This is a genomic window from Variovorax sp. GW822-FHT04A09, from assembly GCF_058801005.1.
In genome coordinates this window covers 439691-551522 of the sequence record NZ_JBXAMV010000004.1, presented here as the reverse complement: position 1 = coordinate 551522, position 111832 = coordinate 439691, and the positions used below count along the sequence as shown (strand labels likewise).

The 111832-nt window shown below is 67.1% G+C and carries 104 protein-coding genes and 1 tRNA gene (2 of these 105 cut by a window edge); 36 read left to right on the top strand and 69 right to left on the bottom strand.

Annotation, left to right across the window (positions count from 1 at the left end; translation table 11 throughout):
- Positions 1 to 487, top strand: the final stretch of a protein-coding gene (locus AC1RLW_RS22705; protein WP_139700556.1) for a tripartite tricarboxylate transporter substrate-binding protein. The gene continues 488 nt to the left of window position 1, outside the view; the window shows 487 of its 975 coding nt (coding positions 489-975); its start codon lies beyond the left edge, outside the window; the stop codon is at positions 485 to 487.
- Between the two features lie 80 nt (positions 488 to 567).
- Here the strand turns inward: AC1RLW_RS22705 and AC1RLW_RS22700 are convergent, their stop codons facing one another.
- Positions 568 to 2694: a carboxypeptidase regulatory-like domain-containing protein gene (locus AC1RLW_RS22700; protein WP_493195189.1), complete on the bottom strand. Its 2127-nt coding sequence runs from the start codon at positions 2692 to 2694 to the stop codon at positions 568 to 570.
- Positions 2695 to 2875: 181 nt separating this feature from the next.
- On the opposite strand from AC1RLW_RS22700, the gene AC1RLW_RS22695 reads away from it, so the two are divergent.
- On the top strand, positions 2876 to 3859 hold the full coding sequence (locus tag AC1RLW_RS22695; RefSeq protein WP_493195187.1) for a helix-turn-helix transcriptional regulator: 984 nt from the start codon (positions 2876 to 2878) through the stop codon (positions 3857 to 3859).
- Between the two features lie 64 nt (positions 3860 to 3923).
- Here AC1RLW_RS22695 and AC1RLW_RS22690 read toward each other — a convergent pair whose 3' ends face one another.
- Positions 3924 to 6056, bottom strand: coding sequence for a PQQ-dependent dehydrogenase, methanol/ethanol family (locus AC1RLW_RS22690; RefSeq protein WP_354347751.1), 2133 nt, complete (start codon positions 6054 to 6056; stop codon positions 3924 to 3926).
- A gap of 143 nt (positions 6057 to 6199) precedes the next feature.
- Here AC1RLW_RS22690 and AC1RLW_RS22685 point away from each other — a divergent pair, with 143 nt between their 5' ends.
- On the top strand, positions 6200 to 7453 hold the full coding sequence (locus tag AC1RLW_RS22685) for a helix-turn-helix domain-containing protein (protein ID WP_493195185.1): 1254 nt from the start codon (positions 6200 to 6202) through the stop codon (positions 7451 to 7453).
- 4 nt (positions 7454 to 7457) lie between these two features.
- Here AC1RLW_RS22685 and AC1RLW_RS22680 read toward each other — a convergent pair whose 3' ends face one another.
- The 4 genes from AC1RLW_RS22680 to xylF form a co-directional block, all read right to left on the bottom strand.
- Complete coding sequence (locus AC1RLW_RS22680; protein WP_062473915.1) at positions 7458 to 8612, bottom strand: ROK family transcriptional regulator; 1155 nt, start codon at positions 8610 to 8612, stop codon at positions 7458 to 7460.
- A gap of 1 nt (position 8613) precedes the next feature.
- Complete coding sequence (locus AC1RLW_RS22675) at positions 8614 to 9417, bottom strand: ATP-binding cassette domain-containing protein (protein ID WP_095747145.1); 804 nt, start codon at positions 9415 to 9417, stop codon at positions 8614 to 8616.
- Position 9418: 1 nt separating this feature from the next.
- On the bottom strand, positions 9419 to 10609 hold the full coding sequence (locus AC1RLW_RS22670; RefSeq protein WP_493195183.1) for a sugar ABC transporter permease: 1191 nt from the start codon (positions 10607 to 10609) through the stop codon (positions 9419 to 9421).
- Positions 10610 to 10748: 139 nt separating this feature from the next.
- On the bottom strand, positions 10749 to 11771 hold the full coding sequence (xylF, locus tag AC1RLW_RS22665) for a D-xylose ABC transporter substrate-binding protein (protein WP_370870016.1): 1023 nt from the start codon (positions 11769 to 11771) through the stop codon (positions 10749 to 10751).
- A gap of 480 nt (positions 11772 to 12251) precedes the next feature.
- On the opposite strand from xylF, the gene AC1RLW_RS22660 reads away from it, so the two are divergent.
- From AC1RLW_RS22660 to AC1RLW_RS22650, 3 genes are read left to right on the top strand one after another with little or no spacing between them, the layout of a single operon-like run.
- On the top strand, positions 12252 to 13274 hold the full coding sequence (locus tag AC1RLW_RS22660) for a thiamine pyrophosphate-dependent dehydrogenase E1 component subunit alpha (protein WP_493195181.1): 1023 nt from the start codon (positions 12252 to 12254) through the stop codon (positions 13272 to 13274).
- The gene (locus tag AC1RLW_RS22655; protein ID WP_493195179.1) at positions 13265 to 14227 is read left to right on the top strand and encodes an alpha-ketoacid dehydrogenase subunit beta; all 963 of its coding nucleotides are present in this window, start codon (positions 13265 to 13267) and stop codon (positions 14225 to 14227) included. Before AC1RLW_RS22660 ends, AC1RLW_RS22655 begins: the two co-directional genes overlap by 10 nt.
- Before the next feature lie 21 nt (positions 14228 to 14248).
- Complete coding sequence (locus AC1RLW_RS22650) at positions 14249 to 14698, top strand: MarR family winged helix-turn-helix transcriptional regulator (RefSeq protein WP_493195178.1); 450 nt, start codon at positions 14249 to 14251, stop codon at positions 14696 to 14698.
- Here the strand turns inward: AC1RLW_RS22650 and AC1RLW_RS22645 are convergent.
- Entirely contained in the window at positions 14686 to 15453 is a 768-nt protein-coding gene (locus AC1RLW_RS22645) for an SDR family oxidoreductase (RefSeq protein ID WP_493195177.1), read from the bottom strand. The two genes, AC1RLW_RS22650 and AC1RLW_RS22645, sit on opposite strands and share 13 nt — an antisense overlap.
- Before the next feature lie 123 nt (positions 15454 to 15576).
- Here AC1RLW_RS22645 and AC1RLW_RS22640 point away from each other — a divergent pair, with 123 nt between their 5' ends.
- Together AC1RLW_RS22640 and AC1RLW_RS22635 are read left to right on the top strand one after the other, a co-directional pair.
- A complete protein-coding gene (locus AC1RLW_RS22640; protein ID WP_493195175.1) occupies positions 15577 to 16506 on the top strand; it encodes a LysR family transcriptional regulator in 930 nt (309 codons plus the stop codon).
- Between the two features lie 71 nt (positions 16507 to 16577).
- Positions 16578 to 17612, top strand: a complete 1035-nt coding sequence (locus AC1RLW_RS22635; protein WP_493195173.1) for a Bug family tripartite tricarboxylate transporter substrate binding protein — start codon at positions 16578 to 16580, stop codon at positions 17610 to 17612.
- 125 nt (positions 17613 to 17737) lie between these two features.
- Here the strand turns inward: AC1RLW_RS22635 and AC1RLW_RS22630 are convergent, their stop codons facing one another.
- Positions 17738 to 18067, bottom strand: coding sequence for a DUF1840 domain-containing protein (locus AC1RLW_RS22630; protein ID WP_070062980.1), 330 nt, complete (start codon positions 18065 to 18067; stop codon positions 17738 to 17740).
- A gap of 17 nt (positions 18068 to 18084) precedes the next feature.
- On the bottom strand, positions 18085 to 19353 hold the full coding sequence (locus tag AC1RLW_RS22625; protein WP_062474832.1) for a class I SAM-dependent methyltransferase: 1269 nt from the start codon (positions 19351 to 19353) through the stop codon (positions 18085 to 18087).
- A 128-nt stretch (positions 19354 to 19481) separates the two neighbouring features.
- Between AC1RLW_RS22625 and AC1RLW_RS22620 the strand changes: the two genes are divergently transcribed.
- The 6 genes from AC1RLW_RS22620 to AC1RLW_RS22595 are packed head-to-tail and all read left to right on the top strand — an operon-like array spanning position 19482 to position 26416.
- Positions 19482 to 21857, top strand: coding sequence for a bifunctional salicylyl-CoA 5-hydroxylase/oxidoreductase (locus AC1RLW_RS22620; protein WP_493195170.1), 2376 nt, complete (start codon positions 19482 to 19484; stop codon positions 21855 to 21857).
- 1 nt (position 21858) lies between these two features.
- Entirely contained in the window at positions 21859 to 22338 is a 480-nt protein-coding gene (locus AC1RLW_RS22615) for a MarR family winged helix-turn-helix transcriptional regulator (protein ID WP_056576953.1), read from the top strand.
- Entirely contained in the window at positions 22335 to 23189 is an 855-nt protein-coding gene (locus AC1RLW_RS22610; protein ID WP_062474826.1) for an enoyl-CoA hydratase family protein, read from the top strand. The genes AC1RLW_RS22615 and AC1RLW_RS22610 overlap by 4 nt, the downstream gene beginning before the upstream one ends.
- A gap of 5 nt (positions 23190 to 23194) precedes the next feature.
- Positions 23195 to 24388, top strand: coding sequence for an acyl-CoA dehydrogenase family protein (locus tag AC1RLW_RS22605; protein ID WP_493195168.1), 1194 nt, complete (start codon positions 23195 to 23197; stop codon positions 24386 to 24388).
- A 4-nt stretch (positions 24389 to 24392) separates the two neighbouring features.
- The gene (locus AC1RLW_RS22600) at positions 24393 to 26021 is read left to right on the top strand and encodes an AMP-binding protein (RefSeq protein WP_493195166.1); all 1629 of its coding nucleotides are present in this window, start codon (positions 24393 to 24395) and stop codon (positions 26019 to 26021) included.
- Positions 26018 to 26416: a RidA family protein gene (locus AC1RLW_RS22595; protein WP_056576966.1), complete on the top strand. Its 399-nt coding sequence runs from the start codon at positions 26018 to 26020 to the stop codon at positions 26414 to 26416. The genes AC1RLW_RS22600 and AC1RLW_RS22595 overlap by 4 nt, the downstream gene beginning before the upstream one ends.
- Before the next feature lie 203 nt (positions 26417 to 26619).
- Here AC1RLW_RS22595 and AC1RLW_RS22590 read toward each other — a convergent pair.
- The 18 genes from AC1RLW_RS22590 to rplN form a co-directional block, all read right to left on the bottom strand.
- Positions 26620 to 26696, bottom strand: a tRNA-Met gene (locus AC1RLW_RS22590).
- A gap of 18 nt (positions 26697 to 26714) precedes the next feature.
- Positions 26715 to 27113, bottom strand: a complete 399-nt coding sequence (gene rplQ / locus AC1RLW_RS22585) for a 50S ribosomal protein L17 (RefSeq protein ID WP_056576970.1) — start codon at positions 27111 to 27113, stop codon at positions 26715 to 26717.
- Positions 27114 to 27208: 95 nt separating this feature from the next.
- Complete coding sequence (locus tag AC1RLW_RS22580) at positions 27209 to 28198, bottom strand: DNA-directed RNA polymerase subunit alpha (protein ID WP_056576973.1); 990 nt, start codon at positions 28196 to 28198, stop codon at positions 27209 to 27211.
- 142 nt (positions 28199 to 28340) lie between these two features.
- Positions 28341 to 28964, bottom strand: coding sequence for a 30S ribosomal protein S4 (gene rpsD, locus AC1RLW_RS22575; RefSeq protein ID WP_493195164.1), 624 nt, complete (start codon positions 28962 to 28964; stop codon positions 28341 to 28343).
- 130 nt (positions 28965 to 29094) lie between these two features.
- On the bottom strand, positions 29095 to 29499 hold the full coding sequence (rpsK, locus tag AC1RLW_RS22570) for a 30S ribosomal protein S11 (protein WP_009124825.1): 405 nt from the start codon (positions 29497 to 29499) through the stop codon (positions 29095 to 29097).
- 12 nt (positions 29500 to 29511) lie between these two features.
- Positions 29512 to 29877, bottom strand: a complete 366-nt coding sequence (rpsM, locus tag AC1RLW_RS22565; protein ID WP_013544105.1) for a 30S ribosomal protein S13 — start codon at positions 29875 to 29877, stop codon at positions 29512 to 29514.
- A 23-nt stretch (positions 29878 to 29900) separates the two neighbouring features.
- Complete coding sequence (rpmJ, locus tag AC1RLW_RS22560) at positions 29901 to 30014, bottom strand: 50S ribosomal protein L36 (RefSeq protein WP_013544106.1); 114 nt, start codon at positions 30012 to 30014, stop codon at positions 29901 to 29903.
- A 66-nt stretch (positions 30015 to 30080) separates the two neighbouring features.
- A complete protein-coding gene (gene secY, locus AC1RLW_RS22555) occupies positions 30081 to 31394 on the bottom strand; it encodes a preprotein translocase subunit SecY (RefSeq protein WP_056576979.1) in 1314 nt (437 codons plus the stop codon).
- Between the two features lie 27 nt (positions 31395 to 31421).
- Positions 31422 to 31853: a 50S ribosomal protein L15 gene (gene rplO / locus AC1RLW_RS22550; RefSeq protein WP_056576982.1), complete on the bottom strand. Its 432-nt coding sequence runs from the start codon at positions 31851 to 31853 to the stop codon at positions 31422 to 31424.
- A gap of 11 nt (positions 31854 to 31864) precedes the next feature.
- Positions 31865 to 32047, bottom strand: coding sequence for a 50S ribosomal protein L30 (gene rpmD, locus AC1RLW_RS22545; protein ID WP_019653974.1), 183 nt, complete (start codon positions 32045 to 32047; stop codon positions 31865 to 31867).
- 35 nt (positions 32048 to 32082) lie between these two features.
- Positions 32083 to 32601 carry a 30S ribosomal protein S5 gene (gene rpsE / locus AC1RLW_RS22540; protein WP_056576983.1) on the bottom strand — a complete coding sequence of 173 codons (519 nt, stop codon included), beginning with the start codon at positions 32599 to 32601 and terminating at the stop codon, positions 32083 to 32085.
- Between the two features lie 18 nt (positions 32602 to 32619).
- A complete protein-coding gene (rplR, locus tag AC1RLW_RS22535) occupies positions 32620 to 32985 on the bottom strand; it encodes a 50S ribosomal protein L18 (protein WP_056577252.1) in 366 nt (121 codons plus the stop codon).
- Positions 32986 to 32999: 14 nt separating this feature from the next.
- Positions 33000 to 33533, bottom strand: coding sequence for a 50S ribosomal protein L6 (gene rplF, locus AC1RLW_RS22530; protein WP_062474819.1), 534 nt, complete (start codon positions 33531 to 33533; stop codon positions 33000 to 33002).
- A 24-nt stretch (positions 33534 to 33557) separates the two neighbouring features.
- On the bottom strand, positions 33558 to 33953 hold the full coding sequence (gene rpsH, locus AC1RLW_RS22525) for a 30S ribosomal protein S8 (RefSeq protein WP_062474816.1): 396 nt from the start codon (positions 33951 to 33953) through the stop codon (positions 33558 to 33560).
- Positions 33954 to 33973: 20 nt separating this feature from the next.
- Positions 33974 to 34279 (bottom strand): 30S ribosomal protein S14, encoded by a 306-nt coding sequence (rpsN, locus tag AC1RLW_RS22520; protein WP_056576989.1) that lies wholly within the window; start codon positions 34277 to 34279, stop codon positions 33974 to 33976.
- A gap of 8 nt (positions 34280 to 34287) precedes the next feature.
- Positions 34288 to 34827, bottom strand: coding sequence for a 50S ribosomal protein L5 (rplE, locus tag AC1RLW_RS22515; protein WP_056576993.1), 540 nt, complete (start codon positions 34825 to 34827; stop codon positions 34288 to 34290).
- Positions 34828 to 34838: 11 nt separating this feature from the next.
- Positions 34839 to 35171, bottom strand: coding sequence for a 50S ribosomal protein L24 (gene rplX / locus AC1RLW_RS22510; protein WP_062474813.1), 333 nt, complete (start codon positions 35169 to 35171; stop codon positions 34839 to 34841).
- Between the two features lie 12 nt (positions 35172 to 35183).
- Positions 35184 to 35552, bottom strand: a complete 369-nt coding sequence (gene rplN, locus AC1RLW_RS22505) for a 50S ribosomal protein L14 (protein WP_009124801.1) — start codon at positions 35550 to 35552, stop codon at positions 35184 to 35186.
- Between the two features lie 257 nt (positions 35553 to 35809).
- Here rplN and AC1RLW_RS22500 point away from each other — a divergent pair, with 257 nt between their 5' ends.
- Both AC1RLW_RS22500 and proC read left to right on the top strand, forming a co-directional pair.
- Positions 35810 to 36946, top strand: a complete 1137-nt coding sequence (locus tag AC1RLW_RS22500) for an esterase-like activity of phytase family protein (protein ID WP_493195339.1) — start codon at positions 35810 to 35812, stop codon at positions 36944 to 36946.
- The gene (proC, locus tag AC1RLW_RS22495; RefSeq protein WP_493195154.1) at positions 36943 to 37800 is read left to right on the top strand and encodes a pyrroline-5-carboxylate reductase; all 858 of its coding nucleotides are present in this window, start codon (positions 36943 to 36945) and stop codon (positions 37798 to 37800) included. The genes AC1RLW_RS22500 and proC overlap by 4 nt, the downstream gene beginning before the upstream one ends.
- Positions 37801 to 37814: 14 nt before the next feature.
- Here the strand turns inward: proC and ubiA are convergent, their stop codons facing one another.
- The 20 genes from ubiA to AC1RLW_RS22395 all read right to left on the bottom strand — a co-directional run bounded on the left by ubiA (position 37815) and on the right by AC1RLW_RS22395 (position 64883).
- Positions 37815 to 38675, bottom strand: coding sequence for a 4-hydroxybenzoate octaprenyltransferase (gene ubiA, locus AC1RLW_RS22490; RefSeq protein WP_493195152.1), 861 nt, complete (start codon positions 38673 to 38675; stop codon positions 37815 to 37817).
- Between the two features lie 86 nt (positions 38676 to 38761).
- Positions 38762 to 39346, bottom strand: a complete 585-nt coding sequence (locus tag AC1RLW_RS22485; RefSeq protein WP_062474805.1) for a Dps family protein — start codon at positions 39344 to 39346, stop codon at positions 38762 to 38764.
- Positions 39347 to 39482: 136 nt separating this feature from the next.
- Complete coding sequence (locus AC1RLW_RS22480; RefSeq protein ID WP_493195150.1) at positions 39483 to 40448, bottom strand: LysR substrate-binding domain-containing protein; 966 nt, start codon at positions 40446 to 40448, stop codon at positions 39483 to 39485.
- A gap of 73 nt (positions 40449 to 40521) precedes the next feature.
- Positions 40522 to 41265, bottom strand: coding sequence for a hypothetical protein (locus AC1RLW_RS22475; protein ID WP_493195149.1), 744 nt, complete (start codon positions 41263 to 41265; stop codon positions 40522 to 40524).
- A gap of 4 nt (positions 41266 to 41269) precedes the next feature.
- The gene (locus AC1RLW_RS22470) at positions 41270 to 42406 is read right to left on the bottom strand and encodes a hypothetical protein (protein WP_099793822.1); all 1137 of its coding nucleotides are present in this window, start codon (positions 42404 to 42406) and stop codon (positions 41270 to 41272) included.
- Complete coding sequence (locus AC1RLW_RS22465; protein ID WP_493195147.1) at positions 42403 to 45285, bottom strand: type VI secretion system Vgr family protein; 2883 nt, start codon at positions 45283 to 45285, stop codon at positions 42403 to 42405. The genes AC1RLW_RS22470 and AC1RLW_RS22465 overlap by 4 nt, the downstream gene beginning before the upstream one ends.
- A gap of 153 nt (positions 45286 to 45438) precedes the next feature.
- Complete coding sequence (locus AC1RLW_RS22460; RefSeq protein ID WP_493195145.1) at positions 45439 to 45957, bottom strand: hypothetical protein; 519 nt, start codon at positions 45955 to 45957, stop codon at positions 45439 to 45441.
- Positions 45954 to 46928, bottom strand: a complete 975-nt coding sequence (locus AC1RLW_RS22455) for a DUF6708 domain-containing protein (RefSeq protein WP_493195144.1) — start codon at positions 46926 to 46928, stop codon at positions 45954 to 45956. The genes AC1RLW_RS22460 and AC1RLW_RS22455 overlap by 4 nt, the downstream gene beginning before the upstream one ends.
- Before the next feature lie 95 nt (positions 46929 to 47023).
- Positions 47024 to 47911: a DUF6708 domain-containing protein gene (locus AC1RLW_RS22450; protein WP_493195142.1), complete on the bottom strand. Its 888-nt coding sequence runs from the start codon at positions 47909 to 47911 to the stop codon at positions 47024 to 47026.
- A 1-nt stretch (position 47912) separates the two neighbouring features.
- Entirely contained in the window at positions 47913 to 51338 is a 3426-nt protein-coding gene (locus AC1RLW_RS22445; protein WP_493195140.1) for a T6SS effector BTH_I2691 family protein, read from the bottom strand.
- Positions 51331 to 52275 carry a DUF4123 domain-containing protein gene (locus tag AC1RLW_RS22440; protein ID WP_493195139.1) on the bottom strand — a complete coding sequence of 315 codons (945 nt, stop codon included), beginning with the start codon at positions 52273 to 52275 and terminating at the stop codon, positions 51331 to 51333. Before AC1RLW_RS22440 ends, AC1RLW_RS22445 begins: the two co-directional genes overlap by 8 nt.
- 12 nt (positions 52276 to 52287) lie before the next feature.
- The gene (locus AC1RLW_RS22435) at positions 52288 to 55119 is read right to left on the bottom strand and encodes a type VI secretion system Vgr family protein (protein WP_493195137.1); all 2832 of its coding nucleotides are present in this window, start codon (positions 55117 to 55119) and stop codon (positions 52288 to 52290) included.
- A 38-nt stretch (positions 55120 to 55157) separates the two neighbouring features.
- Positions 55158 to 57884 (bottom strand): type VI secretion system ATPase TssH, encoded by a 2727-nt coding sequence (gene tssH / locus AC1RLW_RS22430; RefSeq protein ID WP_493195135.1) that lies wholly within the window; start codon positions 57882 to 57884, stop codon positions 55158 to 55160.
- A gap of 41 nt (positions 57885 to 57925) precedes the next feature.
- Complete coding sequence (gene tssG / locus AC1RLW_RS22425) at positions 57926 to 59047, bottom strand: type VI secretion system baseplate subunit TssG (protein ID WP_159279609.1); 1122 nt, start codon at positions 59045 to 59047, stop codon at positions 57926 to 57928.
- Positions 59011 to 60861, bottom strand: coding sequence for a type VI secretion system baseplate subunit TssF (tssF, locus tag AC1RLW_RS22420; RefSeq protein ID WP_493195133.1), 1851 nt, complete (start codon positions 60859 to 60861; stop codon positions 59011 to 59013). Before tssF ends, tssG begins: the two co-directional genes overlap by 37 nt.
- Positions 60862 to 60887: 26 nt before the next feature.
- Positions 60888 to 61379: a type VI secretion system baseplate subunit TssE gene (tssE, locus tag AC1RLW_RS22415; protein ID WP_062474770.1), complete on the bottom strand. Its 492-nt coding sequence runs from the start codon at positions 61377 to 61379 to the stop codon at positions 60888 to 60890.
- A gap of 109 nt (positions 61380 to 61488) precedes the next feature.
- Positions 61489 to 62001 carry an Hcp family type VI secretion system effector gene (locus AC1RLW_RS22410; protein WP_062474768.1) on the bottom strand — a complete coding sequence of 171 codons (513 nt, stop codon included), beginning with the start codon at positions 61999 to 62001 and terminating at the stop codon, positions 61489 to 61491.
- A gap of 84 nt (positions 62002 to 62085) precedes the next feature.
- Positions 62086 to 63576, bottom strand: a complete 1491-nt coding sequence (gene tssC / locus AC1RLW_RS22405) for a type VI secretion system contractile sheath large subunit (RefSeq protein WP_095747207.1) — start codon at positions 63574 to 63576, stop codon at positions 62086 to 62088.
- Positions 63577 to 63578: 2 nt separating this feature from the next.
- Complete coding sequence (tssB, locus tag AC1RLW_RS22400) at positions 63579 to 64094, bottom strand: type VI secretion system contractile sheath small subunit (RefSeq protein ID WP_070062960.1); 516 nt, start codon at positions 64092 to 64094, stop codon at positions 63579 to 63581.
- Between the two features lie 120 nt (positions 64095 to 64214).
- Entirely contained in the window at positions 64215 to 64883 is a 669-nt protein-coding gene (locus AC1RLW_RS22395; RefSeq protein ID WP_157755218.1) for a tetratricopeptide repeat protein, read from the bottom strand.
- A 217-nt stretch (positions 64884 to 65100) separates the two neighbouring features.
- On the opposite strand from AC1RLW_RS22395, the gene tssJ reads away from it, so the two are divergent.
- From tssJ to tssA, 4 genes are all read left to right on the top strand, one after another.
- Entirely contained in the window at positions 65101 to 65721 is a 621-nt protein-coding gene (gene tssJ / locus AC1RLW_RS22390; RefSeq protein ID WP_493195130.1) for a type VI secretion system lipoprotein TssJ, read from the top strand.
- A gap of 79 nt (positions 65722 to 65800) precedes the next feature.
- Positions 65801 to 67147 carry a type VI secretion system baseplate subunit TssK gene (gene tssK / locus AC1RLW_RS22385; RefSeq protein ID WP_062481129.1) on the top strand — a complete coding sequence of 449 codons (1347 nt, stop codon included), beginning with the start codon at positions 65801 to 65803 and terminating at the stop codon, positions 67145 to 67147.
- A gap of 16 nt (positions 67148 to 67163) precedes the next feature.
- Positions 67164 to 67961 carry a type IVB secretion system protein IcmH/DotU gene (gene icmH, locus AC1RLW_RS22380; RefSeq protein ID WP_062481127.1) on the top strand — a complete coding sequence of 266 codons (798 nt, stop codon included), beginning with the start codon at positions 67164 to 67166 and terminating at the stop codon, positions 67959 to 67961.
- A complete protein-coding gene (tssA, locus tag AC1RLW_RS22375) occupies positions 67958 to 69118 on the top strand; it encodes a type VI secretion system protein TssA (protein ID WP_493195128.1) in 1161 nt (386 codons plus the stop codon). Before icmH ends, tssA begins: the two co-directional genes overlap by 4 nt.
- 43 nt (positions 69119 to 69161) lie before the next feature.
- Here the strand turns inward: tssA and AC1RLW_RS22370 are convergent, their stop codons facing one another.
- The 6 genes from AC1RLW_RS22370 to AC1RLW_RS22345 form a co-directional block, all read right to left on the bottom strand.
- Positions 69162 to 70001 carry an OmpA family protein gene (locus AC1RLW_RS22370; protein ID WP_493195126.1) on the bottom strand — a complete coding sequence of 280 codons (840 nt, stop codon included), beginning with the start codon at positions 69999 to 70001 and terminating at the stop codon, positions 69162 to 69164.
- Between the two features lie 7 nt (positions 70002 to 70008).
- Positions 70009 to 70992: a type VI secretion system-associated protein TagF gene (gene tagF, locus AC1RLW_RS22365; protein ID WP_070062957.1), complete on the bottom strand. Its 984-nt coding sequence runs from the start codon at positions 70990 to 70992 to the stop codon at positions 70009 to 70011.
- Positions 70989 to 74855 carry a type VI secretion system membrane subunit TssM gene (tssM, locus tag AC1RLW_RS22360; RefSeq protein WP_493195124.1) on the bottom strand — a complete coding sequence of 1289 codons (3867 nt, stop codon included), beginning with the start codon at positions 74853 to 74855 and terminating at the stop codon, positions 70989 to 70991. Before tssM ends, tagF begins: the two co-directional genes overlap by 4 nt.
- Positions 74856 to 74879: 24 nt before the next feature.
- Positions 74880 to 76352 carry a hypothetical protein gene (locus AC1RLW_RS22355; protein ID WP_493195122.1) on the bottom strand — a complete coding sequence of 491 codons (1473 nt, stop codon included), beginning with the start codon at positions 76350 to 76352 and terminating at the stop codon, positions 74880 to 74882.
- Positions 76353 to 76454: 102 nt separating this feature from the next.
- Positions 76455 to 76748 (bottom strand): PAAR domain-containing protein, encoded by a 294-nt coding sequence (locus AC1RLW_RS22350; protein WP_062481115.1) that lies wholly within the window; start codon positions 76746 to 76748, stop codon positions 76455 to 76457.
- Positions 76749 to 76808: 60 nt separating this feature from the next.
- Complete coding sequence (locus AC1RLW_RS22345; RefSeq protein WP_370681903.1) at positions 76809 to 77651, bottom strand: M15 family metallopeptidase; 843 nt, start codon at positions 77649 to 77651, stop codon at positions 76809 to 76811.
- 266 nt (positions 77652 to 77917) lie between these two features.
- On the opposite strand from AC1RLW_RS22345, the gene AC1RLW_RS22340 reads away from it, so the two are divergent.
- The 9 genes from AC1RLW_RS22340 (at position 77918) to AC1RLW_RS22300 (ending at position 87220) form a co-directional block, all read left to right on the top strand.
- Positions 77918 to 78643, top strand: a complete 726-nt coding sequence (locus tag AC1RLW_RS22340) for a hypothetical protein (protein ID WP_493195121.1) — start codon at positions 77918 to 77920, stop codon at positions 78641 to 78643.
- A gap of 25 nt (positions 78644 to 78668) precedes the next feature.
- A complete protein-coding gene (locus AC1RLW_RS22335; protein ID WP_493195119.1) occupies positions 78669 to 81674 on the top strand; it encodes a type VI secretion system Vgr family protein in 3006 nt (1001 codons plus the stop codon).
- Between the two features lie 10 nt (positions 81675 to 81684).
- Complete coding sequence (locus AC1RLW_RS22330; RefSeq protein ID WP_493195117.1) at positions 81685 to 82602, top strand: DUF4123 domain-containing protein; 918 nt, start codon at positions 81685 to 81687, stop codon at positions 82600 to 82602.
- Complete coding sequence (locus AC1RLW_RS22325) at positions 82599 to 83072, top strand: DUF3304 domain-containing protein (protein ID WP_493195116.1); 474 nt, start codon at positions 82599 to 82601, stop codon at positions 83070 to 83072. Before AC1RLW_RS22330 ends, AC1RLW_RS22325 begins: the two co-directional genes overlap by 4 nt.
- Positions 83073 to 83115: 43 nt before the next feature.
- The gene (locus AC1RLW_RS22320) at positions 83116 to 83598 is read left to right on the top strand and encodes a DUF3304 domain-containing protein (RefSeq protein WP_493195114.1); all 483 of its coding nucleotides are present in this window, start codon (positions 83116 to 83118) and stop codon (positions 83596 to 83598) included.
- A gap of 47 nt (positions 83599 to 83645) precedes the next feature.
- Positions 83646 to 84128 carry a DUF3304 domain-containing protein gene (locus AC1RLW_RS22315; protein ID WP_493195112.1) on the top strand — a complete coding sequence of 161 codons (483 nt, stop codon included), beginning with the start codon at positions 83646 to 83648 and terminating at the stop codon, positions 84126 to 84128.
- Positions 84129 to 84196: 68 nt separating this feature from the next.
- Positions 84197 to 84685 (top strand): DUF3304 domain-containing protein, encoded by a 489-nt coding sequence (locus AC1RLW_RS22310; protein WP_493195111.1) that lies wholly within the window; start codon positions 84197 to 84199, stop codon positions 84683 to 84685.
- A 47-nt stretch (positions 84686 to 84732) separates the two neighbouring features.
- Complete coding sequence (locus tag AC1RLW_RS22305; protein WP_493195109.1) at positions 84733 to 86844, top strand: T6SS phospholipase effector Tle1-like catalytic domain-containing protein; 2112 nt, start codon at positions 84733 to 84735, stop codon at positions 86842 to 86844.
- A gap of 88 nt (positions 86845 to 86932) precedes the next feature.
- Positions 86933 to 87220 carry a hypothetical protein gene (locus AC1RLW_RS22300; protein ID WP_493195108.1) on the top strand — a complete coding sequence of 96 codons (288 nt, stop codon included), beginning with the start codon at positions 86933 to 86935 and terminating at the stop codon, positions 87218 to 87220.
- Between the two features lie 13 nt (positions 87221 to 87233).
- On the opposite strand, the gene AC1RLW_RS22295 is transcribed toward AC1RLW_RS22300, so the two are convergent.
- The 6 genes from AC1RLW_RS22295 to AC1RLW_RS22270 are packed head-to-tail and all read right to left on the bottom strand — an operon-like array spanning position 87234 to position 93782.
- Positions 87234 to 88970, bottom strand: coding sequence for an acetyl/propionyl/methylcrotonyl-CoA carboxylase subunit alpha (locus AC1RLW_RS22295; protein ID WP_493195106.1), 1737 nt, complete (start codon positions 88968 to 88970; stop codon positions 87234 to 87236).
- A gap of 21 nt (positions 88971 to 88991) precedes the next feature.
- Entirely contained in the window at positions 88992 to 90578 is a 1587-nt protein-coding gene (locus tag AC1RLW_RS22290) for a 5-oxoprolinase subunit B/C family protein (RefSeq protein ID WP_493195337.1), read from the bottom strand.
- Between the two features lie 8 nt (positions 90579 to 90586).
- Positions 90587 to 91357, bottom strand: coding sequence for a LamB/YcsF family protein (locus tag AC1RLW_RS22285; protein WP_493195104.1), 771 nt, complete (start codon positions 91355 to 91357; stop codon positions 90587 to 90589).
- A 34-nt stretch (positions 91358 to 91391) separates the two neighbouring features.
- Positions 91392 to 92069 carry a pyroglutamyl-peptidase I gene (gene pcp, locus AC1RLW_RS22280; protein WP_493195103.1) on the bottom strand — a complete coding sequence of 226 codons (678 nt, stop codon included), beginning with the start codon at positions 92067 to 92069 and terminating at the stop codon, positions 91392 to 91394.
- Between the two features lie 10 nt (positions 92070 to 92079).
- Positions 92080 to 93036: a DUF979 domain-containing protein gene (locus tag AC1RLW_RS22275; protein WP_095950363.1), complete on the bottom strand. Its 957-nt coding sequence runs from the start codon at positions 93034 to 93036 to the stop codon at positions 92080 to 92082.
- A 5-nt stretch (positions 93037 to 93041) separates the two neighbouring features.
- Entirely contained in the window at positions 93042 to 93782 is a 741-nt protein-coding gene (locus tag AC1RLW_RS22270) for a DUF969 domain-containing protein (protein WP_062477421.1), read from the bottom strand.
- A gap of 284 nt (positions 93783 to 94066) precedes the next feature.
- Here AC1RLW_RS22270 and AC1RLW_RS22265 point away from each other — a divergent pair, with 284 nt between their 5' ends.
- Positions 94067 to 94762 (top strand): GntR family transcriptional regulator, encoded by a 696-nt coding sequence (locus AC1RLW_RS22265; protein WP_390347919.1) that lies wholly within the window; start codon positions 94067 to 94069, stop codon positions 94760 to 94762.
- An 86-nt stretch (positions 94763 to 94848) separates the two neighbouring features.
- Entirely contained in the window at positions 94849 to 95475 is a 627-nt protein-coding gene (locus AC1RLW_RS22260) for a LysE family translocator (RefSeq protein ID WP_159279239.1), read from the top strand.
- 19 nt (positions 95476 to 95494) lie between these two features.
- On the opposite strand, the gene AC1RLW_RS22255 is transcribed toward AC1RLW_RS22260, so the two are convergent.
- From AC1RLW_RS22255 to AC1RLW_RS22240, 4 genes are read right to left on the bottom strand one after another with little or no spacing between them, the layout of a single operon-like run.
- Positions 95495 to 96937, bottom strand: coding sequence for an L-serine ammonia-lyase (locus AC1RLW_RS22255; protein ID WP_493195100.1), 1443 nt, complete (start codon positions 96935 to 96937; stop codon positions 95495 to 95497).
- On the bottom strand, positions 96910 to 97890 hold the full coding sequence (locus AC1RLW_RS22250) for an ABC transporter substrate-binding protein (protein ID WP_070063193.1): 981 nt from the start codon (positions 97888 to 97890) through the stop codon (positions 96910 to 96912). The genes AC1RLW_RS22255 and AC1RLW_RS22250 overlap by 28 nt, the downstream gene beginning before the upstream one ends.
- 32 nt (positions 97891 to 97922) lie before the next feature.
- Entirely contained in the window at positions 97923 to 99569 is a 1647-nt protein-coding gene (locus AC1RLW_RS22245; RefSeq protein ID WP_062477436.1) for an ABC transporter permease, read from the bottom strand.
- 15 nt (positions 99570 to 99584) lie between these two features.
- Positions 99585 to 100655 carry an ABC transporter ATP-binding protein gene (locus tag AC1RLW_RS22240; RefSeq protein WP_493195097.1) on the bottom strand — a complete coding sequence of 357 codons (1071 nt, stop codon included), beginning with the start codon at positions 100653 to 100655 and terminating at the stop codon, positions 99585 to 99587.
- A gap of 198 nt (positions 100656 to 100853) precedes the next feature.
- Here AC1RLW_RS22240 and AC1RLW_RS22235 point away from each other — a divergent pair, with 198 nt between their 5' ends.
- Both AC1RLW_RS22235 and serB read left to right on the top strand, forming a co-directional pair.
- On the top strand, positions 100854 to 101762 hold the full coding sequence (locus tag AC1RLW_RS22235; RefSeq protein WP_223301447.1) for a LysR substrate-binding domain-containing protein: 909 nt from the start codon (positions 100854 to 100856) through the stop codon (positions 101760 to 101762).
- Positions 101759 to 102445: a phosphoserine phosphatase SerB gene (serB, locus tag AC1RLW_RS22230; protein WP_493195096.1), complete on the top strand. Its 687-nt coding sequence runs from the start codon at positions 101759 to 101761 to the stop codon at positions 102443 to 102445. The genes AC1RLW_RS22235 and serB overlap by 4 nt, the downstream gene beginning before the upstream one ends.
- Here the strand turns inward: serB and recG are convergent.
- The 3 genes from recG to AC1RLW_RS22215 are packed head-to-tail and all read right to left on the bottom strand — an operon-like array spanning position 102435 to position 106719.
- Positions 102435 to 104543, bottom strand: coding sequence for an ATP-dependent DNA helicase RecG (gene recG, locus AC1RLW_RS22225; RefSeq protein ID WP_493195095.1), 2109 nt, complete (start codon positions 104541 to 104543; stop codon positions 102435 to 102437). The genes serB and recG overlap by 11 nt on opposite strands.
- Positions 104544 to 104554: 11 nt before the next feature.
- Positions 104555 to 106045 carry a TIGR01777 family oxidoreductase gene (locus AC1RLW_RS22220; RefSeq protein WP_493195094.1) on the bottom strand — a complete coding sequence of 497 codons (1491 nt, stop codon included), beginning with the start codon at positions 106043 to 106045 and terminating at the stop codon, positions 104555 to 104557.
- Complete coding sequence (locus tag AC1RLW_RS22215; RefSeq protein ID WP_493195093.1) at positions 106042 to 106719, bottom strand: DUF4166 domain-containing protein; 678 nt, start codon at positions 106717 to 106719, stop codon at positions 106042 to 106044. The genes AC1RLW_RS22220 and AC1RLW_RS22215 overlap by 4 nt, the downstream gene beginning before the upstream one ends.
- A gap of 126 nt (positions 106720 to 106845) precedes the next feature.
- On the opposite strand from AC1RLW_RS22215, the gene queA reads away from it, so the two are divergent.
- Together queA and tgt are read left to right on the top strand one after the other, a co-directional pair.
- Positions 106846 to 107889, top strand: coding sequence for a tRNA preQ1(34) S-adenosylmethionine ribosyltransferase-isomerase QueA (gene queA, locus AC1RLW_RS22210; protein WP_095747235.1), 1044 nt, complete (start codon positions 106846 to 106848; stop codon positions 107887 to 107889).
- An 8-nt stretch (positions 107890 to 107897) separates the two neighbouring features.
- Positions 107898 to 109070 (top strand): tRNA guanosine(34) transglycosylase Tgt, encoded by a 1173-nt coding sequence (gene tgt / locus AC1RLW_RS22205; RefSeq protein ID WP_493195092.1) that lies wholly within the window; start codon positions 107898 to 107900, stop codon positions 109068 to 109070.
- Here the strand turns inward: tgt and AC1RLW_RS22200 are convergent.
- Positions 109067 to 109447: a hypothetical protein gene (locus tag AC1RLW_RS22200; RefSeq protein WP_493195091.1), complete on the bottom strand. Its 381-nt coding sequence runs from the start codon at positions 109445 to 109447 to the stop codon at positions 109067 to 109069. The genes tgt and AC1RLW_RS22200 overlap by 4 nt on opposite strands.
- Positions 109448 to 109582: 135 nt before the next feature.
- Between AC1RLW_RS22200 and AC1RLW_RS22195 the strand changes: the two genes are divergently transcribed.
- The gene (locus tag AC1RLW_RS22195) at positions 109583 to 110365 is read left to right on the top strand and encodes an SDR family NAD(P)-dependent oxidoreductase (RefSeq protein ID WP_493195090.1); all 783 of its coding nucleotides are present in this window, start codon (positions 109583 to 109585) and stop codon (positions 110363 to 110365) included.
- 71 nt (positions 110366 to 110436) lie between these two features.
- Here AC1RLW_RS22195 and AC1RLW_RS22190 read toward each other — a convergent pair whose 3' ends face one another.
- Both AC1RLW_RS22190 and AC1RLW_RS22185 read right to left on the bottom strand, forming a co-directional pair.
- The gene (locus tag AC1RLW_RS22190; RefSeq protein WP_095747238.1) at positions 110437 to 110814 is read right to left on the bottom strand and encodes a DUF3597 domain-containing protein; all 378 of its coding nucleotides are present in this window, start codon (positions 110812 to 110814) and stop codon (positions 110437 to 110439) included.
- A 91-nt stretch (positions 110815 to 110905) separates the two neighbouring features.
- Positions 110906 to 111832, bottom strand: the 3' portion of a protein-coding gene (locus tag AC1RLW_RS22185) for a serine endopeptidase (protein ID WP_070063203.1). 174 nt of this gene lie beyond the right edge of the window; the window shows 927 of its 1101 coding nt (coding positions 175-1101); its start codon lies beyond the right edge, outside the window — the gene reads right to left on this strand; it ends in the stop codon at positions 110906 to 110908.

Here is a 111832-nt window from a genome sequence, read left to right as displayed (position 1 = left end):
CGGCCTGCTGTTCCAGAGCGCGCTGAAGATCGAGATGACGCCCGTGCCGTACAAGGGCACCGCGCCGGCCATCGCCGACCTGCTGGGCGGCCAGATCGACCTGCTGTGCGACCAGACCACCAACACCACGTCGCAGATCGAGGCCAAGAAGGTCAAGGCCTACGCCGTGACCACCGCCAAGCGCCTGACCACGCCCGCGCTGAAAGACCTGCCCACGCTCGACGAGTCGGGCCTGAAGGGCTTCGAAGTGTCGATCTGGCACGGCGTGTACGCCCCCAAGGGCACGCCCGCACCGGTGCTGAAGAAGATCAACGAGGCCATCAAGGCCGCCATGAAGGACCCGGCCTTCATCAAGCGCGAAGAAGGCCTGGGCGCCGTGATCACCACCGACAAGCGCGTCGAGCCGGCCGAACACAAGAAGTTCGTCGCGGCTGAAATCGCCAAGTGGGGTCCGATCATCAAGGCCGCCGGCGTGTACGCGGACTGATCCTTTCGATCTCCCATCGAAAAAGCCGCCGACCCGAAAGGGTCGGCGGCTTTTTTCATGCGGTGACAGCAGGAAAAGAATCAGGGAGGCGAGTAGGTCCACGCCTCGAAGTTCTTGCGCACATCGACCTGGCGCGCGGTGCGTGCCGTGAAGATGAAGCTGCTGACCGACGAGCCCTGCGCGTATTGGTACGCGTTGTTGCCGACGCTCACGCAGTGGTTGTCGCTCGGCGAGTTCACCGGCTGGCAGTAGATGATGGCCTTGCGCGCCGAGGTGCGCACGGTGATCGAGTCGGTGAAGCGGTTGTTGTTCGGGCCACGGCCGGCCACCAGGAAGGTGGTCGGGGCGTAGGCGCCGCTGGGCACGGCCCAGCCGTCGAGGTTGCCCTCGGCGCTGAAGTCGATGTTGTTGGCACTGGGGTCGGACGGCACCGGCGCGCCGAACACGATGCCGCGCGGGACACCGTCGATTTCCTGCATCAGCTCGGCGCGCAAGGCGGGCGTCATTTCCACGGTCGGCAGTTGCACGGCCTCGGCGAGGGTCGGCGCGCGCGAGAAGGTGCGCACGTACTGCACCGGGTTGGTCCCGCCGGCCGCCAGGAAGAACTCGAGCTTCCAGACCGCCTGATCGGGAATGGCGCTCAGCTGCGTGTCGTCGAACTGCGGCGCTGCGAAGAGATTGCCGGACTCGACGCTGCTCGGGTTGCCGCCTTGCGCCGGGTCCACGTAGCGCGCGGCCATGCGCCACAGCGAGGAGTTCAGCGCGCCGTTGGCGGTGCCGTCGGTGGTGAGCACCAGGGTGGTCAGCCCGGCCCGGGGCACGAGGACCAGCTCGCGGCCCGGCAACGCGGACGAGGTGGCCACCACCTTCGTGAAGATCGAGTCGCCGTTGCCGTCGAGCACGTTGTCCACCGACACGTTGTAGCCCGCGGCGTGGTACTTCAGGTTCGCGTGCTTGAGGAAGTCCTTCAGCTCCTGCTGCGGACGCACGGCGGCGCGGTAGGCGTTGCTGTTGCCGGTGAGCTTGAGCGCGCCATTCACGATCCTGGCGTTGAACACGTCGTTGTCGGTGTTGCCCACGCTGTCGGTCCAGCGGTAGGTGAGCGCGATGTCGCCGCCCGGGTGGAAGTATTCGAAGTTGCCGCGGTCGTGCTTCAGGTTCGTGGGGCCGAAGCGGAACAGGCTTTCGAAAGGCCGGCGTGGGCCGCTTGACGCGCGGCCGATGTGCAGGCCGGCCGCGACGAAGCTGGCCGGGTCGTCGCCCACGAACAGCGTGCGGCAGGCCGGTGCGACCACGTCGGCGGCCTCGCCGAAGGCGTTGCCGTCGGAGCCGATGGTGCTGTCCACGCGCTCGTTCAGCGGCAGCGCGTAGCAGGCGTTGAGGCGGTCCAGCAGGTCCTTGACCATCGCTGGCGTGGGCGGCTGCACGAGGGCCGCGGCATCGACCGCAGGCAGCGGCGCGATGCTGCTCTCGCCGGTGCGAAACACGATGGACACCGGCGCGCTCTCTTCGCTCGCGGGCTGCGCCTTGACGGTGATCTCGATGTTGGCGGCCGTGCCGTCGGGGCGCACCGAGACGTTCAGCGTGTCGAGCACGCGGTCCTGGCCCGTGCCGTTGGCCTGGAAGGTGCCGCTCATCGGGTCGATGCTGGTGTTGAGCGCGTCCAGCAGCGGCTTGAGCGCGGCCACGAGCTTCGCCACCTGGTCGCTGATGGCGCCCGGGGTGACGGCGCCGGCATCGGCCTGCACCGCGGCGGCGAGCTTCGACGGGTCGCCGTTGGGCGACAGCTGCGCCACCACCACGGTGGTCAGCGGCGTGACGTTGGTGGTGCCGGTGGCGGTGCTGGCGGTGGTGCTGTAGAGCGTGAGGTCGTCGCGCACGGCCTGGATCACCAACGGCGCCTTGGTGCCCGCGGGCAGCACGCAGCTGTAGGAGCCTTCGGCCGGCACGGTCACTTCGCAGACCTTGGCGCCGGTCTGGTCGAACACGGTGAGCGCGGCGCCGGCAAAGGCCGCGCCGGTGGCCACGGTGCCGCTCAACGTGCCGGGCGACTCGGCGGCGGGCGGCGTGCCGCCGTTGCCGCCCGTACCGACGGGGAATGCAAAGCCACCGCCGCCTCCGCCACCCCCACCGCCGCCGCAGGCGCCGAGGATCAACAGGGTGGCAAGGGACAGGGCGTGGGGGATTCTGGAGGTGGGGTGGGGCATCGTGGGTCTCTCGAAAAGGGAAAGGGCCTGGGCAGCAACCGAGGGCGCTGCAAACAATAGCTTTCGCTTTTGGAAATCAAATGATGCAAATGCACCATTCTTGAAACCGCGCGGCGGAGCCCCGCGCGCGTCACCGGAACATGGGATGGGCATGCGGCGCCCGGGCTGGAAGACTCCCCGCATGACCTTCACGGCCGGTGTCCCGCGCGACTTCAGCGACCTCCTGTTGCGGCTGTACCGCCTCTCGCACGAGTTGCCCATCGACGCCTTCCAGGACGCCGCGCTCGACCTCCTCAAGCCCGTGCTGCTCTTCGACTCGTCGATGTGGGGCACCGCCACCCGCACCGACCACGGCATCGACATCCACACGATCCACCTGCACAACCAGCCTCTCGAGATGGTCACGGCCTACGAGCAGGTCAAGCACATGGACACGGCCGCCGGCGAGGTGGCCAAGCAGTCGAACGCCACGCTCGCCTTCAATGCGCAGGCGTGGTTCTGCCGCGACGACCAGGCCGAGCTGCGCGACTACGGCCGCCGCTTCGAGCAGGCCAACTTCTTCATCACCTCGGATTCGAACCCGCAGACGAGCTTCGTCCACTGGCTCAGTCTGTTCCGCGCCGACCCGGAAGCCCACGGCACGGAGGAAGAGCGGCAACTGCTCGCCAGCCTCGCGCCGCACGTGATGCAGGCGCTGGCGCTGAACCGCGTGATGCACCTGGACCGCCTCGAGGCGGGCAGCGCGTCGCCCGGCGGCTCGGCCATCGGCGACCTGCGCGGCGTGCTGTACCACGCCGACCGGCTGTTCGAGGCCATGCTGAAGGCCGAGTGGCCGGCCTGGCACGGCCGCACGCTGCCCGATGCGCTGCTGCAGCACTTCCTGCAGGGCCACGCGCGCTTCAACGGGCGCGAGATCGTGGTCACGCACCGCGTCGAGCAGCGCCTGCTGTTCCTCAAGTGCCGCCATCGCTGCCGCGCCGACAGCCTCACGCCGCGCGAGCACACCATCGCCGAGCTGCTGGCGCGCGGCGACACCCACAAGGAAGTGGCCGCCATCCTGAACCGCTCGCCGGCCACGGTGCGCAACCACATCCAGTCGATCTACGACAAGCTGCAGGTGGGCAACGTGGCGGGGCTGATCCACGAGCTGCGCCTCGCAGGCTGACAACCGCCCTGCCCAAAAGAAAAGGCGCCATCGGCGCCTTTTCTGTTTGGTTGCGCGATGCGCCCTACTTCGGCCGGATCGCGTCCGCCGTGCCCTGGATGAAGGCCTTGATGCTCTCGATGTCGTCGCCCGAGAGCTTGCCCGTGAAGTCGGGCATGCCGCGCGACATGGCCGGGCCCTTGAGCACGAACTTGTCGAGGTTCTCGATGTAGGCCGGGTCGAGGTAGCCCAGGTTCGGGATGTTGCCGCCGCGGTCCACGCCCGGCACGCCGTGGCAGAACACGCAGTTGCTCACGTACAGCATGGTGCCGGCCTGGACCTTGGCGGGGTCGTACTTCACGCCCTGCACCAGCTTGGCCATGCGGTACTCGACGAACGCGGGCATCTTGGCCGTGCCGCCGACCGCGAAGGTGTAGACCGTGCCCGGGCCCTGGCGCTCGGTGGCGCGCTGCGCCAGGCCGTAGACACCGCCCCAGCCCACGGCCACCGACACGTACTGCTTGCCGTCCACCATGTAGGTCGCGGGCGCCGCCACCACGCCGGTGCCGGTGGGCGTTTCCCACAGCTTCTCGCCGGTCTTCGCGTGGTAGGCCACGAGGCGCCCGTCGGCCGTGCCCTGGAACACCAGGTCGCCGGCGGTGGTCAGCGTGCCGCCGTTCCACGGCGAGGCGTAGTCCACGCCCCAGGCTTCCTTCTGCTTGATGGGGTCCCAGGCCACGAGGCGGCCGAAGGGCTTGCTCGTAGGCGGCTCGACGTTGGCGAACTTGCCCAGGTTCCAGCCCAGCGCCGCGTGCGGGCGCCCGGGTGCGTTCTCGTCGAACTTCCAGGCCTTGTCGTCCATCAGGTTGATCGGCACGTGCTGGGCCGGCAGGTAGGCCAGGCCGGTCTGCGGGTTGTAGGACATCGGGTGCCAGTTGTGCGCGCCGAACGGGCCCGGGATGCTGTCGCCCGGCTTCTCGTTCTGCCGCGCGGCGGGGACCTCGATCGGCCGGCCGTTCTTGTCGTAGCCCGTGGCCCAGTTGACCGCGACGAAGTTCTTCGCCGAGATGAACTTGCCGTTGGTGCGGTCGATGACGAAGAAGAAGCCGTTCTTGGGCGCATGCAGCAGCACCTTGCGCGCCTTGCCGTTCAGCTTGACGTCGGCCAGGATCATCGACTGCGTGGAGGTGTAGTCCCAGTTGTCGCCGGGCGTCTCCTGGTAGTGCCACTTGTACTTGCCGGTGTCGGGGTCGAGCGCGACCACCGAGCCCAGGTACAGGTTGTCGCCGCCTTTGGGGCTGCGCGCCTTGGCCGCCCAGGGCGAGCCGTTGCCGGTGCCCACGTACATCAGGTTGAGCTCGGGGTCGAAGGCGAAGCTGTCCCAGGCGGTGCCGCCGCCGCCGGCTTCCCAGTACTTGCCGCTGGGGTCCCAGGTCTTGGCGGCGCGCGCCATCGACTCGTCTTCGAAGGGCTTGCTCGGGTCGCCGGGCACCACGAACCAGCGCCACTTCTGGTCGCCGGTCTTCGCGTCGTAGGCGGTGACGTAGCCGCGCACGCCGTACTCGGCGCCGCCGTTGCCGATGATCACCTTGCCCTTGAACACGCGCGGCGCGCCGGTGATGGTGTAGCTGCCCTTCTGGCCCTCGATGGTGTTCTTCTCCCACACCTTCTGGCCGGTGGCAGCGTCCAGCGCGATCAGGCGGCCGTCGTAGGCCGCCACGTAGACGCGGCCCTCGTACAGCGCCACGCCGCGGTTGACCACGTCGCAGCAGCCCCTGAAGCCTTTCGTGCGGTCGACCTGCGGATCGAAGGTCCAGATCTTCTGCCCGGTGCGCGTGTCGATCGCATGCACGATGCTCCACGAGGCCGTGACGTACATGATGCCGTCGACCACCAGCGGCGTGGCTTCCACGCCGCGTGTCGATTCGAGGTTGTACGACCAGACCAGCCCGAGCTGCTTCACGTTGCCGGTGTTGACCTGGTCGAGTTTGCTGAAGCGCGACTCGGCGTAGTCGAGCCCGTAGCTGGGCCAGTCGGGCGTCTTCTTCGCCGCGTTGGCACGCACGAAGTTGCCGTCGACGCGCTTGGCGGCCGCGCCGGCGCGGTCCTGCGGGCTGGCGGCCGTCTGGGCCAGCGCCGGGGCCACCAGGCCCAGGCACAGCAAGGCGCCCGCAAGCAGGCGCCGCCCGGAAAGAGGCTGTGTCGTTGTCGTCTTCATCGGGGTCTGTCTCCTTCTTCGTTCTGCCCCAAGGATCGTTCGCACGGCATCGGCCTTCACCCCCGGGATTTCCCCAATCAAGCCTTGTTCCATTGCGGAACACATTCGAAAGGGTCCTTGAACCCGGAAGAGGCGGCGAACCCATGGCGCTCGACAGGCTCGGCACGGCGGATGCGCCGCGCCAACTCTTTGCCAGCACGCCGGCGCAGCGCGTGGCGCTGGCGCGGCAGCAGTTTTTCGAAGAAGGCGTGCGCCCCTCGGGGCTGGTCGGCGAGGCGGTGATCCAGTCGTGGATGCGCTGCAGCCGCACCCACGCCGACCGGCAGCGCGTGGTGGCCTTCGACGCCGTCACGCCCAGCCGGCTGCACACCACGCTCGCGCGCAACCGCGAGCTGCTGGACGTGGCGCGGCACGAGCTCGTGCAGATGGAGCACATGCTCGCGGGCACCGACTGCCGCGTGATCCTCACCGACCGCGACGGCGTGGTGGTGCACGTCACGAGCCAGCCCGCCGGCACGCACCAGCCCGTGCTGCGCCAGACCGCGCGCCTGGGCGTGAACATCTCCGAGCGCGTCGTGGGCACCACGGCGCCGGGCATCGTGGCCAGCACCGGGCAGGCCTGCACCGTCGACGGCGCCGAGCACTACTACGACGTGCTGTGCCACATGCAATGCGCCGCGGCGCCGATCCGCGACGTGAGCGGCCGGCTCGCGGGCGTGCTCGACCTCACGGTGGAGGCGCGGCGCTTCGGCTTCGACGCGGCCTCGATGGTGGCGCTGCACGCCACCATCATCGAGAACCGGCTGCTGCAGGCGCAGTCGCGCGACCACCTGATCCTGCGCTTCCAGGCCAGCCCCACGTTGCTGGGCACGCCGCTCGAGGCGCTCGCGGGCATCGCGCCCGACGGCACCATCGCGTGGCTCAACAACGCCGGTGCGCGGCTGCTGGGACGGCTGCCCGAGGCCCCCGACGACCGCGACGTGGAATGCCTGCTGGGCCACGACCTCGCGAGCCTGCTGCGGCTGGGCCGGCGCGAGGCCGCGCAGCCGCTGCGGCTGGCCAGCGGGCTCGGCGTGTGGATGCAGGCGCAGCTCAAGGGCGCGGACGGCGCGGACTTCCGGCATGCGGTGGCGATGCCCGACATGGCGAGCGCGCAGGTCGATGCGCCCGCGGCGCTCGAGGTGCATGCGGAGCAGCCCGTGCCGCTTGCTCCCACTAGCGAGACGCCACCCACCGAAACGCTGCGCGAGCACAGCCGCAAGCTGATCGAAGACACGCTCGCGGCGCATGGCGGCAACGTGTCGCAGGCGGCGCGGCAGCTGCGCGTGTCGCGCGGCACGCTGTACCGGCGGTTGCGCGGCTGGCGCGACGACGACAGCAGCGCGGTAGCGGACTGACGGTTCAGGCGCCGGCGCGGGCCAGTGCGCGCGCGCGGCGCGCCTTCGCATCGGGCTGCAGCGGCCGCAGGTAATCGTGCAGTGCCAACGCCGCCGCCCCGACGGCAGGCGCAAGTTCTTCGTAGCGCGCCGTACGCAGTTCCGGCGCGGGCATGCCGGCACGCTCCGCGTGCCCCTTCACGCCTTCGAACGCAGCCTGCGCGAACTCCGGATGCTCGGCGCAGACCTTGCCCCCGAGCACGATCGCGCGCGGGTTGAAGGTGACCCACAGGTTCTGCAGCAGCACGCCGAAGAACGCAGCGGCGCGCGCCATGTCCGCGCCCTCGCGCGCCAGCACGCGCGAACCGAAGAAGGCCTCGGCGCAGCCGCGCCGGCCGCACGAGCACAGCGGCCCGTCCAGCTGCAGGATGGTGTGGCCGATCTCGCCGGCCATGCCTTGCGCGCCGGTGAAGAGACGGTCGTTCAGCACCACGCCCGCGCCCACGCCGACGTCGCTGTTGACGAAGATCAGCGGGTCTTCGCCCTCGCCCGCGGCGAACTCGTACTCGCCGAGTGCGGCGGCGTCGGCGTCGTTCTGCAGTTGCACGGTGACGCCCGGCAGGCCCGCTGCGGCCAGCGCCTTTTCGAGCGCGGGCAGCAGGTTCACGTTGCGCCAGCCGAGGTTCGGCGCGAAGCGCACGACGCCCGTGCAGTCGTCCACCGCGCCGGGCACGCACACGCCGATGCTCGACAGGCGCAGGCCGCGCTGGTCGAGCTGCGCGTGCGCCGCCGCCGCCATGCGCGCGAGCTGCGCGCACACACGGGCGGGCTCACCGTCGTCCAGCGGCTCGGCCTGCGCGTGCAGCACCTCGCCCTGCAGCGAGACGCACACGAGGCGCAGCGTTTCGACGGCGATCTCCACGCCCATCAGCGCGCGCACGCCGACGTTGATCCGCAGCGGCGTGGACGGCCGCCCGAGCCCGTCGGCCACGGCGGCGCCCGATTCGCTCAACCAGCCCTCGTCGAGCAGCTCGCGCACCAGCAGGCTCACGGTCGACTTGGTGAGCCCGCTTTCGCTTGCGAGGCGCGCACGCGACAAGCCCGGCTGCGCGCGCAGCAACCGCAACAGCACGCTGCGGTTCAGGCGCTTGAGCAGCTGCTGGTCGCCGATGGTCTTCATGTCATGCCGCTGCGGTGGCCGCGGTTGCCGCGTGGTGCGCCTGTTCGCGTCCCTCGGGCCGCTTGCCGGCAATGATCATCCCGAGCACTTCGTCCTCGGTGACGTCGGCGGTGCGGTAGGTGCCCACGAGCTTGCCGTTCTTCATCACCGCGAGCCGGTCGCTCAGCGAGAACACGTCGGGCATGTCGTGCGTGATCAGGAAGATGCCGACGCCGTCGTCCTTCAGCTGCTTGACGAGGCGCCCGACCATCGCCGTCTCTTCGGGGCCGAGCGCGGCGCAGGGCTCGTCCATGATGAGAATGCGCGCGTTGAAGTACAGCGCGCGCGAGATCGCCACCACCTGCCGCTGCCCGCCCGACAGGCGCCGCACCGGGATGCGGATGTTGGTGAAGTTCTTGTTCAGGCGCTGGAACACCTTGCGCGCCTGCACTTCCATGAAGTGGTCGTCCAGCGTGTTCCACGCCGTCATCTTCTCGCGGCCCAGAAAGAGGTTCGCCACCGAGTCGAGGTTGTCGGCCAGCGCGAGCGTCTGGTAGATGGTCTCGATGCCCTGCGCCTGCGCCTCGGCGGGCGTGCGGATGTGGACCTTCTCGCCGGCGATGAGCGTGTCGCCCGAATCGATCGGGTAGGCGCCCGCGAGCATCTTCATCAGCGTGGACTTGCCCGCGCCGTTGTGGCCCAGGAGCGCGACCACCTCGCCGGGGTAGAGGTTGATGCTCACGCCGTCCACCGCCTTCACGCCGCCGAAGGCCTTGCGGATCTCGCGCAGCTCGACGAGCGGTTTTGTCTTGTCGATGTCGGCCATGTCAGTTCTCCCCGAACTTGCGGCGGTAGAGCACGTCGAACACCACCGCAACGATCAGCACCTGGCCGATGATCACCATGCGCTTGCCGATGGGCACGTCGAGCAGCAGCATGCCGCTGTCCAGCGACTGCATGATCAGCGCGCCCAGCACCGAGCCGAAGATCGAGCCGCTGCCGCCCGCCAGCGCCGTGCCGCCGATGACGGCCGCCGCGATCACATACAGCTCCATGCCCGTGCCCAGCGAGTTGGTGCCCGCGTTGAGCCGCGCGATCGACACGATGGCCGCCACCGTCACCAGCACCGCCAGCAGCGCGAACAACATCAGCGTGACGCGCTGCACCGGAATGCCCACCAGCGCCGCCGCGTCGGGGTTGCCGCCCATCGCGAACACATAGCGGCCGAAGCGCGTGCGGTGCACGATGAACGACAGCACGATCGCCACCGCCGCCCAGATCAGCACCGGAATCGGAATGCCCTGCGGCTCGCTCTTGGACGAGATCTGGTAGCTGTTCATCACCCAGGCGAAGCCGACCACCACCGCCACCGGCACGGCCGTGAGCAGCACGTCGAGCCACAGCGCCTCGGTCGGCATGTCGTAGCGCTGGCGCGCGCGGCGCTTTTGCACCATGCGCCCGAACAGCACCAGCGCCACCAGCCCCGCGAGCACCCAGCTGGCCGTGACGCCGATGCCGCCGTCGTAGCCGCCGCCCAGGCGCTGGAAGAACTCGTCGTTCACCGGCTGCGTCTTGCCGTCGGCCACCAGGAAGGCCGCGCCGCGAAACGACATCAGCCCGCCCAGCGTGACCACGAACGACGGCACGCCCAGCACCGCCGTGAGCCAGCCCTGGTAGATCGACACCAGGAGCGCCACCGCGAGCCCCGCGAGGCAGGCCGTGGGCCACGACCAGCCCGAGGTGTATTGCAGGTAGGCGATGAGCACGCCGACGAAGCCCATCACCGAACCCACCGACAGGTCGATGTGGCGCGCCACGATGACCAGCACCATCACCGTGGAGACGATGCCGACCACGGCCGTCTGCTGCGCGACGTTGTAGAGGTTCTCGGGCGAGAGGAACACGCCGCCCGACATGACGCTGAACGCCACCGCCATCACGGCCAGCAGCACGCACATCAGGAGCAGGCGCAGGTCGATGCCGGTGCGGCGCCACCAGCCGGGTGTTGGATCGCTCATTTTTTTCAAGCCCCCTCAGGACGGACTACAGGTGCGCAACTTCCCGCCGGCGGGCCCTTGCGGGTCGGCCGGGAGCCATGTTGCGAAGAGATGGAACGGCGCGCTCAGCGGGAAGCCAAACGCGCCGTTGGTTGCGGCGTTACTTGCAGGCCGCGGGCGCGTTCGCGCCCGAGACGCCCTTGCAGAGTTCGTCCTTCTTGATCCAGCCGGCCTTGACGATCACGTCGAGGTTGTCGCGCGTGATCGGCACCGGCGTCAGCAGGCGCGAGGACAGCGAGAGCTTCTTGGCGCCGCCGGCCCAGGGCGCGGCCTTCTCGACCGGCTTGCCCGCTGCGAGCGACACCGCGGCCGTGGCGGCTTCGCGACCGAGCTCGCGCGAGTCCTTCCAGATCGTCGCCGTCTGCGTGCCCAGCGCCACGCGGTTCAGCGCGGCAAAGTCGGCGTCCTGGCCCGACACCGGAATGCCGCGCAGGCCCTTGGCCGTGAGCGCAGCGACCGCGCCGCCGGCCGTGCCGTCGTTGGCCGCCACCACCGCGTCGACCTTGTTGCCGTTCTTGGTGAGGATCTGCTCCATGTTCTTCTGCGCGACCTCGGGCTTCCAGCCTTCGGTGTACTCGTCGCCGACGATCTTGATGTCGCCCTTCTTGATCGCGGCGTCCAGCACCTCCTGCTGGCCGGCGCGCAGGAAGTCGGCGTTCGGGTCGCTCGGCGAGCCCTTGATGATCACGTAGTTGCCCTTGGGCTTGACCTTGAGGACTTCGCGCGCCTCCATGCGCCCGACCTCGACGTTGTCGAAGGTGATGTAGAACACGCCCGGCGCCTCGATCAGCCGGTCGTACGCCACCACCGGCACCTTCTGCCGCGTGGCCTTCGTGACGGCGGGCAGGATCGCGTCCTTGTCCATCGCCAGCACGATCAGCGCCTTCGCGCCCTTGGACATCAGCCCCTCGATGTCGCCCAGCTGCTTCTCGGGCGAGCCGCCCGCGTCGGCGCTGATGTACTTCGCGCCGAGTTTTTCCAGCTGCGCCTTGATCGCGGCCTCGTCGGTCTTCCAGCGTTCTTCCTGGAAGTTGGACCAGCTCACGCCGACCACGGTCTGCGCCATCGCGCCCACGGCCGTGAGACCGAACGCCAGGGCGGCCAGGGTGTGTTTCGTTGTCAGTTGCATCGGTGTCTCTCCTCAGAACGATGGGCCGGGGTAGTTAGTTTGAGTGGCGAACTAACTATCCCATCGGCGGAGAGTTCCGGGCACCCGGGAATTCCCGGACGGCACCGCCGCTCCAGATACAAATGGAAAACTCTGGGGACAGTTTCCGGACAAGCCCCCTGTTATCCACAGCGGGAACGCCCGCGCCCAAGTTGTTCCTGTTTTGATAGCACCGCGAAAGCACAGGAGCACACAGTGTCCGGGGTGTGACAAGTTGTTGTCAGGCAAGGAAAAAAGTGCCCTGTCCACAGGGAGGGTTTACCCTTATCTACTACTACTAACTTAAATAAGAAGAATAAATAGAGAAGAGAACAGGAAGCCCGCGCCCGAAAAGGAGGCCGGACGAGGGGTCGAAGGGTTAGCCCGGTAGGTCGAATCCGTCTCGGTTGATACGATTTTTCTCGAAGCGCCGATCCCCAGGGCGTTGGAGACAAGATGGACCCGAGCAACCCCTCAGGCGCCGGCGAGGCGCTGTACCGCGTCATGGTGCGCATCCGCGCCTTCGAGAACGCCGCCGAAACCGCCAGCCAGGGCGGGGTCAGCGCCTACGGCCAGCAGGCGGGCGGCGCCGCCAAGGTGCGCGGGCCGCTGCACCTGTCGACCGGGCAGGAAGCGGTGCCGGCGGGCGTGTGCGCCCACCTGCGCGCGAGCGACTACCTCACCTCCACGCACCGCGGCCACGGCCACACGCTGGCCAAGGGCGCCGACCTCACGCGGATGATGTGCGAGCTGTTCGGCAAGGCCACGGGCTTCAACGGCGGCAAGGGCGGCTCGATGCACATCGCGGACTTCTCGGTGGGCATGCTGGGCGCCAACGGCGTGGTCGCGGCGGGGCTGCCGATCGCGGTGGGGGCGGCGCATGCGCAAAAACTCCTGAAGCGCGGCGACGACATCACGGTCTGCTTCTTCGGCGACGGCGCGATCAACCGCGGCCCGTTCCTCGAAGCGCTGAACTGGGCCCGCGTGTACGACCTGCCCGTGCTCTTCGTCTGCGAGGACAACCGCTGGAGCGCCACGACCGCGAGCGGCCCGATGACAGCCGGCGACGGCGCTTCGGCGCGCGCCGCGTCGATGGACATCGCGGCCACGCAGGTCGACGGCAACGACGTGTTCGCGGTGCATGCCGCCGTCGCACGGCTGGTGGCCGAGGTGCGCAGCGGCGCGGGGCCGCGCCTGCTGCACGCGCTCACCTACCGCGTGAAGGGCCATGTGTCGGTCGACCTCGCGGCCTACCGCGACCCGGCCGAGCTGGCCGCCGCGCTGGAAACCGACCCGATCGCGCGCGCCCGCGGCCACCTGCTCGACACGGGCGTGGCCGCTGCGACGCTGGACGCCATCGAAAACACCGCGCGCGACGAGGTGGCCACGGCCCTGGCCGTGGCCGACGCGGCGCCCTGGCCCGAAGCCGGCGCCGCCTTCACCGACGTGCAGACCACGGGAGCAGGCCAATGGCTGTGACGACGTTGAGCTATTCCGAAGCCGCCGTGCGCGCGCTGCAGCAGGAGATGGACGCCGACCCGCGCGTGGTCGTGCTCGGCGAGGACGTGGGCCGCGGCGGCATCTTCGGCCAGTACAAGGGGCTGCAGCAGCAGTACGGCGCCGAACGCGTGATCGACACGCCGATCAGCGAGGCCGCGATCATGGGCGCCGGCGTGGGCATGGCGCTCGCGGGGCTGCGCCCCGTGGTCGAGATGCGCGTGGTCGACTTCGCGCTGTGCGGCATGGACGAGCTGGTGAACCAGGCCGCGAAGAACCGCTTCATGTTCGGCGGCCAGGGCCGCGTGCCGCTGGTGGCGCGCATGCCGGGCGGCATCTGGGACGCCTCGGCAGCGCAGCATTCGCAGTCGCTCGAGGCCTGGTTCGCGCACCTGCCGGGCGTGGTGGTGGTGAGCCCCTCGACGCCGCAGGACAACCACGGCCTGCTGCGCGCGGCGCTGCAATGCGGCGACCCGGTGGTCTACATCGAGCACAAGACGCTGTGGGGCGTGCGCGGCGAGGTGGACGACACGCTGGCCGTGCCGCTGGGCAAGGCGGCGCGCGTGCGCGAGGGCAATGCGCTCACGCTCGTGAGCTGGAGCAAGCAGATGCAGCCTTGCGCCGCGGCCTGCGACGCGCTGGCGGCCGAGGGCATCGCGGTGGACCTGATCGACCTGCGCACGCTGTGGCCGTGGGACCGCGAGACGGTGCTGTCGTCGTGCGCGCGCACGGGGCGGCTGCTGGTGGTGCACGAGGCGGTGCAGGCCGCGGGCTTCGGCGCCGAGATCGCCGCGAGCGCGGCCGAGGCCACGGGCTGCCGCGTTGCGCGGCTGGGCGCGCCGCGCATTCCGGTCGGCTACGCGCCGGTGCTGGAGGCGCAGTCGCGCGTGGGCGTGGACGCGATCGTGGCGACGGCGAAGAAGCTGGCCGGCTGAACCACAAGAGCACAAACGGCCATGGACCCGCTCTTCTTCAAGCTGGTGCGGGTCGTCAACCTCACGGCGCGGCCGTTCCATGAGCGCGTGGGGCGCGAGCACCAGCTCACGCTGAACGAGTGGCGCGCGATGGCCGTGCTGGCCGCGCGGCCGGGGCTCAGCGCCACGCAGGTCGCCGACCTCACCGGCCTGGACAAGATGGCCGTGAGCCGCGCGCTGGCGGGCCTGAAGCGCCACCAGCGTGTGCAGCGCCGCAGCGACCCTACCGACCAACGCTGCAGCCGCCTGTACCTCACGGCCGCCGGCAAGGCGCTGCACGCCACCGTCGGCGCGCTGGGCCGGCAGCGCGAGGCCGAGCTGTTCGCGGGCGTCGATGCGGGCGAGCTGGCCCGCCTGAGCGACACGCTCGACACGCTGATCCGCGCGGTGGAGCGCGCGCCCGACGCCGGCGCCATCGATCAGACCGTGTAGCCGCCGTCCACGCTCAGGTTGGCGCCGGTGACGAAGCCGCCGTCCGGGCCCACGAGGTAGGCGACCATGCCGGCGATTTCTTCGGCGCGGCCGTGGCGCGGCAGCACCATCACGTCGTGCATCGAAGCGGCGCGCGGGCCGGTGGCGGGGTTCATGGCGGTGTCGATGGGGCCGGGCTGCACGTTGTTCACGGTGATGCCGCGCGCGCCGAGGTCGCGCGCCAGGCCGCGCGTGAGGCCGACGATGGCGGCCTTGCTCATCGCGTAGACGCTGGCGCCCGCGTCCAGCACGCGCTCGGCGTTGATGCTGCCGATGTTGACAATGCGGCCCATGCCGTCGCCCATGTGGCGCGCGGCGGCCTGGACGGCCACAAAGGTGGCGCGCACGTTGACGTCGATGGTGCGGTCGAAGTCTTCGAGCGAGAAGGTGTCGAGTTCGCCGCCGAGGTACACGCCGGCGTTGTTCACCAGGATGTCGAGCCGCTCGAAGGCGCGTGCGCCCTGGGCAATGGCGGCAGTGAGCGCGGCGGCGTCGCCGGCGTCGGCGCGGATGGCCAGCGCGCGGCCACCGGCGGCCTGGATCTCGCCGGCGAGCTTGTCGGCCTCGGCCTGCGCGCTGACGTAGGTGAAGGCCACGGCCGCGCCGTCGCGCGCCAGCCGGCGCACGATGGCGGCGCCGATGCCGCGCGAGCCGCCGGTGACGAAGGCGACCTTGCCGGCCAGGACGGGGGAGGAGGAAACAGAGGTGGAAGCCATGATTTTTCCGATCAGTTGGAGGAGGAAGGCCTTCAGTGTCGGAATTCCATTCCCTTTGCGGTAGCCATCAATCGGCCCGATCAGATTCAACCCAAAGTTGAAGATGAACGCCAGAATGGCGGCATGGAACCGCTCAATCACCTCGAGTCCTTCGTGCAGAGCGCCGAGGGCGGCAGCTTCTCGGCGGCCGCGCGGCGCCTGGGGCTCACGCCGGCGGCGGTCAGCAAGAACGTGGCGCGGCTCGAGGCGCGGCTGGGCGTGCGGCTGTTCCAGCGCAGCACGCGCCGGCTCACGCTGACCGAGGCCGGCGAGCGTTTCCTGGCGCAGGTGGGCGGCGCGCTGGCCACGCTGCAGGACGCGGTGGCCGGCCTCGCGCAGGACGACGGCCAGCCCTCGGGCACGCTCAAGGTGAGCATGGGGCAGGCCTTCGGGCGCGAGCACGTGCTGCCGTTCATGGGCGACTTCCTGGCGCGCTACCCGGGCATCGTGCCCGACTGGCATTTCGACAACCAGCAGGTCGACTTGGTCGGCGAGGGCTTCGACGCGGCCATCGGCGGCGGCATCGCGCTGTCGCCCGGCGTGGTGGCGCGCGAGCTGGCGCGCATCCACGTGGTCGCGGTGGCGGCGCCGGCCTACCTGGCGGGGCGCGCGCTGCCCGCGCATCCGTCCGAGCTGGCGCGCTTCGACGTGCTGCTGCGCCGCTCCTCGCCCACGGGCCGGCTGCGGCCGTGGACGCTGCGGCATGCGAGCGGCGAGGAGACCATGGTCGACCTGCCGGCGCGCCCGCGCGCGATCTTCAACGACCCCGAGGCGATCGCGCAGGCGGCGCTGCTGGGGCTCGGCGTGGCGATGCTGCCGATGCCCTTCGTGGAACGCGGCCTGCGCAGCGGAGCGCTGGTACGGCTGCTGCCCGGGTGGTTCCAGGATTCGGGCGCCGTGTGGATCTACTACCCGAGCAAGAAGCTGCTGCCGCCCAAGACGCGGGTGTTCGTCGACTTCGTGCTGGCGCGCTTTCGCGAGGCGCGCTTCGCGCAGCGGATGCAGGTGGGCTGAGCGGCGATGTCCATCGAAGGCCGGGGTTTTTACTCGCGACGCCTTTGGCGCCCCCCTGTACAAAGGCGCGCATGACTTCCATCTCCCGCTCTTCTTCCGTCACTTCCTCCACCCGCCGCTTCGCGCTCGTCGCCACGGCTGCGGCCACCCTCGCGCTGCTGGGCGGCGCGGCGCACGCGCAGGCCACCTGGCCGACCAAGCCGGTGCGCATCGTCGTGCCCTTCGCGGCCGGCGGCACCACCGACATCCTGGCGCGCGCCGTGGCGCCCGAGCTCTCGAAGGCCTTCGGCCAGCAGTTCATCGTCGACAACCGCGCGGGTGCCGGCGGCAACGTGGGCGCCGAGATCGTCGCGCGCTCGCCCAACGACGGCTACACGCTGCTGATGGGCACGGTGGGCACGCACGGCATCAACCGCGCGCTGTACCCCAAGCTGCCCTTCGACCCGATCAAGGATTTCGTGCCGATCACCCTGGTGGCCGCCGTGCCGAACGTGATGGAGATGAACGCCGAGAAAGCCAAGTCGCTGAACATCCGCAACGTGCAGGATTTCATCAAGTACGCGAAGGCGAATCCCGGCAAGCTGAACATGGCATCGAGCGGCAGCGGCACCTCGATCCACCTGGCGGGCGAACTCTTCAAGAGCATGACGGGCACCTTCATGGCCCACATTCCGTACAAGGGCTCGGGCCCGGCGTTGCTGGACATGGTGGGCGGCAATGCCGATGTGATGTTCGACAACCTGCCCTCGTCGATGGCGCAGATCAAGGGCGGCAAGCTCACGGCGCTGGCCGTGACCAGCTCGCAGCGCTCGCCCGCGCTGCCCGACGTGCCGACGGTGGCAGAAGTCGGCGGCCCCGCGCTCAAGGGCTACGAGGCGAGCTCATGGTTCGGGCTGCTGGCGCCGGCGGGCACGTCGCCGGAGATCGTGAACCGCATCCAGCAGGAAGTGGCCAAGTCGCTGGGCACGCCGGCGATCAAGGAAAAGATGCTGGCCCAGGGCGCGATCCCGAGCGGCAATTCGCCGGCGGACTTCACGAAGCTCATTGCGAGTGAGCACGTGAAGTGGGCGAAGGTCGTGAAAGACTCCGGCGCAAAGGTGGACTAACCCCCAGTCTTCGCGCACTTCGTGTCGCTACGCCAACCCCCTTGCAGGGGGCAACACCTGCGGCCCGGCAAAGCCGGTTCCGCGGTGTTCCTCGAAAAGACAGGGTGACTTGCTGAGGTCGGGGCTCAGGTCCCCCAGGTCACATCCTTGCTCTCGGCCTGTGAGTCCTTGAGCATGTGCAGCAGCGGTGCGGCGCGCTGGTGCAGGCCGACATGCTGTTTCTCGGCGTCGGCGTCATGGCCTTCGACGACGTGTTCGTCGTGGTTGTGCGGCGCGGGCTTGCTGCTTTCGAGCGCCAGTGCGGCTTCGAGGGCAGCGATGGCGCCGGGGATCTGCTCGACCGTGATGATGCCCTGCGGCGCGGCCGGCTTGCCGACGATGTCGAGCAGCTGGCGCGCGTGCACCTCGAGCATCACGAAGTCTGGGGCGGCCCGGGATTTGAAGCGGTAGAGCATGGTGTTGGTGTCCTCACTTATTTGTAGATGTAGTCACGGGCAAAAGGGTACACCGATTGCGCACCGCGCAAGGCACCGTGTTCGACCTTGCCGTCGGGCTTGGTCGACAGCATCTGGTGCAGCGAGATCCAGCCCTGCTCGAAGCTCATCGCCGAGCCCGCGAGGTACAGGCGGTAGGCGCGAAGGATGCGCTCGGCGTTCTCGCCCTGGCGCCCGCCGCTGCGCCCCAGCACCTCGCGCGCGGCATCGAGCTGCGCCTCGAGGGCGTCCGACCAGGCCCACAGCGTGCGCGCGTAGTGCGGGCGCAGGCTCTCGGTGTCGACCATCTCCAGCCCGGCCGCCGCGGTCTCGCGCAGCACGTGCGTCACGTGCAGCAGCTCGCCGCCGGGGAAGATGTATTTCTCGATGAAGTCGCCCATGCCCGCGCCGAGCTGGCGGTAGTTCAGCTCGCCCGAGGTGATGCCGTGGTTGAGCACCAGCCCGCCCGGCTTGAGCAGCGTGTGGATCTTGTGGAAGTAGGTCGGCATGTTGGCCGCGCCCACGTGCTCGAACATGCCCACCGACGAGATCTTGTCGAAGGGCTGGTCATCGGGCAGCTCACGGTAGTCGCGCAGCTCCACGCGCACGCGACCCTGCAGGCCTTTTTCTTCGATGAGCCGCTGCACATGCGCGTGCTGGTTCTTCGACAGCGTGATGCCGGTGGCGTCCACGCCGTAGTGCTCGGCCGCCCACAGCAGCAGCGCGCCCCAGCCGGAACCGATGTCCAGGTAGCGCTCGCCGGGCTGCAGCATGAGCTTGCGGCAGATGTGGTCGAGCTTGGCTTCCTGCGCCTGCGCCAGCGTGAGCTCGGGCGTGCGGAAGTAGGCACACGAATAGACGCGGCGCGGGTCCAGCCACAGCGCGTAGAAATCGTCGGAGACGTCGTAGTGGAACTCGATCTGCGCGGCGTCCTTGCGCAGCGAGTGCGAGCCGCGCGACTTGGCGCGGCGCTGCAGGCGGCTCCACCAGGTGGTGTCGGTCTCGGCGGGGTTGCCGGGCAACAGGCCGACGGTGGCGTCGATCAGGTCGCGCATGGCGCCCTCGATCTGCACCTTGCCCTCGACGTAGGCCTCGCCGATGGCCCCGACCTGCCGGCCGGCCAGCTTGGCCAGCACCGACCACTCCTTGAAAGCCAGCGTCACGCGTGAACCCGCCTGGGCGACCCGGCGCCCGTCGGGCAGCTCCAGTGCGATGGGCACGGGCAGCGAGGCCAGCTGCGACTCGATCTTGGGTATCAAGTGTTGCATGCGTCCATGGTATTGATTTTTCCAAGGATTTGCATGACATCGCGCAGCCGCGCGGGACGCAGGCCTCTGCAGAGAAGTCCTCGTTGACAACATATTGTTTATGCCTAAACTATTCAACCATGAACAGCTTGACCTCCCCCCGCCTCGCGCCCGCCTCGGACCTCCAGCGCATCCTGTGCATCGGTGGGGGTCCAGCCGGCCTGTATTTCGCTCTGCTGATGAAGGCCCGCAACCCGGCGCTGCAGATCACCGTGGTCGAACGCAACCGCCCCTTCGACACCTTCGGCTGGGGCGTGGTGCTCAGCGACCAGACGCTGGGCAACCTGCGCGAGGCCGACGGCCCCACGGCCGCGCTCATCGGCAACGAGTTCCACCACTGGGACGACATCCAGGTCTTCTTCAAGGGCCGCCAGGTGCGCTCGGGCGGCCACGGCTTCTGCGGCATCGGCCGCAAGCGCCTGCTGAACATCCTGCAGGAACGCTGCCTCGAACTCGGCGTGGAGCTGGTCTTCGAAACCGACGCCACCGACGACCAGGCCATTGCCGCGCAGTACAAGGCCGACCTGGTCATTGCCAGCGACGGCCTCAACAGCCGCATCCGCCAGCGCTATGCCGACGTGTTCAAGCCCGACATCGACCTGCGCAACTGCCGCTTCGTCTGGCTGGGCACGCACCAGACCTTCGACGCCTTCACCTTCGCCTTCGAACAGACCGAGCACGGCTGGTTCCAGGCGCATGCCTACCAGTTCGACGACAAGACCTCGACCTTCATCGTCGAGACGCCCGAAGCCGTGTGGAAGGCCCACGGCCTGGACCAGATGGAGCAGCCCGAGGCCATCGCCTTCTGCGAGAAGCTGTTCGCCAAGTACCTGGGCGGCCACGCGCTCATCAGCAACGCCACGCACCTGCGCGGCTCGGCCAACTGGATCCGCTTTCCGCGCGTGGTGTGCGAGCGCTGGACGCACCGCATCGACGTCGAAGGCCGCTCGGTGCCCGTCGTGCTGATGGGCGATGCCGCGCACACGGCGCACTTCTCGATCGGTTCGGGCACCAAGCTCGCACTCGAAGACGCGATCGACCTGGCCAACGAATTCGAACAGGGCGGCACGCTCGACCACGTGCTCGAAGGCTATGAAGCACGCCGCAGCGTCGAGGTGCTGAAGATCCAGAACGCCGCGCGCAACTCCACCGAGTGGTTCGAGAACGTGCCGCGCTACACGGGCATGGAGATCGAGCAGTTCGCGTACTCGCTGCTCACGCGCTCGCAGCGCATCAGCCACGAGAACCTGCGCGTGCGCGACACGCAATGGCTCGGCGGCTACGAGCAGTGGCTGGCAGGCGGCAAGGCGATGGCGCCGATGCTGATGCCGCTGAAGGTGCGCGGGCTCGAGCTCAAGAACCGCATCGTGGTCTCGCCGATGGCGACCTACAGCGCGGTCGACGGCGTGCCGCAAGATTTCCTGCTGGTGCACCTGGGCGCACGCGCGCTCGGCGGCGCCGCGATGGTGTGCGTCGAGATGACGAGCCCGACCCCCGAAGGCCGCATCACGCCGGCCTGCACGGGCCTGTACAACGACACGCAGCAGGCCGCGTTCAAGCGCATCGTCGATTTCGTGCACACGCAGTCGAGCGCCAAGATCGCGATCCAGCTCGGCCACAGCGGCCCCAAGGGCTCGACCCGCGTGGGCTGGGAAGGCACCGACGAGCCGCTCGAAAGCGGCAACTGGCCCGTGCTCGGCGCGAGCGCCCTGCCCTACGGTGAACAGAACCAGCTGCCGGCCGCGATCACGCGCGCCGAGATGGACACGCTGCGCGACCAGTTCGTCGATTCCACGCGCCGCGCGGTCGAGTGCGGCTTCGACTGGCTCGAGCTGCACTGCGCGCACGGCTACCTGCTGTCGGCCTTCATCAGCCCGCTCACCAACCTGCGCACCGACGAGTACGGCGGCGACATCGAAGCACGCTGCCGCTACCCGCTCGAAGTGTTCCGCGCGATGCGCGCCGTGTGGCCGGCCGACAAGCCGATGAGCGTGCGCATCTCGGCACACGACTGGGCACCCGGCGGCAACACCGACGCCGACGCCGTGGTGGTCGCGCGCCTCTTCAAGGAGGCCGGCGCCGACTTCATCGACGTGTCCTCGGGCCAGACCACGCGCGCCGCCAAGCCCGTGTACGGCCGCATGTACCAGACGCCGTTCGCCGACCGCATCCGCAACGAGGTCGGCATCTCGACCATCGCGGTGGGCGCCATCACCGACGCCGACCAGGCCAACAGCATCATCGCGGCCGGCCGCGCCGACCTGTGCGCCGTGGCGCGCCCGCACCTGGCCGACCCGGCGTGGACGCTGCACGAAGCGGCCAAGCTGCAAAGCCGCGACGTCGACTGGCCCAAGCAGTACCTGAGCGGCCGCGACCAGATGTACCGCGAGATCGCCAAGCAGCAGCAGATCGCCGCGGCCACCGCTGCCGCAGGCCGCGCGGCCGACACCGAAGAGACACACTGACATGGACCTCGAAGCACGCGCCCACAGCGAGCACCCCGAGGCGCTGCGCCTCTGGCTGCGCCTGCTCACCTGCACGCAGCTGGTGGAAAAGCAGGTGCGCAACGGACTGCGCGCGCAGTTCGCCACCACGCTGCCGCGCTTCGATCTCATGTCGCAGCTCGAGCGCTCGCCCGACGGGCTGAAGATGAACGAGCTCTCGCGCCGCATGATGGTCACGGGCGGCAACGTCACCGGCATCACCGACCAGCTCGTGACCGAAGGGCTGGTGGAGCGCATCAACGTCGAGGGCGACCGCCGCGCCTGGCGCGTGCGCCTCACGCCGCGCGGACGCAAGCTCTTCAACGAGATGGCGCAACAGCACGAAGACTGGATCGTCGAGGCTTTCTCGAGCCTCAACCCCAAGGAGATCGCGCAGCTTCACAAGCTGCTCGGCAAGGTCAAGCAACATTCACACAGCAGCCAATTGGCGGAGACCGCATGAAGCACTACATCGGCGCAAGCAATCCCATGCGCGCGCAATTCGAACCCAAGGCCGACTACAAGGCCGAGCACTTTGCCTGGCGCTACGAGGCCGGCGTCGGCACCATCACGCTGAACCGCCCCGAGCGCAAGAACCCGCTGACCTTCGATTCGTACGCCGAGCTGCGCGACCTGTTCCGCGCGCTGACCTACGCAACCGACGTGAAGGTGATCGTCGTCACCGGTGCCGGCGGCAACTTCTGCTCGGGCGGCGACGTGCATGAAATCATCGGCCCGCTGACCGGCATGCGCATGCCCGAGCTGCTCGAGTTCACGCGCATGACGGGCGACCTCGTGAAGGCCATCCGCAACTGCCCGCAGCCCATCGTCGGTGCGATTGACGGCGTGTGCGCCGGCGCCGGCGCGATGATCGCGCTGGCCTGCGACCTGCGCTACGGCACGCCCGCCACGCGCACCGCGTTCCTCTTCACCCGCGTGGGCCTGGCCGGTGCCGACATGGGCGCCTGCGCGCTGCTGCCGCGCGTGATCGGTCAGGGCCGCGCCTCGGAGCTGCTGTTCACCGGCCGCGCCATGACCGCCGACGAAGGCCAGGCCTGGGGCTTCTTCAACGCACTGCACGACAGCGCCTCGCTGCTCGACGCCGCCACCAAGGTCGCGCGCGACCTGGCCGAAGGCCCGAGCTTCGCGCACGGCATGACCAAGACGATGCTCGCGCAAGAGTGGTCGATGACCATCGACCAGGCCATCGAGGCCGAAGCGCAGGCGCAGGCGATCTGCATGCAGACCGAAGACTTCAAGCGCGCCTACGAGGCCTTCGCGGCCAAGCGCAAGCCGGTGTTCGGCGGAGACTGATGCGCATGATGACCAAGATCCCCGCCCCACCGTCGACCGCGCACCTCGCGCTGCCGTTCTTCGACGACGCGCACCGCGCGCTCGCCAACGACCTGCTGCCCTGGTGCGCCGCCCAGGAGATCGATGAGCGCGACGACCGCGCAGCCTGCCGCGAATGGGTGCGCCGTCTCGGCGACGCCGGCTGGCTGCGTTACGCGGTGCCCGGCAGTGCCGGCGGCGCGCTCGAACGCCTCGATTCGCGCGCGCTCGTGCTGCTGCGCGAAACGCTCGGCTACCACTCGCCACTGGCCGACTTCGCGTTCGCGATGCAGGGCCTGGGCAGCGGCGCGATCACGCTGGACGGCACGCCCGAGCAGCAGTCGCAGTACCTCACGGCGGTCGGCAAGGGCGCGAAGATCGCGGCCTTCGCACTCAGCGAACCCGAGGCCGGCTCCGACGTCGCAGCGATGGCGATGCGCGCCGAGCCCACCGCCGACGGCTGGCGCCTGAACGGCGAGAAGACCTGGATCAGCAACGGCGGCATCGCCGACTTCTACTGCGTGTTCGCCAAGACCGACCCCGCGGCCGGCACGCGCGGCATCACGGTGTTCATCGTCGACGCGACGACGCCGGGGCTCGACACCTCGGCCCACATCGACGTGATGGCGCCGCACCCGCTGGCCACCCTGCGCTTCGACAACTGCGCCGTGCCGCGCACGGCGCAGCTGGGCACGCTGAACGGCGGCTTCAAGCTTGCGATGCGCACGCTCGACATCTTCCGCGCGTCGGTGGCTGCGGCCGCACTCGGCATGGGTCGCCGCGCGCTCGCCGAAGCCATCGCTCATGCCAAGGGTCGCCGCATGTTCGGCCAGACGCTGGCCGACTTCCAGCTCACGCAGGCCAAGCTCGGCGAGATGGCCGCGCTGATCGACAGCGCCGCGCTGCTCACCTACCGCGCCGCCTGGATGCGCGACGACGCGGAGCGCCGCGGTGCGCCGGCAGTCGGCGACGTGTCGGCGGCTGCCGCCATGGCCAAGATGTGCGCCACCGAGAACGCGAGCCGCGTGATCGACATGGCGCTGCAGATGCATGGGGGACTCGGCGTGAAGGTCGGCACCAAGATCGAAAGCCTGTACCGGGACATCCGCTCGCTGCGCATCTATGAAGGCGCGACGGAAGTCCAGCAACTGATCATCGGCAAATCCGTTTTGCGGGGGTGAAACCGTGTCTGCCCAAGTCGATCGCTTCGTTCATGACCGCCTGCCGCCTGCCGCGCAGCTGCCGGTCTTTCGCTACGACCTGCCCGAACTGCAGTTCCCCGACCAGCTGAACCTGGTCGAGGAGCTGCTGGACAAGGCGGTCGCCAAGGGCTTCGGCGACCGCCCGATGCTGCGTTCGCCCGCTGGCGTGCTCACCTACGCCCAGGCGGGCGTCGAGGTGAACCGCATCGCCCAGGTGCTGGTCGAGGATCTCGGGCTGGTGCCCGGCAACCGCGTGCTGCTGCGCGGCGGCAACTCGGTGTGGATGGCGCTGTCGTGGCTCGCCGTGGTCAAGGCCGGGCTGATCGCGGTGGCGACGATGCCGCTGCTGCGCGCCAAGGAGCTGGGCGAGATCATCGAGAAATCGCAGCCCGTGGCCGCGCTGTGCGAAGGGCGCCTGCTCGAGGAGCTGGTAGCCGCGCAGAAGGCGCACCCGGTGCTCGCGACGGTGATTGCCTTCAACCAGCCCGACGCACCCGATTCGCTGTCGGCGCGCGCAGCCGGCAAGAGCGGCGTGTTCACCGCCTGCCCCACGGCGGCCGACGACATCGCGCTGCTCGCCTTCACCTCGGGCACCACGGGCAAGCCCAAGGCGCCCGTCACCACGCACCGCGACGTGGTCGCCATGTGCCAGACCTGGCCGCGCCACGTGCTGCGCGCGCGCAGCGACGACATCGTGGTCGGCACGCCGCCGCTGGCCTTCACCTTCGGGCTCGGCGGCTTGCTGATCTTCCCGATGTGGGCCGGTGCGTCGGTGTACTTTCCCGACGGCGCCTTCTCGCCCGAAGCGCTCGTGAAGCTCATCAACGAGGTCGGCGCGACCATCTGCTACACCGCGCCCACCTTCTATCGCCAGATGGCGCCCTTCGTCCGGCAGCACGGGGCGCCGAGCCTGCGCATCTGCGTGAGCGCAGGCGAGGCGCTTCCCGACGCCACGCGCCAACTCTGGAAGGAGACCACCGGCATCGAGATGCTCGACGGCATCGGCGGCACCGAGGTGTTCCACATCTACATCTCGGCCGCCGGCGACGAAGTGCGCCGCGGCGCCGTCGGCAAGGCGGTGCCGGGTTTCACGGCCAAGGTGGTCGACGACCAAGGCAACGAAGTGCCGCGCGGCACGGTCGGCAAGCTGGCGCTGCAAGGCCCGGTCGGCTGCCGCTACCTCGACGATCCGCGCCAGGGCGACTACGTGAAGAACGGCTGGAACTACCCCGGTGACTCCTTCGTGCAGGATGACGACGGCTACTTCTTCTATCAGGCGCGTGCGGACGACATGATCATCACGGCCGGCTACAACGTCGGCGGCCCGGAAGTGGAAGACGCGCTGCTCAAGCACCCGGCCGTGGCCGAGTGCGGCGTGATCGGCAAGCCCGACACCGACCGCGGCATGATCGTGAAGGCCTTCTGCGTGCTCAAGCCCGGCAACACCGGTGACGCAGCGATGGTGAAGGCCCTCCAGGACCATGTGAAAGCCACCATCGCCCCCTTCAAGTACCCGCGGGAGATCGAGTTCGTGACGGCGCTGCCGCGCACCGAAACCGGCAAACTCCAGCGCTTCAAATTGAGACAACTCAACAGCAACACACCATCATGACGAACAAACTCATTCAGCCCCCGGGCTGGCTGCCCCCGAAGGGCTATGCAAACGGCATCGCGGCGCGCGGCACCCAGGTGTTCGTCGGCGGCCAGATCGGCTGGAATGCCCAGCAGCAGTTCGAATCCGACGACTTCATCGACCAGTGCGGCCAGGCGCTGCGCAACATCGCCGAGGTGCTGCGCGAAGCCGGTGCCGGCCCCGAGCACATGGTGCGCATGACCTGGTACGTGACGGACCGCGACGAGTACAGCCGTCGCCTGTCCGAGCTCGGCCCGGTCTACCGCGACGCGCTGGGCCGCAACTTCCCGGCAATGACCTGCGTGCAGGTGGCGGCGCTGGTGGAGCACCGCGCGAAGGTGGAGATCGAGGTGACGGCGGTCATTCCGGACTGATCCTGCGCTTGGGCTGCGCGTCAGCGCAGTCTTCGATCGCCGCTGCGGCGCACGTTCTCGAGACCGGCCTCTTCGCGGGGCTGGCCCGGAAACAGAAAAGCCCTCTACACGAGGGCTTTTTTGCGTCGAATTTCGACTGGGAATTTCCAAAAGAATTCGGCCAAAGAAAAAGGCCCTTTGATTTCTCAAAGGGCCTTTTAAATTGGTTGCGCGAGCAAGATTTGAACTTGCGACCTTTGGGTTATGAGCCCAACGAGCTACCAGGCTGCTCCATCGCGCGGCAAGTATAAATTATAGCTTATTCAGCGGCGTTTTGCTCAGCGCCAGCATCTTTAATTTCAGCACGGTCGACCAGTTCGACGAGCGCCATCGGGGCGTTGTCGCCCACGCGGAAACCCATCTTCAGGATGCGGGTGTAGCCGCCCGGACGCGCGGCGAAACGCGGGCCGAGTTCGCCGAAGAGCTTGACGACGCTGTCGCGGCTGCGCAGGCGGTCGAAGGCCAGGCGCTTGTTGGCGAGCGTGGGCTTCTTGGCCAGGGTGATCATCGGCTCGATGACGCGGCGCAGTTCCTTGGCCTTGGGGACCGTGGTCTTGATGACTTCGTGCTCGATGAGCGAATTCATCATGTTCTGCAGCATCGCGAGGCGGTGCGAGCTGGTGCGGTTGAGTTTGCGGAGTCCGTGTCCGTGACGCATGGTGCTTTCCTTTACTTTATAAAAACAGACAGCCGTATCAGGTACTGTCCGGTGCACTGGCCCTTTTCAGGGGGCCGATTTCTCAAAAATTCAAATCAACGCTTGTCGAGACCAGCCGGCGGCCAGCTTTCGAGCTTCATGCCAAGGGTGAGACCGCGCGAGGCGAGCACTTCCTTGATTTCGTTGAGCGACTTGCGACCCAGGTTCGGGGTCTTGAGCAGCTCGTTCTCGGTGCGCTGGATCAGGTCACCGATGTAGTAGATGTTTTCGGCCTTCAGGCAGTTGGCCGAACGCACCGTCAGTTCGAGTTCGTCGACAGGGCGCAGCAGGATCGGATCGAATTGCTGGGCGCTGCGCGGTGCGGGTGCATCGAATGCAGCGAGTTCGCCGCCTTCGAGCTGCGCGAACACGGCGAGCTGCTCGACTAGGATTTTAGCCGATGCGCGAACCGCATCTTCGGCGCTGATCGCACCGTTGGTCTCGATCTCGACCAGCAGCTTGTCCAGGTCGGTACGCTGCTCGACACGGGCGCTTTCGACGGTGTAGCTCACGCGCTTGACGGGCGAGAACGACGCGTCGAGGACGATGCGGCCGATCGACTTGGTCGGCTCGTCCGCGTAGCGGCGCATCGTGCCGGGCACGTAGCCGCGACCCTTTTCGACCTTGATCTGCATGTCGAGCTTGCCGCCTTGCGACAGGTGCGCGATCACGTGGTCGGGATTGATGATCTCGACGTCGTGCGGGGTCTGGATGTCCGATGCGAGGACCGGGCCTTCGCCGTCCTTGCGCAGGCTCAGCGTGACTTCGTCGCGGTTGTGGAGCTTGAACACCACGCCCTTGAGATTCAGCAGGATGTTGACGACATCTTCCTGCACGCCGTCGATCGACGAGTACTCATGCAGAACGCCAGCGATCGTGACTTCGGTGGCCGAGTAGCCGACCATGGACGACAGCAGAACGCGACGCAGCGCGTTGCCGAGCGTGTGGCCGTAGCCGCGCTCGAAAGGCTCGAGCGTGACCTTGGCCTTGTTGGCGGCAAGTTGCTCGACCTGGATGGTCTTGGGTTTCAGCAGGGTGGTTTGCATGCAGACTTCCTCTCAATACCCCCGGCTCGTTACACCGGTAAGGCTGGTGAAGCGCCTGATCCGCAACAGAGTGCGGAGCAGGAACGTGAACAACAATATCAATCTCCCGCCGGCGCAAGGACGCGCAGGCGGGTAGAGAAAATCAACGCGAATACAGTTCGACGATCAGCGATTCGTTGATGTCGGCTGCGAATTCGTCGCGATCCGGGACCTTCTTGAAGGTGCCTTCGGCCTTGTCGGCGTTCACATCGACCCAGGCCGGCATGCCGACTTGTTGGGCCAGTTGCAGCGCTTCGACAATGCGGTTCTGCTTCTTGGACTTTTCGCGCACGGCGATCACGTCACCGGTCTTGACCAGGTACGACGGGATGTTGACCGACTGGCCGTTCACGGTGATCGCCTTGTGCGACACGAGTTGGCGTGCTTCGGCGCGCGTCGAGCCGAAGCCCATGCGGTAGACCACGTTGTCCAGGCGCGACTCGAGGATGAACAGCAGGTTGGCGCCGGTGTTGCCACGGCGGCGATCGGCTTCTTCGAAGTAGCGGCGGAACTGCTTCTCGAGCACGCCGTACATGCGCTTGACCTTCTGCTTCTCACGCAGCTGCAGACCGTAGTCGGAGGTGCGCTGACCCGAGGTGCGGCCGTGCTGGCCGGGCTTGGAGTCGAACTTGGCCTTGTCCTGGATCGAACGGCGGGGGCTCTTCAGGAACAGGTCGGTGCCTTCACGGCGGGAAAGTTTGGCCTTGGGGCCGAGGTAACGTGCCACGGTATTTCCTTGGTGTCATCTGCCGCAGTTGCCTGCGGGAGCCGTCGGCGGATGTGCCGATGGCGGTGGGCTTAGTGAAAAAACAAATGCGCAGCCGCTCGAAAGCTGGCTGCGCCTTGCGGACTGACGATCAGATGCGGCGACGCTTCTGGGGACGGCAGCCGTTGTGCGGAACGGGCGTCACGTCGGCAATGGAATTGATCCGGATGCCGAGCGCAGCCAGTGCGCGCACCGACGACTCGCGACCAGGACCGGGGCCCTTGATCTCGACGTCGAGGTTCTTGATACCTTGTTCGACAGCAGCACGGCCGGCCACTTCGGAAGCGACCTGCGCAGCGAACGGGGTCGACTTGCGCGAGCCCTTGAAGCCCTGGCCACCCGACGAAGCCCACGACAGGGCGTTGCCCTGGCGATCGGTGATCGTGATGATGGTGTTGTTGAACGAGGCATGCACGTGGGCGATACCGTCCGCAACGTTCTTGCGAACCTTCTTGCGAACGCGCTGTGCGGCGTTGTTTGCAGGTGCTTTAGCCATGCTTGTCTATCCTTATTTCTTCAGGGACTGCGCAGCCTTGCGCGGACCCTTGCGGGTGCGGGCGTTGGTGCGCGTGCGCTGGCCGCGCATCGGCAGGCCGCGACGGTGACGGAAGCCGCGATAGCAGCCGATGTCCATCAAACGCTTGATGTTCATCGTCGTCTCGCGACGCAGATCGCCTTCGATCGTGAACAGAGCGATCTGGTCGCGAATCTTTTCGAGATCGGCGTCGGTCAGATCCTTGATCTTCTTCGAATATTCGATGCCGCTCGCTTCGCAGATTTGACGGGCGCGGGTGCGACCGATACCGAAAATGGCGGTCAGGCCGATTTCAGCGTGCTTGTGCGGCGGGATGTTGATGCCAGCAATACGTGCCATGTGCGTCCTCTAATACTCTTCAATCAACCCTGGCGCTGCTTGTGGCGCGGGTCGGTGCAAATCACACGCACCACACCTTTACGGCGGATGACCTTGCAATTACGGCAGATGGTTTTGACCGAAGCCGAAACTCTCATTTCATTCTCCTAAAACTGTTTAACGTGGCGGTCTACCGCCCGGACTCAATACTGAAACTCACAGCCCTACGATGTCTTGAAGTTCGCCTTCTTCAGCAGCGATTCGTACTGCTGGGACATCATGTAGTTTTGCACCTGGGCCATGAAGTCCATCGTGACGACCACGATGATCAGCAGGGAGGTACCACCGAAGTAGAACGGCACGTTGTACTTCAGGATCAGGAACTCGGGCAGCAGGCAGACGAAGGTGATGTACACCGCGCCAGCCAACGTCAGGCGAACCAGAATCTTGTCGATATAGCGAGCGGTCTGGTCACCCGGGCGAATGCCAGGAATGAACGCACCACTCTTCTTCAGGTTGTCGGCCGTTTCCTTGCTGTTGAACACGAGTGCCGTGTAGAAGAAGCAGAAGAAAACGATCGCAGCGGCATACAGCAGCACGTAGATCGGCTCGCCCGGACGCAGTGCGCTGGCGATGTCCTTGATCCAGCGGAAGCCACCGTCACCGGCGCTGAACCAGCCCACCACCGTTGCCGGCAGCAGAATGATCGACGACGCGAAGATCGGAGGAATCACACCGGCCATGTTCAGCTTCAGGGGCAGGTGTGACGACTGACCGCCGTAGACCTTGTTGCCAACCTGGCGCCGCGCATAGTTCACGAGGATCTTGCGCTGACCACGTTCCACGAACACCACGAAGTAGGTGACCAGCACCACGACCGCGATGATGAAGAGCGCAACGATGGGGTTCATCGCACCGGTCGTCACCAGCGAAGCCAGGCCGCCGATCGCACCGGGCAGACCGGCCGCGATACCTGCAAAGATCAGGATCGAGATGCCGTTGCCCAGGCCGCGTTCGGTGATCTGCTCGCCGAGCCACATCAGGAACATCGAACCTGCCGTCAGGCTCACCATGGCGGTCAGGCGGAAGCCGAAACCGGGGGCGATCACCAGACCGGCCGACGATTCGAGGGCCACTGCGATGCTGAACGACTGGAACAGGGCCAGGCCGAGCGCGCCATAGCGCGTGTACTGCGTGATCTTGCGGCGACCGGCCTCGCCTTCCTTCTTCAATTGCTCGAAGGTCGGAAGCACGTAGGTCATCAACTGCATGATGATCGACGCCGAGATGTACGGCATGATCCCCAACGCGAACACGGTGAAACGCGACAGCGCCCCGCCCGAGAACATGTTGAACAGGCTCAGAATGCCGCCCTGCTGGCCCTGGAACAACGCTGCCAGCTGGTCCGGGTTGATACCCGGCACAGGAATGTGCGCGCCAATCCGGTAGACCACGAGCGCGAGCAGCAAAAAGACGAGCCGACGACGGAGGTCGCCGAACTTGCCTGTTTTTGCGATCGTTGCCGCGTTAGTTGCCACGAAGAACTTCTTTCAGTCCGATGGTGATCAGGCGAGGCTGCCGCCGGCTGCTTCGATCGCAGCCTTGGCACCAGCGGTCGCACCCACGCCCGTCAGCTTGACGGCCTTGGTGAGTTCGCCGGTCTTGATGATCTTGACGACCTTGGCGAGCTGGCCCACGAGGCCGGCTTGCTTCAGTGCCAGGACATCGACTTCGGCCAGGCCGAGCTGCTCGAGAGCAGTCAGCGTGACTTCGGCGTTGTACTTCAGCAGGTGCGACTTGAAGCCGCGCTTGGGCAGGCGACGCTGCAGCGGCATTTGACCGCCTTCGAAGCCGACCTTGTGGAAACCGCCTGCGCGCGACTTCTGGCCCTTGTGACCGCGACCTGCGGTCTTGCCGATGCCGGAGCCGATACCGCGGCCAACGCGACGCTTGGCGTGCTTGGCGCCAGCTGCCGGCTTGATGCCATTGAGTTCCATATCAGTCTCTCTTACAGAACTTTGACCAGATAACTGATCTTGTTGATCATGCCGCGCACTGCGGGCGTGTCTTGCAGCTCGCTCACGCTGTTGAGCTTGCGCAGGCCGAGGCCACGCACGGTCGCGCGATGCGATTCCTTGGTGCCGATCGGGCTCTTCACCAGCTGCACCTTGAGGGTTTGTTGTTGCGTCATTTGAATGCTTCCTTCAGCCTTGCGAGAGCTTGCGCTCAGGCGAAGATTTCTTCGACGGTGAGACCGCGCTTGGCAGCCACTTGGCCGGCCGTCGTCGAGTTCTTCAACCCGTCGAGCGTGGCGCGAACCATGTTGTAGGGGTTCGACGAACCATGGCTCTTGGCCACGATGTCGGTGATGCCCATGACTTCGAACACGGCGCGCATCGGGCCGCCGGCGATGATGCCGGTACCCTTGGGAGCCGGGTACATCACGACGGTGGCAGCACCGTGGTGACCTTGCACCTGGTGGTGCAGCGTACCGTTCTTGATCGGAGCCTTGAACAGGTTGCGGCGGGCTTCTTCCATTGCCTTCTGCACGGCAGCAGGCACTTCCTTGGACTTGCCCTTGCCCATGCCGACGCGGCCATCGCCGTCACCGACCACGGTCAGCGCTGCGAAACCGAGGATACGACCACCCTTCACCACCTTGGTGACGCGGTTGATCGCGATCATCTTCTCGCGCAGACCGTCCTCAGGACCTTCGTTCTGCGTTCTTGCTTGAATCTTTGCCATTTTGAATCTCGTGTCCGATTAGAACTGCAGACCGGCTTCGCGGGCTGCCTCGGCCAGCGCCTTGACGCGGCCGTGGTAGGCGAAACCTGCGCGATCGAAAGCGACCTTCTCGACGCCGGCAGCCTTCGCCTTTTCAGCGATGCGCTTGCCGATGGCGGTGGCAGCGGCGGCATTGCCACCCTTGCCCGAGGCGCCGAGTGCTGCGCGCACTTCGGCTTCGGCGGTCGATGCGGTTGCGATCACCTTGGTGCCGTCGTCGGAGATGACGGTGGCATAGATGTGCAGGTTGGTGCGGTTCACCGTGAGGCGAGCCACGCCCTGCGTCGCAATGCGGATGCGGGTCTGGCGCGAGCGGCGAAGACGCTGTGCTTTTTTGGTCAACATCATTTTGCTGCCCCTTACTTCTTCTTGGTCTCTTTGATCACGATCTTCTCGTCCGCATAGCGGATGCCCTTGCCCTTGTAGGGCTCTGGCGGACGAACAGCGCGGATCTCAGCGGCGATCTGGCCGACGCGTTGACGGTCAGCGCCCTTGATCACCACTTCGGTCGGGGTCGCGGTGGTCACCGTGATGCCTTGCGGCATGTCGATGTTGACCGGGTGCGAGTAACCGACTTGCAGGTTCAGCTTGGCGCCGGACGCCGCAGCCTTGTAGCCGACGCCGACCAGGTTGAGCTTCTTCTCGAAGCCCTTGGTCACGCCAACCACCATGTTGTTCACCAGCTGGCGAATCGTGCCGCTCATCGCATTCGCTTCACGCGAATCGTTGGCGGGCTCGAAGCTCAGCTTGCCGTCCTTGTTGACGACATTCACCAGCGCATTGCGAGCCAGGCTGAGCGTGCCGCCCGTGCCCTTGACGCTGATCTGGTCTTCCTTGATCGACACATCCACGCCTGCGGGGATGGCGACCGGCATTTTTCCTACTCGGGACATTTCAGTAACTCCTCGATGTCTCGGTTAGGCGACGTAGCACAGAACTTCGCCGCCGACACCGGTGGCGCGCGCCTTGCGGTCGGTCATCACGCCCTTGGGGGTCGTGACGATCGCAACGCCGAGGCCGTTCTGGACTTGCGGAATGGAAGTGCTGGCCTTGTAGACGCGCAGGCCGGGGCGGCTCACGCGCTCAATGCGCTCGATGACCGGACGGCCAGCGTAGTACTTCAGCGAGATTTCAAGTTCGCTCTTGCCGGCTTCGGTCTTGACCTGGAAGCCGTCGATGTAGCCCTCGTCCTTCAGGACTTGTGCGATCGCGATCTTCACCTTGGAAGACGGGACCGACACGGTGGGCTTCGCCACCATCTGCGCGTTACGGATACGCGTCAGCAGGTCGGCAATGGGATCACTCATGCTCATGTTGTTTGCTCCTGCCTGGCTTACCAGCTGGCCTTGGTGACACCGGGGATGTCGCCATTGAAAGCCAGTTCGCGGATCTTGGCGCGGGCCAGACCGAATTGACGGAAGGTGCCACGGGGGCGACCGGTGATTTCGCAACGGTTGCGCTGGCGCGTGGGGTTCGCGTTGCGCGGGAGCTTCTGCAGGGCCAGGCGGGCCGCTGCGCGCTCTTCGTCGCTCTTCTTCGCGTCGTTGGAAGTTGCCTTCAGTTCTGCGTGCTTCGCAGCGAACTTGGCAACCAGCTTGTCGCGCTTGAGTTCGCGCTGGATCAAAGATGCTTTAGCCACAGATCACCTCAGTTCTTGAACGGGAAACGGAAGCCAGCGAGAAGCGCCTTGGCTTCTTCGTCGGTCTTGGCCGTCGTCGTGATGCTGATATTGAGACCGCGCAGGGCGTCGACCTTGTCGTACTCGATCTCAGGGAAAATGATCTGCTCTTTGACGCCGATGTTGTAGTTGCCACGGCCGTCGAATGCGCGACCCGAGATACCGCGGAAGTCACGCACGCGGGGCAGGGCCACGGTGACGAAACGGTCCAGGAACTCGTACATGTGCACGCCACGCAGCGTGACCATGCAGCCGATCGGCTGGTTTTCGCGGATCTTGAAGCCGGCAATGGCCTTCTTCGACTTGGTAACCACGGGCTTCTGGCCAGCGATCTTGGTCAGGTCGGCGACGGCGTTGTCGAGGACCTTCTTGTCGGCGACTGCTTCACCCACACCCATGTTCAGGGTGATCTTGGTGAGACGCGGAACTTGCATCGGCGACTTGTAGCCGAACTTTTCCGTCAGGTCTTTCGCGATCTTTTCGCGATAGTGTTGTTGGAGACGTGCCATGTGAGTACCTCTTAGGCGAACTTGATTTCGTCGCCGCTCGACTTGAAGACGCGAACAGCCACGCGCTTGCCGTCGGCACCTTGGGTGACCTTGATGCCCACGCGATCGGCCTTGCCGGTCGCAGCATTGAAGATCGCCACGTTGGATTGGTGAATCGGCATGGTCTTCTCGACGATGCCACCGGTCGTACCCTTGAGGGGGTTCGGCTTGGTGTGCTTCTTGACGAGGTTGATGCCGTCGACGATCACATGCGAATCGTCTGCGCGCAGCGACACGACGCCGCGCTTGCCCTTGTCACGACCGGCCAACACGATGACCTGGTCGCCTTTGCGAATCTTGTTCATGGCGTTGTGTCCTTAGAGAACTTCGGGTGCCAGCGACACGATCTTCATGAACTTCTCGGTGCGCAGTTCGCGCGTGACCGGTCCGAAGATGCGGGTGCCGATGGGCTCCAGCTTGGCGTTGAGCAGCACGGCGGCATTGCCGTCGAACTTGACGAGCGAACCGTCAGCACGACGGATGCCCTTGGCGGTGCGGACCACCACTGCGCTGTAGATCTCGCCCTTCTTGACGCGACCACGCGGAGCGGCTTCCTTGATGCTGACCTTGATGACGTCGCCCACGCTGGCGTAACGCCGCTTGGAGCCACCGAGCACCTTGATACACAGGACGGATTTCGCGCCCGTGTTGTCGGCCACTTCGAGCCGGGATTCAGTTTGGATCATTTCTTGATATTCCCAACTTGTACCGATGAGCCTCCAGGAGGGAGACACCGCGGTCAGTCTTGGGCCCGTCGTCCACGCCTCGAACCACTCGAGACGCTTCCGCTTTGGGCTGAAAGCTTCGCCTTTTGAAAGCGAAGCCCGCGATTGTGGCACCCATGCCGGGCGATGTCAACTGCCTCATCACGCGAACTTCGACAGCCGCTAGACTTTGTGGCGTGCGCGCCCCCATCCACCCCCTCGTTTCGCCGCCTTCCGTGCTGCGCCGACGCCTGCTGGCGGGCGGCGCGGGCCTGCTGGGACTGGGATCGCTGGGGCTTGCGGGTTGCCGCAGCGCAACACCGGCGCCGGACACCGGCCGGCTGCAGCGCCTGGGGGAAGCCCGCTGGGCGCACCGACGCTCTATAGAGAGCACCACGGCAGGCGGCCTCTCCGGCATCGACTACGATCCCATCAAAGGTGAGTACCTGCTTCTCAGCGATGACCGGTCAGACCTGGCTCCCGTACGCTGCTACACCGCGCGCTGGCCCCAGCCGGCCGACGCCGCCCCGGAGCCCACCGGCGTTGTCCAGCTGCAACGCCCCGGCGGCGGCCCGTGGCCCGGGCGGCGCCAGGCAATCGACGGCCTGCCCGTGCCCGACCCTGAAGCCCTGCGCCTGCGCCCCTCGGCCGGCACCCTGCTCTGGACCAGCGAAGGCGACCTGGCCCGCGGCTTCGGCCCCGCCCTGTATGAATCGGCGCGCGATGGCCGCTTCCTGCGCGAATTCGCCCTGCCGGCGATGTTCGCCCCGGACCCGACCCAGCACCGCGGCCCGCGCGACAACCAGACACTCGAGGGCCTGGCCCTCACGCCCGACGACCGGTCGGCCTGGCTCGCGATGGAAAACGCCCTGGTCCAGGACGGCCCCATCCCGACCACCACCGCCCCCGGCGGCCCCTGCCGCTTCACCCAGGTCGATCTCGCGACCGGCCGCGCCATGCGCCAGATCGCCTACGTGCCCGACGCCATCCCGCTGCGCCCGCTGGTGCCGGGCACCTACGCCGATAACGGCGTGAGCGAGGTGCTGATGCTCGACGCCCACCGCATGCTGGTGCTGGAGCGGGCCTACGCCACCGGCGCCGGCAATTCGCTGCGCCTGTATGAAATAGACACCCGGGCCGCCGACGACGTGCTCGCCGTCGACGCCCTCGCCCCCGGCAACCACCGGCCGGCCGCCAAGACGCTCGTGGCCGACTTCGCCACCCTCGGCCTCTCGCGCCTCGACAACACCGAGGGCATGTGCTGGGGCCCACCACTGCCCGACGGCCGCCGCCTGCTGGTGGTCGTGAGCGACGACAATTTCAACCCGCTGCAAGTGACGCAGTTCGCCGCCTTCGCCTACACCGACCGACCATGACCATCGCCGTGACCTTCCTGCCCCGCACCGCGCCGGGCCCCCTGCCCCCCATCGCCTTCATCGGCGGCGGCAACATGGCCAGCGCCATCATCGGCGGCCTGATCCAGCAAGGCGTCGCGGCCGATGACTTCGAAGTGGTCGAGCCTTTTGAGGAAGCCCGCACCAGGCTGGCCCAGTCCTACGGCATCGTCGCCAGGGCCGAGGCCAGCGAGGCCCTCGCGCGCTGCGCCGTGGTGGTGTGGGCGGTCAAGCCCCAGACCTTTGCCGAAGCCGCCCGTCCGGTGCGCGCCTTTGCAGCCGACGCCCTGCACCTGAGCGTGGCGGCGGGCATCCCGTCCGACAGCATCGCCCGCTGGCTCGGCACCGAGCGCGTGGTGCGCGCCATGCCCAACACGCCCGCCTTGGTCGGCAAGGGCATGACCGGCCTCTTCGCGCGGGCGGGCGTCGAAAGCGCCGACCGCGCACGCGTCGGCCAGCTGCTGGCGCCGACGGGCGAGCTGATCTGGGTCGACGCCGAACCCGCGCTCGACGCGGTGACCGCCCTGTCGGGCTCCGGCCCGGCCTACGTGTTCTATTTCATCGAGGCGATGACCGAGGCCGGCGTCGAGATGGGCCTCACGCCCGACCAGGCCCAGCGGCTGGCCATCGGCACCTTCACCGGCGCCTCGGCGCTGGCGCACAGCGCCACCGAGCCGCCTTCGGTGCTGCGCGAGCGCGTGACCTCCAAGGGCGGCACGACCTACGCGGCCCTGAGCGCGCTCGAAGCCTCTGATGTGAAGGGCCAGTTCAAGACCGCCATCCGCGCCGCACAGAAGCGCGCGGCCGAGCTGGGCGAGGAATTCGGGCGCGGCTGAAACCAGCAGGTGGGCTACCGGACGGTGTAGCCCGCCACGATGCCGACAAACACCGCGAAACCCAGCCAGTGGTTTTCGCGGAAGGCCTTGAAGCAGCCCTCGCGCGTGCGGTCATGGATCAGGCGCCAGTGCCAGAGCGCCTGCGCCACCGCCGCGGCGATGCCCAGATAGAACAGCACCCCCAGCGACCGGCTGGCACCGGCCCAGATCCAGACCGCCAGGAAGATCGCATAGCTCGCCATCACCGCCGCCACGTCGAAGCGGCCAAAGGTGATCGCCGAGGTCTTCATGCCGATCTTCAGGTCGTCATCGCGGTCCACCATCGCGTACTCGGTGTCGTAGGCCAGCACCCAGAACAGGTTGCCCGCCAGCAGCCACCAGGCAAAGGCAGGCACCGTCGACTGCACCGCGGCAAAGGCCATCGGGATGCCGAAGCTGAAAGCGATGCCCAGCACCGCCTGCGGGATCGACACGAAGCGCTTGGCGAACGGATAGATCAGCGTGATCGCCAGCGCCGCGAACGACCACAGCACCGTCGTGCGGTTGGTGGTGAGCACCAGCCCGAAGGACAGCAGCGCCAGCACCGCGCCCAGCCCCAGCGCCTCCTTGACCGACATCGCGCCGCTCGTCACGGGCCGCTGGGCCGTGCGCTTCACATGGCGATCGAAGTCGCGGTCGGCCACGTCGTTGACGCAGCAGCCCGCGCTGCGCATCAGGAAGGTGCCGAGCGTGAACACCGCGAGCAGGTGCCAGCCGGGCCAGCCGTCGGCCGCGAACCAGAGTGCGCCCAGCGTGGGCCACAGCAACAGCAGCCAGCCGGCCGGCCGGTTCCAGCGGATCAGATCGAGGTAGAGCGCAAAACGGCGGGCAAGCATGCGGCGGACGGGCAGACGAAAAAAGAGCGGCCATTGTGCCGCTCTTGCAGGGACTCCCGGCGCACCGGGAGATCAGGCAGACGCCGTCAGTCCTCGAGCAGCGAGCGCAGCATCCAGGCCGTCTGGTCGTGCACCGTGCAGCGCGCGGTCAGCATGTCGGCCGTCGGGTCGTCGCCGGCCTCTTCGGCCACCGGAATGAACTCGCGCGCGATGCGCGACACCGTTTCGTGGCCCTTCACGAGGATGCGCACCATCTCCATCGCCTTGGGTGGGTTCTGCGGCACGTCGGGCACGGTGGCGATCTTGCTGAACTCGGCGTACGAGCCCGGCGCGTAGTGGCCCAGCGCGCGGATACGCTCGGCGAGCACGTCCGTCGAGCCCCACAGCTCGGTGTACTGCGTCATGAACATCGCATGCAGCGAGTTGAAGTGCGGGCCCGTCACGTTCCAGTGGAAGTTGTGCGTCGTGAGGTACAGCGTGTAGGTGTCGGCCAGCACGCGGCTCAGGCCTTCGGCGATGGCCGCGCGGTCCTGGCGTTCGATGCCGATGTTGATGATCGGCGCGTTGCGGCTGCCCGACTCCTGCGCGACGACGGCGCCGCCCTTCTTGGGCACCTTGCCGGCGGAAGCTGCGGGCGACGGGGACTTGGTTTTCTTCGAGGGTTTGGCCATGGCGGAGGGGTCTTTCTTGAAGTTGGGTGACAACACCGAAATTCTGAAAGCCGGCAGGCGGCTTCGCAACAGCTTCACTCTATCCCAGCGATCAGCGATCCCAAACAGCCCGCGCGTAGGCGAAGGCCCCGAATCGCTAGGAGAGTCGTTTGACACCCGGCAGCTCGCACGCGTAGATCGCGTTGCGCAGCGCCGCAATGGCCTCGTAGCGCGTGAAGGTGCGGCGCCAGGCCAGCACCACGCGGCGCATCGGCGGGTCACGGTCCTGCGCGTCGCGCACGGGCAGGTAGCGCACCATCTGCTCGGGCTCCTTGCGGCCCTTGACCTTCGGCTTGAGCGCCTCGGCCGGCACCGACAGGCGCGGCACCAGCGTCACGCCCATGCCCGAGGCCACCATGTGCTTGATGGTCTCCAGCGACGAGCCCTCGAAGCTCTTGCGGATGCCCTCGGCGTTGCTCGAGAAGCGCGCGAACTCGGGACACACTTCGAGCACGTGGTCGCGAAAGCAGTGGCCCGTGCCCAGCAGCAGCATCGTCTCGCTCTGCAGCTCTTCCGACGTGATCGACTCGCGGTCGGCCAGCTTGTGCTTCACGGGCAGCGCCGCCATGAAGGGCTCGTCGTACAGCGGCGCCATCGCCAGGCCCGTGTCGGGAAAGGGCTCCGCCATGATCGCGCAGTCGATCTCGCCGGCGCGCAGCATCTCGAGCAGCTTGACCGTGAAGTTCTCCTGCAGCACCAGCGGCATCTGCGGCGTGCGCGTGATCACCTGGCGCACCAGGTCGGGCAGCAGGTACGGGCCGATCGTGTAGATCACGCCCAGGTTCAGCGGGCCGGCCAGCGGGTCTTTTCCGCGCTTGGCGATCTCCTTGATGCTGGCGGCCTGGTCGAGCACGCTTTGGGCCTGCTGGACGATCTGCTCGCCGAGCGGCGTCACGGTCACTTCACCGGCGCTGCGCTCGAAGAGCTTGACCTCGAGTTCGTCCTCGAGTTTCTTGATGGCCACCGAAAGCGTCGGCTGGGACACATAACAGGCCTCGGCCGCCTTGCCGAAGTGCCGCTCGCGGGCGACTGCGACGATGTATTTGAGTTCGGTGAGAGTCATAGCTTGCGTCAATTATGCGCAAGGGTCTGTGACCCGGCTGGGGCGGGGTTAAAAGCCGCGGGCTGCGCTGCGCTCAGCCGGTGCGGCTCCAGACCCATTGCACCGGCCGCCCGCCGTTCGAGGGCATCGGCTCGCCCTGCGTGACGGCCACGCTCACGCGCAGGTCGGTCAGGCAGGCCCAGATGCCCGAGCGGGGGCAGGTCTGGCCCGTGTCCGCAAACAGCAGCTCATCGCGGCGCATGCGGTGCCCCTGGACCTGCGCCGAGCCATCGTCCTGCACGGAGAAAGCGACGCGGCCGGACGCGGCACGCTCTTCGAAAATCTCGATGGCGCCTTGCAAGGCGATGAAGAAATCCCAGTCGGACAGATCCTGCTCCGCGGCCGCGGCGGTGAAGTCGGCCTGATACAGGCGTTGATAGCGCTCGGCGTTGTAGTCCAGCTCGAAGACGACATTGCCTGTCGCGGCGTCCATCAGCCGGAACTGTCTGAAGCCCTGCCGCAAGCGCCCATCGCCATACCGCGAAGGCGCGATCTCGCTGCGCAGGACGGGCGAGAGCATCACCACGGAGCCGTCGTCGCGCTTCTGGCAGATCTCGAACATGGCACCGTCGTCGGTGCGGAAGACGAACTTCTCGTCGGACGTCCAGTAGCTGTAGTAACGCTTGTCGTTCTCGATCGTGTAGCCGCCTTTGACGGGGAGGTCAGCAAGGACCGCGGCGCCTGACGGTTTTTCGGCGTCGTCGACGGGGCGCCAGCGGCCGGTTGTGGGGTCCAGGTCGATGAGGTCGGAGGCGGTGTGATGCAGGTAGAGCCACATGGGACTATTTCTTTGCTCGGTTGACGATCGCGTCGATTTCACGGAGAAGCTTGGCTGCCTTCTCAGGGTCACCGGTTTTCTTCTGACGATAGAACTCCATGATCAGGTCCCAGGGCATGTCGTCGCCCCCTGCATTCTGGGCGCCTTCGATGATCTGGGCGTCGGTCTTGGGATTGCCCTTGCCGACATTCACGCGCTCACGTGTCTTGGGGTGAATGACATAGCCCCGCTTCAGGTCTTCGTACTTCGGCCCCAGCGGATCGCCATACAGCGCCTGGTTGCGCTTGTAGATGACCTCCCGGAGCTCGGGGTCGGTCTTGTCCTTGAATTCCTTGCCGAGTGCACGGCGCTCGGCGTTCGCGGCCTTTGCGATCTCTTCTTCGCTCTTGCCTGCGGCGCGCATGCTTTGCACCTTGCCGCCGACGCGACGCTTGACCGCCACCTCATAGTCGAGCCGAAGCAGCGGCTTGGCGCTGTGCGCCAAGGTATTGGCCGTGTCGGTTGCGCCATCCAGCTTCGCGGGCTTGGCCCGCTCCAGCAGCTTGTCGAGCTCGGACTTGAGGAAGCGCATGACTTCGGGAATCTTGGCCTGCCCCATGCCCCGCAGCTTTGCAATCTGCTGCTCGACCAACTCCAGGCGCTTGACGTTGTCGCCCAGCAGCTTCCGGGTCAGCCACCGGTGCCGCACATCGGATATCCCAAGAATGATCTTCTGTGTGATCTCGTCGAACCGCTTGACGGCATTCTTTGCATATTGATCCATCGGCAGGCTCTTGAGCCACTTGACGGGATCTCCCTTGCCAGCGCCACGGATGATCGCAAGGATCGTTTCGAGCGCCTCATCGGCGTACTTGCCGCCCTGCTTGAGGAACTTCACCAGCGACTTGAAAACGCCCTTCAGCAGGCTCCCCAGAACCGGAATGAGGCCGATGAGCGTGATGGCGAGCGCGATCCATTTCCACTTGTCGCTCGAGTCCTTCGAGAGCTGGTGCAAATTAGCAATCACGTCGCGAATGTCCGCGAGCTGATCAAGGATGGGAATCGCTGTGATGATGCTGCCGACGACTGTTTGCGACAGGCTGGCATCCTCGTTGAAGTCGCCCTGCAGGACGCCCCAGAACCAATCGAGCGCGTCGTTCATTTGTCCTCCGAACCGAAAACCAGCGCGTAGAGCGCCATGGCCTGCTCAGGCGTCACGTCCTTCCCGTAGGCGGGGTTAGCCGGAGACTCCTCGACGGGGTCAATTTGCCATTCCCTGGCGTCTTCGCCGATCTCGATGTCTGCAGCACCGGCTGGCACGCCGTCGAAGCGCAGTTGCCCATTCGATCCCAGCTTTCCCCTGCGAACGCTCTTGTCCGAGAACGTCACCTTGACGTCCGCGCCCTGAACCGCATCCGTGTCGTAGTAGCGACGTTCGACTTCGATGAAATGCTTGGGCTCGCTGGTCAACCCCATCGGCAGCCCCATCAGCTCTGCCGGATTCCCCTTCGGCCCCACGAAGCTCTTGCTCGCCCCCTTGATGTCCAGCAGCGCGGGCATCTTCAAGGTGATGTTCATCCCATCCAGCTCGATGCTCGTCTGCCCCCCCTTGAGCGTGATCTTCTGCTGCGCCAGCACATGGATCTCGTCATTGCTGCTGGTGACCGTGAAGCCTTCCTTGGCCAGCCATTCGAGTTCGTCGGTGTGCGCCTGCACGCTCACGGGTCCGTCCTGAGCGATGACCTGGATGCCACCTTCGTGGCTGTAAAGGCCCACAGATTTGGCGGCCGCAAAGCTCACGGTCTTGCCCGCCGCGATGTGGGCCTGCGCCTGCGCAGTCCAGTGGATCGCCTCGCCTGCGTACACGGCCGCGCTGGCGGGCGTGGCCATGTTCAGGCTCATGGCCGCATCGAGCACCATGAGCGGCCGGGCGAAGGCGGGCACGGGGTCTTGCCCTTCGCGTGAGCCTGCGCCTTCTCCTCCCTTCGGCTCGCGCGCGTCCTGCCCGTTGACGCTACTGGGATAGTGCCCGTTCTTCTGCGGATCGATGTCGTCGATCAGCGGCTGCAGCAGCGCCGTGGCGCTCAGCGCCAGCGCCTTCGCGCCGCCGGCCGCATCGGACAGCTTCTGCGCCTCGCGCAGCGCGCCCGCGAGCTGGCCGCGCACGCTGGTGGTGTCCTGCACACTGCCCGTTGCCCGTTCCTGGGCCAGCGTGGAGATCAGCAAGCCCTCGCCGGCGCGCGTGGCGACCCATGCGTCGGAGCGCAGTTCGGCACCGCTGCCGCGCCAGGCGCCGCGGCTGCTCTCGTCGGGCGACTGGGCGTTGAGGTGACCCAGGTTCAGCTGGCTCGCGGCGTGCGAGCTGGCCAGGCGGGTGCGCACCTGGCCGGGCGCGTCGTCGGCGATCCACTGGTTGTAGCCGCTGCCATCGAGCGCGCGGCTGTGCCAGCCCGAGAGCACGCCGGCATGGTTGGCTGACGAGTCGGTTCCGGCTGACCAAGGCGGCAGGTCCTGTCCGTTGTAGAGCTGCTGAGCGACCACCGGTCGGTCGATGTCGCCTTCGATGAAGGACACGAGCACTTCGGAACCCACGCGCGGCAGGTGGTGGGCGCCCCAGTTCGGGCCTGCAACGGGTGCAGCCACGCGCAGCCAGACGGACTGGCGATTGCTCGCGTGGCGACCGGCGGCGACGAGGCTGCCTTGTCCGCTGCTCGTCGATTGCTGCTGGCCCGCACGCTGGGTCTGCCAATGGAAGCGCACCTGCACACGATGGTCGCGCTGCGTGTGGACGGCGGTCGGTGCCTCGTCGTCATCGCCGCCGACCACGAGCGCGACCATGGCCTCGGGGGCCGTGGGCTTGGGTCGCCACAGCGGCACGACCTGCGCCTCGGCCGGCTGGGCCTCGAAGCTGTTGCGGTAGCTGCCCTTCTCGAGTTCGCCGGCTTCGAGCACCTGCGCGGCCTGTGCGCCTAAGTTGTTGGCCGCTTCGTGGCGCACGCGCAGTGCGAGGAATTTGCGGCCGTCGTAGCGGTCGTGCTGCGTGAGCGTGAAGCGCTCGCCGGCACCGAGCTGTCGCACGCTGCCTGCGGCGCCGTAGCGCTTGATGCGCGATTCGAAGGCCACCAGCTGTTGTTCGGCGCGGCGGGCGGCGGTGGCGCTGTCGGCGTAGCGCTGCGCGCCGGTGCCGTCGTAGTGCTCCAGCACGGGCACGTCGCCCATGGCCAGCGCGCTCTGCACCGCGCCGGTGGGGGCCTGCAACACGCTGGCGTCCCAAGCGTTGCGCATGACGGCGTTGGTGGCGACCTGGCGCCGGCTGCTCCATACGGTGATGGCGTCGGTCGCTTCGGTGGCGTCGACGCGGTGGAAGCGGATCTGCGACAAGGCGCAGTCGGGCGGGGTTGCCGCGCGGTCGAAGATCACCAGGCGGTGATGCGAGGGCGTGGTGTTGCCGCTTCCACTGCCCGTCGACTGTTGCTGCTCATGCTCGAAGCGAAAGCTCAGGCCCTCTTCCGCCAGCAGGCGCAGCACGAAGGCCAGGTCCGACTCGCGGTACTGCACGCAGGTGGGCCGCACGGGCATCTCCTGCGTGACTTCGAAGCTGAAGCTCGCGGTGGTGTGGTCGGCGAACACTTCGCTGACGATGTCCTGCACGTGTTTGGCGGCGTACACGAAGCTGTCGCGACGCAAGCCCAGCGCGGCGAGCCAGGGCTGCAGATGCAGCCGGTAGCGCGCCAGACCGCCGTCACCGCCCAGCGCATCGACGGCCGTGAGATAGCCGTGCCAGGTGCGAAAGCTGCCGTTGGCCAGCAGCAGGCGCAGGCTCAGCTCTTCGCCGATCAGCGCGAACGGGTCGAACTCGCTCGAGGTGGCGAGGGTGTCGATGGTGAAGTCGAAGAGCTCGTTGACGCCTTCGCTGCCGGTGAAGCGCTCGACGACGACGGCGTTCTGCGGTGCCGACGCGGGCAGCTGCAGCTTGATGAGCCGCGCCTGCTCCGACAGCCGCGCGACGTTCAGGCCTTCGAGCTTCCATGGCGTCGGCATGAAGCTGCTTGATGTGTCTGATGACATGGATATCCACCTCCCTGGTGTCAGTGCCGGCAGGGCCGGTCTTCGTTCGATGCATGGCCGCGCGCGATCTTCCCGCCCTGTCGGTTCAGGGGTTGGCCGATCGACATCGCGTGGACCGGAAAAATCCTAGTTCGCCAGCGTTGCATGTGCGTTTGCTGTGCCACAGCTGAATGTCATGACCGCAGGCGGCGGAAACACGGTGTTCGATCCGAACAGCCAGTAGCGCTTTGCATTGATCGTGACGGTCTGGGTGAACGAGCCTGTCAGCCCCAAGTCGGAGGCGGTCGGATTCGTCTCGTCGAAGCTCAAGCTTTCCGCAGACTGGAATGGGTCCTTGGGAATGTTGAGGACCACATGGATGGCGGCTGTAGGAATGGTCTCTTTGCCCAGACGAATGCCGAACCAGCTGCGCGTCACAAACGTGGAGGACTTTTCCAGCCACGCGTCATGCACCGAGCAATCACCAAAAGACGGTGCATCGAAACGAAGCTTTGCCAGCAGCCTCCCCTGGGCCCGGCTCTCATCGCTCGATACCGCGGTTGAAGTGTCGGAAGTGCTCGTGTTCACCCGATAGCCGCGGTACGCCACAGCCGATGCGATGAGGACCGCAACAACAACTGCGGCAAGTAGAGCGAATCGCTTCATAGGGCAAAAGAACGGCTGTGCAGCGCACAGGCCACACCGGCCGGACCCACCAGCCGGACAATCTCTTCCACACTCAACGCCGGCCCGCCGGCCGCTGCAATGACCTGCGGCGGCAACTCGGGCAGCTTGCCCGCACCGCTGGTGCGCAAGGTCTCGCCCGGTTGGATGGCCGGGCCGCCCTCTTCCATGTAGCGCCGGATGTGTTCCCACAGACGCCAGAGTGCAGCGTCTTCGTACCAACCAAGATAGCCGATCAAGGCAATGCCTTCCAGCTTGCGCGGGTTCCGGGCCTCGCCCCACAGCAGGCGCAGCACATGGGTGTCGCGGGCCGCCTCGCCAGTGAGTTGCATGATCTTGTAGCTGCGGGCCTGCAAATCGTCCCACGAGGTGGTGATCACTTTGTCGATACCCACGCGCTCCCAGAAGCGCCAGAAGCGCAAGCGCCCCAACACGCAGATGCTGACTTCTCGGGTCTTGCGGTTGAAGACCACGGGGATGTCGCGGGGGGCAAGGTGGGACATCCGCAGGGCGAAGGAGAAGAAGAGGAAGCCCATGCCGAACATGATGAGACCAAAAGCCAATGGCTCTAGAAAATCGATCGCTCTCGGTGGGTTGCTCCAAGGACTCGGATCGTCGTAGGTAAACCATTTCAGCCAACTCTTCCAAGCAGCCCAAAACCAAGGAATCCCAAGACCCATGCAACCCAAGGAGAAGGCCGCAAAGGTATTCCCATTCCCCACCACTTCTCCGGTGCCCATAGGCGCTCCAACTTGAATCGCCTCCGGGTACACAGCCAATAGTGAGTCGCAGGTGCAGGCACTCTCGTGCACAGGCTGCTTTTTGTCCTCGGGTGCCACGCGCGTGATCGTCCCGTTGAGCATCGCGCGCAACGCTTCGCTGATATCGTCGAACTGCGTCTCCGGCCCTTGCCAATCCGGCAGCAGCACGTTGTATTCGGGTAGCTTTTTCATGTCACGCCGTCATCCCGTCACCGTCGGCATCGATTGATTTCTTGACAGCCGCTTGCGCCTGACTGGTGAAGATCGAGTGCACGTCAGCTTGCACCCTAAGCCGCCGCATCGGCCGCACCCGCCAGCCGGGTAACCTCTTCCACACTCAACGCCGGACCACCGGCCGCTGCAATGACCTCCGGAGGCAACTCGGGCAGCTTGCCCGCACCGCTGGTGCGCAAGGTCTCGCCCGGTTGGATGGCCGGGCCGCCCTCTTCCATGTAGCGCCGGATGTGCTCCCACAGGCGCCAGAGTGCAGCGTCTTCGTACCAGCCGAGGTAGCCGATCAAGGCGATGCCTTCCAGCTTGCGCGGGTTCCGGGCCTCGCCCCACAGCAGGCGCAGCACATGGGTGTCGCGGGCCGCCTCGCCAGTGAGTTGCATGATCTTGTAGCTGCGGGCCTGCAAATCGTCCCACGAGGTGGTGATCACTTTGTCGATGCCCACGCGCTCCCAGAAGCGCCAGAAGCGCAAGCGCCCCAACACGCAGATGCTGACTTCTCGGGTCTTTCGGTTGAAGACTACAGGGATATCGCGAGGGCTTAGATAGGTGGCCCGGATAACGTGGGAGAAAGGAAAAAAGCTAACAGCAAAGAAAAGACTTCCAAGAAAAAAACGAACGACGTTTGGTCGAAGTAGCGCTTCAAAAATAAACCACCCTCCCATCGCCATTCCTGCCAAGAAAAAAAACGTAAAGGTATTCCCATTTCCCACCGTCTCCCCGGTTCCAGAGGGTGCGCCAATCTCAATCGCATGCGGATGCACCGCCAGCAGCGAATCACAGGTGCTGGCGCTCTCATGCACGGGCTGCTTCTTGTCCTCGGGCGCCACACGCGTGATCGTTCCATTGAGCATCGGCCGCAGCGCCTCGCAGATCTCGTCAAACTGCGTCTCCGGCCCTTGCCAATCCGGCAGCAGCACGTTGTATTCGGGTAGCTTTTTCATGTCAGTCAGTCATCGTCTGGTCCACCACATAGTCTCCGCTGGTGGCGTCGACCAGCACCTGAACCTGGGTCTGGGCTCGTGGGTACAGCATCCCGTCGGTGTCGATAGTGATGTGGGTGAAGTCGCCCTCGTCGCTGCGTTGCGGGCGCTCCAGGCCCTTCAAGCTCAGCGGCTGCGCAGGCGGTACGCTGCGACCCAGAACGTAGACCAAGGTCGAGATGCCATCGCGACCGCCCAACGTGATACCGATGGTCCATTCAAGACTGTCGCGCAATGCTTTGGGCATCCACAACTTCAGTTCGACGGTCTTGTACAGACCGCTGTGGCCTGCAAGCGGGTCTTTCATGAACAACGACCCCAGCCCGGCATTGGCACGCGACATGCCGGCCCCGGTGGTGGCCAAGGTGTTCATGCCGTATTCGAACTCGACGCGAATGCCCATGAGCAGCTTGTTGAGTTCCTGTTGCTCGACTTCCAGGCTGCCCCATTTGGTATCGGCTCGGCCCCAAATGGTTTTGGCGGCCCATTCTTCAGTGGGCGTGTCCTGCAGGAGGGTGGCGATGTAGCCGACGCCGATGGCTAGGCCGATCAGGATTAAGCCCCAGCCTGTCCAAGACAGGCCCAGTAAACCAGCGCTCACGACAGACCCGCTGATTTGCGCGGCAGCCATCCATCCGGCGGCAGACGCAGCTAAGAAAAACGTCGCGGAAAATCCATACGCCACTCCCGAATCTATGTCGTCGTTGTCCAAACGTTTCGATGAATTTACCCCTGCCAATCCCGAGTCAACAAGCAACCCCGCAGCCGACAACCTGCTCGCCATCAGCTTCAGCATGTTCGCCTTCGACGCCCATGCACTGTTCGCCTTGGCAATCTGCTCGGCAACTTCAAGGCTCGCGCCCGTGATACCCAGGCCCGAGCCGGCCAGCCCAAACCACGCAGCTGTGCGCTGGTCTTGCGTGCCGTTCTCCAGCATCTTGATGGACTTGGCAATCGAGAATCCATGCAACACCGCGCCTGCTGCCGAGAAGGACGCTGCGCCGCCACTCATGACGGCTGCCGAGCCCTTGGCAAAACCGGAGAGCTGTGCCGCGGTCCAGCCGGCCGCACGGGTGGCCGCTTGCGTTGCAGGCGCGGTGGCGCTGCCGACCGCCCGCCCCGCAGCAGTGGCGACATTGCCCGCAGAGCGGCCCGCCTGAGCGGCGGCGTTGACGGCGGAGCGCCCTGCGACGGTGGCCTTTTTTGTGAGGTCGTCTGCCGATTCAGCCGTGAAGATCCACACATCGATCAGCGTGTTGAGACCGCGCGAATGCCCCGCCAGCGCCAAGCTCAGACCACCCGCCAGCGCCACGTTCTTGAGCTTGCCTGTGGCGGCGGTACCGGCCTTGTTGGCCGCGCCCGATACGGCGCCCGCGCCCTGCGCCGCGCGGCGACCCAACTCGCCGCGCAGGCTCTCCCAGTACTTCACAGCCTCCGACAGGGTCATCTTGACCGTTTGCGCCATCGCGCCTGAAGGGCCTGCCGTGCCGGCGGTAACGCATTGCATGATGGCCGTGAGGAATTGCCGTGTCTTGACCGACGCCGGGTCAGTGCCTGTCGTGGCCATGCTGATCCCGCCGACGATGGTGATGAGCGGATGCGCCAGACCCGAGGCGGCGTTTTTCAGCAACGGCAAGCTGCTGACGACCTTGTCGTAGAACGGATATCTGGCAAGCAGGACCTGGCTGGCCAAGGGAGTTCCCTTGCCCGCGCTTGCGTCTTTCAGAGCCTGTGCCGTTTCCTCGAACAACTTGAAGATGTTCTTGGTTTCCTTGTGAATCTTGGTGGGCTTGAACGCGTCGAAGAATGCCACCTGATTCCCAAGCAGCGCCCGAGTGAGCAGCGCCTGGCTGTCATGTGGGTTGTCAGAAGCAAAGGGCTTGTACCACTCGAGTCCCGTGGTGCTCATGTGCCCTCCCAACGTGATCTGTGCGACAGCATTGGCGTAGTGCAGGCCGTCGATGCGTTCGTTGAGGCCAAAGTCATGCTCGGTCACGAGCTTGCGCGCTGCCGAATTGAGCCACGCCCCGTGATCGGGCTCGATCTTCGAAAGAAGATCCTTGTCGGCCTTTGAAAGCCTGTCGAATTGCTCCAGGAAACTCCGGAAGGGGTACCTGCCACCCGATCCGAGCTTCTCAAGAACGTCATCCTTGAGGCCCGCGGTGTCGTGGTCGATCTCCCCCTCGTTGGGAAGCTCGATTTTTCCATTGATCGGGTCGGGGTAGGCGTCTACCCTCGACATCGGCCTTGCCTTGCGATTGCCTACCCAACGAGCTTCCGGCGGCAAGCTGCCGGCTGCTTTCTGCTTGCGGAAATCCTCGCTCGTGATGGCCTTGCCGTTCAGGTGCGCCATGCCTGCTATGCGTCTCTTGGTCGCATCGCCTTGTGCACCGATCTCTTTCAGCAAGCCCTCGATGGTCAACGCCGTTTGAAGTCGCCACTGCCCCTGCTTTTTACCTTCCGAGTCCTTGTACTCGTTCAGCCACTGGGCTGCGCTGTTGCACTTGACCAGACGCATGTAGGCCGACTCGGAGGTCACACCAACGGCATCGGGAACGCTGACCATGTGCACATGGTCCATGGTGTATTGCCCCTGTGAAGCCCTCACCAGACGTTCGGCCGCTTGAAAAACGTCCAGTGCGCTTTCCGGCCGCACGCCGGCTTTGCCCGCCGCCCCCTTCTGCATGCTCAACGGGGGGAACGGCGTACCCAGCAAATCGTTGGGCTGCAGCTTCTCGTCGTAGTCCGCGACAAGCGTCAGGATGGTGCCCGTTGTCAGTGGCATCGACCGCTTGGCCGTCCCCTTCGAAGCCTCGATGAGAGTCATGCGTCTTTTTCGCAAGTCCTCTTTGGACGCGTACAGGTCTCGCACTGGCTGGGACCAGGGATGATCGCTGTAGCCCACCCACACAGAGCCCGCGAGCTTGGCCTCTGGAATCACGAGCAGCATCGCATTGGCATACGCTTCGGAGCGCTGGCACACAAAGCCACCTTCGCTGCTGGCACTGTTCGTGTAGGGCACGGCCTGCAGCGGGAAAGGACTGAGATACCCACCATCGCTGACACGAAAAATCTGCCAGCCTTTGTCGGCCTTCAATTGCGGCGTATGGGGCTTCTCATAGAAAACGACAACGAATCCCGCACGCAGCGTACGCATTGCGTAGCGGCTGTAGCTCAACGCCGCCTCCGCGGTGTGCCTGTCGAGCAGCGGCCGCGCCGCTTCCTGTTTGGGCTGCGCGTAACTACTTTCCGCGAGGCCGGGCCGTACGAGCAACACCGGCAATCCGGCTTTGGCGCACGCCGGGCAGCCGCCGGCAGTGCATCCGGGCGTGCCGGCAGCCGCCTTTTGCGCGCCCGCCGAATAGCTGGGGGCAGGTGTATCAGCCAAGTCGTTCTCCCTGTGTGGCCGGTTGAAGCTGCGACAGTCCGGCGTGGCGCTCCAACTCGGTCCGAATGGTGTTCCATCCCTCGGGGTCAGGCACGCCTTCGAGCGCCTGCGCCAGCGTGGCGTCACCGCGCAAGGCGCGAGCGATCAACGAGTGCACGGTCGGATGGGTGGTCAATTGCGGGTGGACCTGCAGGATGTAAGCCCCCAGCAAGACCCGGTCTTGCCGGTTCGACAATCCCGCGGAGATGGTCGCGGCAGTCGCCTCGGAGGCCTTCTGCAAGTAATCGGAGGGCAAGACGCCTGCGAACCGCTGCCACCCGCGCAGCAAATCCTGAACCGCTTCGTTGCGGGTTGCATGTGCCCACTGCTCGGCACTGAAGCCCACGCCCTCCTGCTTGGCATCGGAGGTGGCCTCGTAGCGCACAAGTTCGCCGCATCGGTCCAGGCTGTACCAGCAATGCACGGGCCCCAGAAGACCCGCTTGCTGGTTCGGTGTCAGTGCAGGCCACATCCACTCGATGACCCGCCGATCGGCCCAGCGTATGAACTTGGGGTTGGTCTCACCGGGGAAGCCGCCCTGCATGCACCGGGCGAAATGTCGAGCCAATGCGTCTGCCGGTGCGTCAGTCAACAACCAGCCGCCCAAGACGAACCCTTGTTCGCCCTCCGCATCCGGGTCTGCCTGCTCGCTCAACGCCAAGGCCAGGCTCGCCTTCAGCAGATGCGTGTCGTGCGGATGCAGGCGAATCAACCGAGGGCGCTGTTCGGGCTTCAACAACGGGTGACGAACAGGAACGGTCCAGGTTTCGCGCGGCTCCGCCTGCAACAGGTCCTCGGAGAAGGGCTCGCGCAACATGGGGTCGACCAGCAGGTAGGCGGACAAGGCATCGTCCGCCTGCAGTGCCTCCCCCAACTGCCGAACAAGGTTTTCGAACATCTGTCCCCGGCCTCAGAGGGTGACGGCGCCGCTGGCTGCGGCATCGTTTTGCTTGGGACATGGCTGTGCTTCCGCCTTGCCCACGCTGTTGCTCGCACTGTCCCCCATCGGCCCCACGAAGTTATGCATCCCCCTGAACGTCACCTTCCCCGGCGCATGGATCTTGATGCTCGATCCTTCCAGCCTGATGTACGCCCCCGCGCTGGTCAGCAGCACATGCTTGGGCGCCTCCACGGCCACGTCCTTCGCCGTGCTGGCGATCGTCACCTTCTTGTCCGCCGCGATCTTCGTGGCGCCGGTCTGGCTCTGAAGGCTCACCTTGCCGCTGGCCGCATGCAGCGAGATGCCGCGCTCCTGGTTCGGCTCGCCGCCTTCCCCGGCCTTCGTGCCCACCGTGTACAGACTCACCCCCTTGGCCACGCTCAGGGCGATCTGCCCTTGCGCGGGCAGGTCAACATCCTGGCTCGCGACGATCGCGGTGTGCTGCCCGCTCACGGCGATCACTTCCTTCGGCGTGACGAAGCCGATGCCCATCGGCGCGCTGAACTGCAGATGAGGCTCGCTGTACGCGGTGACGCTGCCGTGGCCGCCTTCGGTGGCCTTGATGTCGCCGCCGCCTGAACCAGCGTTGCTGCCCGATGCCGCAGCACCACCCTCCTGCTTCGCCTCCAGCACCTCGGCCACATGCTTCAGCGCGGCAATCGCCGGCAGCTCGCCCGGAGCCCCTTCGCCCTTGATCTGCGCCTTCTGCGTCTGCGCACTCTGGGCGAGTGACGTTGCAAGTTCTTCGGCCTGTTTCGTCTGCTGCTGTGCTTCGCGGCTCGCCATGAACGCGCCCTTGGCGTTCGGCTGGGCATAGGCGCTCACGAGCAGGCCTGCGCCGGCGCGGATGGCGCCTTGCGCGGTGGTGGCCAGTTCGGCGCCGTGGCCGCGGCCCTTGCCGCGGGCGTTGTCGTCCTGCTGCTTGTGGTGGCCCAGGTGCAGGCGGCTGCTGGCCTGGGTGGTGGCCAGGCTGGTGCTGCCCTGGCCGGGGGTGTCGTCGAAGACGAGCTGGTTGTAGCCCCCGTCGCCGCTCTGGCTGGCGCTGAGTTCCTGGGTCTTGATGCCGCTGAAGACGGCGTTGTGCGCGTGCTCCTTGGCGCCCTTGCCTTCGCCGGCGAACCACGCGGGCGCGTTGCCGGTGGACTGGGCGGCGCCTGCGGGTTTCTGGTTGTGCTGGGCGTCGACCTGGCCGGCGCCGTTGTACAGCGCGGCGACGACCACGGGGCGGTCGATGTCGCCGTGGTGGAATTCCACCAGCACTTCCTGGCCCACGCGCGGCAGGCTCATCTGGCCCCAGTTGTCGCCGGCGGCGCTGGCGGCCACGCGCACCCAGGCGCCCAGGCGGTCGGCGGCGGGCGCGTTGTCCTGGCCGTCGGTGCGCGACTGGCGCGCGCTCGACGCACTGCCGCGCTGCCAGTGGAACTGCACCTTGATGCGGTGGTCGCGGTCGGTGTGCACCGGCGCGTCACCACCGCCCACGCCGATGACGATGGCGCTCTGGCTGCCGTGCACGCTGGGCTTGGGATGGATGCGCTGGCCGTGGCCGTCCAGGCTCAGCGGCCGGTAAGGGATGGCCGCGCGCACGGTGGTGAATTCGTTGCGGTAGTGGGTGACGGCGTCTGCGGTCGTATCGCCGTTGCCGCTGTCGAACACGGTGGCGATGTCGGGCAGGCCCAGCCGCTCGCCGATGCCGGTCTTCAGGTCTTCGTCGAAGTTGTTGCGCGCGATGTGGCGCACGGCGAGCACGGCGAAGCGGCGGTCCTGTTCGCTGTCCTTGTCGTGCTGCTCGTGTCCGCTCAGCGTGAACGTCGTGGCGGGCGCCAGGGTGCGCACGGCGCTGCGGCCTTCGAAGCGCTTGTTGCGCAGCTCCAGCGCCTGCAGGGCGTTGGCGAGCAGGCGCTCGCCCTGCGCGGAGGTCTCCCAGCCGTAGGCGCCGGGGTCGTCGCTCCAGTGCAGGGTGCGCTGGCCCGCGGCGCGGCTTTGCTGTTGCACGGGGCGTGCGTTCACGCTCTTGTAGTCCCAGCTTTGCTGCGCGAGGCTGTTGGTCTGCAGCTGGCGATGGCCGCGCCACTGCTGGATGGTGTCCTCACGCTCGCTCGCATCGGCGCGGTGGAAACGAATGGTGGGCTGGGCATTGGCGCGGAAGGCGCCGTTGTGGTCGGCGATGACGAGCGTGTGATTGCCCAGCGCACCGTCCTTGCCCGTGGCGTGTTCGAACCAGTAGCACAGGCCCTCTTCAGCCAGCAGGCGCGCGACGAAGTCGAAGTCGCTTTCCTGGTACTGGGTGGTGATGCCGCGCACAGGATAGATGTCGCGCTGGGCGATCTCCCAGCGCCACTGGGGGGCGAGCTGGCCCTGGCTCTGGTAGCGACCGAACACGGCGTCGACGATGTCGAACACGTTCTGGTGCTGGAACAGGCAGCTGTCCTGGCGGTAGCGCAGGAAGGCCATCCACGGCTCTATCACGAGCCGGTAGCGCGCCATGCCGCCGTTGCTCGACACGCACTCGGCCTCGCTCACATGGCCGTGGAAGGGGCGCAGCTCGGTGCGGCTTTGCGCGGTCTGCAGATCTAGCCGCACACCCTGGCCGATGAGGGTCTTGAGTTCGATGTGCGCGTCGTCGCTCAGCGCGGTGAGTTCGAAGCGAAAGCCGCCGCCGTCGATGCACTCCACGCCGTCCAGGCGCTCGGCCAGCAGCTTGTTCTCGCCCAGCGGCGTGTGCAGCACCAGCAGGCGATCGCGCTGCGTGGTGCCCGCGCGCATGAGCCCGCCGAGCGAGGCCGATGTGAAGGTCGTCGTCATTGTTTTTGTTCTCCCGTGGGCACGCGCGGCGGCTGCGCCTAGGTGATCCGGTAGCGGAACTCGCCGCCCTTGCCGCAGCTGGCCTTGATCTTCGCGAGCGGCGTCTCGTCGGCCATGCGCGTGAGCACGGCCTCGGCGATCTCGGGCAGCAAGGTGCCGTTGAGGATGTGGTCGACGTTGCGCGCGCCCGAGTCGACCTCGGTGCAGCGTGCGAGCACGGCCTCGACCAGCGCGTCGTCCCACTCGAACACGGCCTTGTGGTTGGTCGCGATGCGGTCGCGGATGCGGCCGAGCTTGAGCGCGATGATCTGCTCGAGCACCGCATCGGTGATCGGATAGAACGGCGCCACCTTCATGCGGCCGAGAAAGGCCGGCTTGAAGGCCTTCATGAGCACGGGGCGCAGCGCGTCGGCCAGCGCGTCGGGCGCGGGGCGCTCCTCGTCGGCCTTGTTGAGGCACGCCTGCATGATCTGCGACGAACCGATGTTCGAGGTCAGGATGATCAGCGTGTTGCGGAAGTCGATCTCGCGGCCCTCGGCGTCGTCCATCATGCCCTTGTCGAACACCTGGAAGAACATCTCGAGCACGTCGGGGTGGGCCTTCTCGACCTCGTCGAGCAGCACCACGCTGTAGGGCTGGCGGCGCACGGCCTCGGTGAGCACACCGCCTTCGCCATAGCCCACGTAGCCGGGCGGCGAGCCCTTCAGGCCCGAGACGCTGTGCGCCTCCTGGTACTCGCTCATGTTGATGGTGATGAGCTTCTTCTCGCCGCCGTACAGGATGTCGGCCAGCGCGAGCGCGGTCTCGGTCTTGCCCACGCCCGAGGGGCCGACGAACATGAACACGCCGCGCGGCTTGTTGGGGTCTTCCAGGCGCGCGCTCGCGGTGCGCACGCGCTGGGCCACGGCGGCCAGCGCGTGGTCCTGGCCGATGACGCGCTCGGCCAGCAACGTGTCGAGGGCGCGCACGGTTTTGATCTCGTCCTTGACCATGCGGCCGAGCGGCACGCCGGTCCAGGCCGAGACGATCTCGGCGACGACGTGGCCATCGACCTGCAGCGGCACCATCGGCGTAGTGCCTTGCAGGGCGCGCAGTTCGGCGAGCAGGGCATCGAGTTCGTCGCGCGCGGGGTCGGCGGTGGCAGCGGTTTTCTTGCGGCTGGCGGCGCGGGCCGGCGCTTTCTCCGCCACGGCGGGCGCGGCCTCGGGCTGCTGAGCGGCCGATTCGTCGCGTTGCGCACGCAGCGCGCGGATGCGTTCGACCAGCGCGTTCTCTTCGGCCAGGCGTTGCTGGCTCGCGGCCAGCTCGGCCTGCAGCGCGCTCTTCTTTTCCGCCAGTTCGGCCAGGCGCGCTTCATGGCGCCCGCCGGCCGCGGTGTCGCGCACCAGCGCGGCGCTCTCGGCCTCGATGCGTTCAAGGCCGCGGTTCGCTTCCTCGATCAACGCCGGCGTCGCGCTCTGGCCGAGCGCGACTTTCGCGCAGGCCGTGTCGAGCACGCTCACCGCCTTGTCGGGCAGCTGGCGTCCGCTGATGTAGCGGTGCGACAGGCGCACGGCTTCGGTGATGGCTTCGTCGAGCACGCGGATGTTGAAGTGCTTCTCCATCAGCGGCACCATGCCGCGCAGCATCGCGGCGGCCAGTGTCTCGCTGGGCTCTTCGACCTTCACGACCTGGAAGCGCCGCGCGAGCGCCGCGTCCTTCTCGAAGTATTTCTTGTACTCGCCCCAGGTGGTGGCGGCGATGGTGCGCAGCTCGCCGCGCGCGAGTGCGGGCTTGAGCAGGTTGGCCGCATCGCTCTGCCCGGCCTGGCCGCCCGCGCCGATCATGGTGTGGGCCTCGTCGATGAAGAGCACGATGGGGTGCGGGCTCTTCTTCACTTCGGCGATCACGTTCTTCAGGCGGTTCTCGAACTCGCCCTTCACGCTCGCGCCGGCCTGCAGCAGGCCCATGTCCAGCGTGTGCAGCGCCACGGCGCGCAGCGACTCGGGCACGTCCTGCGCGGCGATGCGCAGCGCCAGCCCTTCGACCACGGCCGTCTTGCCGACGCCGGCCTCGCCCGTGAGGATGGGGTTGTTCTGACGCCGGCGCATCAGGATGTCGATGACCTGGCGGATCTCGGTGTCGCGGCCGATGACGGGGTCGAGCGCGCCATCTTTCGCGCGCTGCGTGAGGTTGGTGGTGAACTGGTCGAGCGCGGGCGTCTTGCCCGGCACGCCCGCGGCCAGCGGGTCGGCCGGCGCTTGCTGCGCGTCGCCCTCGGTGGCCCCGCCCGATGCGCCGGCCTCGGCCGCTTCGCTCGACCCGTCGGTGAGCTTGTCGAAGTCGTGCTTCAGGTCTTCGAGGCGGATCTTCGCGAACAGCGGCGAGCCGCGCTGCGCCAGCTGCGCGAGGTCGGGCTGCGTGAGCAGCGCAAGCAGCAGGTGGCCCGAGCGGATCTGCGCCGCGTGCGCGTCGAGCGAAGCCAAGAGCCACGCCTGCTGGAACAGCTGCTGCAGGTGCTGCGAGAACACCGGCGTGCGCGTGTTGCCGTTCTTGAAGGTCTGGATCTCTCGCTCCAGGTCCGACTGGATCGCGGTGGCGCTGATGCGGTTGGCGCGCAGCACGCGCGCGAGGTCGTTGTCGGTCTGCTCCAGCAGCGCCAGGAACAGGTGCTCCAGGTCGACCTCGTAGTGGCCGTGGGCCAGGCACAGGTTGGCAGCGCGCTGCGTGGCCATGCGGGCGCTGGCGTTGAGCTTGGTGATCAGTGTCTTCAGCGAAGTGCTCATGAGCGGTGGTGTTCTTCTGTCGGTCGTGTTCGTTGAAAAGGTCACTGCAGGGGCTGAAGCTCGTACTGCGTGTCGCTGCGGTCGCCCTCGGCCTCGCGGGTGGTGATGAAGCTGTCCCAGCCGAGGTGGCTGCCGCCGCTGTCGCTGAGCTGCACGGCGGCGACTTCTTCGCGCGCCAGGATCAGGCGCACTTCGTATTCGCAGGTCACGCCGGCCAGCAGTGCCAGCATTTTTTCGAGCGCCTTCGCATGCGCGCGGCCCGGAAAGAACTCGCGCAGCGCACTGCGCTTGAGCGGGCCGATCCACAGGCGGATGCGCAGGTCGCGCTGCCAGATGCGTTCGCCCGCCATCGCGTTCTGGCCCAGGCTCACGTTGCCCTCGCCCAGCCTGGAGCGCTGCTGCACGGGCATGTCGTACCACTTGCCGAGGAACTGCTCGATGCGGATGTGGCTGCGGAAGTAGTCGGACAGCACGCGCTGCAGGTACGCCGCCGACATCGGCCGGTGGCGCACCGCGGCGGCGTAGCCGGCCACGGTCTCGTCGAACACGGTGCCCGTGCCGTCGGTCAGCGGATCGCGCTGGGCCGTGTGCTCCAGCCCGGCCATCGACAGCAGCACCGGCAGGTAGGCGCGGCTGCGTTCGTGCTCGTAGTGCAGCGGCAGGCGGTATTTGCGCCAGGCGGCATAGAAGAGCGCGGCGGCGCGGTTGCTGAACACGTCCAGAAAAGCGCGCGCCGAGCTGTCGCGCAGATGCTGCTCGCGGCGCATCAGCATCTCGGTGTAGACGATGGGCAACGCGCCCGACACGCCCAGCATGCCGAAAGACGCGGGCGTGAGTTCGATGCGGCTCAGGCCGTGCTCGTCCTCATGCGGCAGTGGCGGCTCGCACAGCTGCGCGCCCGACATCAGTTCGCCCACGGCGTCGCGCACCGCCAGCGCCTCGATCTCGCTGGGCGGGAAGTTCAGGCTCGTGGAGCTGCGAAAGCGCACCCAGCGCGGCACCATGCGCTCGCCGGGCACCAGACGCTGGTGCACGTCGCGCTCCTGCCGCTTGAGCAGCATGAGCTCGATCAGCCGCACCGCCTGGAAAAACTCGAAGCGGTAGGGTTCGCGCAGCAGCCTTTCGGCTACAGGAGGATCGATTCGCCGCTGCGGGGCTTGCATCGCACCAGCTCCTCCTTGTCGCGCGCCGAAACGATCACCAGTTGGGTGAAGCTGTTCAGGTGCACATAGAGACCGAAGAAATGGTCCATCACGCGGGCAAAGGCCTGCAGGCTGCTGCCCACGAAGCCGGTCTCGTCGACCGTGAGCTTGAGCTCGATGCCGCGCACGAAGGTCGCGAAGGGCTTGCCCGGCAACCACTGGGTGGTGGCCTGCTGCTCGATCGCAGTGATGGCCTCGATCTGCCGCGCCGACACGGCCGAGCGGCCCAGGTCGTACAGCCGCAGCATTTCCTTCAACGCCGGCATCCCGCTGGTGGCCAGCGACAGGTGGTTGAGCGACAGGTGCGACACCAGCCGCCACTGCACGCCCTTGCCGCGCGGCATGCGCAGCGTCTGCGTCGGGCGGCGCAGCATGCGGATCGAGCGCGCCACCGAGTTGCCCTCGATGAACAGGTCGCCGCCGGGCAGGCCGAAGGCCAGCGAGTGCGGCAGGTCGCGGTTGGTGCAGGTGAGGTCGATGCTCAGCGTTTCGGTCTGCGGCAGCGAGGGCTGGAAGTCGATGTCCACGATCGAGAGCTCGGTCTCGTAGCCCGGGCTGCGCTGCGCCACGAGCTCGTTGCGCCGCGCAAACCAGTAATGCTCGGCCTCCTTCGGATGCTCGCCGTGGTGCAGCGAGTAGAAGGGCCGGAACTCGATGTACGCGTCACCCTCGGCGGTCTGCTTCACGAGCTTGACCGAGTCGATGCTGTAGACCTCGAAGCCGAAAGCGCGGCGCGCATCGGCCACCACCGGGTAGGCGGCGGCGGCGTGCGTGACGCGGATCGGGTCGCTGCGCTGCTTGAAGAGGTTGATGACGGGCGTGCAGCCCAGGCGCAGGTTGCGGCTGGACACGCCCTCGAGCAGCCGCGCCGTGGGTGAATCGGCGCGCACGCCGGTCATCACCAGGTGCAGCGTGATCGAGCGGCACGAGCCGATGTGGCGCAGCGCGTTCGCCAGGTCGATGTCGACGAAGTTGAACTTCTCGGGGAACGCGAAGTACTCGCTGAGCAGGCGATAGGCCGGGTGCGAGCGCGCCGGCAGCTCGATGAGCGCATCGGCCTCCTCGAAGCCGACCGGGTGCAGCGCCTCGCCCTGCACCAGCGTCCACTTGCCGCTGCGCTCGGGCTCCACGAAGACGGCGGCCGTCTTCAGGAAGATGGCGTCGGCCAGCGCCGTGGCCAGCGAGGGCTCGGCGTCGATGAAGGTGCGCAGGCGTGCCAGCGTGAGCGCCAGGGTGCCGAGCGACTTCTGCTCGCCGGTGGCCTCGAGCGTGACCGAGAGGCAGCCCGTGGCGTTGCGTGGCAGCGAGGCCTGCGCAGGCGCGTTCACAACCGAGTGATAAACCACGTTCGACACCTGCACCGCCGCCAGCGTGACGTCGTACACGCTGCGAAAGCGGCAGGCGCCGCCGCGCACCGGCTGCGAGGTGAGCTCGGTGCCGCGCGCGATGGTGACGGGCTTGCTGAGCTTGGCGAGCGCCGCACCGCCGGCGTCGAACTGCGCGATGGAGCACGACGGAAAGGGCCGCAGGTAGTGCGGGTACATCACCTCGAGCAGCGCTTCGGTGAGCTCGGGGTAGTCGTCGTCGAGCTTCTTGCTGATGCGGGCCGTGAGCAGCGCGAACGACTGGATCATGCGTTCGACGTGCGGGTCTTCGCTGGCGTCGGCCGAGATGGCCAGGCGCGCGGCGATCTTCGGGTAGCCCTTGGCGAACTCCTGCGAGTAGCCGCGCAGGAAGGCCAGCTCGCGTTCGTAGAAGGGCAGCAACTCGTCCATGGTGGGCGTCGGGGTCCGGCGTGGCGCTAGGCGTACCGGCTCTTGCCGGTGCCGCGGGTGATGGAGTACTGCAGCGTCGTGGGCTGCAGCATGGCGTCGAAGTTCACCGGCTCGGCCAGCTCGGGCAGCACGAGCAGGGCGGTGATTCCGAAATAGAGCATGTGGGTGCTGGCCTGGCCGTCGACCTCGAGCGACACCGAGACATCGCGCAGGCGCGACTCGTGGCGCGCGATGGCCTGCTCCAGCGAGCGGCAGATGAACGAACGGTCGTAGTGGCTGGCCAGGCTCAGGCCCGAGAAATCGCTCAGGCCGTAGGTCATGACGGAACGCCGGCACTCCGGGTAGGCCTGGAGCTTGGCGTCGTCGAAGACCATGCGCGTGTTGAGCAGGGATTCGAGGTCGCGTGCGACCACGTTCTTGACCTCGTCAAGCGACAAATGCCGCAGCACCGGCGAAGCCGGCCCGCGCCAGTCGTCATCGAACAGCTTGTCGAGCAGGCCCGGTTCGAATCCTGTCATGGGTCACTCCCTGTCTCTCGCGTCGGACAACGGGCACGGCGCCGCGCGAGGGGCGCGGCGCCAAAAAGAAACCGCGGCCTGCGCCGCGGTCGTCATTGCCCGACTGGCGTCAGACCGAGTAGGTCTTGTCGTTCTTCGTGAGGCTCCAGGCGCCTTGCGAGTTGCCGCCCTGGTTGCCGCCGATCTTCTGCTGCGTGTACTTCCACTGCACGGCGGCGTACTTCAGCGAGAAGGTCTCGCTCGGCACGCTGGCCACGTCGGTGCTCACGACCTTCGGGTTCACGCTGGCGATCAGCACGTACTTGAGCTTGATCTCCATGTACTGCACGCGCTTGCCTTCGCCGTCGGCACGGTAGAACTGCACCGTGACTTCGTCGAAGGTGGTGCCGCCCGACGCGTGCTGGTACAGCAGCGGGCTGACGACGTCCATGTCCTTCGTGAAGATCATCTCGCCGTGCTCGCAGCGCTCGGCGGTGTGGCCGCCGGCGGTCGACGCGGTGGCCGAGCGCGGTTGCACGATGCTGTGCTGCCACGAGCTGACTTCGATCCAGTCCTTGTGGTCCTTGTCCTGCGACTCGCCGTTGATGGCCGGGCTGCCGAACTTGACGTAGATATCTTTCATGTTTCTTCCCCTTCTTGATTGATTGATTACTGACAGTTAACGTGTTGCAGCACGGCCCCTCGGCCGCGCACCCGATCTGCCTCCTTACTTATTCACTGACTTCGGCAGATCGGCGACCAAGCGCAGTGAAATAGACAGTTCATCCAGCTGGAAGTGCGGGCGCAGGAACGCGACCGCGCGGTACACGCCGGGCCGCCCGGGCACTTCGCCGACCTGGATGGCGGCTTCGCGCAGCGGGAACTGGGCCTTCTGTTCCTGCGTCGCGTTGTCGTCGAGCAGCACGTACTGCGCGATCCAGCGGTTCAGGAACTGTTCGACGTTGTGCGCCGAGGCAAAGCTGCCGATCTTGTCGCGCATCATGGCCTTGAGGTAGTGCGCGATGCGGGACACCGAGAAGATGTACTGCAGCTGCGCCGAGAGCACCGCGTTGGCGTTGGCGCTGTCGGTGTTGTACTTCTTGGCCTTCTGCAGCGACTGCGCGCCGAAGAACGCCGCGTAGTCGGAGTTCTTGCAGTGCACGAGCGGAATGAAGCCCAGGTCGCTGAGTTCTTTTTCGCGCCGGTCGGTGATGGCGATCTCGGTCGGGCACTTCAGGGCGATCTCGCCCTCGTCGGTCTTGAAGGTGTGCGTGGGCAGGTCTTCGACCAGGCCACCGCCTTCGACACCGCGGATGGCCGCGCACCAGCCGAAGTCGTCGAACGCGGCCGTCAGGCGCGTGGCGAAGGCCCAGGCGGCGTTGCACCACAGGTACTTGGCGTGGTCGGTGCCGTCGACGTCTTCTACGAAGTTGAAGCTGTCGACCACCGTGCCTTCGCGCGGGTGGTAGGGCAGGCGCCCGAGGAAGCGCGGCAGCGTGAGGCCCACATAGCGCGAGTCTTCCGAATCGCGGAACGACTTCCACTTGGCGTACTCGACGGTGTCGAACACCTTGGCCATGTCGCGCGGCTTGCCCAGGTCGGCAAAGCTTTCCAGGCCCAGCAGCTCGGGCGAGGCAGCGCCGATGAAGGGCGCGTGGGCGGCGGCCGCCACGTGCGCCATCTGGTCCAGGAAGTACATGTCTTCGGGCTGGCGCGTGACGTCGAAGTCGCCCACCAGCGCGCCGAACGGCGCACCGCCGAAGGTGCCGAACTCTTCTTCGTAGACCTTCTTGAACATCGCGCTCTGGTCGAATTCGACGGCAGCCTTGAAGTCGCGGATGAGGTCGCGCTTGGTGGCGTTGATGACCTTGATCTTGAGCATGGTGCCGGTCGGCGTTTCCTTGACCAGGTACTCCAGGCCGCGCCAGGTGCTCTCCAGCTTCTGGAACTCGGGCGCGTGCATCACGGCGCTGAGCTGGGCGGAGATGAGCGCGTCGAGGTCGGCCACGCGCGCGTCGATCATGGCCGACACGTTGTCGGAGACGATCACCGAGCCTTCGAGGACCTGGCTGACGAGTTCGCCGATGAGGTCCTTGGTGCGCGTGTGTTCCACGTCGGACTTGGCGACCTTGCTCTTCTCGACGATCTGGTCGAGCAGGTCGACCGTGGCTTCAGACGAAGCGGCACCGCTCGATGCCGATAGTGCTTGCGCAGTCATGTTCAGCTTTCGTCCTTCTTGCCGGCGCTCTGTCCCAGGCGCTGGAGTTGCTCGGTGTTGTTCAGCACGTCGGCCAGCAGGTCTTCGAGCTTGCTGTTGCCGGCCATCTTGTTGCGCAGGTCGGCCAGCTTGGTGCGCGCGTCGAGCAGGCGCTTGAGCGGCTCGATCTGCTCGACGACGGCTTCGGGCGAGAAGGCGTCCATCGAGTTGAAGGTGAGGTCGACGCCGAAGCTGCCGCCGCGCCCGTCCAGCTTGTTCGGCACCTGGAAGGCGGCACGCGGGGCCACGCCCTTCATGACGTCGTCCATGTTGTCGCGGTCGATGTTGACGAACTTGCGGTCCTTGAGCTTGGGCTGCTCGACCTCGGACTGGCCCGCCAGGTCGGCGATCACGCCGACGACGAAGGGCAATTCCTTTTTCTCGATGGCGTCACCGAGTTCCACGTCGTACGTGAGTTGCACGCGCGGCGGGCGCACTTTTTGGAGACGCTTCTGCACGCTCTGTCTTTTGGTCGCCATAAGCTTCAATACCTTCGCAATAGGACTGAGAAACGAATTAAAAAGTTGTACGACCCATTTCCGGATCGCACGCCCATTCGTTAATACATTGGTTTAAAAACCAATTCAAAAACCGGACAATTACTTGAGCGCGTCAAATGGATTGCCGCCACCCGCGCGCGGGGCAGGCGCGGCAGGTGCCGGGCGCGGCGCGGCGACCGGGGCGGGCCGTGCGGCGGCGACCGGGGTCGGCGCGGCGGACGATGACGACGAGGGCGCGGGTGCCGGGCTGGGGGCCGCGGCGCGGCGCGTGGGTGCCGGCTTGGCTTCGGGGCCGGCGGGCACCAGGACCGACAGGCCCAGGGTTTCGCGCAGCAGGGCGGCCAGGCGGTAGGCGTCGGCGTTGGCGTCGCCGCTCAGGCTGCTGTCCTTGCCCAGGTCCTCGATGGAGCGGGCCGCCAGGCGCAGGCCGCCCACGGCGGTGATGCTCTTGGCCTGCCGGCTGGAGGGGTCGCGGCGCAGCGACTCCTCGGCGGCCGAGATGGCCAGGCTGTAGCGGCCTTCGTTGAAGTAGATCTGCGCGATGCGCGACCACGGCTCACCGCGGGTCGGGTTGTCGGTGGCGAGCTGCTGGTACTGGCGGATGACGGGCGCCTTGTCGCCAGTGGCGGCTGCCGCGGCGGCATCGACCTCGGCCAGGCTCTTGTTGTAGGCCGCGGTGGCCTGGGCAACGGCCGCGTCCGGCGTGGTGGTACAGGCCGACAAAAAGACGGTGCTCGCAATGGCACCGGCAATCATCGTGCGCGACATGATTTTTCGAATCGACACATTCCCCCCTGATCTGACTTTTTAGCAGGCCGCAATCATTCATTAAATTGCGACCGTTGACAATAACAATACACGATACTACAGCCGCGTGGATGGCAAATGACGGGGGCGGATTAATGCTAATTTCCTAATCGAAAGTCATTTTCGAAATCGGTTAATCCTATTTGGTCCATCGAAATATTGTTACGGCTCGCTTTTAATGAAAATATTAATTACATCTGGCGCGCTGCTGGCCGCGTTGATGCTCGGCGGGTGCAGCTCGCCGGCGCTCACGATCGCCAACATCGCGCTCGAGGCGAGCGGACTGAAGAAGCCCGAGCTGCCCGAGTCGCAAAAGCCCCCGCGCAAGGTGACGATGTCGATCGCCGCGGGCAAGAACCTCAACGCCGACGGCCGCAACCGCCCGCTGTCCGTGGTGATGCGCATCTACAAGCTGAAGGAGACGACGGGCTTCTACCAGTCGTCCTTCGACGCCTTCGTCACGCCGGGTCGCGACAAGACGCAGCTGGGCGACGACCTCGTCGAGAGCCGCGAGATCACGCTCATTCCCGACCAGCAATACACCTGGACCGAGATGGTTCCGCGCAGCGCCAACGCGGTGGCCGTGGTGGTGCTGTTCCACTCGCCCGATGCCCAGCGCTGGCGCTTCGCCTTCAACGCCGTCGACGCCGAAAAAACCGGCATCGTGATGGGCGCGCATGCCTGCGCGCTCACCGTCACGACAGGCGCGGTGGTGGGCCAGCAGAACGCACAAGGCGCCGCCCCCACGGGCGCGCTCAACCTGTTGGGGCCGGTGACTTGCCGGCCCTCTCCCGCCTGATCTGCAGCGACGGCGGGGCCGTTCAAGTCGACACGACGATGCGATACATTCAAAAAAAATTGAGGGGAGTTGATCCGACGTGAGCTATGCAGCCAAGGTCCTCTGGGGAGAGGGCTTGTTTCTACGCCCCCAGCATTTCCAGCGCCAAGACGCGTACCACGAGGCGCGCCTGCGCGCCACGGCGCAGACGCTGCATCCGTACTTCTGGGGCGTGCGCTCCATCAGCTTCGACCTCGATGCGCTGGCCAGCGGCATGCTGCGCGCCTCGCAGCTGTCGCTGGTGTTCCCCGACGGCGAACCGTACGCGGCGCCGCAGGCCGATGCGCTGCCGCCGCCCATCTCGCTGGACACGCTGAGCCCGGGCCAGAACGAGATCACCTTCTACCTGGTGCTGCACCCGGTGAAGGAGCTCGGCAAGAACTACACCGACCCCAACGAGGAAGGCTTTGCCGCGCGCTACACCAGCGACGCGACGCAGTCGCTCGACCTGTACACCAACGCCGTGAGCGCCGAAGTGGTGTTCCTGCGCAAGAGCGTGAAGCTCTTGGCCGACACCGAGCCGCGCGAGCAGTTCGTGTCGATCCCCGTGATCCGCATCCGCCGCACCGCCGCGGGCGGCTTCGAGATCGACCGCAGCTTCGTGCCGCCGTGCACCAGCATCGACGCCTCGCCCACCGTGTTCCAGCAGCTGCGCCGGCTGCTCGACGTGCTGCAGGCCAAGGTCAATTCGCTGTACGGCATTCACCGCGAGCCGAGCAAGAACATCATCGAGTTCCGCTCGGGCGACATCGCCTCGTTCTGGCTGCTGCACACGGCCAACTCGGCGTTCGCCTCGCTCTCGCACCTGTTCCATCACCCGTCGCTGCACCCGGAGCGGCTGTTCCAGGAGCTGCTGAGCCTGGCCGGCGCGCTGATGACCTTCGCCAAGACCTACTCGCTGAACGACCTGCCGGTGTACGACCACGAGAAGCCCGGCCCGGCCTTCGCCGAACTCGACCGCATCGTGCGCGACCTGCTCGACACCGTGATCTCCACGCGCTACTTCGCCATTGCGCTCACCGAGACGCGCAACGCCTTCTACCTGGGGCGCCTGGACTCCGGAAAGATCGACGAGAAGACCGTGTTCTACATGTCGGTCACCGCCAGCATGCCGGCCGCCGAGCTGGCCGAGGTGGTGCCGCAGCGCTTCAAGATCGGCGCGCCCGAAGACGTCGACAAGCTCGTGCTCTCGGCCATGCCGGGCGTGCGCATCGTCTACGCGCCGCAGGTGCCGCCGGCCATTCCGATCCGCGCGGGCGCCTGCTACTTCTCCATCGACAGCAAGAGCCAGCTGTACGACCGCATGCTGCAGGCGCAGAGCGTCACCATCTACGCGCCGGCCGGCATCCCCGACATGCAACTCGAACTGATCGCCGTGACCGGCTGATCACCCGCCCGATCGTATGAACACCACCACCCTCAACAAGGCCCCTTCCCTGCTGGGTGCCGACGCACCGCCCGCTTCGTTCACGCCGGCCGGCGTGGCGCCCGACGCCGACTCCAGCCTGCTCGACCTGCTGTACGACGGCTTCGTGATGCTGTTCCTGCTGAAGAAGAAGCAGCAGCCGGCCACCACCGAGCAGTTCCTCACGGGCATCCGCAACTACCTGGGCGAGTTCGAACGCAACGCGCGCAAGCTCGACGCCACGGCCGAGCAGATCCACGCGGCCAAGTACGCCTTCTGCGCCACGGTCGACGAGTTCGTGCTCTCGGCGCCCGAGTTCGCCATCCGCTCCGAGTGGGAGCGCCGGCCGCTGCAGCTCACGCTGTTCGGCGACCAGCTGGCGGGCGAGAACTTCTTCAACATGCTCGAGGTCGAGCGCGCGCACGGCGCCGCGCGCATCCAGACGCTCGAGGTGTTCTACATGTGCCTGCTGCTGGGCTTCCAGGGCAAGTACGCCATCGACGGCACCGAGAAGCTGGCCTACCTCACGGCGCGCGTGGGCGACGAGATCGCCAACGCGCGCGGCAAGCGCACGCCCTTCGCGCCGCACTGGCCGCTGCCCGACCTCATCTCGCACTCGCTCAAGCGCGAGGCGCCGCAGTGGGTGGTGGCCGCGCTGTTCGCGCTCATCGGGCTGCTGGGCTTCATCGGCCTGTCGGCGCACCTGGGCAGCACCACGCAGGGCGCGCTCGCGAGCTACCAGGACATCGTGAAGCTCGGCCCGCGCCAAGCCAACCTGACGATCTCGCTGCCATGACCACGGCCGCGACGAACCGCCTCGACCTCGCGGCCCTGCTGGCCCCGATCTCGGAGGCCAAGCCCTGCGGCGAGGACATGCTGTTCTCGCGCGAGTTCGACGCCATCCAGGAAGCGCGCAAGCACGACGACCCCTCGCTCGAACAGGGCGAATGGGTCATCGAGCTGAAAGAGGCCAACTGGCCTTTCGTGATTTCGGAGTGCGAGAAGCTGCTGCGCGCGTCCACCAAGGACCTGCGCCTGGGCGTGTGGCTCACCGACGCGCTGGCCAGCCAGCGCGGCTTCGAGGGGCTGGCCGACGGCTACCGCCTGCTCAGCGGCCTGTGCCGCCAGTACTGGGACGAACTGCATCCGCAGCCCGAGGGCGGCGACATCGAGATGCGCATCGGCACCGTCACCTGGCTGATCTCGCGCTCGGTCGAGCTGCTGCAGCGCGCGCCCATCGTGAGCGACGGCCACACCGGCCACAGCGCGCTGGTCTGGGAGACCGCGCTGGCGCTCGACCAGGCCATCCGCCGCACGCCGGCGCAGGCCGACGAGCTGCAGCGCAACAAGGTGACGCTCGAGCAGTTCGACCGCCTGCGCCGCGCCACGCCTGCGAAGTTCTTGCAGAAGACGCACCGCGACGTGCAGGCCTGCGAGCAGGCGCTGGCCGAGTTCGAGGCCGTGTTCGACGAACGCACCGCCTCCAACGGCCCGAGCTTTCGCGCCGCGAAGGACGCGGCCACGGCCATCCGCCAGGCCGTCGAGCGCTTTGCGCGCGAGGCCGGCGTGCCGATCGACAACGGCATGGCGCCACAAGCCGCCGCCGCTGCACCGGCCGCCAGCGCACCGGCTGCCCCGACCCGCATCGAACCTGTCTTCGACGCCGCCATGCCCCATTCACCTCCCACCTACCACGCGGCCGTGCATGTGCCCGCCGCGCTGCCACCCGGCATCCACAGCCGCGCGCAGGCCATCGCGCAGCTCAAGGAAGTGGCGGCGTATTTCGAGCAGACCGAGCCTTCGAGCCCGGCCGCCTACATGGCGAACAAGGCCGCGCGCTGGGCCGACATGCCACTGCATGCCTGGCTGCGCAACGTGATCAAGAACGAGCAGGAGCTGGCCCAGCTGGTGGACCTGCTCGATTTGCCCAAGGGCGACGACGAGTCGCGTTGACTTTGCGCTGAAAGAAAAAGGCCCGCGTTGCGGGCCTTTTTCGTTAGCGTCCGACGCGGAACTCGATGCGCCGGTTGCGCGAGCGCCCCTCGTCCGTCGCGTTGCTCGCCACCGGCTGGTCCGGGCCCACGCCCGAGGTCGTGAGCGTCATCGGGTCGATGCCCTTGCCCACCAGGTAGCCCTTGACCGACTCGGCGCGCGACTGGCTCAGCGCCAGGTTCGACGTGCGGTTGCCCGCGTTGTCGGTGTGACCCACCACCGCCACCGACTTGTTGGTGAGCTTCTGCAGGATCGGCGCCATCTCGTCGAGGATGGCGCGGCCCTTGCCCGTGAGCGTGGCGCTGCCCAGCTCGAACTCGATGGTGCGGTTGGCCAGCGCCTGGTCGACCGCAATCTGCTCCGACGCGGGCACGCGCAGGCTGTTCTTGATGGTGTAGGTCGGGTTGAGCGAGTTCGCCATGTCGCTCACGATCTTCTGGCGCAGCGCCTCGTTGCCGACCTCGCCGCTGAGCGCCATCTGCGTGCCCTCGATCTGGAGCTGGCCGCGGTGGATGTCCTTGAGCGAGGGCGTGATCAGCCGCTGCACGTTGGCGCTCCAGTTGGCCGGCATGCTGACGGTGTTCACCACCTCGATCTTGTCGATCACGCCGCTGGGGCCGTAGACGCGGCGCAGCGCCTCGATGACGGCGATGCGCGTGGCTTCGTCGGGCACCTGCCCGCCGGCCACGACCGGCTCGCCCTTGCCGACGGCCGCGGGCGTGGTCTCGACGCGGGCGGCGGTGGCGCCCGCCGCCGGTTGTTGTGGTTGCTGGGCCTGCACGGCCGGCACGAGCGCGAGCCCGCAGGCCATGGACAGCACGAGAACGCGCAAAGAACAATTCATGACCGTGTCATTCCCCGATGAAGACTTCGCGAAAGGCGGTGAGCACGATGTCCAGCGGCAGCTGCGGCTGGTCGAGGTAGCTCACCAGCTTGAACATCGCGTAGTTGCTGTGGATGGTGTCCTCGACCCACTCCGGGTTGTCGATGTCGATGTTGTGCTCGGTGTAGACCTGCGGATGCAGCACGCTTTGCAGGCTGCGCGGCGACAGGCCGTTGAAGCCGATCACCAGCCGCGAGCGGCCGTCGATCTCGGTGACCAGCAGCACCAGCTCGAAGTCGGCCTTGGCCAGGAACTGCGACACCATCTCGAGCCAGAAGGTGGCGATCAGCGAGCGGTCGACCGGGTCGCGCGGCAGCGGCAGCGTGAGCCCCTTTTCCAGGTGCGACACGGCGCTGGCCATCACCGGCTGCAGCAGCAGGCCCAGCGCCAGGATGGCGCGGCGCAGCGACACCTTGTGGCCGTCGAAGTTGAGCATCTGTTCGATGCGCAGCAGGCTGGTGTCGCGCGTGAACGCCGCATAGGTGGCGCGCGAGGCCGACTTCCTGAAGCCCGTCTCGATGGCCGGATCGATGGCCTCGAACTTCTTCAGCTCGTTGTCCAGGTCGGTGCCGGCCGCCAGCGACTGCACCTGCACCGCCATGCGGTCCCAGTAGGGGCCGATGAGCATCGGCGCGCCGCGCATGAAGTCGAGCGCCTCGTCCACGTCCACCGAAGTGGCCGCCAGGAACGGGTAGCGGCGCGACGACTCGTCGCGGCTGGGGCGCACGTGCCCCGCAATGGCCACGCGGCTGCGCGAGCCCAGGCACACGAAGTGCATCGGCGCCGCGTTGTCGTAGATCAGCTTCCAGCGCGGGTCTTCCGACAGCATCTCCATGGTCTGCGACAGCCAGTGGTCGAACACCTTGATGAGCTGCGGGTTGTACAGGCCCTTCACGAAGTCGCCGCGACCGGGCAACTTGCCGAAGTAGCACAGCTGTTGTGGCGCGCTCATTTGCCTGCTCCCCCTGCCTGCACCGGCGCCTGGGCCGGTGCCTGAACCGCTGCGGGTGCTGCTGCGCGCGGCACACCGATCTCCGCGACCGTCGACGGCAGCACCGTGCCGCGCAGGCCCTTGCCCTGCGGCGAATCGCCGCCCGAACCGGCCGACTGCGTGTTCTGGATCACGCGCAGCTTGACGGTCACGCTCGCGTTGTCGCGCGCCCACGTGAGCTCGAAGCTGCCGTCGGGCAACTTGGTGCGCTGCGCCGTGCTGAGCAGGCGCTCCAGGCCGAAGTTGCCCGGCTCGTTGATCAGCTCGACCGTGCGCCCGTCGAAGGTGACGGCGGTGATCTTCGCGCCCGGCGTGCCCTGTGCGTTGGGCCAGACGAAGTTGGACCACTGCGGCGGCGTGTTGCGGTAGCGCAGCTGCTGGCCGTCGATCTCGACCATGTATTCCGTCAGGCCCGACACGGGCTGCGGCAGGATCTGGAACAGCGTCTGCGGCTGCGCGCTGCCGCCGGCCCCGGCTGCGGCACCGCCCGACAGCGGTGCCACCCACTGCGCAAAGCCGTTCACGAAGTCGGGGCTCAGCGTGAGGCCCTGGTCGCCCCAGGCGCGCGGCGACAAGAGGTCGCCGCGGCGGATCACCAGCGAGCCCAGCGTGGTCGTCACGAACTTGCCGATGGCGCCTTCAGGTCCGAAGAACTGCGCGATTTCCGCCGGCGAGGCCTCGATCTTCGCGCTCGCCGAGAACGGGTACTTGGTGGCCAGCGACTGCTGGAAGGGCTGGTGCACCTGCGCGCTCCAGATCTTGTTGACCTCCACCGCGGTCGGCTGCACCGTCACCGCGTAGGCCTGCAGCAGCGGCCGCACCAGCAGCGGGCGCAGCGCCTGGCGCTGTGCGGCGTCCATGCCGGTGAGCATCTGCTCGTCGACGTACTTGAGCGCATCGGCCAGTTCGGAGCCATTGCCCTCCAGCGTCTGCTGCATGAGCTGGCGCGCGCCCGGACCGGGGTCGCCCTGGTTCTTGATCTGGTTGAAGCGCCCGCGCAGCTTGGACAGCGTGCCCAGGTAGCCGCGCAGCAGCGAGGTGTTGTCGCGCTCGACCACCAGGCGCGCCACGCCCGCGAACTCGCGCCCGATCGGGCCCATCGGGATTTCCGTGGCGCCGCCGTTGAGATCGACGTTCACGTTCACCTGCGACGGCGTGGCGCGGCTGAAGAGGCGCTTGAACCAGTTGAAGGCGCCGGTGCGCGCCTGCTGCAGGCCGGCGTTGACCAGCGAGGGGTTGTCCCACGAGGTCTGGTCGTACACGGTGTCGAAGACCTTGCGGATCGGCGAGTTCTGCGGATCGCCCAGCTGGTTCATCGCCACCACGGCCTGCTCGAAGCTGCCCATGTCCTTCACCGCGATGCCCTGCAGGAAGCGCTGCCACTCCTTGGCGTACTCCAGCTTGTACATGGTGGCCAGCGTCTTGCGGATCTGCTCCGGGCTGCCTTCGAGCGTCAGGTCGTCGTTGCCGGCGACGTTGAGCACCCAGTCCTTGCTCGATGTTTCCTTGTTGGCGGCGTCGCGGATCGCGTCGTCCACGTACTGCTGCCAGGCCTCGCGCGTGAACGCGCCCGAGATGGCGACGCTGCCGGCAAGGGTGCCTTCGGCCTCGGCGCTGCTGGCCGTGGCCCCGAGGATGCGCGCCACCGTCATCGGCGCGAAGCGCGTGGAGGCGCGCGCCTTGATCTCGGCGTACACGCGTTCGCGCGCCGGCATGCCGCGCACCACGCGGCGCAGGTTGTCGCGCGTCTGCTCGACCAGCGCCAGGTTGGTGTCGGCCAGCGCGGGCCAGTTGTCGTCGCCCACGCGGCGCAGGTAGAAAGTGATCATGCGCTCGGCATCGCGGATGACCGCCGCGCGCGGCATGTCGCCGCGGTTGCTCTCGAGCCAGCCGCGCCAGAAGCGCGAGATCTGGTCGGTGAGGTGCGCCGTTTCCACCTGCCGCTTGTCGGACAGCATGAGGTAGGTCTTGAGCGCGTTGTAGGCGTCCTGCACGTCGGCCGGCGAGGAGCCGGCATACAGGCCGCCGCCTTCCGGCGCCGCGGCCGGTGCCGTGGTGGTCGCGGCACCGGCGACCGGCAGCGGCGCGGGCGCCGTGCCGCCCGTCAGCGCGGCCACCGCATCGGCGCGCTTCAGGCGGTCGGGGTGCGCATTGACCTCGCGCAGGAAGGCCTGCAGGTTGTCCGACACCGGCGCGAGCATGAGCTGCTTCACGCCGCCGTAGTACTCGGCCACGAGCTTGTCTTCGAGCTGGTTGCCCTGGTACAGGCCCAGCGACAGCGACAGCGGCCGGTCGTTGCGGAATTTCTCGAGCTGCTCGATCCGGTCCTGCAGGATGCCCAGTGCCTCGAAGCGCGTGCGCAGGCCGTTGTCGCTGGCCTGCAGCTTGACGACCTTGTCCAGGTCGGCCTGCACGTTTTCCACCAGCTGGCGGTTGCCGAGGTACGACCAGGTCCAGCCGCCCAGCAACAGGCCCAGCACGGCGACGAAGGCGAAGAAGCTCACGTAGCGCACGCGCGCCTTCACGGGGCTGGAGAACTGCCGCACCGTCTTCTTGTCGGCAAAGATCACCTTGGAGAACAGGTCGCGCAGGAAGAACCCGTTCTGCGAATAGATTTCCTTGGACTTGGTGGCCGCGTTGCTCAGCGTGAGGCCGAAGCGCTTGGCGATGCGCTCGGTCGACAGGCTGCGCATCGTGCCTTCCTGCAAGGCGCTGGTGAAGTAGAAGCCGCGGAACACCGGCTTGTGCTGGAAGGGGTTGCTCTCGAACAGCGTGGCCAGGAAGGCGCGCAGCGCGGGCTTGATGGCCGCGAACTCGAGCGGAAAGATCAACAGCTCGGGCGACGGGTCGCTGCTGCGGTGGTTCGCGAAGTGCGAGACGCTGATTTCCTTCAGGCCCATGTAGAGCTCGTCGAAGCGCTTGTCGAACAGCGCCACGGCGTCCTGCTTCTCGTCGCCGTCGTAGGGCAGCGAGGCGCCCCACACACGGTCGCGCTCCATCTTGTCGCTGTCGCCGAAGAACTCGGCAAAGCCGGTGATCAGGTCGGCCTTGGTGAACATCACGTAGACCGGCGCGAACACCTCGAGCCGCTCGGTGAGTTCCTGCATGCGCTGGCGCAGGTTCTTGGCGAGCTGGATAGCGAAGTCGGGCCGGCTGCCGATCAGCTCGGGAATGCTGGCCGTGATGATGATCCCGTTGATGGGCGCCTTCGGCCGGTACTTCTTGAGCAGGTCGAGGAAGCCGAACCACTCCTTGCGGTCTTCCTGGTGGATGGAATAGCGGCCCGCCGTGTCGAGCACGATGCCTTCGGTGGTGAAGAACCAGTCGCAGTTGCGCGTGCCGCCGATGCCCTGAATCACCGCGTTGCCCTTGTCGGCGAACGGGAACTGCAGGCCCGAGTTCAAAATGGCGCTGCTCTTGCCCGCCGCCGGGTTGCCGATGACCATGTACCAGGGCAGCTCGTACAGCGCCTCGCTGCCCGACATCTGGCCGATCTTCGAGGTCTTGATGGTCTTGACCGCCTCGACCATGCGCCCGCGCAGTTCGTCGATCTCGGCCTTGCGCTCGGGGTCGCTGTCGCGCACGGCGGCGTCGGCCTGGTCCTCGAGCATGTCGCCGAGCTTGCGGTTGGCCGCGCGCGTGCGCATGCGCCGCACGAACCACACCAGCAGCCACAACAGCAGCAGCACCACGAAGATGCCGACGGCCCAGATCGCGCCGACTTCGAGCGTCTGCGCCCCGAGCAGCAGGAACGCGCCGAGCGCGATGGCGCCGATCACCGACAAGGTGCGCGGATCGGCCAGGAAACTGAAGAATCGCCGCATAGAAGTTTCTGGAATCGGTCCTGTTTAAGTAGCGGGTGACGCGGGGCTCACCGGGCCGGCCAGGAGGGCCGTCCGCGCGAGCGCGTCCTGCACGGAAATGGCGAGCACATGCCGTGCATCGCGCGCGGCCAGGTGGCACGCGAGCACGACGGCGCTCATGTCGGCCGCGGCCCCCAGATGACCCAGGGTGGCGCAGACGGAAAGGTTGTTTTCGAAGGCCACGTGCGGCAGCCGCTCCTGCACGAGCCTGGCCACTTCGGTGACGCGGCTGGTGCGGTGGTCGGCGTCGCTCACGACCCAGTCGACCTGGGCGGTCTCGAGCGTCGAGGTGGCGAGCAGGTGCTGGGCGAAGCGATCGAGCAGGCTGGCATCGGGCGTGCGTGCGGTGTCGGCCGAGGCCTCGCGCTGGCCACTTGCGCTGCGCGACAGGCGCACGGCCTCGGCCGGTGCCAGCAGCGCATCGCCGGCGCGCACGAGCAGCAGGCCCGCGGCGGCTTCGCCGGGCACGCGGCCCTTGCGGCGCGTGGCGGTGTACAGCAGGCCGTCGGCCTCCCAGCGCGCGATGCTCGCTTCGGACACCGAGGAGTCGGCCGCCAGCGCGATCCACAGCGCAGGCCGCTGCTCGCGATGCAGCGACAGGCTGATGCGGTCGAGCAGCGCCATGCCGGACACGCCGTCTTCGCTCTTGAAGCAGTCGACGAGCCAGCGCTGCGACGCATCGCCCTCGCGCACGCGCTGCTGCACCCACTGCGTGGCGATCGCGCGTTCGCTCTCGCTCCATGCGCCCGGCAACAGCAGCGAGAGGTTCAGCTGCGGCGCCGCCGCCGGCCCCGGGATGACACCGCCACTGGACACGAAGCGCCCGGGCGCGCGCACCGCGAGCGCATCGCCCGCGTTGGCGATGGCTTCGGCCGCGGACGCCAGCAGCTCCTGCAGTACGTCGGACATCAGGTGGATGGCGCGCAGCCGATCGTCGGGCAGCGCATCGACATCGAAAGATTCGCCTACCGGTTGCAGGTTTTCGCGCAGGTGCTCGCGCAGTTCGTTCTCGTCGATGCCATCGACGCGGCCCGCGATGACGGGGAAGCCTTCGCCGTCACGCAGTTCGGGAACCAGCTCTGGCGTCTGCGCCTGGCCGATCGCTGTGGCCACCGTGTCGGCATCGCTGCCGCGCGGCGTGCGAAGGGCGAAGGCGAGCACGGCCATCTGCAGGCGCTCTTGCGAGGCTTCGGGTGCTACGGCATCCGATGAGGCGGCGGCGCCTGCGGCCACTGTTGGCCCAGCTGCGGGCAACGCGGCAGCGGGCGCGGCCGTGAAGATGCGGCGCAGCACCACATAGAAGAGCATCAACGCCAGCGGCAACACCACGAGGTAGAGCGCGATATCGCTCGTGCTCGGCATGCGCGCCGTGTACTGCCAGTAGACGATCACGAGCACCCACACCGTGATGAACACGGCGCAGGCCAGGAGCACGGGCTTGATCAGTCGCGACAGCATCCGGAGTTTTCGAACGCTTGCGTCACGCGATGGCGATGGCAGCGGCCCACGCGGTCGCGTGACCGCATGCCATGCCTGCAGCCGAAGAAGGGCGCACCGCCGTCATTCGGACGCGGAAGCGATCTGGCTGGACAACAGCCTGCAACCGCAGGCCGCACGGTCGCCGTGGCGCGCCACGCGCCGGCCATCGATCGACACGCAGTCGCTGCCCGTCACGATGGGGTTGATGCCATGGCCGGGCCGTGGGCACGACACCATGTCGCCGATGCGCGCCACGCGCCGTTCGTCGATGTGCGTGTTTTCGGATGCGGTGATCACGAAGCCACCGTGGTCGGTCTTGTCATGCAGAACGATCCACGGGCGGTCGTTGTCCGCCTCGGGTTGATCCTCACCCATTTGAACTCTCCCCCTTGATTGCCTCGTGGTGTGCCGGTGCGACAGATGTCGTCTCGGCATTCAGTTGCGTGACAATTTAAATCCCGGCTTGCGGTACTCCACGTGACCGTAATCCCTGAAGGACCATCGACCACCCCACACCAAGCCCACGGACTCGGCCGCTTCGCCATAGAGGCGATAGCCTTCCATGGCCCATGGATCTTTTTCAGAGATCACCAGCTTGCCATTGCGATAGAACGCGTTGTCTGCCGCAAGTCCATACTGATGATAGCTTTGATTGGCCTTCGCCATGGTCACTGTATTGCCCAATGCAGCGAGTTTGGCTTGTCGTTCGGGGCTGCGATAACCCTCGAGCAATGCGAGGTCGTAGCCGTGCTTTTCTTTCATGATCTTGTAGACGAGCAGCAAACGATTACGAAAGTCCACATCGAGAACAGCCCAGTCCCGACTGCCTTCTTTCGTGAGCGGACGAATCTGCTCGACCTCTGCAGTGGCAAACACCTCGGGCGGCAACGGCTGTGGCGGCACCAGCTGCTCGCCCTTGAGCAAGGCCTCGATCTTCGGATCGCTTGTGGCGGCCCAGTCGTCGAAGAACAGAACCCGGCCACTTCCGAAAGTCACACTTAACAACACCGGAACGATAAGCAGGCCCATGCCCGACAGCAACAAATAGCGATGCCTTACGGCAAAAGTACGCACTCCTGAGCCGCTGTCTCGCATCAACTGAAAACTTGCTTCGGACACAAAGCCGAGGCGGCGTCCTATTCCAATAAAAAAGAATGCAATAGCAGTAGAAATGGAGACCGTCGCTCGCAACACACGGTCACGAAAAGAAGGGAACAAGAAGATGGCAAGTGCTGCCACCATCAAGGCAAAATAACAAAAGAGAGTGAAGAAGATCAACGGTGTTCAATGAGAGCCACTCAATTGTATGAGTCGCATAAAAATTTGAACCCCATCGCACGCAGCACCTTGTTGCATCCCAATTGCGATATCGCGTTGATCACGCCACATAAAGCCGAGGGGAGAAATCACATGCCCGCAGCCAGCCGGACCACCCATCCATGATGGGCGCGTCAGACGCCCACAAGGATCGCCCGAGCCTGCTTGGTTCGAGCGCACCCACCGCAGCCACATCTACCGCCGCACCCGGAGGCGAATCCACGCGGGTGCTCGCACAGTTCGGTGGCCGCGAGAGCGGCGCGCGCTCCTTCTTCGCACGGCCCGGCGTGTGGGCTTCGCTCGCAGTGCTGCTCGGTGTGGCGGGTGCCACGACCTACCACCTTCAATCGAAGCGCGCGGATGCGGCAGCCACGACCGTGGCGGCAGCAACGCCTGCGCCGGTTGCAGCGCCTGTCGCCAAGGAACCACCGAAGCCCGACGCGCCCGTTGCAGCCGCGGCACCGGAGCCCACGCCCGCGCGCATCATCGAAGGCGACAGCACGCCGCCGCCGGCACCACAGCAGCAACAGCAACAACAACAGGCCTCCACACCGTTCGCAGCCATCGGTGCGCAGCCCATGGCCGTACCGCCGGCCGCGAAGCCTGCGCGCGTTGCAGCGGCAACATCCCCCGCGAAGAAGACAGGCGCCGACAGCAAGGCCAGCGCCGTTGCTGCAAAGAAACCGGAGCGCATCGCGTCGGGCTCGAAGAAGCCCGTGCGCACGGCCGCGAACGGCAAGCCCGTCAAGACCGCCGCCAACACCAGCAAGGCAACGAAGCCCGCCGCGCGCACCGACCTCGCGCAGACGGCGGCACGGCCGAAGGGGCCCGATCCCGACACCGACCTGCTGACCGCGCTGCTCAAGCGCAGCAAGACCTCCGACCCCGCACCATCGGCGCAGGCCACTGCCGCAACGGCGGACTGCAAGCCGGGCGCACCTTGCAAACCTTGAGCATCCGAACCTGAGCGAATTCCCGATGCCTTCCGCTGACCGCAGCGCCCTGTGGGCCGAGCTGAGCCAGACGGCGCGGCTGTACCGCCTCGAAGCGCCGAGTGCTTCATCGTCCTCCAACAGCGCCGCGCGCGAGAGCATGGACGCCTTGCGCGTGGAAGGCTGGGTGCAGCGCGAGGCGGTGTCGCAGCTGTTCGAGCTGCGCATCGTGTGCCTGAGCCTGCGCGCGGACCTGGCGCTTTCATCGCTGATCGATCAACCGCTGACGCTGGTCACCGTGCTGGCCGACGGCTCCATGGGCCGACGCACCGGCCTGATCCGCGCCGTCGAGTCACTCGGCGCCGATGGCGGCCTGGCCCGCTACCGCCTCACGCTCGTGCCCTGGCTCTGGCTGGCCACCCAGCAGGGCCGCAGCCAGGTCTTCCAGCAGCGCAGCGTGGCAGACATCATCGAACGCGTACTCGCCCCGTACGCCGAAGCCGGCAGCTGGGCCTTCTCCTCCGAAGTGAACGGTTTCCTCGCCGACGCCCCCGTTCGCACCTACTGCACCCAGTACCGCGAGAGCGACTACGACTTCTTCTCGCGCCTGCTGGCCGAAGAAGGCCTGGCGTGGCGCATCGAGGAAGACGCCCAGGCCCCGACGGGCCACAAGCTCGTCGTCTTCTCGTCCAACGACACCCAGCCCGCCGATGCGGGCTCGCCCGTTCGCTTTCACCGCAAGAGCTCGCAAGAACGCAGCGACGCCGTGCAGGCGCTGGTGCGCCGCATGCGCCAGTCGGTGGCCCAGGTGCACCTGAGCGCATGGAACGTCGACGGCAAGCGCCAGCTCACAGGCAGCGCCCCGGCGCGCTTTCCGGTCGGTGGCAAGAACGCCCCACGCCTGGAATACGACGACGTGCTCGGCCTGAACGACCGCAGCCGCGGCTGGGACACCAACCGCACCGTCGAGCGCTACGCGGCATTGATGATGGAAGCGGCCGAATGCCGCGCCGACCTGATGCTGGGCCACAGCACCGTGCGCACCCTGCGCGCGGGCACGCGCCTCGAGATCGACGACGCGCCTGCACTCGGGCTGCAGGCCAAGCCGGCACTGCTGCTGGACACAGTCGAACACGTGGGCATCAACAACCTGCCCAAGGACACGGCCGCATCGATTGCGGCGCAGCTGGGTGCGCTGACGGAGCACCTCGTGTTCGACCAGCCCTGCGCCCCTGTGACGGCCGAAGCCGATGTGTTCGGGCTGGTGTCTACAGCAGTGGCAACGAGCAACGACAACCACATCTACCCGCAGCCCCAGAGCCTCGCCACCGCCCAGGCCCAGGGCTACGCCAACAGCTTCTCGGGCGTGCACGCCCCACGCCCCTGGCGCCCCGCACTGGCCGCGGCCGATGGCGCCCGCCTGCACGCCAGGCCCACGGCCAGCGGCGTGCACAGCGCCATCGTGGTCGGGCCTTCGGGCGAGACCTCGCCCAATGGCGCCGACGAGCTGTACTGCAACGACCGTGGCGACGTGCGCGTGCGCTTCCACTGGCAGAACGGATCGAGCGACAACGGCAACAGCAGCAGCAATGGAGACAACGCCCAGGACAACCGCAGCACCCGCTGGATCCGCGTGGCCCAGCGCCAGGCGGGCCCCGGCATGGGCTGGCAGTGGCTGCCGCGCATCGGGCAGGAAGTGCTGGTCAAGTTCGTCGACCTCGATGTGGACCAGCCCGTCATCGTCGGCGCGCTGTACAACGGGCGCGGCGACGGCGGCCTCGCCCCCACGCCCGGCGGCGCGTCACGCGACAGCGAACAGGGCAGCACCGACAACAACGACGTCTTCGCCCAGGCGAGCAACGCCTCGCCCAGCGCCCAGGCCAACCTCGCAGCGGGCCACGCCCCGCCCTGGCACGGCGCCAGCGCCGACGACAGGGGCCACCGCAACGCCGCGGCCCTGAGCGGCTTCAAGACCAAGGAGTTCGGCGGCGAGGGCTTCAGTCAATTGGTGTTCGACGATTCGAACCAGCAGCTGCGCGTGCAGCTGCACGCCAGCACCGCCCACAGCCAGCTGAACCTGGGCCACCTGATCCACCAGGCCGACAACTTCCGCGGCAGCTTCCGAGGCCAGGGGCTGGAGCTGCGTACCGACGGCTATGCGGCCCTGCGCGGCGGCAAGGGCGTGCTGCTGAGCACGTACCACGGCGCAGGCGGCCAGAAGCTGGAGCCCGTGGGCGACTTCGCCGCCGGCATGGCGCTGCTCAAGCAGGTGCAGCAGCTGGGCCAAGCCCTGAGCGAGGCCGCCAGGACCCACGAGACCGTGCAGCTGGCCGGGCACATCGGGGCAACCAAGGCCAACGAATCCCAGCTCGACAAGGAACGCGCCCCGTACGCCGCCATGGAGCGCACCGCCAGCGGCATGGTCGCCGCGGATGAATTGGATGCCGCCTACGCGGACGCCGCAGACAAGGCCATCGCCACCGGCGAAGGCAAGGTGCCGCATACGAGCGACGCAGTGATCGCACTGGCCGCACGCGGCGGCCTGGCGATGGTGGCGGGCCAGCAGCTGCAGGTCGTCAGCGGCGAGACCGCCACGCTGGCCAGCGGCGGCGACATCAACCTGGCGCTGGCCGACGTGCTGCGCGTGCACAGCGGCCAGGCCATCGGCGTGCTGGCCGGGGCGCAGAAGGCCGATGCAGACACAGGCCTGTCGGTCATCGCGGGCAACGACGATCTGGACTTCCAGGCGCAGCACGACGAACTGCGCGTGCAGGCCAAGGAGGCCCTGAAGATCGCCAGTACCGACCAGACGGTGGAGTTCGCGGCCAAGAAGAAGATCCGCATCGCGACGGCGCAAGGTGCGTCGATCACGCTGCAGGATGGGGACATCACCTTCGAGTGTCCGGGGAAGATCACTTATCACGCGGTGCAGCGGAAGTTGGCCGGGCCGACGAGCTCACCCTACGGCCTGCCGCTGTTCCCGCAGAGCATCTGCATCGAGTGCATGCTGAAGGCGGCACAAAGCGGAGCCCCCTTCTCCGCCTTGCAGTGAGAACGTTGCGTTGGAATTCGCGACCGATCCGATCGACCCCCTCCACCTTGCCCATGCCGTGCAAGCGATGGTCGACGCCCAACCGTCATCCGTCGGCCTCTGGTTGCTGGTCGATGCGGCCTTGCTCGACCCGGCGCGCCTCGCATCGGTGCTGCGCCGCAACGGGTGGTCGCACGTCAATGCGCTGGCCAACACACCGTTGGAGGCCTATGGCGCAAGGGGACCGCAGCTGCTGGAGCTGCCACTGGACGACGAGGTGCGCACCGAGGGCTTGCGGCGCCTCGCCACGATCGACCCGGCGGCGCCCGCATTCAGCTGGATCGCCTCCAGCCACGCCGCTGCGGATTTGCAGGCCTGCTTCGGCTACCTTGCGCAGGCGCGGCACGACGGCTTGAAGCTGCACTGCCGCATGGGCGATGTGCGCGTGCTTCCGACGCTGCTTGCCACGCTGGCCGAGCCACAGGCACGGCGCGTGGCACAAGCCATTGCGCAATGGCAGTGGTTCGATCGCAGCGGTGCCATGGTCGGCAACTGGCTTGCTGCTGATGGGAAGGACGGTGTGGCCGATGCCCGCGACCATCTCGAACTCGATGCATCGCAATTCGCGACGCTCCTGGATGCCTCGGAAGCCGACGGCATCTTTGCGCAGTTGCTCGAGACGGTGTCGCAGCTGGTGCCGCAGACCAACCGGGCAGCGTTTCATCAGCGGCTCCAGCGCGCCCTCGCGGTTGCCACACGCCTGCACGTGGCAGGCAACCCGGACCGGTTGCAGTTCGTGGTGCTCTCGCTGACCTGCGGCGATGACTTCCACCAGCATCCCGATCTGTCGGACACATGGAAGGCCGTCGCACAAGGCACCAGCCTGTCGGGCCTGATGAAGGGCTGGAGCGACGAACTGTGGAAGGCGTTGGAGGGCAAGGCTTCATGAAGCGCTTTGCTCTCTTGGTTCTTTGCGCGTTGGCGTTGTTGGGGGCTTGCAGCAGCAAGAAGCCGGCGGCTGAAAGCTACAGCGCCAGTCTCAGCCCCTACAACCACACGGCCGACCATATCGAGCCGTATGTCGATGGGATGTTCGGCGGCCATTCGAGCGCGTATGGCGGTGGCGGCAGCTTCGTGTGCTGCATCTCCTATCCCGCCGTATGGCGCCCTGGCTTGAGCGCCAAGGTGCGCTGGGCCACCTCCAGCGGCATTCCAGGCGATAGGCGACCGCAAGCGTATGTCCAGCATTGGCACGAGAAGGTCGTGCCCATCGAGGAATACACCGTGCCGGGTGGCATGCTCAACATCCACTTTCTTCCCGAAGGCGAAGTTCGGTTGATCATTTCCAGCAAAGGGGCGGGTGCCAAGAACTACCCTGGCCCCGCCTATCCGGTGAAGCCATCGGATTGGAAATGGTGAGCCGAGGCGAACAACCTATGCGCGCATTGCAAGGCCACACGCCATGAAACGCACAGCGATCCTGACACTTTGCGCATTGGCGGCACTGTCGCTGGCAGCTTGCAGCAGCAAGAAGCCGGTGGCTGAAAGCTATAGCGCCAGCCTCAGCCCTTACAACCACACAGAGGACTACATCCATCAGTTCTATGTGGACGGCGCTGGTGGCGGCAACTCGAGTCCGTATGGAGGCGGCGGCAGTTTCGTGTGCTGCATCTCCTCTCCTGCTCAATGGCGTCCCGGGCTCAGCGCGACGGTGAAATGGACGACATCGAGCGGGATTCCTGGCGACAAGCGCCCCGAGGCCATCACGCCCTGTTGGCACGAGAAGGTCGTTCCGATCGATCGATATGACGTGCCGGGTGGCCTGATGAATGTGCATTTCTTGCCAAACAACGAAGTGCGGCTGGTCATGTCCAACATGAGAGCCGGCGCCAAGGGCTACCCTGGCCCAGCCTCTCCGGTGAAGCCGCCGGATTGGAAATGGTGAGCAGCATGAGGCAAACAACCTATGCGCACCTTGAAAAGCCACGCGCCATGAAACGCACCGCGCTCCTGACGCTTTGCGCACTGGCGGTACTGCCACTGGCAGCTTGCAGCAGCAAGAAGCCGGCGGCTGAAAGCTACAGCGCCAACCTCAGTGCCTACAACCACACGGAGGACTACATCCATCAGTTCTATGTGGACGGGGCCGGTGGCGGCAACTCGAGTCCGTACGGAGGCGGCGGCAGCTTCGTGTGCTGCATCTCTTATCCGGCTCAATGGCGTCCCGGGCTCAGCGCAACAGTGGAATGGACGACCTCAAGCGGGATTCCGGGCGACAGGCGGCCCGAGGCCATCAAGCCCACTTGGCACAAGAGAGTTGTCTCGATTGATCGATATGACGTCCCAGGCAGCACGCTCAACGTGCACTTCCTGGCCGAGGGCGATGTTCGATTGGTCATATCCAGCAAGGGCTCCGGCGCCAAGGGCTACCCCGGCCCCGACTACCCGGTGAAGCCACCGAGCTGGAAGTGGTGAGCCAAGGCTAGCAAGAATTCTCGGAAACCCGACGAACAACACGTGAACGCATTGAAAGGCCACACGCCATGAAACGCCCAACGATCCTGACGCTTTGTGCACTGGCGCTGCTGACGCTGCCACTGGTGGCTTGCAGCAGCAAGAAGCCGGCGGCCGAAAGCTACAGCGCCAATATCAGCGCCTACAACCACACAAAGGACTACATCCATCAGTTCTATGTAGACGGTGCAGGTGGTGGGAACTCGCGCCCTTACGGAGGCGGTGGCAGCTTTGTCTGCTGCATCTCCTATCCCGCCAAATGGCGTCCTGGCCTCACCGCAACGGTGAAATGGACGACCTCGAGCGGCAATCCCAGAGACACGAGCCCGGAAGCAGCGGTTGAGCATTGGCACGAGAAAGTTGTCCCTATCGACAAGTACGACATCCCAGGCAGCACGCTCAATGTGCACTTCCTTTCCGGGGGCGACGTTCGGCTGGTCATCTCGAGCAAAGGCGCCGGGGCTGTTGGTTATCCCGGCCCGGACTACCCGGTGAAGCCTCCAGGCTGGAGGCAGTAGATCAAGCAAACAAGAGATTTCTTGGCGAAATTTGGGGGGAACAGCAGATGAACGAATTCCGCGAGGGCTGGTACGAAATCAGCTTTGACGCCAACACCTATGACAAGCGCTGCCGCTACTACAAGACCACCGAGCTCTGTACAGCCGAGTGCATCGTCAAGGAGACGGGGCTGCAGATCTTGCTGTGGGCGGATGAAGCGGGCAGGCCTACCACCTGGTCATCGGACTATCGACCGATAGATCCTGCGCCAGCAGGCGACTGGTGGGACAACGATCCGGGCGGCGCGAACTATCAACCCGGTCTGCCTGGCGACCACTCGCGCGCGAACCGCACTCTGACGGCGCGCGAACTGTGCCAACGCGCCGCCACCGCCGATCCGAGCAAGGCCGATGCGCTGACTTGCTCCAAAGAGATTCACGTGGGCCTGTTTTTCGACGGCACCAACAACAACCTGATTCGCGACATGCGGGATCAAAGCCACACGAACGTGGTCAGTCTCTTCAACGCGCACAAGGACGACGGCGTCGAGAATTTTCGCTACTACATGCCCGGCGTCGGCACGCGCTTCCCCGAGATCGGTGAAGACAGGGAATCCGACGACGGCAAGCGCTTCGGTAGTGGTGGTGAGGCCCGCATTCATTGGGCGCTGATACAGGTCTACAACGCATTGCATCGGGCCTATCACAGGTCCGACCTCGTTCAGCCGGACGAAATGAAAGAGCTTTGTGTCGACAGGCTGAAGACTTGGTGGCGCTGGGGTGATTCCAAGATGGTCAGCATCTTCAAGGGCATTCAAGAGCGCCTGCTGAAAGCCATCAAGGACCAGCGACCGCGCGTGACCAAGCTGCACCTTTCGGTCTTCGGTTTCTCGCGCGGCTCGGCCGAAGCACGAGCCTTTTGCCAATGGGTCCAGATGATCGCCGAGAACATGACGATCGGCGAAGCAACGCTGGAGCTTCACTTCCTGGGCATCTTCGACACCGTCGCGTCGGTCGGCCTGGCCGATTCGGCGCCCGTCGGCGAAGGTTTTCAGGATTGGGCCGACGGCACCATGGACATCCGCGGCGTCAACCAGACTGTTCACTATGTGGCCGCGCATGAAATACGGCAGTCGTTTCCGCTTTCGACTGCACGCATCGGCGGCAAAGGTTATCCGGCGAACACCAAGGAGTTTGTCTATCCAGGTGCCCATTCCGACCTAGGGGGCGGCTACCCATCGAAATCCCAAGGCAAGGGCGTGGGCGGACGCATCTCGTTGCTCTCTCAGATCCCCTTGATGGATATGTATTTCGAGGCATTGGCGGCGGGCGTGCGCTTGGACAGCAAGACCGAGATGCTGCCCAGGACAAGAGGCGACTTTGCTATTGACCCCGCGCTGGACAGAGCCTTCAGCGACTACGCAGGCTGGACTACGGAGGAAGAAAGGCAGAACGTGGCCAACGGCGGCCAACCCGTGCAAAACCGAATGCGCTATCACATGGAGCTGTATTGGCGCTGGCGCGCATCCAAGACTGACAAGGAAACATTCGAAGCCATGTCAAGCTTCAAACTGTCCAACGACCAAGACAAGCAAGATCTTTGGGAGTCGGAGCTCGACTGGCTCACCGACGTCAAAGCGGCTCAGGAGGCCAGCCGTCCCACTCAGGTTTTCAACGCAAGAATCGGCACCTTCGTCGAACACCCGCCCACCGCCGATGAAGTGCAAAAGCGCATCCTGCGGGCCGTGGCGGAGGCAAAGAGTGTCCCGCAGAGCGCAAACGATTTCTTCGACAAGTATGTCCACGACTCGCACGGTGGATTCTGGATGCTCGGCCCCATCACAGATGAGAACCGAGAAGACTTTATTGCCGGCATCAAGCAGAAAAAGGCCACGCACGATCGATTGTTGAAGGAAGCAGAAGAGCACGGTAACCCCGGTCGCGCAAGAAACTTCCGCAACCACGCCCGCGCGTATGAACTCAACAATTTTGAACGGCGCGTGTTCGAGCTGGATGCAAAAAAACCTGGGACGCTCCCATTGATGACAGACGCCGATGCCGCCGATCTGCGAGACAACGCGGGCACCCTCGCGACGATCGCGTTGAAGGTCTTGCGCACAGCCACACGTCGCGAGCCGCACGGCCACGGCCGCTACCGGCGCGTGTTCGACAAGAGCTGAAGAAGCGCACTGCAGGTTCCGTCATCGTCTCGCAAAACCAGCAGCAGCCAGTTGCCAGGCCATCGCCGCTCGGTGACGCCGGATCAAGATGAACTTGATCGCCCTCGTCCTAGTGGTTGGCACCCTGCCGTCGCTGGCGTGCACGCTCTTCCTCATCGGCCATCGCATGCGCCCACATCCATCCTGGATGTCTCACTTGAAGAAAGCTTGGCTGTTCGTGCTCGTGCTGGCCGGCACCGCGTTGCTCCACCTCGGTGCATGCCACGCACTCATCGACGCACGCGATACAGGCGCGCGTCTCGAGACCTACATGGCCGCCGTGACCTTCGCTCCCTGCATCGTTTCAGGACTCGTCGCCCTGTTCCTCAAGCCATGACGGCCGCGCCCACTCACCCGATGCGCGCGATCGCCGTCCCAGCCGCCACATAGCCCCCCGCCGCCGCAGCGAACACGATGCGCCCCGCGCGGTGCGCAACCACCTGCATCTCCATCTTCATCGCCTCCATCACCGCGATCACCGCACCTTCGGCGACCTCGTCGCCGTCCGCGACTTTCCAGCCTTGCAGCGTGCCCGACACCGGCGCAGCCACAGCAGCGGCATCGGCCGCCGGTGCGTTCGCCACAACGCCAGGCGCAGCAGCAGCACCGCCACCCGCCGACGCCAACCCACGCAGCAACTCCGCCGGCAGCCCCAGCGACATGCGCCGCCCGTCGATCTCGATCGCCGTGCGGTGCAGCGATGCATCCGGCAACGGATCAGGCCGCATGCCTGCCTTCTCGTCGTTCGCAAAGTCCGTCTCGATCCAGCGCGTGTGGACCTTGAAGGCGTCTTCCGACACGAAGTCGGGGTGCGCCATCACCGCGCGGTGAAACGGCAGCACCGTCGCCAACCCTTCGATGCGGAATTCTTTGAGGGCGCGGCGTGCGCGTGCGATGGCCTGGGCGCGCGTGGCGCCGGTGACGATGAGCTTGGCCATCAGCGAGTCGAAGGTGCCGGGCACCTGCGAGCCGGCGTCCACGCCGGTGTCCACGCGCACGCCCGGGCCCGAGGGAGCGTCGAACACGTGGACGGGGCCGGGCGTCGGCAGGAAGCCGCGGCCCACGTCTTCGGCGTTGATGCGGAATTCGAAGGAGTGGCCGCGCGGTGCGGGCGTTTCCTTGACGGACAGCGGCAGGCCTTCGGCGATGCGCAGCTGCTCGATGACGAGGTCGATGCCGGTGGTCTCCTCGGTCACGGGGTGCTCGACCTGCAGGCGCGTGTTGACCTCGAGGAAAGAGATGGCGCCGCTCGCGCTCAGCATGAACTCGACGGTGCCGGCGCCGGTGTAGCCGGCGGCCGCGCAGATGTCGCGCGCCGACTGGTGGATGCGCTCGCGCTGTGTGTCGCTCAAGAAGGGCGCGGGCGCTTCTTCGACCAGCTTCTGGTTGCGCCGCTGCAGCGAGCAGTCGCGCGTGCCGAGCACGACGACGTTGCCGTGCGTGTCGGCGATGACCTGCGCCTCGACGTGCCGCGGGCGGTCGAGGAACTGCTCGACGTAGCACTCGCCGCGGCCGAAGGCGGTGATGGCTTCGCGCACGGCCGATTCGTAGAGGCCTTCGACTTCGTCGAGCCGCCACGCGACCTTGATGCCGCGCCCGCCGCCGCCGAAGGCCGCCTTGATGGCGATCGGCAGGCCGTGCTGTTCGGCAAAGGCGAGCACCTCGCCCGCGTTGCTGACCGGGTCGGCCGTGCCCGCGACGAGCGGCGCGCCAACCTTCAGGGCGAGCTTGCGGGCCTGCACCTTGTCGCCCAACGTGGCGATGGCCGAGGGCGAAGGGCCGATCCACGTCAGGCCGGCGTCGATCACGGCCTGCGCGAAGGCTGCGCTTTCCGAGAGGAAACCGTAGCCGGGGTGCACCGCATCGGCGCCGCTGCGCTTGGCGATGGCCAGCAGCTTGGGAATGTTGAGGTAGGTGTCGGCCGGGCGGTGGCCGTCCAGGCCGTAGGCCTCGTCGGCGCGGCGCACGTGCAACGCATTGAGGTCGGGATCGGCGTAGACGGCGACCGACTGCACGCCGTGGTCGGCGCAGGCGCGTGCGATGCGCACGGCGATTTCGCCACGGTTGACGATCAGGACTTTTTTCATCGCAGGACTCTCGATCTCAAATCAAAGTTCGATGGGGCCGTGGCCGGCCATCGGTTGGAAGCGGACGCGGGCGTTCACGGGGATCTGCCCCGCACGGTCCAGGTGGTGGGTGGCGACCGACGCGATCACGGGGTAGCCGCCGGTGAGCGGGTGGTCGGCCAGGAACAGCACGGGCTGGCCGCTGGGCGGCACCTGGATCGAACCGTGCGCCGTGCCCTCACTGGGCAGCTCGGCGCTGTTGGCGCGCACCAGAGGCGCTTCGCCGTTCAGGCGGATGCCGACGCGGTTCGACTGCGGTGTCACCGACCACGGCTGGCTGCACAGGCGCTCGACGGCGTCGGCGGTGAACCAGTCCGTGCGCGGGCCGAGCACGATGTCGAGCACGACTTCATCCTGCAAGGTGGGCAGGTCGGTCGGCGGTGCTTCGTTGGCACCGACGACTGCGCCGGTGGCGACGCTGCGCACAGGCAGCACATCGCCCGCGACCACAGCCGGCGGGCCGATGCGGGCCAGCGTGTCGGTCGCGCAGCTGCCGAGCACGGGCGCCACGGCAAAGCCGCCGCGCACGGCCAGGTAGCTGCGGATGCCGGCGACGGGCTCGCCGACAGTGACGGTGTCGCCATCGGCCAGTGCGACGGGCTGGTAGCGCGGCAGCGGCCATTGCGCGCCGTCGGCGCGGGTCAGCGTGAGCGGGCCGTCGGCGCCGGTGACGGCCATCACGGCGTCGCCGCGGCAGACGAACTGGAAGCCGCCGTAGGCCAGTTCGAGGCAGGCCACGTCCGACGCATTGCCGACCAATCGATTGGCCGCCTGCAGCGAGCGCTGGTCCATCGCGCCGGAGGCGGACACGCCCTGCCGCGCCTGGCCATGGCGGCCGCCGTCCTGCCACAGCGCTTGCAAGCCAGCGGCACGAACTTCGAAGGCGCTGCCGCCTTCAACGGCCGCAGGTGCGGGCGCCGCAACCACGGGCGCAGCCATCGGCAACGCCACCTTCAACGACGAGGTATCGACAAAGCGCACCGCATCGCCCGGCTGCAGCAGCGCCGGCGTCTCGCGTGACAGGTCCCACATGGGCGTGTCGGTCACGCCGATGATCTGCCAGCCGCCGGGGCTGGCCTGCGGGTACACGCCGCTGAAGCTGCCCGCGAGCCCGACCGCGCCCGCGGGGATGCGGGTGCGCGGCACCGCGCGACGCGGCACGTTCAGACTCGGATGGCCGCCGCTCAGGTAGGCGAAACCGGGCGCGAAGCCGGTGAAGGCGACGGTGTAGTCGCTGCCGGTGTGGCGGCGCACCAGCTCGTCGGGCGTGATGCCGAGCAGGCCGGCCACTTCGGCGATGTCTTCGCCGTCGTAGCGCACGGGAATCTCGATGCGCTTGTCGATGCGCGTCTCGCGGGCGTCGAGCTTTCGCTGGCGCACGGCATGCGCCAATGCGGCGGCCGACAGCACGGCCGGGCGGAAGGTGATGAGGATGGTGCGCGCGGCGGGCACCAGCTCGTCGATGCCGGCAAGGGGCTCGGCGCGCAGCGAGGCCAGCAGCGCGAGCGTCTGCGCCAGGTCGTCGAGTTCGACCAGCACGGCATTGAGGTTGACGCGAAGAAAGCGCATCGAGGTCGTCATGCGGTGGTGGCCTCGGCAAAGGGGCGGACCGTCACGCCGGCCTGCACGAGCCGCTCGCGCACGCGGCGCGCCATCTCGACCGCGCCGGGGCTGTCGCCGTGCACGCAGATCGAATCGGCGCGGATGCGCACCACGCTGCCGTCGATGGCGGTGACGGTGCCTTCGTTGGTCAGGCGCAGCATGCGCTCGGCCACGTCGTGCGCGTCGTGCAGCACGGCGCCGGGTTCGCGGCGCGACACCAGCGTGCCTTGCGGCGTGTAGGCGCGGTCGGCGAAGGCCTCGGCGACCACGCGCAGGCCCTGGGCCTCGGCCCAGCCCACGAGCGGCGAGCCCGCGAGCGCGACGAGCACGAGGCTGGCGTCGATCTCGCGCAGGGCGGCGATCACGTCGCGCGCCTGGCGCTCGTCGTGCGCGATGGTGTTGTACAGCGCGCCGTGCGGCTTCACGTAGCGCACCTCGGTGCCGGCCGCGGCGGCCAGGCCCTTCAGGGCGCCGATCTGGTAGATCACGTCGGCGCGCAGGTCGGCGCTGTCGACGTCCATGTTGCGGCGGCCGAAGCCGACGAGGTCGCGGTAGGCCACGTGGGCGCCCACGGCCACGCCGCGTTCCTTCGCCTGGCGCAGCGTGCGCAGGATGCCCGCGGGGTCGCCGGCGTGGAAGCCGCAGGCCACGTTGGCGCTGCTGACGATGTCGAGCATGGCGGCGTCGTCGCCCATGCGCCAGACGCCGAGGCTTTCGCCGAGGTCACTGTTCAAGTCGATGTTCATCGGGGTCTCCGGCGTGCACCGCACGCCTCAGGAATCAATGCAGCCGGCCGGCGGTTTCGCGCACGTCGTGGCGCACGGTGAGCGCGGTGCGGATCGCCACGCGGAAGGCCTCCACCTGCGCGTCCAGCGCCATGCTCGCCACGCCGGGCTTCGAGGCGGCCTGCTCGGGCAGGTAGGGCACGTGGACGAAGCCGCCGCGCGTGTGCGCCAGCGCCGGGCGCGTCGCAAGCCGGTGCATGAGCGCGTAGAAGATGTGGTTGCACACGAAGGTGCCGGCGCTGTTCGACACGGCCGCGGGCAGGCCCGCCGCGCGCATGTCGCGCACCATGGCCTTGATCGGCAGCGTCGAGAAGTAGGCCGCCGGGCCGTCCCTGACCACGGGCAGGTCGATGGGCTGCTGGCCGGCGTTGTCGGGAATGCGCGCGTCGTCGATGTTCAGCGCGGCGCGCTCCATCGAGATCTCGGTGCGCCCGCCCGCCGCGCCGATGCACAGCACCAGCTGCAATGGCGGGCCGATCAATGCGGCGTCGAGCGTGTCGATGGCGCGGCCGAACACGCAGGGCAGTTGCACCGCCTGCACCACGGCGCCTTCGCAAGCCCAGCCGTCGAGTGCGCGGGCAATTTCCCACGCGGGGTTGACCGGGTCGTTCTCGAAGGGCTCGAAGCCCGCGAGCAGCACGCGGCGTGCCTTGGCATCGGTGGCGGTGGTCATGCGCGGTGCCTCAGCGGAACATCAGGAAGTACAGCAGGAAGATGTTGACCACCAGCAGCGCGGCCGCGGTGGGTATCTGCACCTTGATCACCGCGTTCTTGTCGGGCAGCTCCAGCAGGGCCGCGGGCACGATGTTGAAGTTGGCCGCCATCGGCGTCATGAGCGTGCCGCAGTAGCCCGAGAACATGCCGATGGCCGCCATCACGGCCGGGTCGCCGTGGTACACGCCCACCAGCACCGGCACGCCGACGCCGCCCGTCATCACCGGGAAGGCCGCGAAGCCGTTGCCCATGATGATGGTGAACAGCGCCATGCCCAGCACGTACACGGCCACGGCGACGAAGCGGATGTCCATGTTGATGTAGCTGGTGGTGATGTGCGCCACCGCCTTGCCCACGCCGGCGTCGGAGAACACCAGGCCCAGCATGCCGAGCATCTGCGGCAGCACCACGGCCCAGCCGAGCGCGTCGGTCAGGCGGCGCGACTCGCGCATGCCCTGCACGGGCGTCTCGCGCGTCAGCCAGCAGGCCAGCGCCAGCGCCACCACGCAGCCGATGCCCAGGCTCACCAGCGTGGTGTTCTTGGGGTCGAGCAGCAGCGTGCCGCCGAGCTTGATGTGGCTCATGCCCACGGTGCCGATCACGGTGACCAGCGGAATCGCCAGCGCCGGAATGAACAGCTTGTTGCCCAGGCGCGTGGCGCTGGCCTGGTACTGCTCAGGGGTGGGTTCGCGGTGCTTGCCCGCGCCGACGCCGCGCAGGCCGGCAATGACGGCCATGCCGATCGCACCGGCGCCCACGAGCGCGGGCGGCAGCTTGTCGCCGATCAGGAAGACCAGCGCATAGATGCCCCAGAAGAGCGCGCTGGTGTAGCGCTTGGGATGCTGGCGGTCGGCCAGTGTCATCACGGCCGTGACGGCGAGGATGAAGCCGACCAGGAGGTACAGGTGCTGGATCGAGAGAATCATGATGCTCAGCGTCCTTCCTTGGCGGGCACGGCGGTGGCGGGCACGTCGGCCTCTGCGGCGCCGCCCAGCTCACGGGCCAGCGCCTGGTCGAGCCGGCGCAGGCGCCAGGCGTGGATGATGAAAGCGGCAATGGCCGTCGGGATGCCCCACATCGCGATGTGCAGCGGCTCCACGTCGATGCCCGCTTCGTGCAGGAAGGTGGTCATCAGCACGATGGCGCCGAAGGCCACGAAGATGTCTTCGCCGAAGAACAGGCCCACGTTGTCGGTGGCCGCGGCATAGGCGCGCAGCTTGTGGCGGATGCGGTCGGGCAGCTTGCCGTAGCGCGTCTCGGTGGCGCCTTCGGCCATCGGCGCGAGCAGCGGACGCACCATCTGCGGATGGCCGCCCAGGCTGGTCAGGCCCATGGCCGCGGTGAGTTCGCGCGCCGCGAGGTAGACGATCAGCAGGCGACCGGCGGTGGCCGACTTGATGCGGCTGATCCAGTTCTGCGCGTGCTGGCGCAAGCCGTGGCGCTCCAGCAGGCCGATCACCGCCAGCGGCAGAAGAATGATCAGCGGCAGGTTGCGCGTCTTGATGAAGCCGGTGCCGATGGCCGTGAGGATCGCCATCGGGCCGAAGCCGGCGGCGAACGCCGTCACGATGGCCGTGACGATCACCACCAGCATCGGATTGAAGCGCAGGATGAACCCCGCAATGATCACGGCCACGCCGATCAGCGGCCACAGGGGGACTTCAGGTGTCATGGTTGGTCTTTCGTTGCAATGCAAAACACCGGCGCAGGGGCACCGGTGCGGTCGATTGATGCAAACCTCATGCCAATGAATGAGCAATTCATTTCTTATGAATCACTCATTTCAAACAAGTTGTTGAACAATTTCATGTAGTGTGCCCAACAACAGTACCTGAATACCCCCATGAAAACCCTGAAACGGGCGCGTTTCGGTGCACGGGCGCGGCATGGCACGGGGGCCGTCTGTTACAACGCAGGCTCGCTGCGCCCCTCTCTTTTCCCCTCCGACCGACCGGCATGACCCGACTGGATTCCCCTGCTTCCCCCGCCTCGCCGGCCGCCGGCGCGCTCACGCTCAACGACCGCGTGGCCGAGCTGATCCGCCAGAAGATCGTGAAGGGCGAGTTCTCGCCGGGGCAGCGGCTGTCGGAGGCCGCGCTGGCCGACAGCCTGGAGATTTCGCGCAACACCTTGCGCGAGGTGTTCCGCACGCTGACCAAGGAAGGCCTGCTCAAGCACGCGCCGAACCGCGGCGTGTTCGTGGCGGTGCCGAGCATCGCGTCGATCATCGACATCTACCGCGTGCGCCGGCTCATCGAGTGCCAGGCGCTGGCGCAGGCCTACCCGCGCCACCCCGCCAAGAAGCACATGCGCGAGGCGGTCGAGATGGCGCTGAAATGCCGCGACGCCGGCGACTGGCTCGGCGTGGGCACGGCCAACATGGAGTTCCACAAGGGCATCGTCGAGCTGGCCGACAGCGAGCGGCTCAACGTGCTGTTCGCCCACATCCTGGTCGAGCTGCGGCTGGCCTTCGGGCTGCTGAAAGACCCGGAGTTCCTGCACGCGCCCTACGTGGACATGAACACGAAGCTGCTCGAGCTCATCGAGGCCGGCAAGTTCGCCGAGGGCTCGGCGGCGCTGAACGACTACCTGATCCACTCCGAGCGCATCGTGCTCGCCGTCTACGCGCGGCAGATGACGGACGTGGAATAGGTCGCCCCGGCTTCGCACCGGTGCACCTGCGCGGGGCAAGGTGCTGAAATAATGACCACCCCGCCACACCCGCCGCCGGATGCGCCATGACCCTGTCCGCCTACCTGCTGTTCCTGCCCGCCTGCTTCGCCATCAACATGGCGTTCGGCCCCAACAACCTGCTGTCGGTCACCAACGGCGCGAAGCACGGCGTGTCGCCGGCCGTGATCGCGGCGAGCGGGCGGCTGGTGGCCTTCGCGGTCATGATCGCCATCGCGGGCCTGGGCATGGGCGCGGTGCTGGTGGCCTCGGAGCTGGCCTTCGACGTCATCAAGTACATCGGCGCCGCGTACCTCGTGTGGATCGGCGTCCGGCTGCTGCGCGCGCCGGCGCCGACCGCGCAGGTGCAGGCGCACGAGGCCGCGCCGCCGTCGATGCGTGCGCTGGTGCGCCAGGAGTTCACGGTGGCGGCCGGCAACCCGAAGGCGATCCTGGTGTTCACCGCCTTCTTCCCGCAGTTCGTGGTGCCCGGTGCGTACGCGTCGAGCTACGTGCTGCTGGGCGTGACCTTCCTGGTGTTCGAGCTGGTCGCGATCGCGCTGTATGCACTGCTCGGCGCGCGCATGCGCCGGCTGGCCAACGGCAGCCGCGCGATGCGCTGGTTCAACCGCGTGAGCGGCAGCATGATGGTCGGCTTCGGGCTGATCCTCGCGTTCACGCGCCGTCCTGCTTGAGTGCCCGGCCGCGCGGCGGTCAGCACTCGACGATGTTCACGGCGAGGCCGCCGCGCGAGGTTTCCTTGTACTTGGTCTTCATGTCCGCGCCGGTCTGCATCATGGTCTGGATGACCTTGTCCAGCGACACGAAGTGCGAGCCGTCGCCGCGCAGGGCCATGCGCGCCGCGTTGATGGCCTTCACCGCGCCCATCGCGTTGCGCTCGATGCACGGGATCTGAACCAGCCCGCTGACCGGGTCGCAGGTCATGCCCAGGTTGTGCTCCATGCCGATCTCGGCGGCGTTCTCGACCTGGCCCGGCGTGCCGCCCATCACCGCGGCGAGCGCGCCCGCCGCCATCGAGCAGGCCACGCCGACCTCGCCCTGGCAGCCGACCTCGGCGCCCGACAGCGAGCCGTTCTTCTTGTAGAGGATGCCGATGGCCGCCGCGGTGAGCAGGAACTCGACCACGGCCTCGTCGCCCGCGCCGGGAAAGAAGCGCTGGTGGTAGTGCAGCACCGCCGGAATCACGCCAGCCGCGCCGTTGGTGGGCGCGGTGACCACGCGCCCGCCGGCCGCGTTCTCTTCGTTGACGGCCATGGCGTACAGGTTGACCCAGTCCATCGCCGCGAGCGGGTCGGGCGCGGCCTGCGCCGTGCCGCTGCCCTGCAACTGACCGAACAGGTCGGCCGCGCGCCGCCGCACCTGCATGCGCCCGGGCAGGGTGCCGGTGCTCGCGCAGCCGCGGCGCACGGCGCCGGCCATCGCGTCCCACACCTGCAGCAATTCCGATCGCACCTCGGCCTGCGGTCGCCACTGCGTTTCGTTGGCCATCATCAGCGCGGCAATCGACAGGCCCTGCGCGCGGCATTGCGCCAGCAGTTCCGCACCGGTGTCGAAGGCGAAGGGCAAGGCGGCCGGCGCCGGGCGCTGCACGCCGGCTTCGTTGCGCACGCTCTCGCCCTGTGCATCGACGACGAAGCCGCCGCCGACCGAGAAGTAGTCCGCCTCAGCCAAGGTCTGGCCCTGCGCGTCGAGCGCGATGAAGCGCAGGCCGTTCGGGTGCCGGGGCAGGCTCTTGCGCAGGAAGAGCAGGTGCTCCTTCTCATCGAACGCCACGGTGTGCGTGCCGAGCAGGTGCAGGCGCCGCTCGCGTCGGATGGCCGCGATGGCGGGCTCGATGGTGTCCGGATCGATGCGGTCCGGCCGGTGGCCTGCGAGCCCGAGCAGCACGGCGCGGTCGGTGCCGTGGCCGCGGCCGGTGGCACTCAGCGAGCCGTACAGCTGCGTCACCAGCGCGGCCACCTGCGGCAGCAGGCCTTGCGCTTGCAGCAGGCAGGCGAACTGCCGCGCCGCGATCATCGGCCCGACCGTGTGCGAGCTCGAGGGGCCGATGCCGATCTTGAACAGATCGAAGGCGCTGACCGGCGTCGAAGGCGCCTTCGACGGGCCCGTCACCGCGCCTTCACCGCCAGGTTCCACAGCGCCACGAGCTGCTCGTACTCGGCCGAAGCAGCCTCTTGGTCGAGCGGGAAGACCTTGATGGCGCTCAGGTCGGGCAGCGAGGTGAGCTTGGACACCGCGATGTCGCTGCGCACCGGACGACGGAAGTTCTTCACCAGCAGCTCCTGCTGCGTCTCCTTGCTCAGCAGGCCGTTGTAGAGCGCGACGGCGGCGTCCATGTTCTTCGCGCCCTTCACGATGAACATGCCTTCGGGCGCCAGGTAGCTGCCTTCGGTGGGATAGACCAGCTTGATCTCCTTCTGGCCGCCCGCCACGTACTCCTGCGCCGCGTACTCGATGGTCAGGCCCACCGGGTACTCGCCGGCGGCCACGCCCTTGTAGGTGCTTCCCGACGAGGCGGTGACGACCGCGTTGGCCGCCAGCTTGCCCAGGCCGTCGCGGCCGAACTGCTTGAGCAGGCCGTACACCAGCATGTAGGCCGTGGCGCTCTTGCTCGGGTCGGTGATGGCGAACTTGCCCTTCCATTCGGGGCGCATCAGGTCCGACCAGGTCTTGGGCGCGGGCATGCCCTTGAGCTGGCGCTCGTTGACCATCATCACCATGACGTGCACGTTGGTGCCGACCCACAGGTCGTTCGGGCCGCGGAAGGCCGCGGGCACGGCCGCGAGGTCGGGCGACTTGTAGGGCGCCATCTGGTCCTTGTAGGCGCCCAGCGTGCCAAAGCCGCCGCTCCACAGCACGTCGCCGCGCGGGTTCTTGGCCTCGGCCTGGATGCGCTTCATCAGCGTGCCGGTGCCGCCCGTGACCTGCTGCACCGTGAGCCCGGGCGTCTTCTTCTTGACCACGGCCAGCGCGGTCTCGACGGTCTCGGTGTTGTTGGACGAATAGAGCACCACCGTCTGCGCACCTGCAACACCTGCCGTGAAGGCCAGGGTCGCGAACGCGCATTTCGCCAGGGACTTGAAGGACATGAAAACCTCGCAGGTTGAAGTGAATGGGTGGGTCATTTGCTGGAGAAGAGGTTGATGCGGAACACCTTGATCGCCACCACGATGGGCAGCAGGATCACGCTGACCAGCGCCGCGCCGTAGGCCGAGGCCAGGCCCAGGCGGCCGCCGTCGACCTGGCGGAAGATGGCGATGGGCATGGTCTCCAGGCCGCCCGTGTAGACCACGATGGAGGCCGACAGCTCCGAGATCGTGGTCACCCACATCAGGATGGCGGCCGAGATGATCGAGGCCTTCATGGCCGGCAGCAGCACCTTGAAGAAGGTCTTCAGCGGCGACACACCCAGGCTGATCGACGCCTCCTCGATGGAGTCCGAGATGTTGAACAGCGTCGACGACGCGTTGCGCACCGCGAAGGGCAGGCGGCGCACCGTGTAGCACAGCACCATGATCCCCGAGGTGCCCGCCAGCACCAGCCAGCCGGTGTTGAAGGTCTGCACCAGCGCAATGCCCAGCACCGTGCCCGAGATGGTCAGCGGCAGCACCACGATGTAGTCGAGCAGCTGCGTGAAGGGGTTGCGCTTCTTGATCGTCAGGTAGCTCACGAGCACCGCGAAGGCCACGCCCACCACGGTGGCCATCGAGGCGAACTTCAGCGAGTTGATGATCGGCTCGGGCGCGCCGCGCAGCGCGCGTTCCAGGCTGGACAGCGACCACTGGCCCCAGCGCATCACGGGCCCGCTGGTCTCGGTGAAGGCGCCCACGAAGACGATGAGCAGCGGCAGCATCGACAGCACGATGATCACGCCCACGCTGAGCGTGTAGAACACCGCCGCGCCCGAGCGCACGCGCACCACGGCGGGCGCGCGGCCCTGCGTCATCGTGTAGATCTTGCGTTCGACCACGCGCTTCTGGAAGAACAGCACGATGGCCACGATGCCGATGGACACCACCGACATCGCGCTTTGCAGCGTGGGGCTGCCACCCATCTCGCCGACGAAGGCGTTGTACGTCATGACCGACAGCAGCGGCACGCTGCTGCCCAGCACCACCGACAGCGCGAAGTTGCCCACCACCAGCGTGAACACCACCAGCGCATTGACCAGCACCGCCGGCAGGATCACCGGCACCAGCACGCGCAGCTTGGTCACCAGCGGCGAGGTGCCCAGGCTCAGGCCGGCTTCCTCCAACTGACCGTCGAAGCCGCGCAGCGCGGCCAGCACGCCCAGGTAGATGTAGGTGTAGTAGACCAGCGTCATGGAGAACACCATGCCGGTCCAGCCGTAGAAGGTCGGCAGCGTGATGCCCGCGCCCGCGAGCAGGTTGGTCACCAGCCCGTTGTTGCCCAGCAGCAGCAGCCACGACTGGCCCACGATGATCTCGGGGATCACGATGGTCATGATCGGCAGCACCGCCACCAGGTTCTTCAGCGGGAAGTCGTAGCGCGCCACCATGTACGCGAAGGGCACGCCCACGGCCACGGTGCAGGCCGTGACCGACACGCCGAGCACCAGCGTGTTGCGGAACGCGAGCAGGTATTCGCTGTCCTGCAGCAAGGTGATGAAGCCGGACAGCGAGAACGCGCCCGACTCGTCACGCACGCTGTTCACGAACAGCGTGCCCAGCGGGTAGAACACGAAGAACAGCAGCAGCACGAGGCTGAGCAGGGTCAGGAAACCCCAGGGCCACCAGTTGATTTTCATGGCGTGCGTGTCCGTTCAGGCAGCGACGACGCGGCTGTCGGCCGGCACCAGCACCTGCACCGCATCGCCGGCCTGGAAGTCGGCCACCATGTTGCCGGCATGCAGCTCGACGCGGATCTCCGACTGGTCGTGCAGCCGGATGCGGTAGGCGGTCTTGAAGCCCAGGTACTGGCGGCGCAGCACCTCGCCCGCGATGGCGTTGGGCACATGGGGCGCGGGCGCCATCAGCGACAGCGCCTCGGGGCGCGCGATGAGGATGCCCTGCGCGCCCAGCGCGGCACCGCCCTGCATGCCGTCCAGTTGCTGGCCGCACAACTGGTAGCGCACATGCGACGCGGCCCCGCCGGCGGACTCGGCCGGCACCGGGATCACGTTGGCCGAGCCGATGAAGTCCGCCACGTAGGCGTTCACCGGCGTGCCGTACAGCTCTTCGGGCGTGCCCAGCTGCGCGATGCTGCCGCGGTCCATGATGGCGATGCGGTCGGACATGGCCAGCGCTTCTTCCTGGTCGTGCGTGACGAACACGGTGGTGATGCCGGCCTCGCGCACGAGGTCGAGGATCACGTCGCGCATCTGCAGGCGCATCTTGGCGTCGAGGTTGGACAGCGGCTCGTCCATCAGCAGCACGCGCGGGCGGATCACCAGCGCGCGCGCCAGCGCCACGCGCTGGCGCTGGCCGCCGCTCATCTGCGCGGGGTAGCGGTCGGCCAGTGCCAGCAGGCTCACCTTGTCCAGCGCCTCGTTGACGCGCCGGGCGATCTCGGCCTTGGGCACCTTGCGCGCACGCAGGCCATAGGCCACGTTGTCGAAGGCCGTCTTGTCGGGGAACAGCGCGTAGTCCTGGAACACCATGCCGATGTCGCGGTGGTGGGTGGACACGCGCGTCACGTCGTCCTTGTCGAAAAGAATGCGCCCGCCGTCGGGCTCGTTGAAGCCCGCGATGCAGCGCAGCAGGGTCGTCTTGCCGCAGCCGCTGGGGCCCAGCAGGGTGTAGAAGGCGCCATCGGGCACATGCAGCGACAGGTTCTGCAGCACCGTCTGGTTGGCGAACTGCTTCACGACGTTGTCGATGGTGATGGAAGCCATGTCTCTTGTTCAGGGTGGAAGGAAGCGCGATGCTAGGTGCGCCCTCCACACGCCACCAGCCGTATTTTTTAAGGCGGCCGGTTAGTTTTTCTGCAGGCTTCCCGGTCTACGATGCGCGCCGGCCTCCAACCCCGGGCGGCACGCAACCGAACACGAAAAGAACATGAGGAAGACAAGCCCGCTCGCCAAGGTACGCATGTGGTGACCCGACGCCTCCCCCCTTTGAAGGCGCTGCGCGCCTTCGAAGCGGCGGCGCGCCATGCCAACTTCACCGCGGCCGCCGACGAACTCAGCATCACGCACAGCGCCGTCAGCCAGCAGATCCGCCTGCTGGAGGACTACCTGGGCCAGCCGCTGTTCGCGCGCGAGGCCCGCGGCGCGACGCTGCTGCCCCATGCGCGCGACTACTTCGCCGAGGTGCAGGCCAGCCTGGACCGCATCGCCAGCGCCACGGCCGCGCTGAAGTCGCCCCACCAGCGCGCCAGCCTGCGCGTGTGCACCACGCCCTCGCTGGCGATGAAGTGGCTCATCCCGCGGCTGGCCGGCTTCCAGGCCCTGGCGCCGCAGACCGACGTGCAGCTGTCGACCCTGGGCCGGCAGTTCTTCGACCAGGCCGAGGCCGGCAGCGACGTGCTGATCCGCCGCATTCCCATGCAGCGCCCCGACCACACCTGCGTGCGCTGCCTGGACGACCACCTCGTGGCCGTGGCGTCGCCGCGCTTCATCGAGCGGCACCGCATCGCCAGCATGGCCGACTGCCTGGGCCACCCGCTGCTGCAGGCCGCCGGCGAAGTGGAGAACTGGCCGCGCTGGTTCGAGCTGGCCGGCGTGCGCGTGCCGCCCCAGCTGCCCGGCCCCGTGTTCGACCACCAGTTTCTTTGCATGCAGGCCGCCATGAACGACCTGGGGCTCGCGCTGGCGCCCTGGTGCCTGCTCGAGGAAGACATCCGCGCCGACCGGTTGCGCCTGGTGTTTCCCGAACCGCGCCTGCCGGCTTCGGGCGTCTACGCGCTGTACCGCACCGAAGGGCCGGTGGCCGCGCTGGCACGGCAGTTCGTCGACTGGCTCGGCACGCAGCACTGGAACGCGGGAAGCCCCACCCCATGACCACCATGCTCACTCTTCCTCCCCTGCGGCTGTCGGACTTCAAGCTGATCGCCTTCGACATGGACTCGACGCTGATCGACATCGAGACGGTCGACGAGATCGCCGACATCGCGGGCTGCGGCCCCGAGGTCGCAGCCATCACCGAGGCCACGATGCGCGGCGAGATCACCGACTACAAGGACAGCCTGCGCCGGCGCGTGGCCCTGCTGCGCGGCGTGCCGCTGTCGGCGCTGCAGGCCGTGTACGACCAGCGCCTGCACCTGAACCCCGGCGCCGAGACGCTGATCGCCGCGTGCAAGCAGGCCGGCCTGCGCGTCGTGCTGCTGAGCGGCGGCTTCACCTTCTTCACCGACCGGCTGCGCGATCGATTGAAGCTGGACGACACGCGCTCCAACGTGCTGGAGATCGAAGACGGCCGGCTCACCGGTCGCATGCTGCCCCAGCCCTGGGGCGACATCTGCGACGGCGAGGCCAAGAAGGACAAGCTGCTCGAATGCTGCCGCGCGATGGGCATATCGCCGGCCCGGGCCATCGCCGTGGGCGACGGCGCGAACGACCTGCCGATGATGCGCGTGGCGGGGCTGTCCGTGGCCTACCACGCCAAGCCCCTGGTGCGCGAGGCCGCCATGCTGTCGATCGACGAGGGCGGGCTCGACCGGCTGCTCGACCTGCTCAAGCCTTGAGGTATTCGGCCTTGGTGCCGAGCCAGCGGTCGATGTGGCGCTGCGCCAGCTCGGGGTGCTTCTGCAGCATCACCGGCGCGAGCTCGCGCGCCCAGTCGAGCAACAGCGTGTCGGTCGCGAGGTCGGCAAAGCGCAGCAGCGGTGCGCCCGACTGGCGTGCGCCGAGGAACTCGCCGGGGCCGCGGATCTCGAGGTCGCGCCGCGCGATCTCGAAACCGTCGCCGGTCTCGGCCATGGCCTTGAGCCGCGCGCGCGCCGCCTCGCCCACGCGGCCGCTGTCGCCCGGCGCATAGAGCAGCACGCAGGCCGAGGCCGCCGCGCCGCGCCCCACGCGCCCGCGCAACTGGTGCAGCTGCGAGAGGCCGAAGCGCTCGGCGTGCTCGATCACCATCAGCGAGGCGTTGGGCACGTCCACGCCCACTTCGATCACCGTGGTGCTCACCAGCACCTGGATTTCGTTCGCGGTGAAGGCCGCCATCACCGCCTGCTTCTCGGCCGTGGGCATGCGCGAATGCAGCAGGCCGACCTGGATGTGGTCGCCCAGCGTGCCCGCGAGTTCGTCGCGCGTTTCGGTGGCGTTGCGCAGGTCGACCGCCTCGCTTTCCTCGATCAGCGGGCAGACCCAGTAGACCTGTCGGCCCTGCGAAATCTGCGCCTGGATGCGGTCGATGACCTCGTCGCGCCGGTGGTCGGCCACCAGCTTGGTGACGATGGGCGTGCGGCCGGGCGGCAGCTCGTCGAGCGTGGAGACGTCGAGGTCGGCGTAGTAGCTCATCGCAAGCGTGCGGGGAATCGGCGTGGCGCTCATCATCAGCAGATGCGGTTCGAGATGACCGCCGGCCTTGCCGCGCAATGCAAGACGCTGCGCGACGCCGAAGCGGTGCTGCTCGTCGATGATGGCCAGCGCCAGGTTCTTGAAGCGCACCTTCTCCGAGATGACCGCGTGCGTGCCGATGACCAGCGCGGCCTCGCCGCTCTCGACGGCGGCCGACATCTCGTCGCGTTCCTTCTTCTTCTGGCTGCCCGTGAGCCAGGCCACGCGCAGGCCGCGTTCGGCCAGCAGCGGGTCGAGCCAGCCGACCAGCTTGCCGAAGTGCTGGGCCGCGAGGATTTCGGTGGGCGCCATCAGCGCGCACTGGAAGCCCGCGTCGATGCAGCGCGCCGCGGCCAGCGCCGCGACCACGGTCTTGCCCGAGCCCACGTCGCCCTGCAGCAGGCGGTGCATCGGGATCTGGCGGTGCAGGTCGGCCGTGATCTCCTCGCCCACGCGCTGCTGTGCGCCGGTGAGGCCGAAGGGCAGCACGGCGAGCAACTGCGCATGCAGCGAACTCGCCGCCGCGTCGGTGGACGCAGGCAGCACCGGCGCGCGCTGCGCCGCGCGCTCCAGCCGCGCCTGCAGCTGCGAGAGCTGCTGCGCCAGCAGCTCCTCGGCCTTGATGCGCTGCCACGCCGGGTGGCTGTGGTCTTCCAGCGCGGCGATCGACACGTCGGGCGTCGGGTAGTGCAGGAAGCTCAGCGCGCTGCGCAGGTCCCACGCGCCGCGCAGGCCGATCTGCACCGGAATCGTCTCGTCGAGCAGCGCGCGCGCCAGGCCCGAGCGCACCTCGCGCCGCAGCACCGGCTGCGCGAGCCCGGCCACGGTCGAGTACACCGGCGTGAGCGCGTTGGGCAGCGCCGTGCCGGCCGCCTTGACGGTCGGGTGCATGATCTGCCGCCCCACGAAACCACCGCGCATCTCGCCGCGCACGCGCACCTTGGCGCCCACCGCGAGCTGCTTTTGCTGCGACGGATAGAAGTTGAAGAAACGCAGCTGGCAGGTGTCGGAGCCGTCGTCGATGGTGGCGATGAGCTGGCGGCGCGGGCGGTACACCACCTCGCACTCGGTGACCACACCCTCGACCTGCGCCATGTCGCCGTCGCGCGTGTCGACCAGCCGCACGATGCGCGTCTCGTCCTCGTAGCGCATCGGCAGGTAGAGCGCGAAGTCGATGTCGCGCACGAGGCCGAGCTTGCGCAGCGCGCGCTGCACGAGGCTCAGGCCGGTGCCGGGCGGTTGCGCCGGCGCGGCGGGGGGAGTCGGTTCTTTCTTGGCGGGCACGGACAAGGCTTCTAGCGTGGACGGCAAAGGTCCGTCAAGGCGCTGCGGGCATCGGGGAACATGAACTGGAAGCCGCTGCGCAGCAGCTGCGCCGGCACCACGCGCTGGCCTTCGAGCAGCAGGTCGGCCTGCTCGCCGAGCAGCAGCTTCACGGGCGCGGCGGGCGTGGGCATCCAGCAGGGGCGGTGCAGCACGCCGGCGGCGACGCGGGTGAAGGCCTCCTGGCTCACTGCACCCGGCGCGGTGACGTTGAAGGCCTGCGCGGCGACAGGGTCGGTGGCGGACTCCGTCATCGTCCACACATGCGCGATGGCGCGGATCAGGTCATGCACATGCACCCACGACAGCCACTGCCGCCCGCTACCCAGGCGCCCGCCCATGCCCAGCTGCACCGGCATCAGCAGCTGCGGCAGCGAGCCCTGGTGGCCCAGCACGAAGCCGAAGCGCAGGCAGGCCACGCGAACGCCGTGCGCCACGGCCGCGTGCGCGGCCTGCTCCCAGCGCTGGCACAGCGTCGACATGAAGATGTCCTGCGGCGGCGCGTCTTCGGCGAGCTCGGTGGCGTCGCCCTGCGGCTGCACGCCGTAATAGCCGATGGCGGAGCCCGAGAGCAGCAGCCACGGCTTGCGCGGGCGCGTGGCGATCCACGCGACGAGCTGCTGCGTCAACCCTTCGCGGCTTCGCAGCAGTTGCTGCTGGCGCCTTGCGCTCCAGCGCTGGCCGAGGATGCGTGCGCCCGCGAGGTTGACGACCACGTCGATGGCGTCCGCAGCGGGAATCTGGTCGAGCGACTGCACGCAGCGCACCGCGCCGCCAAAGCCCCAGGCGGCGCCGCGCGCGTCGCGCGTCCACACCGTCACCGCATGGCCGTCGGCCAGCAAGTGGCGCACGAGGATCTGGCCGATGAAGCCGGTGCCGCCCGTCACCAGCACCTGCTGCGGTGTCGTGCCGAACCGCACCGGGGCCTCGACAGCGCGTACCTGCGCCTGCTTCTGCTGCTTGAACAGGGCGCGCGCTGCGAAGCCGTCGCGCAGGCCCGAGATACCGACACCCACGCCGCACAGCGCCAGGAAGGCGCTGAGCCAGCCGTGTGGCTGCCACACCATCGCCGTCGGTTGCGCTGCCCAGCCGACCGCGCTCATCGCCAGCAGCGCGATGAACGCGCCGGCGTTGATGGCCAGCACTGTGTGCGTCACGCGCTCGGTGGGCGGCAGCAGGCGGCTGCCGTCTTCGACCACGAAGTCCCACAGCGTGAGCACGATCTCGACGCCGAACACCACGAGCAGCACCCACGCCCACGCGCCGTGCCAGGCCCACGCCGACAGCCCGAGGAACAGCGCGCAGTAGATCGACGAGCGCGTGGCATGGATCGCCAGCTCGCGACCCGCCGTGCCGCGGCGCGGCAGGGCCTCGGTGCCTTCGTGGTGGTAGAGCGTGTCGAAGGCGCCCAGCGCGCCTTGCGCCGCCATGAGCTGCAGGGCCAGCAGGTGCGTGTCGATCATGCGGACACCGCCTGCGGCTCCGGCACTTCCTCGAACACGCCGACCTGCGTGAAGGTGGTGCCCATGAGGCAGTGGCGGATCTCGATACGGATGTTGAAACGCTCGGGCGTCTCGTTGTGGTGCCAGAGGAAGGTCTTGCCCGGCGTGAACAGGCCCGGCAGCGGAATGCGCCAGCCGAACACCTCCCAGAAATAGCCATCGCTCTGGAAATGCAGGCTGCCGCTGGGCTCCACGCTCAGCACCAGCTTCATGCCCAACCCCATGCCGACGTACTCGAGCACCTCGCCGCGCTCGCTCTCGCGCATGAAGCTGGTGAACTGGATGGGCTTGCGGTCGTGCAGGCGGTAGATGCGCTGCTTGTAGATGGCCGGGTCGTCGGGCCGGGCGTAGACCTGGATCTCGACCGGGAAGTGGCTGTCGCTGTAGGGGATCAGCGCACCCTGGATCATCGGCTGCGTGAGGTGCCCCAAGAGCTTGCCGAAGCGCGAGCAGCGCAGCTCGCTGAGCGCGCCCAGGTAGTGCAGCGCCTTGCCCGGCAGGGGGTTCTTGTCGAAGCGCCGGCGGATGTCGGGGTGCAGGCCCATCCAGGCGCCGCCGAGGATCTTCTTGAAGAGCTCGCCTTCGGAAGGAGGGGCGGGGGACGGCGTGACACGCGCGACGGAAGAATCGACCATGCGTCGATTCTGCCTCGGCAACCCCCGGCGGCGCCCGTGATTCCGGGCCATGGGACAATCGCCGCTCTCCGCCTTTTTCTCTTTCCCATGCCTCCTTGGCACGGGCCCGTCCGGCCCTCAAGCACCATGCGCGCCTTCACGCTTTCCGATTTCGATTTCCATCTGCCGCCCGAGCTGGTGGCACAACACCCGGCCACCGAACGCACCGCCTCCCGTCTGCTCGACGGCACAGGCCCCGCCCCGGCCGACCGCATCTTCAAGGAACTGCCCTCGCTGCTGCGCGCGGGCGACCTGCTGGTCTTCAACGACACGCGCGTGGTCAAGGCGCGCCTGTTCGGCGAGAAGCCGACCGGCGGCAAGCTCGAGCTGCTGGTCGAGCGCGTGCTGCAGGGCCACGAGGTGGTCGCGCACATGAAGGTCAGCAAGAAGCCGCCCGTGGGCACCACGCTCGAGATGGTCGGCGGCTTTCGCGCCACGCTGCTGGGCCGCTGGCCCGAGGAAGACGGCGCGCTGTTCCGCTTCGGCTTCGAGAGCGACGCGGGCGAAGACCCGTATGCGCTGATGCAGCGCTGCGGCCACGTGCCGCTGCCGCCCTACATCACGCACACCGATTCGGCCGACGACGAAAGCCGCTACCAGACCGTGTTCGCGCGCGTGCCCGGCGCCGTGGCCGCGCCGACCGCCGCACTGCATTTCGACGAGGGCCTGCTGGCCGAGCTCGAAGCGCGCGGCGTGCAGCGCGCCAACGTCACGCTGCACGTGGGCGCCGGCACCTTCCAGCCGGTGAAGACCGAGAACATCGCCGAACACACGATGCACGCCGAGCGCTACGAAGTGCCCGAGGCCACGCAGCGCGCCATTGCCGAATGCAAGGCACGCGGCGGGCGCGTGGTCGCCGTGGGCACGACCACCGTGCGCACGCTCGAGTCGTGGGCGAAAAGCGGCGAGGCCACGGGCGACACGCGCATCTTCATCACGCCGGGCTTCGCCTTCGCGCACGTCGACGTGCTGGTGACCAACTTCCATTTGCCCAAGAGCACGCTGATGATGCTGGTCTCGGCCTTCGCGGGCTACGAGCGCGTGATGGCGCTGTACGCCCACGCCATTGCCAACGGCTACCGCTTCTTCAGCTACGGCGATGCCATGCTGCTCGCACGCACCCAGGACTGAACGACATCATGCTGAACTTCGAACTCCTCAAGACCGACCCCGACAGCCACGCGCGCCGCGCGACGCTCACGCTCAACCACGGCAAGGTCCAGACGCCGATCTTCATGCCCGTGGGCACCTACGGCACGGTCAAGGGCGTGATGCCGCGCAGCCTCGAAGAGATGGGCGCGCAGATCATCCTGGGCAACACCTTCCACCTGTGGATGCGCCCGGGCCTGGACGTCATGGCGAGCTTCGGCGGCCTGCACCAGTTCGAGAAATGGGACAAGCCCATCCTCACCGACTCGGGCGGCTTCCAGGTGTGGTCGCTGGGCGCGATGCGCAAGATCAGCGAAGAGGGCGTGAAGTTCGCGTCGCCCGTCAATGGCGACAAGCTGTTCCTCACGCCCGAGGTCTCGATGCAGATCCAGACCATCCTGAACAGCGACATCGTGATGCAGTTCGACGAGTGCACGCCCTACGACACCAAGGGCCACATCACGACCGAGGCCGAGGCGCGCGTCTCGATGGAGCTGAGCCTGCGCTGGGCCAAGCGCTGCCAGGCCGAGTTCACGCGCCTTTCGAACCCCAACGCGCTGTTCGGCATCGTGCAGGGCGGCATGTTCGAGAACCTGCGCGAAGAGTCGCTGGCGGCGCTGGTCGACATGGACTTCCCCGGCTACGCCATCGGCGGCGTGAGCGTGGGCGAGCCCAAGGAAGAGATGCTGCACATCATGGGCCACACGCCGCACCGGCTGCCCGCGAACAAGCCGCGCTACCTGATGGGCGTGGGCACGCCCGAAGACCTGGTGCAGGGCGTGGCCGACGGCGTCGACATGTTCGACTGCGTGATGCCCACGCGCAATGCGCGCAACGGCACGATGTTCACGCGCTTCGGCGACCTGAAGATGCGCAACGCGCGCCACAAGAGCGACCCGCAGCCGGTCGACCCGAGCTGCACCTGCCACGCCTGCGCGGGCACCTCGGGCGTGAGCTGGAACGACGGCGGGCGCGAAGGCTTCAGCCGCGCCTACCTGCACCACCTGGACCGCTGCGGCGAAATGCTCGGTCCGATGCTGTGCACCATCCACAATCTGCACTACTACCTGAACCTGATGACCGAGATCCGTGCGGCGCTCGACGCGGGCACGTTCACGGAATTCCGCGCACGGTTCAAGTCCGATCGCGCACGCGGCGTCTAGGACTTTGCGGCGCCCGGCGGCCTGATGGCCAGGGGCGTCGCGTAGGGTTCGATGCGCAGCAGCTCGTTCCTGAAGACCACGACCTGCCTGAGCGGCGCCTGCACCAGCGCCCCGCTCGCATCCTTGTGCGAGGCGTACTGCCAGAGCGTGAGCTGACCCTTCTCGGCCAGCATGGCGGCAAGCCGCTGCACGGGCGGCGCCGCGCCGGCGCCCAGCTGGGCCGCCTCGATGCCCACCACGATGTCGTCTCGCGGCGAGACCACTTTGAAGAGCAGCACGGGCGCCGGTGCCTGCGCCTGCGCGCGGACGTGCCGCGCCGCGAAGGCGGCCGGAAGCAGCGCGAGGCAGAAGACGAAACGGCGGTTGAAGGAGCTCATGGGCCGAAGCGTATGCCTGCCACGGCGACCTGCCCACAGGCCGGAAGCCATACGCCGGGTGGAGGCCCGGCCGGCACCAGGGACGCCGTCATCCGGTACGCTTGCCCTGTCTTCACTGCGGTTGTCCTCACCCTCATGACCAACGCCCCCCCACCCACGGCCTATACCGCCCGTTACCCCTCGCTGGCCGGCCGCACCGTGTTCATCTCGGGCGGCGCCAGCGGCATCGGCGAATCGCTGGTGCGGGCCTTTCATGCCCAAGGCGCGAAGGTCGGCTTCTGCGACCTCGACACGGCCGCCGGCGATGCGCTCGCCGCGCAGCTGCAGGGCGCGCACCCCGCGCTTTTCGTGCCCTGCGACGTGACCGACACGGCCGCGCTCGCCGCCGCCATCGACACAGTGCGCCAGCGCTTCGGGCCGGTGTCGGTGCTGCTGAACAACGCGGCCAACGACCGCCGCCACGAGATGGCCGACGTGACGAGCGACGACTTCGACCGCCTCGTGGCCGTCAACATCAAGCACCAGTTCTTTGCCGCGCAGGCCGTGGCCGAGGACATGCGCGCGTTGGGCGGCGGCTCGATCGTCAACTTCGGCTCGATCAGCTGGCTCATGAAGGGCCGCGGCTACCCGGTCTACCAGGCCTGCAAGGCGGGCGTGAACGGCCTCACGCGCTCGCTGGCGCGCGACCTGGGCAAGCAGAACATCCGGGTCAACACGATCATGCCGGGCTGGGTGATGACCGAGCGGCAGATCAAGCTGTGGGTGAAGCCCGAATCCGCCGCGGAGATCGATGCGGCGCAGTGCCTGCCGGGGCGCGTGATGGCGGAAGACATCGCCGCGATGGCGCTGTTCCTGGCGGCCGACGATTCGCGCATGTGCACCGCGCAGGACTACGTGGTGGACGCAGGCTGGACCTGAAGCGCTTCAACGGTCGCCCCAAAGAAAAAGCCCGGCATGCCGGGCTTTTTGCTGCGTGGGTGGCGGGACGATCAGTCGCGCAGTTCGGCCGGCAGCGTGCCGCCATTGGCGGCGATGCGAGTCATCACCTGCTTGTGCAGGCCGATGTTCCATTCGGCCGAACCCGGTTCGCCGTTGCTGTAGAGGATTTCGCTGGCCAGTTCCTTGCGCGCGGCGAGGCTGCTGTCCAGGCCCAGCAACTTGAGCAGGTCGACGATCGAGGTGCGCCAGTTCAGGCCGGCGGCACCTGGCATCGCGTCCAGGACGGCGGGCACGTCGCCCAGCGGGATCGCGGGCGGCGGTGCGGCAACGGCCGGCGCGCCGGGTGCAGCCGCCGGCGGTGCGGCGACGACTTCAGCGGCGTTGGCCGACGGGAAAATCTTGGAAAAAATCTTGCCGAAAATGCTCATGGGTGTGCTCCGTCAATGTGAATGGGAAAACCCGCGGCACGGCGTTGCGTGACGCAGCCCGGGGTTGTAGCACGACCGTGCGGCGCTTTCGCTACGTGGCAGGCTGAACCGGCGCGCCCGGCGTGACCGATTGCGCAGTGCCGGTCACAGGTGTATGCGCAGCGGCCGAGGTTCCGCAAGCGTGGCAGAACTTGGAGAACGCGCTCTTGCGCGTGCTGCAGTGGCCGCAGTGGTCGAACAGGCCGATGCCGCAGTGCGGGCAGAAGTCGATCTCGTTGTTCTTCAGGTCGACCGGCCGCTCGCAGCCGGGGCACACACTCTTGGCCAGGCGGGCCAGCGCGACGTCGTAGCTCAGCTCTTCGCGGCGCACCTGGTCGGGCTGCTGCTCGGCGAGCTTCTGGCGCGCCAGGTAGCGGTTGAGCGCCACGATGGCGTAGCGCCCCACCAGCACCGTGAGCACGATGCCCACCACGTAGCGCACGTAGCCGCCGTAGCTCGGCAGGTAGGGCACCAGCTCGACGAAGAAGGCAAACAGCGCAAAGAAGATGAAGCCCCACACGAAGGGCCAGTAGGTGCTCTTGCGCTTCTTCACGAACAGCCAGCCGGCCACCAGCAGCAGCGGCAGGGTCAGCGCGAGCCGGTAGCCGAACACGCGCAGTTCGACGCGGCGGTACTCGGCGTCCAGGCGCTGCTGCGCGTCGTGTTCCAGCACGCCCAATGCCGCGCGCGCACGCTGCTCGGCCTGGCGCGCGTCGAGTGCGATCTGGCGCTGCGCGTCGGCCTTGCGCTGCGCCGCGTCTTCCTTCTGCTTGAAGGCGTCGAGCGCCTTGGTGCGCGCGATGAGCTCGGTGTCCTGGTCGGGCTGCGCGGTGGCGCGGCGCGTGGCGATCCAGTTGCCGAAGGTCTCGCGCGCGTTGGCGCTGGCCTGCTGCGCGGTGTTGAGCTGCAGCTGCGCCTGGTCGAGGTCGCGCGCGGCCTGCAGCTCGGCGGCCTCCGAGGCCTTGATGGTGGCGCGCAG

What these genes read in the sequence shown, in the direction of transcription:
- AC1RLW_RS22700 (WP_493195189.1), bottom strand. Translation starts at nt 2,694, where the DNA reads ATGCCCCACCCCACCTCCAGAATCCCCCACGCCCTGTCCCTTGCCACC.
- AC1RLW_RS22695 (WP_493195187.1), top strand. Translation starts at nt 2,876, where the DNA reads ATGACCTTCACGGCCGGTGTCCCGCGCGACTTCAGCGACCTCCTGTTG.
- AC1RLW_RS22690 (WP_354347751.1), bottom strand. Translation starts at nt 6,056, where the DNA reads ATGAAGACGACAACGACACAGCCTCTTTCCGGGCGGCGCCTGCTTGCG.
- AC1RLW_RS22685 (WP_493195185.1), top strand. Translation starts at nt 6,200, where the DNA reads ATGGCGCTCGACAGGCTCGGCACGGCGGATGCGCCGCGCCAACTCTTT.
- AC1RLW_RS22680 (WP_062473915.1), bottom strand. Translation starts at nt 8,612, where the DNA reads ATGAAGACCATCGGCGACCAGCAGCTGCTCAAGCGCCTGAACCGCAGC.
- AC1RLW_RS22675 (WP_095747145.1), bottom strand. Translation starts at nt 9,417, where the DNA reads ATGGCCGACATCGACAAGACAAAACCGCTCGTCGAGCTGCGCGAGATC.
- AC1RLW_RS22670 (WP_493195183.1), bottom strand. Translation starts at nt 10,609, where the DNA reads ATGAGCGATCCAACACCCGGCTGGTGGCGCCGCACCGGCATCGACCTG.
- AC1RLW_RS22660 (WP_493195181.1), top strand. Translation starts at nt 12,252, where the DNA reads ATGGACCCGAGCAACCCCTCAGGCGCCGGCGAGGCGCTGTACCGCGTC.
- AC1RLW_RS22655 (WP_493195179.1), top strand. Translation starts at nt 13,265, where the DNA reads ATGGCTGTGACGACGTTGAGCTATTCCGAAGCCGCCGTGCGCGCGCTG.
- AC1RLW_RS22650 (WP_493195178.1), top strand. Translation starts at nt 14,249, where the DNA reads ATGGACCCGCTCTTCTTCAAGCTGGTGCGGGTCGTCAACCTCACGGCG.
- AC1RLW_RS22645 (WP_493195177.1), bottom strand. Translation starts at nt 15,453, where the DNA reads ATGGCTTCCACCTCTGTTTCCTCCTCCCCCGTCCTGGCCGGCAAGGTC.
- AC1RLW_RS22640 (WP_493195175.1), top strand. Translation starts at nt 15,577, where the DNA reads ATGGAACCGCTCAATCACCTCGAGTCCTTCGTGCAGAGCGCCGAGGGC.
- AC1RLW_RS22635 (WP_493195173.1), top strand. Translation starts at nt 16,578, where the DNA reads ATGACTTCCATCTCCCGCTCTTCTTCCGTCACTTCCTCCACCCGCCGC.
- AC1RLW_RS22630 (WP_070062980.1), bottom strand. Translation starts at nt 18,067, where the DNA reads ATGCTCTACCGCTTCAAATCCCGGGCCGCCCCAGACTTCGTGATGCTC.
- AC1RLW_RS22625 (WP_062474832.1), bottom strand. Translation starts at nt 19,353, where the DNA reads ATGCAACACTTGATACCCAAGATCGAGTCGCAGCTGGCCTCGCTGCCC.
- AC1RLW_RS22615 (WP_056576953.1), top strand. Translation starts at nt 21,859, where the DNA reads ATGGACCTCGAAGCACGCGCCCACAGCGAGCACCCCGAGGCGCTGCGC.
- AC1RLW_RS22610 (WP_062474826.1), top strand. Translation starts at nt 22,335, where the DNA reads ATGAAGCACTACATCGGCGCAAGCAATCCCATGCGCGCGCAATTCGAA.
- AC1RLW_RS22605 (WP_493195168.1), top strand. Translation starts at nt 23,195, where the DNA reads ATGATGACCAAGATCCCCGCCCCACCGTCGACCGCGCACCTCGCGCTG.
- AC1RLW_RS22595 (WP_056576966.1), top strand. Translation starts at nt 26,018, where the DNA reads ATGACGAACAAACTCATTCAGCCCCCGGGCTGGCTGCCCCCGAAGGGC.
- rplQ (WP_056576970.1), bottom strand. Translation starts at nt 27,113, where the DNA reads ATGCGTCACGGACACGGACTCCGCAAACTCAACCGCACCAGCTCGCAC.
- AC1RLW_RS22580 (WP_056576973.1), bottom strand. Translation starts at nt 28,198, where the DNA reads ATGCAAACCACCCTGCTGAAACCCAAGACCATCCAGGTCGAGCAACTT.
- rpsK (WP_009124825.1), bottom strand. Translation starts at nt 29,499, where the DNA reads ATGGCTAAAGCACCTGCAAACAACGCCGCACAGCGCGTTCGCAAGAAG.
- rpsM (WP_013544105.1), bottom strand. Translation starts at nt 29,877, where the DNA reads ATGGCACGTATTGCTGGCATCAACATCCCGCCGCACAAGCACGCTGAA.
- rpmJ (WP_013544106.1), bottom strand. Translation starts at nt 30,014, where the DNA reads ATGAGAGTTTCGGCTTCGGTCAAAACCATCTGCCGTAATTGCAAGGTC.
- rplO (WP_056576982.1), bottom strand. Translation starts at nt 31,853, where the DNA reads ATGGAACTCAATGGCATCAAGCCGGCAGCTGGCGCCAAGCACGCCAAG.
- rpmD (WP_019653974.1), bottom strand. Translation starts at nt 32,047, where the DNA reads ATGACGCAACAACAAACCCTCAAGGTGCAGCTGGTGAAGAGCCCGATC.
- rpsE (WP_056576983.1), bottom strand. Translation starts at nt 32,601, where the DNA reads ATGGCAAAGATTCAAGCAAGAACGCAGAACGAAGGTCCTGAGGACGGT.
- rplR (WP_056577252.1), bottom strand. Translation starts at nt 32,985, where the DNA reads ATGTTGACCAAAAAAGCACAGCGTCTTCGCCGCTCGCGCCAGACCCGC.
- rplF (WP_062474819.1), bottom strand. Translation starts at nt 33,533, where the DNA reads ATGTCCCGAGTAGGAAAAATGCCGGTCGCCATCCCCGCAGGCGTGGAT.
- rpsH (WP_062474816.1), bottom strand. Translation starts at nt 33,953, where the DNA reads ATGAGCATGAGTGATCCCATTGCCGACCTGCTGACGCGTATCCGTAAC.
- rplE (WP_056576993.1), bottom strand. Translation starts at nt 34,827, where the DNA reads ATGGCACGTCTCCAACAACACTATCGCGAAAAGATCGCGAAAGACCTG.
- rplX (WP_062474813.1), bottom strand. Translation starts at nt 35,171, where the DNA reads ATGAACAAGATTCGCAAAGGCGACCAGGTCATCGTGTTGGCCGGTCGT.
- rplN (WP_009124801.1), bottom strand. Translation starts at nt 35,552, where the DNA reads ATGATCCAAACTGAATCCCGGCTCGAAGTGGCCGACAACACGGGCGCG.
- proC (WP_493195154.1), top strand. Translation starts at nt 36,943, where the DNA reads ATGACCATCGCCGTGACCTTCCTGCCCCGCACCGCGCCGGGCCCCCTG.
- ubiA (WP_493195152.1), bottom strand. Translation starts at nt 38,675, where the DNA reads ATGCTTGCCCGCCGTTTTGCGCTCTACCTCGATCTGATCCGCTGGAAC.
- AC1RLW_RS22485 (WP_062474805.1), bottom strand. Translation starts at nt 39,346, where the DNA reads ATGGCCAAACCCTCGAAGAAAACCAAGTCCCCGTCGCCCGCAGCTTCC.
- AC1RLW_RS22480 (WP_493195150.1), bottom strand. Translation starts at nt 40,448, where the DNA reads ATGACTCTCACCGAACTCAAATACATCGTCGCAGTCGCCCGCGAGCGG.
- AC1RLW_RS22475 (WP_493195149.1), bottom strand. Translation starts at nt 41,265, where the DNA reads ATGTGGCTCTACCTGCATCACACCGCCTCCGACCTCATCGACCTGGAC.
- AC1RLW_RS22470 (WP_099793822.1), bottom strand. Translation starts at nt 42,406, where the DNA reads ATGAACGACGCGCTCGATTGGTTCTGGGGCGTCCTGCAGGGCGACTTC.
- AC1RLW_RS22465 (WP_493195147.1), bottom strand. Translation starts at nt 45,285, where the DNA reads ATGCCGACGCCATGGAAGCTCGAAGGCCTGAACGTCGCGCGGCTGTCG.
- AC1RLW_RS22460 (WP_493195145.1), bottom strand. Translation starts at nt 45,957, where the DNA reads ATGAAGCGATTCGCTCTACTTGCCGCAGTTGTTGTTGCGGTCCTCATC.
- AC1RLW_RS22455 (WP_493195144.1), bottom strand. Translation starts at nt 46,928, where the DNA reads ATGAAAAAGCTACCCGAATACAACGTGCTGCTGCCGGATTGGCAAGGG.
- AC1RLW_RS22450 (WP_493195142.1), bottom strand. Translation starts at nt 47,911, where the DNA reads ATGAAAAAGCTACCCGAATACAACGTGCTGCTGCCGGATTGGCAAGGG.
- AC1RLW_RS22440 (WP_493195139.1), bottom strand. Translation starts at nt 52,275, where the DNA reads ATGTTCGAAAACCTTGTTCGGCAGTTGGGGGAGGCACTGCAGGCGGAC.
- AC1RLW_RS22435 (WP_493195137.1), bottom strand. Translation starts at nt 55,119, where the DNA reads ATGACGACGACCTTCACATCGGCCTCGCTCGGCGGGCTCATGCGCGCG.
- tssH (WP_493195135.1), bottom strand. Translation starts at nt 57,884, where the DNA reads ATGAGCACTTCGCTGAAGACACTGATCACCAAGCTCAACGCCAGCGCC.
- tssG (WP_159279609.1), bottom strand. Translation starts at nt 59,047, where the DNA reads ATGCAAGCCCCGCAGCGGCGAATCGATCCTCCTGTAGCCGAAAGGCTG.
- tssF (WP_493195133.1), bottom strand. Translation starts at nt 60,861, where the DNA reads ATGGACGAGTTGCTGCCCTTCTACGAACGCGAGCTGGCCTTCCTGCGC.
- tssE (WP_062474770.1), bottom strand. Translation starts at nt 61,379, where the DNA reads ATGACAGGATTCGAACCGGGCCTGCTCGACAAGCTGTTCGATGACGAC.
- AC1RLW_RS22410 (WP_062474768.1), bottom strand. Translation starts at nt 62,001, where the DNA reads ATGAAAGATATCTACGTCAAGTTCGGCAGCCCGGCCATCAACGGCGAG.
- tssC (WP_095747207.1), bottom strand. Translation starts at nt 63,576, where the DNA reads ATGACTGCGCAAGCACTATCGGCATCGAGCGGTGCCGCTTCGTCTGAA.
- tssB (WP_070062960.1), bottom strand. Translation starts at nt 64,094, where the DNA reads ATGGCGACCAAAAGACAGAGCGTGCAGAAGCGTCTCCAAAAAGTGCGC.
- AC1RLW_RS22395 (WP_157755218.1), bottom strand. Translation starts at nt 64,883, where the DNA reads ATGTCGCGCACGATGATTGCCGGTGCCATTGCGAGCACCGTCTTTTTG.
- tssJ (WP_493195130.1), top strand. Translation starts at nt 65,101, where the DNA reads ATGAAAATATTAATTACATCTGGCGCGCTGCTGGCCGCGTTGATGCTC.
- icmH (WP_062481127.1), top strand. Translation starts at nt 67,164, where the DNA reads ATGAACACCACCACCCTCAACAAGGCCCCTTCCCTGCTGGGTGCCGAC.
- tssA (WP_493195128.1), top strand. Translation starts at nt 67,958, where the DNA reads ATGACCACGGCCGCGACGAACCGCCTCGACCTCGCGGCCCTGCTGGCC.
- AC1RLW_RS22370 (WP_493195126.1), bottom strand. Translation starts at nt 70,001, where the DNA reads ATGAATTGTTCTTTGCGCGTTCTCGTGCTGTCCATGGCCTGCGGGCTC.
- tagF (WP_070062957.1), bottom strand. Translation starts at nt 70,992, where the DNA reads ATGAGCGCGCCACAACAGCTGTGCTACTTCGGCAAGTTGCCCGGTCGC.
- tssM (WP_493195124.1), bottom strand. Translation starts at nt 74,855, where the DNA reads ATGCGGCGATTCTTCAGTTTCCTGGCCGATCCGCGCACCTTGTCGGTG.
- AC1RLW_RS22355 (WP_493195122.1), bottom strand. Translation starts at nt 76,352, where the DNA reads ATGCTGTCGCGACTGATCAAGCCCGTGCTCCTGGCCTGCGCCGTGTTC.
- AC1RLW_RS22350 (WP_062481115.1), bottom strand. Translation starts at nt 76,748, where the DNA reads ATGGGTGAGGATCAACCCGAGGCGGACAACGACCGCCCGTGGATCGTT.
- AC1RLW_RS22335 (WP_493195119.1), top strand. Translation starts at nt 78,669, where the DNA reads ATGCCTTCCGCTGACCGCAGCGCCCTGTGGGCCGAGCTGAGCCAGACG.
- AC1RLW_RS22325 (WP_493195116.1), top strand. Translation starts at nt 82,599, where the DNA reads ATGAAGCGCTTTGCTCTCTTGGTTCTTTGCGCGTTGGCGTTGTTGGGG.
- AC1RLW_RS22320 (WP_493195114.1), top strand. Translation starts at nt 83,116, where the DNA reads ATGAAACGCACAGCGATCCTGACACTTTGCGCATTGGCGGCACTGTCG.
- AC1RLW_RS22315 (WP_493195112.1), top strand. Translation starts at nt 83,646, where the DNA reads ATGAAACGCACCGCGCTCCTGACGCTTTGCGCACTGGCGGTACTGCCA.
- AC1RLW_RS22310 (WP_493195111.1), top strand. Translation starts at nt 84,197, where the DNA reads ATGAAACGCCCAACGATCCTGACGCTTTGTGCACTGGCGCTGCTGACG.
- AC1RLW_RS22305 (WP_493195109.1), top strand. Translation starts at nt 84,733, where the DNA reads ATGAACGAATTCCGCGAGGGCTGGTACGAAATCAGCTTTGACGCCAAC.
- AC1RLW_RS22300 (WP_493195108.1), top strand. Translation starts at nt 86,933, where the DNA reads ATGAACTTGATCGCCCTCGTCCTAGTGGTTGGCACCCTGCCGTCGCTG.
- AC1RLW_RS22295 (WP_493195106.1), bottom strand. Translation starts at nt 88,970, where the DNA reads ATGAAAAAAGTCCTGATCGTCAACCGTGGCGAAATCGCCGTGCGCATC.
- AC1RLW_RS22290 (WP_493195337.1), bottom strand. Translation starts at nt 90,578, where the DNA reads ATGCGCTTTCTTCGCGTCAACCTCAATGCCGTGCTGGTCGAACTCGAC.
- AC1RLW_RS22285 (WP_493195104.1), bottom strand. Translation starts at nt 91,357, where the DNA reads ATGAACATCGACTTGAACAGTGACCTCGGCGAAAGCCTCGGCGTCTGG.
- pcp (WP_493195103.1), bottom strand. Translation starts at nt 92,069, where the DNA reads ATGACCACCGCCACCGATGCCAAGGCACGCCGCGTGCTGCTCGCGGGC.
- AC1RLW_RS22275 (WP_095950363.1), bottom strand. Translation starts at nt 93,036, where the DNA reads ATGATTCTCTCGATCCAGCACCTGTACCTCCTGGTCGGCTTCATCCTC.
- AC1RLW_RS22270 (WP_062477421.1), bottom strand. Translation starts at nt 93,782, where the DNA reads ATGACACCTGAAGTCCCCCTGTGGCCGCTGATCGGCGTGGCCGTGATC.
- AC1RLW_RS22265 (WP_390347919.1), top strand. Translation starts at nt 94,067, where the DNA reads ATGACCCGACTGGATTCCCCTGCTTCCCCCGCCTCGCCGGCCGCCGGC.
- AC1RLW_RS22260 (WP_159279239.1), top strand. Translation starts at nt 94,849, where the DNA reads ATGACCCTGTCCGCCTACCTGCTGTTCCTGCCCGCCTGCTTCGCCATC.
- AC1RLW_RS22250 (WP_070063193.1), bottom strand. Translation starts at nt 97,890, where the DNA reads ATGTCCTTCAAGTCCCTGGCGAAATGCGCGTTCGCGACCCTGGCCTTC.
- AC1RLW_RS22245 (WP_062477436.1), bottom strand. Translation starts at nt 99,569, where the DNA reads ATGAAAATCAACTGGTGGCCCTGGGGTTTCCTGACCCTGCTCAGCCTC.
- AC1RLW_RS22240 (WP_493195097.1), bottom strand. Translation starts at nt 100,655, where the DNA reads ATGGCTTCCATCACCATCGACAACGTCGTGAAGCAGTTCGCCAACCAG.
- serB (WP_493195096.1), top strand. Translation starts at nt 101,759, where the DNA reads ATGACCACCATGCTCACTCTTCCTCCCCTGCGGCTGTCGGACTTCAAG.
- AC1RLW_RS22220 (WP_493195094.1), bottom strand. Translation starts at nt 106,045, where the DNA reads ATGATCGACACGCACCTGCTGGCCCTGCAGCTCATGGCGGCGCAAGGC.
- AC1RLW_RS22215 (WP_493195093.1), bottom strand. Translation starts at nt 106,719, where the DNA reads ATGGTCGATTCTTCCGTCGCGCGTGTCACGCCGTCCCCCGCCCCTCCT.
- queA (WP_095747235.1), top strand. Translation starts at nt 106,846, where the DNA reads ATGCGCGCCTTCACGCTTTCCGATTTCGATTTCCATCTGCCGCCCGAG.
- tgt (WP_493195092.1), top strand. Translation starts at nt 107,898, where the DNA reads ATGCTGAACTTCGAACTCCTCAAGACCGACCCCGACAGCCACGCGCGC.
- AC1RLW_RS22200 (WP_493195091.1), bottom strand. Translation starts at nt 109,447, where the DNA reads ATGAGCTCCTTCAACCGCCGTTTCGTCTTCTGCCTCGCGCTGCTTCCG.
- AC1RLW_RS22195 (WP_493195090.1), top strand. Translation starts at nt 109,583, where the DNA reads ATGACCAACGCCCCCCCACCCACGGCCTATACCGCCCGTTACCCCTCG.
- AC1RLW_RS22190 (WP_095747238.1), bottom strand. Translation starts at nt 110,814, where the DNA reads ATGAGCATTTTCGGCAAGATTTTTTCCAAGATTTTCCCGTCGGCCAAC.